Annotated in this window: 90 protein-coding genes, 1 tRNA gene and 1 other RNA gene (1 of these 92 only partly in view); 41 read left to right on the plus strand and 51 right to left on the minus strand. The window is 59.3% G+C overall.

Going from position 1 to position 88,402, the window contains the following annotated elements; genetic code table 11:
- The 4 genes from Q1A34_RS06305 to Q1A34_RS06320 all read left to right on the plus strand — a co-directional run.
- Positions 1 to 124, plus strand: partial view of an AI-2E family transporter gene (locus Q1A34_RS06305; RefSeq protein WP_300032367.1) — the 3' end only. It extends 944 nt beyond the left edge of the window; 124 of the gene's 1,068 nt are visible here — the last part of the coding sequence; its start codon lies off the left edge, out of view; it ends in the stop codon at positions 122 to 124.
- A gap of 1 nt (position 125) precedes the next feature.
- A complete protein-coding gene (locus Q1A34_RS06310) occupies positions 126 to 806 on the plus strand; it encodes a DnaA/Hda family protein (RefSeq protein WP_300032120.1) in 681 nt (226 codons plus the stop codon).
- Positions 807 to 849: 43 nt separating this feature from the next.
- Positions 850 to 3,024 (plus strand): RNA degradosome polyphosphate kinase, encoded by a 2,175-nt coding sequence (locus Q1A34_RS06315; protein WP_300032122.1) that lies wholly within the window; start codon positions 850 to 852, stop codon positions 3,022 to 3,024.
- Positions 3,025 to 3,107: 83 nt separating this feature from the next.
- Positions 3,108 to 4,676, plus strand: coding sequence for a Ppx/GppA family phosphatase (locus tag Q1A34_RS06320; RefSeq protein WP_300032124.1), 1,569 nt, complete (start codon positions 3,108 to 3,110; stop codon positions 4,674 to 4,676).
- On the opposite strand, the gene Q1A34_RS06325 is transcribed toward Q1A34_RS06320, so the two are convergent.
- From Q1A34_RS06325 to Q1A34_RS06355, 7 genes are read right to left on the minus strand one after another with little or no spacing between them, the layout of a single operon-like run.
- Positions 4,673 to 5,011 carry a hypothetical protein gene (locus Q1A34_RS06325; RefSeq protein ID WP_300032126.1) on the minus strand — a complete coding sequence of 113 codons (339 nt, stop codon included), beginning with the start codon at positions 5,009 to 5,011 and terminating at the stop codon, positions 4,673 to 4,675. The genes Q1A34_RS06320 and Q1A34_RS06325 overlap by 4 nt on opposite strands.
- Before the next feature lie 37 nt (positions 5,012 to 5,048).
- Entirely contained in the window at positions 5,049 to 6,056 is a 1,008-nt protein-coding gene (locus Q1A34_RS06330; RefSeq protein ID WP_300032128.1) for an endonuclease/exonuclease/phosphatase family protein, read from the minus strand.
- Positions 6,056 to 6,733, minus strand: a complete 678-nt coding sequence (locus Q1A34_RS06335) for a molecular chaperone DjiA (RefSeq protein ID WP_300032130.1) — start codon at positions 6,731 to 6,733, stop codon at positions 6,056 to 6,058. Before Q1A34_RS06335 ends, Q1A34_RS06330 begins: the two co-directional genes overlap by 1 nt.
- A gap of 39 nt (positions 6,734 to 6,772) precedes the next feature.
- Entirely contained in the window at positions 6,773 to 7,261 is a 489-nt protein-coding gene (locus Q1A34_RS06340) for a GNAT family N-acetyltransferase (RefSeq protein ID WP_300032131.1), read from the minus strand.
- Complete coding sequence (locus Q1A34_RS06345) at positions 7,258 to 7,872, minus strand: VOC family protein (protein WP_300032132.1); 615 nt, start codon at positions 7,870 to 7,872, stop codon at positions 7,258 to 7,260. Before Q1A34_RS06345 ends, Q1A34_RS06340 begins: the two co-directional genes overlap by 4 nt.
- Before the next feature lie 11 nt (positions 7,873 to 7,883).
- A complete protein-coding gene (gene scpA / locus Q1A34_RS06350) occupies positions 7,884 to 10,013 on the minus strand; it encodes a methylmalonyl-CoA mutase (RefSeq protein ID WP_300032133.1) in 2,130 nt (709 codons plus the stop codon).
- Positions 9,976 to 10,983, minus strand: a complete 1,008-nt coding sequence (locus tag Q1A34_RS06355; RefSeq protein ID WP_300032135.1) for a hypothetical protein — start codon at positions 10,981 to 10,983, stop codon at positions 9,976 to 9,978. Before Q1A34_RS06355 ends, scpA begins: the two co-directional genes overlap by 38 nt.
- 99 nt (positions 10,984 to 11,082) lie before the next feature.
- Here Q1A34_RS06355 and Q1A34_RS06360 point away from each other — a divergent pair, with 99 nt between their 5' ends.
- A complete protein-coding gene (locus Q1A34_RS06360; protein WP_300032137.1) occupies positions 11,083 to 11,532 on the plus strand; it encodes a DUF4174 domain-containing protein in 450 nt (149 codons plus the stop codon).
- 69 nt (positions 11,533 to 11,601) lie between these two features.
- On the opposite strand, the gene Q1A34_RS06365 is transcribed toward Q1A34_RS06360, so the two are convergent.
- From Q1A34_RS06365 to Q1A34_RS06400, 8 genes are all read right to left on the minus strand, one after another.
- Positions 11,602 to 13,647 (minus strand): acetyl/propionyl/methylcrotonyl-CoA carboxylase subunit alpha, encoded by a 2,046-nt coding sequence (locus Q1A34_RS06365; protein ID WP_300032139.1) that lies wholly within the window; start codon positions 13,645 to 13,647, stop codon positions 11,602 to 11,604.
- Positions 13,648 to 13,767: 120 nt separating this feature from the next.
- Positions 13,768 to 13,974, minus strand: coding sequence for a hypothetical protein (locus tag Q1A34_RS06370; RefSeq protein WP_300032140.1), 207 nt, complete (start codon positions 13,972 to 13,974; stop codon positions 13,768 to 13,770).
- Positions 13,975 to 14,275: 301 nt separating this feature from the next.
- On the minus strand, positions 14,276 to 14,632 hold the full coding sequence (locus tag Q1A34_RS06375) for a hypothetical protein (RefSeq protein WP_300032141.1): 357 nt from the start codon (positions 14,630 to 14,632) through the stop codon (positions 14,276 to 14,278).
- A 63-nt stretch (positions 14,633 to 14,695) separates the two neighbouring features.
- Complete coding sequence (locus Q1A34_RS06380) at positions 14,696 to 14,836, minus strand: hypothetical protein (protein ID WP_300032142.1); 141 nt, start codon at positions 14,834 to 14,836, stop codon at positions 14,696 to 14,698.
- A gap of 211 nt (positions 14,837 to 15,047) precedes the next feature.
- Entirely contained in the window at positions 15,048 to 15,437 is a 390-nt protein-coding gene (locus Q1A34_RS06385) for a DUF6497 family protein (protein WP_300032144.1), read from the minus strand.
- Positions 15,434 to 15,832: a cupin domain-containing protein gene (locus tag Q1A34_RS06390; RefSeq protein WP_300032146.1), complete on the minus strand. Its 399-nt coding sequence runs from the start codon at positions 15,830 to 15,832 to the stop codon at positions 15,434 to 15,436. The genes Q1A34_RS06385 and Q1A34_RS06390 overlap by 4 nt, the downstream gene beginning before the upstream one ends.
- Positions 15,829 to 16,224: a RidA family protein gene (locus Q1A34_RS06395; RefSeq protein WP_300032148.1), complete on the minus strand. Its 396-nt coding sequence runs from the start codon at positions 16,222 to 16,224 to the stop codon at positions 15,829 to 15,831. The genes Q1A34_RS06390 and Q1A34_RS06395 overlap by 4 nt, the downstream gene beginning before the upstream one ends.
- Positions 16,221 to 17,753, minus strand: a complete 1,533-nt coding sequence (locus tag Q1A34_RS06400) for an acyl-CoA carboxylase subunit beta (protein ID WP_300032150.1) — start codon at positions 17,751 to 17,753, stop codon at positions 16,221 to 16,223. The genes Q1A34_RS06395 and Q1A34_RS06400 overlap by 4 nt, the downstream gene beginning before the upstream one ends.
- Positions 17,754 to 17,934: 181 nt before the next feature.
- On the opposite strand from Q1A34_RS06400, the gene Q1A34_RS06405 reads away from it, so the two are divergent.
- Entirely contained in the window at positions 17,935 to 19,155 is a 1,221-nt protein-coding gene (locus Q1A34_RS06405; RefSeq protein ID WP_300032152.1) for a multidrug effflux MFS transporter, read from the plus strand.
- 566 nt (positions 19,156 to 19,721) lie between these two features.
- Entirely contained in the window at positions 19,722 to 21,122 is a 1,401-nt protein-coding gene (locus tag Q1A34_RS06410) for a short-chain fatty acyl-CoA regulator family protein (RefSeq protein ID WP_300032155.1), read from the plus strand.
- 1 nt (position 21,123) lies between these two features.
- Here the strand turns inward: Q1A34_RS06410 and Q1A34_RS06415 are convergent, their stop codons facing one another.
- The 6 genes from Q1A34_RS06415 to Q1A34_RS06440 all read right to left on the minus strand — a co-directional run bounded on the left by Q1A34_RS06415 (position 21,124) and on the right by Q1A34_RS06440 (position 27,346).
- Complete coding sequence (locus Q1A34_RS06415) at positions 21,124 to 21,747, minus strand: thermonuclease family protein (protein WP_300032157.1); 624 nt, start codon at positions 21,745 to 21,747, stop codon at positions 21,124 to 21,126.
- 125 nt (positions 21,748 to 21,872) lie between these two features.
- Positions 21,873 to 23,531, minus strand: coding sequence for a choline dehydrogenase (gene betA, locus Q1A34_RS06420; RefSeq protein WP_300032159.1), 1,659 nt, complete (start codon positions 23,529 to 23,531; stop codon positions 21,873 to 21,875).
- A gap of 116 nt (positions 23,532 to 23,647) precedes the next feature.
- Complete coding sequence (gene betC, locus Q1A34_RS06425) at positions 23,648 to 25,156, minus strand: choline-sulfatase (RefSeq protein WP_300032162.1); 1,509 nt, start codon at positions 25,154 to 25,156, stop codon at positions 23,648 to 23,650.
- Positions 25,153 to 25,728 carry a transcriptional regulator BetI gene (gene betI / locus Q1A34_RS06430; protein WP_300032164.1) on the minus strand — a complete coding sequence of 192 codons (576 nt, stop codon included), beginning with the start codon at positions 25,726 to 25,728 and terminating at the stop codon, positions 25,153 to 25,155. Before betI ends, betC begins: the two co-directional genes overlap by 4 nt.
- A 70-nt stretch (positions 25,729 to 25,798) precedes the next feature.
- Positions 25,799 to 26,704, minus strand: a complete 906-nt coding sequence (locus tag Q1A34_RS06435; RefSeq protein WP_300032166.1) for a DMT family transporter — start codon at positions 26,702 to 26,704, stop codon at positions 25,799 to 25,801.
- Between the two features lie 39 nt (positions 26,705 to 26,743).
- Complete coding sequence (locus Q1A34_RS06440) at positions 26,744 to 27,346, minus strand: LysE/ArgO family amino acid transporter (RefSeq protein WP_300032168.1); 603 nt, start codon at positions 27,344 to 27,346, stop codon at positions 26,744 to 26,746.
- 92 nt (positions 27,347 to 27,438) lie between these two features.
- Between Q1A34_RS06440 and Q1A34_RS06445 the strand changes: the two genes are divergently transcribed.
- Together Q1A34_RS06445 and Q1A34_RS06450 are read left to right on the plus strand one after the other, a co-directional pair.
- Complete coding sequence (locus Q1A34_RS06445; protein WP_300032170.1) at positions 27,439 to 28,323, plus strand: LysR family transcriptional regulator ArgP; 885 nt, start codon at positions 27,439 to 27,441, stop codon at positions 28,321 to 28,323.
- Positions 28,324 to 28,437: 114 nt separating this feature from the next.
- Positions 28,438 to 28,698, plus strand: coding sequence for a hypothetical protein (locus Q1A34_RS06450; RefSeq protein WP_300032173.1), 261 nt, complete (start codon positions 28,438 to 28,440; stop codon positions 28,696 to 28,698).
- A gap of 27 nt (positions 28,699 to 28,725) precedes the next feature.
- On the opposite strand, the gene Q1A34_RS06455 is transcribed toward Q1A34_RS06450, so the two are convergent.
- Entirely contained in the window at positions 28,726 to 29,466 is a 741-nt protein-coding gene (locus tag Q1A34_RS06455; protein ID WP_300032175.1) for a YebC/PmpR family DNA-binding transcriptional regulator, read from the minus strand.
- Positions 29,467 to 29,590: 124 nt separating this feature from the next.
- Here Q1A34_RS06455 and Q1A34_RS06460 point away from each other — a divergent pair, with 124 nt between their 5' ends.
- Both Q1A34_RS06460 and Q1A34_RS06465 read left to right on the plus strand, forming a co-directional pair.
- On the plus strand, positions 29,591 to 29,962 hold the full coding sequence (locus Q1A34_RS06460) for a VOC family protein (RefSeq protein ID WP_300032177.1): 372 nt from the start codon (positions 29,591 to 29,593) through the stop codon (positions 29,960 to 29,962).
- Positions 29,963 to 29,989: 27 nt separating this feature from the next.
- Entirely contained in the window at positions 29,990 to 31,762 is a 1,773-nt protein-coding gene (locus Q1A34_RS06465; protein WP_300032179.1) for an SLC13 family permease, read from the plus strand.
- Between the two features lie 13 nt (positions 31,763 to 31,775).
- Here Q1A34_RS06465 and Q1A34_RS06470 read toward each other — a convergent pair whose 3' ends face one another.
- A complete protein-coding gene (locus tag Q1A34_RS06470) occupies positions 31,776 to 31,940 on the minus strand; it encodes a hypothetical protein (RefSeq protein ID WP_300032181.1) in 165 nt (54 codons plus the stop codon).
- A gap of 233 nt (positions 31,941 to 32,173) precedes the next feature.
- On the opposite strand from Q1A34_RS06470, the gene Q1A34_RS06475 reads away from it, so the two are divergent.
- A complete protein-coding gene (locus tag Q1A34_RS06475; RefSeq protein ID WP_300032183.1) occupies positions 32,174 to 32,650 on the plus strand; it encodes a hypothetical protein in 477 nt (158 codons plus the stop codon).
- On the opposite strand, the gene Q1A34_RS06480 is transcribed toward Q1A34_RS06475, so the two are convergent.
- The 3 genes from Q1A34_RS06480 to Q1A34_RS06490 are packed head-to-tail and all read right to left on the minus strand — an operon-like array spanning position 32,633 to position 36,185.
- Positions 32,633 to 34,414 (minus strand): SLC13 family permease, encoded by a 1,782-nt coding sequence (locus Q1A34_RS06480; RefSeq protein WP_300032185.1) that lies wholly within the window; start codon positions 34,412 to 34,414, stop codon positions 32,633 to 32,635. The genes Q1A34_RS06475 and Q1A34_RS06480 overlap by 18 nt on opposite strands.
- Positions 34,415 to 34,464: 50 nt before the next feature.
- On the minus strand, positions 34,465 to 35,376 hold the full coding sequence (locus Q1A34_RS06485) for a DMT family transporter (protein WP_300032187.1): 912 nt from the start codon (positions 35,374 to 35,376) through the stop codon (positions 34,465 to 34,467).
- Positions 35,373 to 36,185, minus strand: a complete 813-nt coding sequence (locus Q1A34_RS06490; RefSeq protein WP_300032189.1) for a TIGR00282 family metallophosphoesterase — start codon at positions 36,183 to 36,185, stop codon at positions 35,373 to 35,375. The genes Q1A34_RS06485 and Q1A34_RS06490 overlap by 4 nt, the downstream gene beginning before the upstream one ends.
- Positions 36,186 to 36,307: 122 nt before the next feature.
- Between Q1A34_RS06490 and Q1A34_RS06495 the strand changes: the two genes are divergently transcribed.
- On the plus strand, positions 36,308 to 37,141 hold the full coding sequence (locus Q1A34_RS06495) for an SDR family NAD(P)-dependent oxidoreductase (RefSeq protein WP_300032191.1): 834 nt from the start codon (positions 36,308 to 36,310) through the stop codon (positions 37,139 to 37,141).
- Here Q1A34_RS06495 and Q1A34_RS06500 read toward each other — a convergent pair whose 3' ends face one another.
- Both Q1A34_RS06500 and mgtE read right to left on the minus strand, forming a co-directional pair.
- Positions 37,142 to 37,705 (minus strand): 5-formyltetrahydrofolate cyclo-ligase, encoded by a 564-nt coding sequence (locus Q1A34_RS06500; protein ID WP_300032193.1) that lies wholly within the window; start codon positions 37,703 to 37,705, stop codon positions 37,142 to 37,144.
- Positions 37,702 to 39,093, minus strand: coding sequence for a magnesium transporter (gene mgtE, locus Q1A34_RS06505; protein ID WP_300032195.1), 1,392 nt, complete (start codon positions 39,091 to 39,093; stop codon positions 37,702 to 37,704). Before mgtE ends, Q1A34_RS06500 begins: the two co-directional genes overlap by 4 nt.
- A 107-nt stretch (positions 39,094 to 39,200) precedes the next feature.
- Between mgtE and guaD the strand changes: the two genes are divergently transcribed.
- Complete coding sequence (gene guaD, locus Q1A34_RS06510) at positions 39,201 to 40,496, plus strand: guanine deaminase (RefSeq protein ID WP_300032197.1); 1,296 nt, start codon at positions 39,201 to 39,203, stop codon at positions 40,494 to 40,496.
- Between the two features lie 8 nt (positions 40,497 to 40,504).
- On the opposite strand, the gene Q1A34_RS06515 is transcribed toward guaD, so the two are convergent.
- The 5 genes from Q1A34_RS06515 to Q1A34_RS06535 form a co-directional block, all read right to left on the minus strand.
- Positions 40,505 to 40,930 carry a CAP domain-containing protein gene (locus tag Q1A34_RS06515; protein WP_300032199.1) on the minus strand — a complete coding sequence of 142 codons (426 nt, stop codon included), beginning with the start codon at positions 40,928 to 40,930 and terminating at the stop codon, positions 40,505 to 40,507.
- Complete coding sequence (locus tag Q1A34_RS06520) at positions 40,927 to 42,267, minus strand: 8-oxoguanine deaminase (RefSeq protein ID WP_300032201.1); 1,341 nt, start codon at positions 42,265 to 42,267, stop codon at positions 40,927 to 40,929. Before Q1A34_RS06520 ends, Q1A34_RS06515 begins: the two co-directional genes overlap by 4 nt.
- The gene (hisN, locus tag Q1A34_RS06525) at positions 42,264 to 43,079 is read right to left on the minus strand and encodes a histidinol-phosphatase (protein WP_300032203.1); all 816 of its coding nucleotides are present in this window, start codon (positions 43,077 to 43,079) and stop codon (positions 42,264 to 42,266) included. Before hisN ends, Q1A34_RS06520 begins: the two co-directional genes overlap by 4 nt.
- A 61-nt stretch (positions 43,080 to 43,140) precedes the next feature.
- The gene (locus Q1A34_RS06530) at positions 43,141 to 43,512 is read right to left on the minus strand and encodes a helix-turn-helix transcriptional regulator (protein ID WP_300032205.1); all 372 of its coding nucleotides are present in this window, start codon (positions 43,510 to 43,512) and stop codon (positions 43,141 to 43,143) included.
- A gap of 468 nt (positions 43,513 to 43,980) precedes the next feature.
- On the minus strand, positions 43,981 to 44,862 hold the full coding sequence (locus Q1A34_RS06535) for a LysR family transcriptional regulator (protein WP_300032207.1): 882 nt from the start codon (positions 44,860 to 44,862) through the stop codon (positions 43,981 to 43,983).
- A 124-nt stretch (positions 44,863 to 44,986) separates the two neighbouring features.
- On the opposite strand from Q1A34_RS06535, the gene Q1A34_RS06540 reads away from it, so the two are divergent.
- The 4 genes from Q1A34_RS06540 (at position 44,987) to Q1A34_RS06555 (ending at position 47,863) form a co-directional block, all read left to right on the plus strand.
- A complete protein-coding gene (locus Q1A34_RS06540; protein WP_300032209.1) occupies positions 44,987 to 45,193 on the plus strand; it encodes a DUF1127 domain-containing protein in 207 nt (68 codons plus the stop codon).
- A gap of 169 nt (positions 45,194 to 45,362) precedes the next feature.
- Positions 45,363 to 46,100, plus strand: a complete 738-nt coding sequence (locus Q1A34_RS06545; RefSeq protein WP_300032210.1) for a Bax inhibitor-1/YccA family protein — start codon at positions 45,363 to 45,365, stop codon at positions 46,098 to 46,100.
- A gap of 174 nt (positions 46,101 to 46,274) precedes the next feature.
- Complete coding sequence (locus Q1A34_RS06550; protein WP_300032211.1) at positions 46,275 to 47,117, plus strand: hypothetical protein; 843 nt, start codon at positions 46,275 to 46,277, stop codon at positions 47,115 to 47,117.
- Entirely contained in the window at positions 47,114 to 47,863 is a 750-nt protein-coding gene (locus Q1A34_RS06555) for a hypothetical protein (RefSeq protein WP_300032213.1), read from the plus strand. The genes Q1A34_RS06550 and Q1A34_RS06555 overlap by 4 nt, the downstream gene beginning before the upstream one ends.
- A gap of 62 nt (positions 47,864 to 47,925) precedes the next feature.
- On the opposite strand, the gene rpmG is transcribed toward Q1A34_RS06555, so the two are convergent.
- The 9 genes from rpmG to Q1A34_RS06600 form a co-directional block, all read right to left on the minus strand.
- Positions 47,926 to 48,093, minus strand: a complete 168-nt coding sequence (gene rpmG, locus Q1A34_RS06560; protein WP_011454349.1) for a 50S ribosomal protein L33 — start codon at positions 48,091 to 48,093, stop codon at positions 47,926 to 47,928.
- Positions 48,094 to 48,276: 183 nt separating this feature from the next.
- Positions 48,277 to 49,458: an ammonium transporter gene (locus tag Q1A34_RS06565; RefSeq protein WP_300032215.1), complete on the minus strand. Its 1,182-nt coding sequence runs from the start codon at positions 49,456 to 49,458 to the stop codon at positions 48,277 to 48,279.
- Between the two features lie 182 nt (positions 49,459 to 49,640).
- Positions 49,641 to 50,348, minus strand: coding sequence for an SDR family oxidoreductase (locus Q1A34_RS06570; RefSeq protein ID WP_300032217.1), 708 nt, complete (start codon positions 50,346 to 50,348; stop codon positions 49,641 to 49,643).
- A 19-nt stretch (positions 50,349 to 50,367) separates the two neighbouring features.
- An RNA gene (gene rnpB / locus Q1A34_RS06575) (RNase P RNA component class A) lies at positions 50,368 to 50,775 on the minus strand.
- Between the two features lie 100 nt (positions 50,776 to 50,875).
- Entirely contained in the window at positions 50,876 to 51,517 is a 642-nt protein-coding gene (locus Q1A34_RS06580; protein ID WP_300032219.1) for an N-acetylmuramoyl-L-alanine amidase, read from the minus strand.
- A gap of 5 nt (positions 51,518 to 51,522) precedes the next feature.
- On the minus strand, positions 51,523 to 52,287 hold the full coding sequence (locus Q1A34_RS06585) for a hypothetical protein (RefSeq protein ID WP_300032221.1): 765 nt from the start codon (positions 52,285 to 52,287) through the stop codon (positions 51,523 to 51,525).
- Between the two features lie 34 nt (positions 52,288 to 52,321).
- Positions 52,322 to 53,809, minus strand: a complete 1,488-nt coding sequence (gatA, locus tag Q1A34_RS06590; RefSeq protein WP_300032223.1) for an Asp-tRNA(Asn)/Glu-tRNA(Gln) amidotransferase subunit GatA — start codon at positions 53,807 to 53,809, stop codon at positions 52,322 to 52,324.
- Positions 53,809 to 54,096, minus strand: coding sequence for an Asp-tRNA(Asn)/Glu-tRNA(Gln) amidotransferase subunit GatC (gatC, locus tag Q1A34_RS06595; protein WP_300032225.1), 288 nt, complete (start codon positions 54,094 to 54,096; stop codon positions 53,809 to 53,811). Before gatC ends, gatA begins: the two co-directional genes overlap by 1 nt.
- 29 nt (positions 54,097 to 54,125) lie before the next feature.
- Positions 54,126 to 54,782, minus strand: a complete 657-nt coding sequence (locus Q1A34_RS06600) for a ceramidase domain-containing protein (RefSeq protein WP_300032226.1) — start codon at positions 54,780 to 54,782, stop codon at positions 54,126 to 54,128.
- Positions 54,783 to 54,878: 96 nt separating this feature from the next.
- Between Q1A34_RS06600 and Q1A34_RS06605 the strand changes: the two genes are divergently transcribed.
- Complete coding sequence (locus tag Q1A34_RS06605) at positions 54,879 to 55,568, plus strand: metal-dependent hydrolase (RefSeq protein ID WP_300032228.1); 690 nt, start codon at positions 54,879 to 54,881, stop codon at positions 55,566 to 55,568.
- 18 nt (positions 55,569 to 55,586) lie between these two features.
- On the opposite strand, the gene Q1A34_RS06610 is transcribed toward Q1A34_RS06605, so the two are convergent.
- Positions 55,587 to 56,036, minus strand: coding sequence for a nucleoside deaminase (locus tag Q1A34_RS06610; protein WP_300032230.1), 450 nt, complete (start codon positions 56,034 to 56,036; stop codon positions 55,587 to 55,589).
- 62 nt (positions 56,037 to 56,098) lie between these two features.
- On the opposite strand from Q1A34_RS06610, the gene Q1A34_RS06615 reads away from it, so the two are divergent.
- The 15 genes from Q1A34_RS06615 to Q1A34_RS06685 all read left to right on the plus strand — a co-directional run bounded on the left by Q1A34_RS06615 (position 56,099) and on the right by Q1A34_RS06685 (position 72,429).
- A complete protein-coding gene (locus tag Q1A34_RS06615) occupies positions 56,099 to 56,968 on the plus strand; it encodes a pseudouridine synthase (protein WP_300032232.1) in 870 nt (289 codons plus the stop codon).
- Between the two features lie 293 nt (positions 56,969 to 57,261).
- Positions 57,262 to 58,149 (plus strand): 5-bromo-4-chloroindolyl phosphate hydrolysis family protein, encoded by an 888-nt coding sequence (locus Q1A34_RS06620; RefSeq protein ID WP_300032234.1) that lies wholly within the window; start codon positions 57,262 to 57,264, stop codon positions 58,147 to 58,149.
- 27 nt (positions 58,150 to 58,176) lie between these two features.
- On the plus strand, positions 58,177 to 59,373 hold the full coding sequence (locus tag Q1A34_RS06625; RefSeq protein ID WP_300032236.1) for a toxic anion resistance protein: 1,197 nt from the start codon (positions 58,177 to 58,179) through the stop codon (positions 59,371 to 59,373).
- 72 nt (positions 59,374 to 59,445) lie between these two features.
- Complete coding sequence (locus Q1A34_RS06630; protein ID WP_300032238.1) at positions 59,446 to 60,315, plus strand: DUF2927 domain-containing protein; 870 nt, start codon at positions 59,446 to 59,448, stop codon at positions 60,313 to 60,315.
- Positions 60,316 to 60,362: 47 nt separating this feature from the next.
- Positions 60,363 to 61,475 (plus strand): SPFH domain-containing protein, encoded by a 1,113-nt coding sequence (locus tag Q1A34_RS06635; protein ID WP_300032240.1) that lies wholly within the window; start codon positions 60,363 to 60,365, stop codon positions 61,473 to 61,475.
- Positions 61,476 to 61,481: 6 nt separating this feature from the next.
- Positions 61,482 to 61,895 (plus strand): hypothetical protein, encoded by a 414-nt coding sequence (locus tag Q1A34_RS06640; RefSeq protein WP_300032242.1) that lies wholly within the window; start codon positions 61,482 to 61,484, stop codon positions 61,893 to 61,895.
- Entirely contained in the window at positions 61,892 to 63,001 is a 1,110-nt protein-coding gene (locus tag Q1A34_RS06645; protein ID WP_300032244.1) for a TFIIB-type zinc finger domain-containing protein, read from the plus strand. Before Q1A34_RS06640 ends, Q1A34_RS06645 begins: the two co-directional genes overlap by 4 nt.
- The gene (locus Q1A34_RS06650; RefSeq protein WP_300032246.1) at positions 62,998 to 63,669 is read left to right on the plus strand and encodes a nitroreductase; all 672 of its coding nucleotides are present in this window, start codon (positions 62,998 to 63,000) and stop codon (positions 63,667 to 63,669) included. The genes Q1A34_RS06645 and Q1A34_RS06650 overlap by 4 nt, the downstream gene beginning before the upstream one ends.
- Positions 63,666 to 64,112 (plus strand): D-aminoacyl-tRNA deacylase, encoded by a 447-nt coding sequence (dtd, locus tag Q1A34_RS06655; RefSeq protein WP_300032248.1) that lies wholly within the window; start codon positions 63,666 to 63,668, stop codon positions 64,110 to 64,112. The genes Q1A34_RS06650 and dtd overlap by 4 nt, the downstream gene beginning before the upstream one ends.
- Before the next feature lie 42 nt (positions 64,113 to 64,154).
- Complete coding sequence (locus Q1A34_RS06660; RefSeq protein ID WP_300032249.1) at positions 64,155 to 65,264, plus strand: DUF4147 domain-containing protein; 1,110 nt, start codon at positions 64,155 to 64,157, stop codon at positions 65,262 to 65,264.
- Positions 65,265 to 65,302: 38 nt separating this feature from the next.
- On the plus strand, positions 65,303 to 67,294 hold the full coding sequence (locus Q1A34_RS06665) for a CocE/NonD family hydrolase (protein WP_300032250.1): 1,992 nt from the start codon (positions 65,303 to 65,305) through the stop codon (positions 67,292 to 67,294).
- A gap of 123 nt (positions 67,295 to 67,417) precedes the next feature.
- Complete coding sequence (locus Q1A34_RS06670) at positions 67,418 to 69,013, plus strand: ABC transporter substrate-binding protein (RefSeq protein ID WP_300032251.1); 1,596 nt, start codon at positions 67,418 to 67,420, stop codon at positions 69,011 to 69,013.
- Between the two features lie 16 nt (positions 69,014 to 69,029).
- Complete coding sequence (locus tag Q1A34_RS06675; protein WP_298843496.1) at positions 69,030 to 69,986, plus strand: ABC transporter permease; 957 nt, start codon at positions 69,030 to 69,032, stop codon at positions 69,984 to 69,986.
- Complete coding sequence (locus Q1A34_RS06680) at positions 69,983 to 70,795, plus strand: ABC transporter permease (protein WP_300032253.1); 813 nt, start codon at positions 69,983 to 69,985, stop codon at positions 70,793 to 70,795. Before Q1A34_RS06675 ends, Q1A34_RS06680 begins: the two co-directional genes overlap by 4 nt.
- Positions 70,792 to 72,429 (plus strand): ABC transporter ATP-binding protein, encoded by a 1,638-nt coding sequence (locus Q1A34_RS06685; RefSeq protein ID WP_300032255.1) that lies wholly within the window; start codon positions 70,792 to 70,794, stop codon positions 72,427 to 72,429. The genes Q1A34_RS06680 and Q1A34_RS06685 overlap by 4 nt, the downstream gene beginning before the upstream one ends.
- An 81-nt stretch (positions 72,430 to 72,510) precedes the next feature.
- Here Q1A34_RS06685 and Q1A34_RS06690 read toward each other — a convergent pair whose 3' ends face one another.
- The gene (locus Q1A34_RS06690) at positions 72,511 to 73,155 is read right to left on the minus strand and encodes a PEP-CTERM sorting domain-containing protein (RefSeq protein ID WP_300032257.1); all 645 of its coding nucleotides are present in this window, start codon (positions 73,153 to 73,155) and stop codon (positions 72,511 to 72,513) included.
- A gap of 175 nt (positions 73,156 to 73,330) precedes the next feature.
- Entirely contained in the window at positions 73,331 to 73,825 is a 495-nt protein-coding gene (locus Q1A34_RS06695) for a twin-arginine translocation signal domain-containing protein (RefSeq protein ID WP_300032259.1), read from the minus strand.
- Between the two features lie 199 nt (positions 73,826 to 74,024).
- On the opposite strand from Q1A34_RS06695, the gene Q1A34_RS06700 reads away from it, so the two are divergent.
- Entirely contained in the window at positions 74,025 to 74,648 is a 624-nt protein-coding gene (locus Q1A34_RS06700; protein ID WP_300032261.1) for a PAS domain-containing protein, read from the plus strand.
- Positions 74,649 to 74,897: 249 nt separating this feature from the next.
- Positions 74,898 to 75,734: an alkaline phosphatase family protein gene (locus Q1A34_RS06705; RefSeq protein WP_300032263.1), complete on the plus strand. Its 837-nt coding sequence runs from the start codon at positions 74,898 to 74,900 to the stop codon at positions 75,732 to 75,734.
- Here Q1A34_RS06705 and Q1A34_RS06710 read toward each other — a convergent pair whose 3' ends face one another.
- The 3 genes from Q1A34_RS06710 to Q1A34_RS06720 form a co-directional block, all read right to left on the minus strand.
- A complete protein-coding gene (locus tag Q1A34_RS06710) occupies positions 75,735 to 77,630 on the minus strand; it encodes an acyl-CoA synthetase (RefSeq protein ID WP_300032265.1) in 1,896 nt (631 codons plus the stop codon).
- Between the two features lie 134 nt (positions 77,631 to 77,764).
- Complete coding sequence (locus tag Q1A34_RS06715) at positions 77,765 to 79,576, minus strand: ABC transporter transmembrane domain-containing protein (RefSeq protein ID WP_300032267.1); 1,812 nt, start codon at positions 79,574 to 79,576, stop codon at positions 77,765 to 77,767.
- Between the two features lie 347 nt (positions 79,577 to 79,923).
- Positions 79,924 to 79,997: transfer RNA gene (locus Q1A34_RS06720), tRNA-Gly, on the minus strand.
- Positions 79,998 to 80,298: 301 nt separating this feature from the next.
- On the opposite strand from Q1A34_RS06720, the gene Q1A34_RS06725 reads away from it, so the two are divergent.
- Entirely contained in the window at positions 80,299 to 80,934 is a 636-nt protein-coding gene (locus Q1A34_RS06725; RefSeq protein ID WP_300032269.1) for a MarC family protein, read from the plus strand.
- Between the two features lie 1,266 nt (positions 80,935 to 82,200).
- Here Q1A34_RS06725 and Q1A34_RS06730 read toward each other — a convergent pair.
- Together Q1A34_RS06730 and Q1A34_RS06735 are read right to left on the minus strand one after the other, a co-directional pair.
- Positions 82,201 to 82,425 carry a hypothetical protein gene (locus Q1A34_RS06730; protein ID WP_300032271.1) on the minus strand — a complete coding sequence of 75 codons (225 nt, stop codon included), beginning with the start codon at positions 82,423 to 82,425 and terminating at the stop codon, positions 82,201 to 82,203.
- Positions 82,426 to 83,169: 744 nt separating this feature from the next.
- Entirely contained in the window at positions 83,170 to 83,565 is a 396-nt protein-coding gene (locus Q1A34_RS06735; protein WP_300032273.1) for a response regulator, read from the minus strand.
- A gap of 334 nt (positions 83,566 to 83,899) precedes the next feature.
- On the opposite strand from Q1A34_RS06735, the gene Q1A34_RS06740 reads away from it, so the two are divergent.
- Genes Q1A34_RS06740 through Q1A34_RS06750 form a run of 3 tightly spaced genes read left to right on the plus strand, consistent with a single transcriptional unit; the run spans position 83,900 to position 86,677 of the window.
- Positions 83,900 to 85,108 (plus strand): ATP-binding protein, encoded by a 1,209-nt coding sequence (locus Q1A34_RS06740; RefSeq protein ID WP_300032275.1) that lies wholly within the window; start codon positions 83,900 to 83,902, stop codon positions 85,106 to 85,108.
- A 30-nt stretch (positions 85,109 to 85,138) separates the two neighbouring features.
- Positions 85,139 to 85,588, plus strand: coding sequence for a response regulator (locus Q1A34_RS06745; protein WP_300032277.1), 450 nt, complete (start codon positions 85,139 to 85,141; stop codon positions 85,586 to 85,588).
- A gap of 3 nt (positions 85,589 to 85,591) precedes the next feature.
- Positions 85,592 to 86,677: a hybrid sensor histidine kinase/response regulator gene (locus Q1A34_RS06750; protein ID WP_300032279.1), complete on the plus strand. Its 1,086-nt coding sequence runs from the start codon at positions 85,592 to 85,594 to the stop codon at positions 86,675 to 86,677.
- Between the two features lie 26 nt (positions 86,678 to 86,703).
- Here Q1A34_RS06750 and Q1A34_RS06755 read toward each other — a convergent pair whose 3' ends face one another.
- On the minus strand, positions 86,704 to 87,156 hold the full coding sequence (locus Q1A34_RS06755; protein WP_300032281.1) for a response regulator: 453 nt from the start codon (positions 87,154 to 87,156) through the stop codon (positions 86,704 to 86,706).
- A 423-nt stretch (positions 87,157 to 87,579) separates the two neighbouring features.
- On the opposite strand from Q1A34_RS06755, the gene Q1A34_RS06760 reads away from it, so the two are divergent.
- Positions 87,580 to 88,402, plus strand: an 823-nt coding sequence (locus tag Q1A34_RS06760) for a transporter substrate-binding domain-containing protein (RefSeq protein ID WP_300032284.1), incomplete at its 3' end; no start/stop codon positions are given.

Here is an 88,402-nt window from a genome sequence, read left to right on the forward strand (position 1 = left end):
TTTTGTCGGCATGCTGGTGGCAGTCCCCGTGGCGGCCTCAATGGGTGTTATCACCCGGTTCGGCGTCGAACAGTATCAGAATTCATTGCTCTATCGCGGCAGATCCGGACAGGACGACACCTGAAATGGCCGAACAGCTCGGATTTGACCTGCCCGGTGTGCCCGCACTGGGGCGCGCGGACTTTCTCGTGGCGCCCTCCAATGCGGTCGCGATTGCCATGATCGAGGGCTGGCGCGACTGGACGGGCCGAAAGCTTTTGCTTTCAGGCCCTGAAGGCGCGGGCAAAACCCACCTTACACAGGTCTGGGCGGGACTGTCCGGCGCGCGGGTCATCAGCGCGGCAGACCTGGAAAGCGCACCGGTGCCCGAGCTGGCCCGCGGTCATGTGGCCGTGGAGGACGTGCACAGCATCACCGGGAAATCTGATGCCCAGACCGCGCTCTTTCACCTGCACAACCTTGTTCTGGCAGAAGGTAACAGCCTGCTTCTGACAGGCCAGGGCGCACCTGCGCACTGGGGTATCGATCTGCCTGATCTGGCAAGCCGCCTGACCGGCACGCCAACGGCCCAGCTTGATGCGCCCGATGATGCGCTGCTGGCCGCTGTTCTGGCAAAACTCTTTGCAGACAGGCAGCTGACACCCAGGCCTGAGCTGATCACATACCTTTTGCGCCGCATTGACCGGTCATTTGCCAGCGCGCGCGACATCGTTGCTGCCCTCGATGCCGCGTCGCTCGCTCAAAAGCGCGGCGTCTCGCGCAGCCTCGCCGCCACGATACTGGACAAAGGTGGTCCCTCGGGCTGAAATCTGTCACTGTGCCGTTACATTTCGCACCCACAAGGCCCTCATGACACACGCCGATTTTCTCACAGCCGACTTTCCTGATCCAGCAGAAGACAAGGATGTCGATCCCACGGGTCCCTCACGGTTTTTCAATCGTGAACTCAGCTGGCTGGGGTTCAACTGGCGCGTGGTCGAAGAGGCCGAGAACACCCGCGTTCCGTTGCTGGAGAGGCTGCGGTTTCTGTCGATCTCGGCCAACAATCTTGATGAGTTTTACACTGTACGCGTGGCGGGCCTGCGCGAACTGGCCCACGCGGGCAATACCACGCCAGGCGCGGACGGTCTGACACCTGCCGAGCAACTGGTTCTGATTGACCAGAACGCCCGCAGCCTGATGGAGACCCAGCAAAAGGTTCTGCTGACCCTGCTGACTGAGATGGAAGAGCAGAACATCTCTGTTCTGCGCAGCGGCGACCTGACCGACGAGGACCGCACTTATCTGGAAGATGTTTTTCTGACCCAGGTCTTTGCGGTTCTGTCGCCCCTGGCGATTGATCCGGCGCATCCGTTCCCGTTCATACCCAACACCGGATATGCTCTGGCCCTGCAACTGGAACGGAAATCGGACAAACGCCCTTTGCAGGCGCTGCTGCCAATTCCAGCGCAGATCGACCGGTTTGTCTCCCTGCCCGCACCGGACGGACATCACCGCTTTCTGCCTCTGGAAGAGCTGCTTGTGATGAATGTTCAGGGGCTTTTCCCCGGCTACCAGCTCAAGGCGCATTTCGAATTCCGCGTCCTGCGCGACAGCGATCTGGAAGTTGAGGAGGAAGCCGAAGACCTGGTGCGCGAGTTTGAGGTTGCGCTCAAACGTCGCCGGCGCGGCGAAGTGGTCCGCCTGACGCATTCCGCCGGAGCCCCGGAAAAGCTCAAAGCCGTGATCATGGAGGAGCTGGGCGTAGACGCCGAGGAAGTGATCGAAATTGACGGGATGATTGGCTCTGCGGACCTGAGCGAACTGGTTCTGGACAGCCGCCCCGACCTGCTGTGGCCAAGTTTCACCCCGCGTGTGCCAGAGCGGGTCACCGATTTTGATGGGGATATGCTGTCAGCGATCCGCAACAAGGACATGCTGCTGCACCACCCCTACGAGACCTTTGACATGGTCGTGCGCTTTCTGCAGCAGGCCGCCCGCGATCCAAAGGTGGTGGCGATCAAGCAAACGCTGTACCGCACATCCCGGGACAGTCCGATCGTGGAAGCGCTCTGTGAGGCGGCAGAGGACGGCAAATCTGTCACTGCCCTGGTAGAGCTCAAAGCCCGCTTTGACGAGGCCGCGAACATCCGCCAGTCGCGCCGCCTGGAGCGGGCTGGCGCCCATGTGGTCTATGGATTTCTCGACCTGAAAACCCACGCGAAAATCTCAACCGTGGTCCGGCGCGAGGGCAATCAGCTCGTCACTTATACGCATTACGGGACGGGCAACTATCATCCGATTACGGCCCGGGTTTACACGGATCTTTCGCTGTTTACCTGCGATACCCGGCTGGGACGGGACGCAACCAAAGTGTTCAACTATCTGTCCGGATACGCCCAGCCGGAACAGCTTGATAACCTTGCGATCTCTCCGATTACGCTGAAAACAAAATTGCTGGAACTGATTGCGGCGGAGGCTGATTATGCGCGTGCGGGGAAACCCGCAGTGATCTGGGCCAAGATGAATTCCGTTATCGACAGCGAAGTGATCGATGCGCTTTATGCAGCGTCCCAGGCAGGCGTGAAAATCAGTCTTGTGATCCGTGGCATCTGCGGTCTTCGGCCGGGTATCCGAGGGCTCAGCGAAAACATCCGGATCAAATCCATCGTCGGGCGGTTTCTTGAGCATTCCAGGATCGTGTGTTTTGGGAATGGCTCCGGTCTGCCCCACAAAAAAGCGCGTGTCTTCATGTCCTCGGCAGACTGGATGGGGCGCAACCTGAACCGCCGCGTTGAAACACTGGTCGAAATCGACAACCCGACGGTCAAGGCGCAGATTGTCGGGCAGATCATGGCGGCCAATCTGGCAGATGTCGCGCAAAGCTGGGTGATGAACCCGGACGGCACATTTATCCGTCCGCCGCTGCCAGAAGGCACGTTCGCCTTTAACTGCCACCGTTTCTTCATGGAAAACCCCTCTCTTTCCGGGCGTGGCTCTGCCGGTGCCTCTGACGTGCCCAAGCTGACCCACACAGAGGACTGAGCCGCTTTACCGGGACTGACGCCAACGCCGCATTGACCCGGCGCGATAATTTTTCCAGGGTACAGCCGAACCTGCGGAGCCTTATGACTCAAGATCCAGACACACGCGCGCCAGACCTCACGGATGGCACGGAACCGGACGCAGGGCTTTTCGGACGGCCGCTGTTTCTGGATCCCGGTGCCCGGGCGCTGTCGCGCGTCGGGGTGGTGGACGTGGGGTCAAACTCCGTTCGTCTGGTGGTGTTTGACGGCGCTGCACGCTCACCGGCTTATTTCTACAACGAAAAAATTATGTGCGCCCTTGGGGCGGGTTTGTCCGATTCCGGGGTGCTGAACCCCGAAGGCCGGGTGCGCGCGCTGAATGCACTGCGCCGTTTTCAGCATCTGGCGCAGGGTATGGGCCTGCCGGCGCTGACGGTCGTGGCCACTGCAGCGGTGCGTGACGCCCGGGACGGACCGGATTTCTGCGCGGATGTTCTGCGCGAAACGGGACTGCGCATCTGGGTAATCGATGGCGAGGAAGAAGCGAGGCTCTCTGCTCAGGGTGTTTTGCTGGGCTGGCCGGGCTCATACGGTCTGGTCTGTGACATCGGTGGCTCCTCAATGGAGCTTGCAGAGATTTCCGGCGGGCGCGTCGGGCGCCGCATGACATCGCATCTGGGCCCACTGAAACTGCAGGACATCGCCGGCGGCAAAAAAGGCCGTGATAAACACATCCGTGCGACCCTTGAGCATATGCGCGACGTGATGGGCGACCAGCGCGACCGGCTGTTTCTGGTAGGCGGATCATGGCGTGCAATTGCCCGGATCGACATGCACCGGCGCGGATATCCGCTGCACGTGCTGCATGAATACAGAATGACAGCACGGAGCGTTTCGGACACGGTGCAATTCATCCGCGACGCTGACCTGTCTGAACTGCGCTCGGCCTGTGGCATTTCCTCTGCGCGGATGAACCTCGTGCCACTGGCCGCCGAGGTGCTCAAACGCCTGGTACAGACATTCCGGCCCAAAGACATTGCGATTTCCAGCTACGGTATCCGCGAGGGGATGCTGTATGAACAGATGCCCCAGCGCCTGCGCGACCGCGACCCGCTGGTAGAGGCCTGCCGGTTTGCCGAGGCCAAAGACGCACGGATGCCCGGGTTTGGCAAATCGCTCTACGCTTTTATTCATCCGCTGTTCAAGAACGTGCCCGATGCCCGCAGGCGCCTGATCAAAGCGGCCTGCCTGCTGCATGACGTCAGCTGGCGTGCGCATCCGGACTATCGCGCAGAGACCTGTTTTGACAACGCCACGCGTGCCAACCTCGGTGGGCTGAAACACTCTGAGCGGGTTTTTCTGGGGCTCGCACTGCTCCATCGCTATTCGAACAAGCGGGAAGGCACCCGTTTTGAGGAACTCTACGAGCTGATCGACGAAAAAACCCAGTTGGAGGCTGAGATCCTGGGCAAGGCAATGCGCTTTGGCGCGATGCTGTGGATGACGCAGGACGCCGAACGCGGAACACTGAAATGGTACCCCAAGAAACGCGTTCTTGAACTGCGCCTTACCAACGATATGATCCCGCTCTTTGGTGAGGTTGCCGAGGCACGGCTTATGTCTCTGGCGGGCTCTCTCCAGGCCAGCGTCGAGATCAGGCGCAAGCGCTAAAGATCAATCGGAGCTGTCGTGCCGCCCTCGGCTCCGGGTTGCGGTTCATCTGCCTCACGCGGTTTCCGACGGATGATAATGTCGCCATTTTCCAGAACTTCCGGAGCTTCATAGGCAGACCAGTCCTCAATTTCACCCATCAGGTCGGCAAGCGCAGGCCCCATCTGCTGAATAAAGGCACTGAACCCTTCCAGAGCGGGTTCTGCCTCCAGCAGCAGGCCTTCCAGAAACTGCTGGATACCGCGCTCCATAAGGGACGGGGCGTCTTCTTGCTGCGACAGCGCAGGCGACACCCAGAGTGCACTGGCAAGGGTTATGAAAATCACGCGGCTCATGGCACGATCATACAGCATCACAGACGATTCCGCGATCTCAGATGTCGATATCCAGAGTTACCGGAAAATGATCCGAAGCTGTTACCAGCGCCTCGCTAAGTTCAGTGTCCGTCCAGCATTCCGGATCATCCAGTGGGTGCCAGATGCGCCAGGCCGCACCCCGGCTGCGCAGATCCTCTGACACCATAATGTAGTCAAGCAGTGCCTGGAGAAACCGTTTTTCTTTTTGAATCCAGAACCTTGATGTTGTTGGCCGCGCGCCCAGTCTGCGGGACAGTGCCAGTGACGCATGTGGGTCGAACAGGACATCAGGCCCGGTATCGCCAAGGACAATCTCCACCGACGAACGACCAAACAACCCCTCAAACTCATCCAGCCCCGGACCATCGTTCAGATCACCCATCACCATCAGCGGTCGCGCATCGGCCAGCACCTGATCGATCCGGGCGCGCAGCCAGATGGCCTGTGCGAGCTGCTTGCGCCGGTTCGCGATGGCAATACGCATGACGTCTGCATCGCTGGTCGCGCCATGGGGCGCCTTCGACTTCAGATGCGCGCCGATCATATGCAGCTTTGTTCCCCCACGCGTCTCGATATCCAGCTCCAGCGGTGGTTTCGAAAAGCGCACGCTGTCCCGCGTTGCATCAACATCGAGATCAATGCCGAAAACCCCGTCAAAGCGAGGCACCTCGTCAGTTTCCGCGCGCGGTACATGCCGCGCGTTCAGCTGCGCAGGGTCAAAAAGCAGAGCGATCTCCTGACGGGTGTCATTGGAGAAACCGGTCACCGCTTGTGTCGTACGCAGGCCATAATGGGCGGCAAAATTTTCCAGCGCGGCAACCGTGCTCCGGCGCGGTCCACTGTCCGGCGCTTCAACGATCATCACGGCATCGGCGTTCATTGCTCGAAAAACATGAGCCAGGGCATCTGCCTGATCTGCGCGCGTCACCTTGTACCGTGCTGACCACGCACCATCCCGTACAAGCCGGTTTTCCTCATCAAACAGGTTGTTGAACCATTCGATGTTCCAGGTCGCAAACCGCATCAGCTGCGACCTGCGATTTCTTCCCATGCCAGATTGATGTCTGCCATCCGTTTCTGCGCCAGTTGCACGGCCTCTTCCGGCACGCCGCGGGCGATCATGGCATCCGGGTGGTTCTCGCGGACCAGACGCCGCCAGGCTTTGCGTATCCCGGCAACAGGCATATCCGGGCTGACGCCCAGAACAGTGTAGGGGTCCAAAGGTGCGTCCGGCACAAAACGCATACGCAGCGCGTTGAATTCGGTGTCTGGCAGGCCAAAAATCTCCGTGACCCGTTCCAGAAAGGCATTCTCGTTCGGATGATAAAACCCATCAGCCATCGCAATGTGAAAAAGACCTTCCAACAGGTCGCGCAGGGTATCGGGTTCCGCGCTGAACATGGCCCTGATCCGGGCGGCATATTCCTCGTACCCGGCAACGTCCTGCCGCGCCAGGTTGAACACTTTTGCAGCCCCCTGCTCGTCCCGCGCGGCGATGTGAAAGACTTCACGAAACGCGGTTACCTCATCCCGGGTGACATGCCCGTCCGCCTTGGCCATCTTGGCGCCCAGGGCGATCACAGCAATTGCAAAAGCGACCGATCGTTCGGGCGGGCTGCGCAGACGATCAAAAACGGCAGACAGGCCTTCTCCGGCCGTCAGTGCGGAAAGCGCGTCTGTGATGCGGGACCAGATCGACATAACAGTATCTTATCTGCTGCGCAAAGGTATGTCAGTCCGTCAACGTGACGCGCCGAGAATTTTCTGCATAAGCACAAGATCCAGCCAGCGCTCTGATTTGCGCCCGACCTGCGGCATTCTGCCAAGTTCCGTGTAACCTTGCCGACGGTGAAAGGCGATGGCACGCCGGTTTGTGCCGCTGATGCCCGCGACCATCACATGCACACCCTGCGCGGCTGCGGCCTTTTCGGCCACGTGCAGCAAACCGGCAGCCGCTCCCGAGCCTGCTGCCTCTGGTGTAACCAGAACGGTGTGCTCCGCTGTCGCCGCATAACCGGGGCCTGCGCGGAACGGCCCAAAGGTTATGAAACCGGCAAAAGCACCGCCACTTTCTGCGACCAGAAAAGCGTCCGGCCGGTCAGCAATCAGCTCTTTTATGTCAGCAGTTGTCTTCTGCACGGTGGTAAAGGTGCTCAGCGTGTCCCGGATCATCGTATTCCACAGCCGGGCAATGTCCTCTGCATCCTCAGGCCGCGCAGCCCGGATCACTGGCCGAGCACCCGCGCACCGGCAGGCGTGTCAAATTCAGCCAACAGCCCCTGTGCGCCTGTTTCTATCGCGATGCGGTCATCTGCCAGGGAGTTTTGCAGCATCAGGCGCAGGTCATCGGCCTGTGGATGCATCACCGTCAGCCGCCGCAGCCGGACACCGGACGGGGTCAGCCTTTGCGCCGGGTGCCGGGCCGTCTGCCACTGGATCAGCGCCGGTGCGCAATTGTCAAAGGGCAGTCGTCCGCTTTCCGGAACTGCCATCATCCAGCGCAGATCGCCGCGGCTGAGGTGGACGATATCGCCCATTCCGGCAGGCAGATCCTTCAGTTCCGCCACCATGTCGTCTGTGCGGCATATCCAGTTTGTCAGACGCGCAGGCCCGCTGAATGTGTCCAGATCGAACCACCGAGGCCGTCCGGGCGACGGAGCCGCCGGATTGATGGCAATTGCCTCAAGATAGAGCCCGTCACACAGGCCCAGCAACGTATTGTGCGTGAAAAACACATCATGTTCGCCGCCGGGCTGCATCCTGATACCCAGGGCATCCTCAGCAAAAGCGGTTGCCTCCTCCAGTGTCTCGCCAGAGACCGCGAGATGGTCAGGCACCATTGCAGTTCTCCTCAGGTGCGTGTTTCGCGGATCAGCTTCAGAATGTCCTGCGCCGCCTCGGGGATGTTTGTTCCTGGCCCGAAAATCGCTTTGACCCCCGCGTCATAGAGAAACTGATAGTCCTGTTGCGGGATCACGCCGCCGCAGATGACAAGAATATCACCCGCACCTGCAGCATCGAGCGCTTTGACCAGCTGAGGCGCCAGCGTTTTGTGACCCGCCGCCTGGCTGCTGATGCCGATGACATGCACATCATTGTCCACGGCATCCTGTGCCGCCTCATCCGGCGTCTGAAAGAGCGGGCCCACATCCACATCAAATCCAATGTCCGCAAAGGCGGTTGCAATAACCTTGGCACCACGGTCGTGCCCGTCCTGCCCCATTTTCACCACCAGCATACGCGGACGACGACCCTCTTCTTCGGCAAAATCCTCAACCGATTTCTGAATGGCCGCAAAACCGGCGTCGCCCTCATAGGCAGCACCATATACCCCGGCGAGCGTTTTGACTTCCGCCCGGTGACGTCCGAACACTTTTTCCATAGCCATGCTGATTTCTCCCACGGTGGCGCGTGCGCGTGCTGCCGCGACGGCGGCTTCCAGAAGGTTCCCGCCTTTTGCTGCGCGGCGCTCCAGTTCCTGCAAAGCAGCCGAACAGGCATCCGCATCGCGCTCGCTACGCACCCGTTCCAGCCGGGCGATCTGGCTTTGCCGGACCGCGGCGTTGTCAATATCAAGGATATCGATCGGGTCTTCCTTGTCACGGCGGTACTTGTTCACGCCGACGATCACTTCCGTTCCCCTGTCAATATTGGCCTGACGGGTCGCTGCGGCTTCTTCGATGCGCAGCTTTGGCATGCCGGACGCAACGGCTTTGGTCATGCCTCCCATTTCCTCGACCTCTTCGATAAGCTTCCAGGCAGCTTCGGCCAGATCGGCGGTGAGTTTCTCGACGTAGTAAGACCCGGCAAGCGGGTCCACAACATTGGTTACCCCTGTTTCCTCCTGCAAAATCAACTGGGTATTGCGTGCAATCCGGCTCGAAAACTCAGTTGGCAGGGCGATTGCCTCATCCAGCGCATTTGTATGCAGTGACTGCGTTCCCCCCAGCACCGCGCTCATCGCCTCATAGGCCGTCCGGACGACGTTGTTATAGGGGTCCTGTTCCTGAAGCGACACGCCAGAGGTCTGGCAGTGCGTCCGCAGCATCGAGGATTTGGGGTTTTTCGGATTGAATTCTGACATGATCCGGCTCCACAGAAGCCGCGCAGCCCGCAGCTTGGCGGCTTCCATAAAAAAGTTCATGCCGATGGCAAAGAAAAAGCTCAGCCGGCCTGCAAATTTGTCCACATCCATGCCGCGCTCAATGGCTGCGCGCACGTACTCGCGCCCATCCGCCAGAGTAAAGGCGAGCTCCTGCACCAGGTTCGCGCCAGCCTCCTGCATGTGGTAGCCGGAAATCGAGATGGAATTGAATTTCGGCATCTCGCTGGAGGTATATTCGATGATATCAGCAATGATCCGCATCGACGGTTCCGGCGGATAAACATAGGTGTTGCGCACCATGAATTCCTTGAGAATATCGTTCTGGATCGTGCCCGACAAAACGGCGCGGTCATGCCCCTGCTCCTCACCCGCAACAATGAAATTCGCGAGGATCGGGATCACGGCACCATTCATGGTCATCGAAACTGACACGCGGTCCAGCGGGATGCCATCAAAGAGGATTTTCATGTCCTCAATACTGTCAATCGCGACGCCGGCCTTGCCCACGTCGCCCTCGACACGTTCGTGATCGCTGTCATAGCCACGGTGCGTGGCCAGATCAAAGGCTACGGAAACGCCCTGCTGACCGTTGGCCAGCGCCTGGCGGTAAAAGGCGTTGCTTTCCTCGGCGGTTGAGAAACCGGCATACTGGCGGATCGTCCAGGGACGCCCGGCATACATGGTGGCCTTGACGCCGCGGGTATAGGGAGCCGCACCTGGCACCCCGCCCAGATGATCAAGGTCCGCAATATCTTCCTCTGTATAGACAGGCTGTACGTCGATCCCCTCGAGGGTTTTCCACGTCAGATCCTGCAGGGGGCGTCCGCGCAGCTCCGCTTCAGCGAGGCCCCGCCACTGGTCTTTTTTCGGGCTCATGTCTGTGTCCTTCCATCCTCATCCCGACCGGCTGTGTCTTTGCAGCTCTTGTCCGGGTGTCGTCCTCTGTCAGTGTGGCCAGGCCGTCTGCGCCCGCGGCCAGCCACATTTTATCATCCGAATACAGTTCTCTCAGTGCTGAGTGCTGTTCATTGTCAAAGGGGTTCCAGCGCCCCATACCAAACGGCAGTCCCGCCGTATTCTCTCCACGGTCCTGCATCGCACGGCGCAACTCTGGCAGTGTGGGTGCACGGTTCAGCCATTGGTGCTGCGATTCTGGCGGTGATGCGATATCCGCGCCTTTTTTTAAGACAGCATCGGATCGTCCGGCGAACTGCTCCATTGGCATCACGCGGAGAGGCACGCCGGGCAATGCGGTACCGATCTCGCGGATCACATCCCGCCATCCGCGTCCCGAACCGGCGATACGCCGCAAACTGTCCGGACCGGGCAACGCATTGCCCTGGGATACACCGGCTGCCAGCACGGAACACCACCACGGATCAAGGCACCGCACGGACATCATTAACCCCGTCAACTTCCCGTCCAGTAATTCTGCAATGCGTGACAGACGGGTACCTGCATTTGGGTACAGTGCTTCTGCACGAATGCTCTCGCCCAGAGGACCCATCATGTTCGCGTCGCTGATGATCAGTTTATCCGCGCCCGTGTCCTGTGCTTCTCTCAGGCGCTTTCTGACCACTTCCGCCGTACGTTTCCCCGGTCGGGTCATGTTTTTGGCGCCGTCGCGCGGCACCAGACCCGCTGGCAGTTCGCATTCGTGGTGGCCCGCGACCCAGAACGCCACGCCTGACCGCCCAAGGGCCGCACGGTTGCGGACCAGGTAGTCCTGAAAACCTGTTACAGCGGTGCGGTGTGCACCCAGATGCAGTATTACGTCCATGATCGATTTTGCCAGCTTTGCAATCGCCGTCCGAACCGGCGCGTAATTCGGAATCGCAATATTCATACCCGATAAACCCTTGCAGCAGATTTAATGGGAAATTTGCTTGTTTTGCCCATCGCATCCGGCACGGGCAGGATTATATACTGTTCAGCAGGAGGACTGATGAAAACACTATTACCCCTTGTTCTGACAGGTATTTTCGCACTGACCCAGCCCGCTGTGGCCAATGGTGAGAGTGAAGAGAATCCGCTGTTTTTTTCCATGGATGAGGTCAATTTGAACCAATTCAAGTGGAAAAACCGACCTGTGGTTGTATTTGCCGAGACCGAAAACGACCCTGCCTTCATCGAACAGATGGACCTGCTGCGCGCCAGAGAGTCGGCGCTGAGGGAGCGTGACGTCGTTGTGATCACAGACACCGACCCTGCGGCACGGTCAGATATTCGCATCAAACTGCGGCCCCGGGGGTTTATGCTGGCCATTATCGGCAAAGACGGTGGCGTAAAGCTGCGCAAACCTTTTCCCTGGGACGTTCGTGAAATCTCACGCAGCATAGACAAGATGCCGATGCGCCAGCGCGAAATACGCGCGCACAAAGAAGACATCCGGTAGCGACCGGCGCAGTATCCGGCACCCGCATGCCAGGGCCGGTTTATGACGCGGGCACCTGCCATGGCCGGCTTATTCGAACTCCATGATCACGTCGTCGACTGCAAGGCTGTCGCCGGCACCGGCATTGATTTTGGACACCACGCCTTTGCGTTCCGCGCGCAGGATGTTTTCCATTTTCATAGCCTCAATCGTGCAGAGCGCCTGGCCTTCCTGCACTTCATCACCGACGGCCACACTGACGGAAACCACCAGACCGGGCATCGGGCACAGCAGCATTTTTGACGTATCGGGGGGCAGTTTTTCCGGCATCTTGCGCGCCAGTTCCGCCTGACGCGGTGTGCGGACATGTACTTTCAGATCCGCGCCACGGGTCCGGATCCGGAAACCGCCACTGATCTTACCCACTTTGAGCACCAGCGGACTACCATCAACTGTCATCTCTGCCAGCTGATCGCCAGGGGTCCAGGCCCCGGAAACGTGCTGTTTTGTGCCATCATCAAACGATACAGACGACCCGTCCGCCTGTGCATCAATGACCACGTCAAAGGATTGCCCGCTGATGCGCACGTTCCAGTCATCCCCCACTTTGCGCTCGTGGTTGTCCATGCGGCCAGACACCCGCGCACGGCGCACTTCGGCCACGCGGTGCATCGCAGCACAGGCAGCCGCAATGCGGCGCAGCTCACCCTCCGGCAGTTCGACCCCGTCAAATCCGTCGGGATATTCCTCGGCGATAAAGGCCGTTGTCATATCGCCCGAAACGAATTTCGGGTGGTCCATAACGGCCGACAGGAACGGCAGGTTATGTCCGATCCCCTCAACCTCGAAACTGTCGAGTGCCACACGCATCTTTTCGATGGCTTCGGCACGGGTCGGAGCCCAGGTGCAAAGCTTGGCGATCATCGGGTCGTAATACATGCTGATCTCACCGCCCTCATAGACGCCGGTATCGTTGCGCACGGCCATATCACCGGCAGGCGCATCCCCCTGCCACGTGCCCTGCTCCAGCAGCGGGCCTGCTGCAACCTCGGACGGCGGGCGGTAGCGTGTCAGACGGCCAATTGATGGCAGAAAACCGCGATACGGGTCCTCGGCATAGAGACGGTTTTCGATGGCCCAGCCGGTCAGCGTAACGTCCTTCTGGCTGATCGAGAGTTTTTCACCATTGGCCACACGGATCATCTGTTCAACCAGATCCACACCGGTGATCAGTTCGGTGACGGGGTGTTCGACCTGAAGACGCGTGTTCATTTCCAGGAAATAGAAGTTCTTGTCACCATCTACGATAAACTCGACCGTACCGGCAGACGTATAGCCAACGGCCTGGGCCAGCGCCACGGCCTGCTCACCCATTGCTTTGCGGGTCGCCTCATCCAGGAACGGGCTCGGGGCCTCTTCGACGACTTTCTGGTTGCGCCGCTGGATCGAACACTCCCGCTCACCCAGATAAATCCCGTTGCCATGCGCGTCGCAAAGTACCTGGATTTCGATGTGGCGCGGCTGGGTCACAAATTTTTCAATAAAGATCCGGTCATCGCCAAAGGAGTTCGCCGCTTCGTTTTTGGATGACTGGAACCCTTCGCGCGCCTCTTCGTCATTCCATGCGATCCGCATCCCCTTGCCGCCACCACCGGCAGAGGCCTTGAGCATCACAGGGTACCCGATCTCGGTCGAGATCTTTACAGCTTCGTCTGCATCTCCGATCAGACCCATGTATCCCGGCACCGTCGACACACCCGCTTCCTGCGCGATTTTCTTGGAGGTGATCTTGTCCCCCATCTTTTCGATGGCGCCCTTGGGTGGCCCGACAAATGCGACGCCTGCCGCATCCAGTGCTTCCGCAAATTTCGCATTCTCTGACAGGAAACCATAGCCCGGATGCACAGCCTCGGCACCACTGTCCCTGACAGCCTGCATGACCCTGTCGATCACGATATAGGACTGGTTCGCCTGCGGCGGTCCGATGTGCACCGCCTCATCCGCCATCTGCACGTGCAGCGCCTGCTTGTCGGCGTCGGAGTAGACTGCAACCGTTGTGATGCCCATCTTGCGGGCGGTTTTGATAACACGGCAGGCGATTTCGCCCCGGTTGGCAATCAGGATCTTTTTGAACATCAGATGTCCCTTTTCGATTGAGCAGATGGTTTCAGAGGTGTCCGGACAGGGGACACAGAAAGACCGCGCACGGGATGCATGCGCGGTCTGAACAAGAACGTCGTCAGCGGTGCTGGAAACTCAGTTACACTTGCCCGGGTTAAGCTGGCAGTATGCGATGTTGCCCGCCGCACCGATTGCGGCGCCCTGCAGGGCGCTGTGGCCGGTGATGATCGCCGTACCAGCCCCGATGGCACCGCCACCGATGGCCTGGTCACCGACTGTCTGACCGCAGGCCGCAAGTGAGGCACAGGCAGCAATGGATAGAATGAATGCTCTGATGGGCATGATGGTGCTCCTTTTCTCTCTGGCTCCGACAGAGAAACGCCGGAGCGCTCATCGGGTTCCCGCAACACGGGATCGTGATCCCCCGCCCCGTTCAAGAAAAAGGCGGGCAGTACGCAGCGCTTAGCGCTGTACTGCCCGCCAGGGGAAGGGGTACGAAGTTTGTACACGACCGCGCTGCGGGGATACGCGCGTGCAGCCGATAATTCAGCAATACGCGTGTAAGTTGAATCACTCAAGCGGTTTGGCAATTGCCCCCCGCAATAAGCCATGTCCCGCCCATCGGGTCCTCCGGGTGGCAAAATCATGCCGATCCCTCCCCGAAAACTTCCGGAAAAGAGGCCCGAGCGAGAGGCACGTTGATGACCAGCAGGGCTTCGTAGCTTTCCGGATCAAACGGGTCTTCTGCAGGAACGACCTCGCGCCCGAAAAACCATGACAGCCGTCCCGCGTCCAGGTTTCCCCGCTCAAAGGGCTGATCACCAAAATATTCCCATAAGGCCTGGAAAAATGCCGCATCAGCACGCCGGTCTGCTGGTTTGCGATCGCGGAACCGTTCCCTTGACACGAGCGGCGTGACACCGCGCGGGTTAAAGCGTCTCAGAGTGAACTGATAGTCCGTACCTGCAAGGCGGCCGGGAAACCCACGGTGTTTCAGCATGACGGCACTCCGCCCCGCTGCCGCGTGGTCAGGACAGGCGCGAACGCCTGCCCTGGACACAGATTACTTGTATTTGCCGGTGTACTCAGGCTCGGTCGAGATGGGCTCAGGGTCCACCACAACGAATTCTTCTTCTTCCTGCGCGCATGCTGCGACGAATGCAGCGGCACAGAGTACTGCCAGTATTCTGATGCTCTTCGACATCTCTGTCTCCTGTCGTTTTTGCTCTGCCGCACCACCGGTGTGCCCCGGCGTGAACAGCATTCTGATAAAGACACCTCCAGAGTGTGTCCGCTCAAAAGGTTAGCGCAACCCGGAGACAATTGATACGCAGGCCGGATATCCAGGCCGGTTTGTGGCCTGAAAGACTCAAATCCGGCGAAAGACCGCGCATTCATCAGAAAATTACGCAAAATCACCACGGTTCCTCCCAGATACAGGCGCCGGACGTCACCCGGAACGCATCAACAAACTGGGTTACACTTTCGTCTGCCGCACCAAAGGCCACCCGCTGATCGAGCAGCGAGATCGAAACGACATCCGCAACCAGACTGTGCTCTGTGGCATATGGCAGAGCCACATGTGTGCAAAGATACTCAAAATCCCCCTCGGCGGCCGCAAAGGACACAGAACCGCCGTTGCGGGCGATCTGAGGGGCGTGAAACCGAAAGCGCAGCCAGGCTTCTCCACCCACGTCATCAATCAGCACTTCAAAGAGTTCTACGGGCTGGCCGGAAGGGGCATCGCTGGCGGTCTCCAGTCCGCCGACAGCACCCACGGCCTGTATCGGACGCACAAGGCTCATGGTGCTGCCTCGTCATGCGTTTCAAACACGGCAGGCGAAACCACTTCCAGCAGTTCGAGGTCATCCGAATGGCGGACTTCGCGATGCCGGATCCCGGGCGGCTGCAACACACAGGAACCTTCCCGCAGCAGGTGTTCGCCTGTGTCCTCATATTCAAAAACAACCCAGCCACGGGTGACATAAACCATCTGGAAGTCCAGATCGTGACTGTGCCAGGACGCGGGGCTTTCCATGCCCGGAACAGCGCGGATGACATGCGCGCCGTAGGCACCTTTTGTTGCCTCACTGATACCCAGCCTGCGATACTCGAAAAACGGGCGCAGTCCGGCACCTTCAAACCGACCATCATCGGCGTGGGCAATAGTGAACGCCTGGTTTTTCCACAGCCGTATCATACCAGCCGTCTCCGGGCGACGCAGTCGATCTCTACCAGCGCACCGACGGCCAGCGCTGTTACCCCCACGGTTGTGCGTGCCGGAAGCCTGTCAGCCGGGAAAAAGCTTTTATAGGCCTCATTGAACGCGGCATAGTCACGCTCGAATGCGGTCAGGTAGCAACGGCATTGCACAACGTCGCTCAGGTCCAGCCCAAGCCCCTTCAGAACCGTTTCCAGATTGTGCATGACCTGCCGCGTCTGGGCTGCCACGCCATCTGCCAGCGGCGCATCGGGGGATCCGGGCACGGTCGGCATCTGGCCAGTCAGAAAGACCCAGCCATCTGCCTCAACCGCGTGTGAAAACGGCGCGACATGCTCCGGTGCATCAGATATGTTGTGAAATTCCGTCACAGCGGGATGTTGTCGTGCTTTTTCCAGGGCAGATGCGTCTGCTTGTTGCGCAAAGATGCAAAAGCCCGGGCGATCCGTTTCCTTGTGGTACGCGGCATGATCACCTCATCCACAAAACCACGTTCCGCAGCGACAAACGGGTTGGCGAAACGCTCTTCATAGTCCGCAGTGTGTTTTGCGGTTTTTTCCGCATCACCAAGATCAGAGCGATGAATGATTTCCGTCGCCCCTTTTGCGCCCATCACAGCAATCTCTGCGGTTGGCCAGGCATAGTTGAAATCGGACCGCAGATGTTTGGATGACATCACAACATAGGCACCGCCATAGGCTTTGCGGGTAATCACCGTCACCATCGGCACAGTCGCCTCGCCATAAGCGTACAGCAATTTGGCACCGTGTTTGATCACGCCGCCGTATTCCTGACTGGTACCAGGCAGAAAGCCAGGGACATCAATCAGCGTCAGGATCGGAATTTCGAAAGCATCGCAGAACCGAACAAAGCGGGCGGCTTTTCTGGAACTGTCGATATCCAGGCAGCCTGCAAGCACCATCGGTTGGTTTGCAACAACGCCGACAGTCCGGCCTTCAAGGCGCACAAAACCCGTGACGATGTTCTTGGCGAACTCTTCCTGGATTTCGTAAAAGTCTCCCTCATCCGCAAGCTTGAGAATGAGTTCTTTCATGTCGTAGGGCGTATTCGGATTTTCCGGCACAAGCGTGTCCAGCGAGGGCTCAATCCGGTCCGGCTGATCAAAGAACGGGCGAACCGGCGGCTTTTCGCGGTTGTTGGAAGGCAGGAAATCAACCAGCCGGCGCACCTCTGCCAGGGCCTCCACATCATTTTCAAAAGCCGCATCAGCGACCGAGGACTTTTTGGTGTGGGTGCCCGCGCCACCAAGCTCCTCGGCGGTAACCTGTTCGTTTGTGACGGTTTTCACCACATCCGGGCCTGTCACGAACATGTAAGAGCTGTCTTTCACCATAAAGATGAAGTCTGTCATGGCAGGCGAATAGACCGCCCCACCTGCACAGGGGCCCATGATCACGCTGATCTGGGGAACCACACCGGAAGCCGTAATATTGCGCTGGAAGATCTCTCCATAACCGGCCAGGGAATCGACACCTTCCTGGATACGTGCACCACCGGAATCGTTTATTCCAATAATCGGCGCGCCGTTCTGGACTGCCATATCCATGATCTTACAGATCTTTTTCGCGTGGGTTTCTGACACAGACCCACCCAGGACTGTAAAATCCTGACTGAAAACATACACCAGCCGGCCATTGATTGTCCCCCAGCCGGCCACGACGCCGTCGCCGGCAGGTTTCTGGCTTTGCATACCGAATTCTGTGCACCGGTGCGTGACGAACATGTCGAACTCTTCAAAGCTGCCTTCATCCAGCAGCAGGTCGACCCGCTCGCGCGCAGTCAGCTTGCCCCGGCCATGCTGAGCGTCGATGCGCTTTTGCCCCCCACCGAGCCGGGCAGTGCCGCGGCGCTCTTCGAGTTCAACCAGAATGTCTTTCATAGCCTGTCCCCTGCTGTGACTGCGCGCAGCATAGACAAGACAAAGCGCCATTCGAAGGGGAATCTCGCAAATTTGCAAAGTATTTCCAGATACATGTTTGCAAATTGCAAAACTGCGAATATGCGTCAGACGCATAGCAGGTATGCGTGGACATCGCGCTGCATCTCTCTACCTTCGTCGCATGACGAAAGTACCCGTGGTCCGGTTTCTGGACCGGACGACTCCTCCACATATCGCGACACTGATCCTGCTCGCAGGCATGTCCGCAATTGTGATGAACATGTTCCTGCCCAGCCTGCCAAAAATGACAGAGCATTTCCAGACGGAATACGGGATCATGCAATTGTCTGTTGCACTCTACCTGGGGATCAGCGGGGCACTGCAGGTTTTCATTGGTCCGGTGTCAGACAAGTTCGGGCGCAGGCCGGTCATTCTGGGGGGCCTTGCGCTGTTTCTGGTAGCCACGCTTGGCTGCATCTACGCACCCACAGTTGAGATTTTCCTGTTTTTCCGTATGTGTCAGGCCGTTGTTGCGACCGCAATGGTGCTCAGCCGCGCCGCCGTACGCGACATGTTCGATCAGGACCGCGCGGCTTCGATGATTGGCTATGTCACCATGGGCATGGCGATTGTTCCGATGGTGAGCCCTATGCTTGGCGGTCTGCTGGACGAGTACTTTGGATGGAAAGCGAATTTCTGGGCGTTGTTCGTTCTGGGTGCCCTGACCCTCTGGCTGGCCTGGGCTGATCAGGGCGAAACTTTCAAAGCAAGCGGCAAATCTCTGATCGAGCAGTTTGGCGAGTATCCCGAATTGCTGCGGTCTCCGCGCTTTTGGGGGTATTCACTGGCCGCTGGTTTCTGCTCGGGCGCGTTTTTTGCTTATCTCGGTGGTGGTCCGTTTGTCGGCTCTGTGGTTTTTGGCCTGTCTCCCGTACTCGTGGGTTTCTTTTTTGGTGCGCCGGCCATCGGGTATTTTTTTGGAAATATGTTCACCGGTATTCTTGCACAGCGTGTGGGCATAAACCGCCTGATCCTGGTGGGCTGTCTGATCAACGCAAGTGGCACATTTTTGTCCCTGGGCATCTTCCTCGCCGGACAGGGCACTGCGCTGAGCTTTTTCGGGCTGATGACTTTTGTAGGGCTGGGAAATGGCCTCGTAATCCCGAATGCGACCGCAGGGATGCTGTCCGTCCGGCCGCACCTTGCCGGCACAGCATCCGGACTGGGAGGTGCAATCATGATCGGTGGCGGGGCCGCGCTGAGCGCCCTTGCCGGTGCGCTTTTAGGGCCGGGCACCGGGGCTCTGCCTCTTCTGTGGATAATGAGCGGTACGGCTTTAGCAGCTGTCGCGTCAATCATCGCTGTTTTTCACCGGGAACGCCGTCTCAGCAAGGTCGCTTGAGAGCCAGACTTCTGGTGGCTTCAGGCGCGCAAGCTTTCCATCGATTGGCAAAAGACGAACATCCTGTCAGAACTGCGGGGTTCACCCCGGCACGGCAGGAACCAAACAGCGCATACACTGTGGTCCACCCGTTTCGCAAATTTGCAAACTGTTGAGGAACACGCCGGATGCGGAACGGTGCATTGGCGCAAGCATCGCTGCTGTTTACAGTCCAGTCCGACAATGGCGTTCACTTTGCAATTCACGTCCTCTTACATGAAACGCCACTGGTTCAGCGATCGGCGAGGTGTTGGCGATGAGTATGGGTGTGTTTCCAATCTGACATGAACACTGGCGTGCATTCTGCGCCATCAGCATTTTAAGCACATACGACAACCGTCCCGAAACACTTTTTTCATTCACTTCCAGTCGCCGGATTGGCAAAAAATCCTCTGCCGATTTCCAGTTCTGACCCTGAGTTTAAACCGAATGTTAACCACAATTCCGCCACCTTGCCGGAGTCGGTTTGCAAAGTTAGCATAGCCGAATCTGCAAACCTGCAAACTCCAGTAATAGGGCCCGCGCCAATGGCTAACCAGAAACTTTACGCCGGGGCAAAGCTGAGAGAGGTCCGCACCCGTATTGGCCAGACACAGAAAGACTTTGCCGCCCGGCTCGGTGTCTCGCTGCCCTATCTCAACCAGATGGAAAACAACAATCGACCGGTGTCCACGACTGTTGTTTTATCACTAGCCCAGGAATTCGGGCTTGATGTGACAGAGTTGAGCGAAGGTGACAGCGAACGCATTGTCAGTGACATGCGCGAGGCCATGGCAGACCCGCTTTTTGCAGACGCGCCACCGCCCCTCGCTGATCTCAGGCTCGCGGCATCCAATGCGCCGGCTTTTGCTCATGCGTTTCTGGAACTGCACCGCAGCTACCGGCAGATGCAGGAACGTCTGGCCTCGCTCGATGAAGCACTGGGACGTGAGGACGCGCGCGCAACCCCCAGCCCCTGGGAAGAGGTGCGCGACTTCTTTCATTATTGCGACAACTATATCGACGCTGTTGATCGTGCCGCCGAAAACTTTTCCGGAAAAGAAGGACACCACCGGAACATCCGCGTCGCAGCCGTTGCCACCCTTGGCAACAGCGGCGTAAGTGTTTCTTTTGAGGACACAGATCAGCTCAGACGCTTTGATCCCGACACCGGCAGACTGGTGTTGTCCCGCCGCGCACCACCCGAAAGCCAGACCTTCCAGTTGCTCTTGCAGGTCGCACTGGTCAAACAGGACGCGCTTCTCGAAGCCACGCTCGATCTTGCGAAATTCCAGAGCCGCGAAGCCCGTGCGATTGCCAAAATCGGCCTCGCCAACTATTTCGCGGGTGCCGCGCTGATGCCCTATGCCGTGTTTCAGCGCATCGCCAGCGAGAGCCGCCACGATCTGGAAGTTCTTGCCGGACACTTCGGCGCCTCCGTCGAGCAGGTGGCACACAGGCTGTCCACCCTGCAACGGCCGGGTGCCAAGGGCATACCCTTCTTTTTCGTCCGGGTGGATCAGGCAGGAACGATCACCAAGCGCCATTCTGCAACACGGCTGCAATTCGCCCGTTTCGGCGGTGCCTGCCCGCTTTGGAATGTGCACCGCGCCTTTGAAATGCCCGGCCAGTTCCTGCGACAGCTCGCCGAAACACCGGATGGTGTACGATACATCAGCCTTGCACGAGACGTTTCAAAACCGGCCGGTCGGTTTGGCGCACCGGTCAGACGCTATGCCATTGCGCTGGGATGCGAGATCCGCCATGCCGGTGATCTTGTCTACGCCGATGGTATGGACACAGGGCGCGACGCCGCCTTTGAACCTATTGGAATTTCCTGCCGCATCTGCGAGCGAACGGCCTGTCATCAGCGCGCCGTTCCGCCGCTGGAACGTAAACTGGAGGTGGACCCCAACGAACGCGGCGTTCTGCCCTATCAGGTCGTCTGAGCTAGCGACGCGCGGCACGCCACCCGGCGCGAACGGCCTCGTCTTCCGAGCAGAACCAGCGTTCGCCCCGGTCCGTCCGGATGCCTGTACGTTCATAATCGCGCTGGCCGGGCATGTGGAAAATGCGGGTTCCCTTGCTGGAGATATTACCCTTGATCGGACAGCTGCGATCAGGTGGGATGCGGCCCCGCGCACGCGTTTTATGGAATTGCGACGGGTCCTGAACACGGCTGGCATGCAGGCCTACGTCTCTGATGGCCGCGCTTTTTTCGATCAGGTCATAGGCCATGGAGTAACGGCGATAGGCAAAGGCGAGACCTTCGCTTACCAGGGTCTCGCCCACGTCCGTGCCGCCGATATCGCAGGTTGCGACTACCCGGCCATAAAGGTCCCGGTCCACCTCTTTACAGACAGCTCTGGTGCCTGAATAGCGCTCATGAACGATCTGACCAACCCAGGCACCGCACTGCCATTTCTGCCCCTGCTCTGTCGTGCAGGTCTGATCCGCCTCCGGCGCGTCGATCCCGAAAAGCCTCACACGTGTGCCGCCCACGTCAAAGGTGTCCCCGTCAATGACGGTTACTTTTCCTGTCACATCCGCCAGGGCGAATGCAGGAACGGTCACGGCAACAGCGATGGCCGCAAGAAATGTAAAAACCACTCTTCCCACAGCAGGCGTATGCGCGAACCATCCCGTTCGCTCAACACCTTTTGTTAACCTGAGTTAACTCAGCCGCGCCGGTCGCAGCCTCAGCGCTGTGCCGTTTCCCATTGCGGATGTACCCACGGCGCATCATTGGCGCGCGCAAGCGGGTCCCGGCCCAGCAAGTGGTCGGACACTTTTTCACCCACCATAATCGACGGCGCGTTCAGGTTCCCGTTTGTGATGCGCGGAAAAATGCTGCTGTCCGCGACGCGCAGCCCGTCGACGCCGATCACACGGGCCTGCGGGTCCACGACTGCCCCCGGATCGTCCGCCCGGCCCATACGGCAGGTGCCACAGGGGTGATACGCGCTTTCCGCATGTTCGCGGATCGCGTCGTCCAGTTCGTCGTCCGTCTGCACCGCTGCCCCTGGCTGGATTTCGTGATTTACAAAGGGTTTGAAGGCCTCCTGGGCAAAGATCTCGCGTGTCAGACGAATACAGCGGCGGAAATCCACCCAGTCCTGCTCTGTCGACATGTAGTTGAAAAAGATGCGTGGCGCCTCCGCGGGATCAGCAGAGCGCAGCGTGATCTCTCCGCGTGACGGAGACCGCATCGGCCCCGTATGCGCCTGAAACCCGTGCCCTTCTGCCACGGCCTGCCCGTCATACCGCACGGCCATGGGCAGAAAATGATATTGCACATCCGGATAGGGAATACCGGCACGCGACCGGATAAAGGCGGCACTTTCGAACTGATTGGACGCTCCCATACCGGTTTTGGTAAACAGCCACTGCGCGCCGATGACCGCCTTGGACAGCAGATTCCAGTGCTTGTAGAGCGTGATCGGCTGCGAGGCCGCCATCTGGACATACATCTCCAGATGGTCCTGCAGGTTCTGTCCCACCCCTTGCCGGTCTGCCACAACATCAATTCCGTGCCCGGCCAGATGCTGCGCCGGGCCGATGCCTGACAGCATGAGGAGTTTCGGGGAATTGATCGACGAAGCTGCCAGCACCACTTCCCGCCTGGCCCGGATCAGTTGGGATGTGCCACCGCGCCGCAGTTGAACACCTGTGGCCCGGCCTTCCTGAATTTCGATTTTCTCCGCAAGACCGCGTACCAGCGTACAGTTTTCCCGTTTCAGTGCCGGGTGCAGGTAGGCATTCGCGGCGGACCAGCGCCGCCCCCTCCAGACTGTCTGCTCCATAGGGCCAAAGCCCTCTTGCTGACGGCCGTTGTAATCACCGGTTACCTTGTACCCCGCCTGGGCACCGGCATCGACAAACGCCTGATAGAGCGGGTTTTCCCGCGGGCCGCGCGTCACATGCAGGGGGCCATCGACCCCGCGCCAGGACGGATCACCACCGTGTCCGCCGTCGTGCCAGCTTTCCATACGTTTGTAATACGGCAGCACATCGGCATAGGCCCAGCCATCTGCCCCGGCTTCCTGCCAGTGATCGAAATCCAATGCGTGCCCGCGCACATAGACCATTCCGTTGATGCTGGAGGATCCACCGATGACCTTGCCACGCGGACAGGCCAGCCGACGTCCACCCAGATGCGGCTCCGGCTCGGACGTAAACCCCCAGTCGTACATCTTCATGTTCATCGGATAGGACAGAGCCGCAGGCATCTGAATAAAGGGGCCTGCGTCGGTGCCACCGTATTCGATCACAATCACCGATGCGCCCGCTTCACTCAGGCGATAGGCCATGGCACAGCCCGCACTGCCTGCCCCTACAATTACAAAATCCGCTTCCATATCCGTTCCGTTGTTGTCCGTCCGCCGCGCCGGAGGCGCCGGGAAAAAGTGTGCGCGTCAGCGCGCGATCAGGTCACGCCCGCAAGGCGTGTGTAGTTTCGTCCAGCCCATTGGAGTTATTCGCCGCGGGGAAACCGTTTGCCCTCTTCGAGCACGTTCAGATCCATGTGGTTGCGCATGTATTGCTCGGACGCATCGCGCAGCGGCTGGTAATCCCACGGATAATATCCACCCTCCCGCAACGCTTCATAGACCACCCAGCGTCGGACCTGGCTCTTGCGGACGTCCGCATCAAAAGCTTCCAGATCCCAGCGCGCATCGGCCTGCGCCTGCAGAGTGTGCAGCACATCCTGATGGGCGGGCTCTTCGGCCAGGTTTGTCAGCTCATCCGGGTCCGCTTCCAGATCGAAAAGCTGGTCGGCATCCAGTGCGCACCGGTTGTATTTCCATTGGCCAGAGCGCAGCGATACCATCGGCGCGTAAGAGGCTTCGGCAGCATATTCCATTGCGACAGGTTCTGTCCGCGCCACACCCTGCCCCACGGGCACAAGCGACACGCCCGTCGTCCAGTCCATCACCTCGTCCATCGAGACCCCCGCCAGGTCACACAGCGTCGGGCAGACGTCGATGTTAGAAACCGGGGTAGTCTGCAGGCCGGGCGCCATCTGCGGCGCCGCAATCATCAGCGGCACCCGAGACGAGCCTTCGTAAAAAGACATCTTGAACCACAATCCGCGCTCACCCAGCATATCGCCGTGGTCAGACACAAACAGGACAATCGCCGCCTGACGTGTATCTTCGAGCGTTTGCAGGATCTCTCCGATCTTGTCGTCCAGATAGCTGATGTTGGCGAAATAGGCCTGCCGTGACCGGCGGATGTCTTCGCCGGTTATGTCGAAACTGCGCCAGTCGTTGGCGTCAAAAATGCGTTTTGAATGACTGTCCTGTTCCTCGTACGGAATGGCAGGCACCCGGGGCTCCAGATGCGCGCAATCCTCGTACAGATCCCAGTATTTTTTGCGCGCCACATAGGGGTCATGCGGGTGCGTGAAGCTGACCGTCAGGCACCACGGCCGGTCATCGGCACCGCGAGACAGATCATAAAGCTTGCGGGTCGCGTTAAACGCAACCTCGTCATCGTATTCCATCTGGTTTGAAATTTCAGCTACGCCAGCGCCGGTGACTGAACCCATGTTGTGGTACCACCAGTCAATCCGTTCGCCGGGCTTGCGATAGTCGGGCGTCCAGCCAAAATCTGCCGGATAGATGTCTGTAGTCAGGCGTTCTTCAAAACCGTGCAACTGATCAGGCCCGACAAAGTGCATTTTACCGCTCAGACAGGTCTGATAACCGGCGCGGCGCAGGTGATGAGCATAGGTCGGGATCGATGAACAGAACTCGGCGGCGTTGTCATAAACGCCCGTGGCAGATGGCAACTGACCCGACATAAAGGCAGCCCGGCCCGGCGCGCAGAGCGGACTGGCCGTATAGGCATTGCGAAAACGGGTCGACCGCGCGGCGAGATTTTTCAGGTTCGGCGCGTGCAGCCAGTCCGCAGGACCATCCGGGAACAAGGTTCCGTTGAGCTGGTCAACCATCAGGATCAGGATGTTCGGACGCGTCATGCTTTTCCCTCCAAAAGTGTTTCAAGTGCGGCGTGGGCCGATGCGCGCGCGCCATCCGCGCTCTTGGAGCGCGACAGCGCCGCGCGCAGATAAAGCCCGTCGATCAGCGCGCCGATCATCTCTGCATGAGCCTCCGGCTGCGGGCTGAGCGGACGCAGCGCATGGATGAGATTGGATTGCAGACGCCCCTGATAAATCCTTAGCAAACGGCGCGTGTGCGGGCTGGTCTGTGCCTGGGCATAGAGCGTCATCCAGGCGCTGATCGTCGCCGGTGCAAAACACGAAGGTGCAAAACTCGCATCGATCAGGGCCAGAGCGCGGTTTTTCGGACCGTCGGCAGCATGCAGCGCGCGCCGCACCTCAGCTCCGAAATCGCGCAGAATCTGCTGCATCGCCGCCAGGAAAATCTGATCTTTGCCACCAAAATAATGATGCGCCAGTGCCGTGGACATACCTGCCCGTTTTGCAATCTGGCTGACGGTCACATCGAGCGATCCGCGCGCTCCGATCTCTGCAATGGTCGCATCGACCAGCGCCGACCTTCGCAGCGGTTCCATTCCAACTTTGGGCATCGTGACAGTCTCCGGGTTAACAGGCTCCGGAGTTAGCTTTTTATTGATTGACTCGTCAATCAATAAAAAATCATACCTTTGTCGCGTTCACGACCGGCGTTGTACCCTGCCGTTTTACAGCGGCCTCGCGCCAGGTGATAAAGATGACGGAACCCAGGATCACAAGCCCCCCCAGCACCACCCAGATATCCACCGCTTCATCAAAAACGACATACCCAAGCAGAACGGCCCAGACGAGTTGGGTAAAGGTCACCGGTTGCGTAACCGTCAGCGGCGCCGCAGCGAAGGCCAGCGTCATCGTGTAATGCCCGCCCACTGCAAAACAGGCCACGCAAAAGAGCAGCACCAGATCCATTGCCGTCGGTGTCACCCATTCCATCAGTGCAAACGGGGCGAGGACGATCGTTACAAATATGGACAGCATCGCCACGACGACCGCCGGTTTCACCTCATCCGCCATGACTTTTGCCGTCAGATAAGAGCCGCCGAAAACCACCGCCGCCCCCAGCATTGCAAGATGTCCGCTGCTGACTTCGCGAAACCCGGGGCGCAGAATGATCAGCGCACCAATCAGGGCCGCCACCACCGCCGCAATCCGGCGAAACGCCAGCTTCTCACCCAGAAAGAGGGCCGCGCCGATGGTGACATAGACCGGCGCCAGATAGTTCATGGCCGTCACGTCCGCGATGGGGATGCGCACCATCGCATAAAACCACAGCATGACACCGAACCCGTGCATCACGCCACGCAGGGTGAACAGCTTCCATTGCCGCGCGGTCAGTTGTGCCTGCCGCAGCGCACCGATTGCAGGCAGCAGAAAGACAAGCCCGAGCAGATACCTCAGAAAAGCCATCTCGACCGGAGGCATGCGCGGGCCGATAAATTTCACCAGTGCCGTCACGGCGATGAAACAAAACCCCGTCACAAGCATCCAGAAGATGCCGGCAAGCGGGCGTTGGGGCGTGCGTGTGACCATCCCTCAGACAGACAGGGTTTTACCCCCAATCGCAAGTGGTTACGTTATCAGAAGTCCCAGAGCGATTGCCCACATTGTCAGTGCAATCAGACCGTCCAGGATCTGCCAGCTGCGCGGGCGGGCAAAGAGTGGGCCCAGAAGCCGCGCGCCATATCCCAGTGCAAAAAAGAAACTGATACTGCCAAGCACGGCGCCTGATCCAAAGAGCAGACGGTTGTCATATTGCGCAGACACAGACCCCAGAAGCACAACGGTATCAAGATAGACATGTGGATTGAGCCAGGTGAGTGCCAGCAGGGTCAGCAGCACGCTCTTCAGGCTCCGCCTGTCGCCGCCACCTTCCAGTTCCATTACCTGCCCGCCGCGCCAGGCTGACACCGCGTTGCGCCAGCCGTACCAGATCAAGAATGCAGCGCCGCCGTAACGCATTACGGGCTCAAACCACGGCACGCTCTGCGCCAGAGTACCAAAACCTGCCACACCGGCCGTGATCAGCAAAGCATCTGACAGGCCGCAGGTCAGGCAGACCCAGAACACGTGGGACCGCCGTAACCCGTGGCGCAGCACAAAAGCGTTCTGCGCACCGATGGCCACGATCAGAGACAGGCTCAGCAGATAGCCCGGAATGAAATTTGTCAGCATCAGAATAGCCCCTGGTCAGTGTTCTGTGTTGACTAGCGCTCAGGGCAGGCATTAATCAAATTAATAATACTGCACCGTAGTTAGAAATTCTTATGCATTTTGACAGCGCACATCTGACTGCTCTCGCCGCCATTCTGAGGCATGGCAGCTTTGATATGGCCGCGACACATCTGGGTGTCACACCCTCTGCCGTGTCACAGCGGATCCGGGCACTGGAAGAGCGCGCTGGTACAGCCCTTATCGTGCGTGGCCAGCCCTGTATCGCGACCGGTGCCGGGGCCCGGCTGGCGCGCCACGCAGAAAACATCAGGCTCCTGGAATCCAGCGTGCTTGAGCAAATGGCACCGGACAGCATGCAGGCAGGCGAATTGCCGATGGTCCGCCTTGCCGTGAATGCAGACAGCCTTGCAACCTGGCTGGTGCCAGCGCTTGCCAGTGCAAGGGGCGCGATCTGGGATCTGGTGGTAGACGATCAGGATCACGCCGCCGACTGGCTGCGGCGCGGAGAGGTGAGCGCAGCTGTTTCCAGCCACGCCGGACCCGTGCCAGGATGTGACAGCATGAGCCTTGGATCCCTGCGCTACATTGCAACAGCCAGCCCGGCCTTTGTCGCGCGCTGGTTTTCAGACGGTCTGACGCCCGAAGCTGCCGCTGCCGCCCCGTTAATGATGTTCAATGGCAAGGACCGGTTACAGCACCGCTGGATTTCCGAGGTGACCGGCCACCGCCTGTCACCGCCTGCCCACCGCATCGCCTCAACACATGCGTTTGTCGATGCGGCCCTCGCGGGACTGGGCTGGTGCATGAACCCGGAAAGCCTTGTGCAGACCCATCTGGACAGCGGAGCGCTGGTGGCACTGCGCCCCGAAGCGCCGCTTGACGTGCCGCTTTTCTGGCAGGCCAGCCGCCTCATGACCAACGTGCTGACACCCCTGAACCGGGCCGTGCGTGACGCAGCGGCAGGTAAACTGAAATAAATTTACACGAAACTGTCAGAACAAAAAGACTAATCACGGGAAACTGATCAGAGCTTATTGGCGTATATACTTTCAATACCCATATGATGGGGAGTGTAAAAAGGACGCCAGGCCATGTTGGAAACGCATCGCAATCTTGATCTCAGCAAGACCGACTTCGAACTTATCGAAGCTGCACTGCACACGCAGAAGAAAATCCTGATGGTGCAAAGCGAGGCCGGAGGCCGTGGCGCGCGCAAAAAACTGACAGACCTCAAGCACCTGATGAAGCGCCTGAACCGCGCGACTGCATCAAAAGACGACCAGCCTGCAGGGTTCCTTCAGATGGTCCGCGCGTTTTTTACTGCCGGTAACAACTGCCCGCATACACGCTGAACGCGCGGGCCCGTCCGGGCCGGGTGATCAGAGCTGTTCCATAACCTCGTCAGGCGCCTCGAAGTTTGTGGTAACACGCTGAACATCGTCATCGTCCTCAAGCGCATCAATCAGGCGCATGAGCTTTTGCATTCCATCCAGATCCATTTCGGTCGTTGTGGTCGGCTTCCACACCAGTTTGGTGCTTTCGCTTTCCCCAAGCTCTGCCTCCAGCGCAGTAGCGACATCATTCAGATCCGTGTCGGCACACCAGATCGTATGCCCCTCGTCAGAGCTTTCGACATCCTCGGCCCCGGCTTCAATCGCCGCCATCATGACGGTGTCAGCGTCTCCGGCCTCAGCCGGATAGGTCACTTCACCTTTACGGTCGAACATGAACCCAACAGAACCGGTTTCTCCGAGATTTCCGCCGTTCTTGGTGAATGTTGACCGGACAGTAGAGGCGGTTCTGTTACGATTGTCAGTCATCGCCTCGACAATCACCGCCACACCGTTGGGACCATATCCCTCATAGCGAATTTCCTCGTAGTCATCGCCATCGCCTGCCTGAGACTTTTTGATGGCGCGGTCGATGTTATCTTTGGGCATGGACTGCGACTTGGCTTCCTTCACGGCCAGCCTCAGTCGCGGGTTCTTTTCAGGATCCGGGTCGCCCATTTTCGCGGCGACAGTGATTTCTTTGCTCAGCTTGGAAAACAGCTTTGCCCGGACCGCGTCCTGACGCCCTTTCCGATGCTGAATATTTGCCCATTTTGAGTGGCCTGCCATTGCTCAATCCATCGCTGTTACTGAATTCAGCACCATATAGGCCAGGACCCGCACAGGGAGCAAGACCACCCTCTGCCGCGCAATTCCGTTTCGTGTTGCACACTTTATGATATAGACTTGCTTTATGCCCGGTATCACCCAGATCACCCCGTTTGTGATGACCCATGACCTCGACGGATCGCTGCGGTTCTTTTGTGAAATCCTTGGGTTTACCTGCGGCTTCCAGATGGAGAACTATGCTTTCATCAGACAACCCGACGGCGCGCTGCGCCTGATGGAGGTTGCACCTGACTGCGACATCGGTGCGCAGATCATTTATGTTGACTGCGATGACGTTGATGCGTTTTACGCGGCACTCAAACCAAAGCTGGACACCCTGGACAGCACCCGTGTCCGCGCCCCTTTTGACCAGCCCTACCGCCAGCGTGAATTTCACGTCAAAGATCCGGACAACTGCCTGCTGATGTTCGGAACAGAGATTGCCGCGGCCCGGTAGCCGCCCAGATATTCCGGAAGCCCGCATATGACCCCCGACCAGATCATCCTGTTCGCGCTTTTTGGCGGCGTCTTCGGCCTGCTGCTCTGGGGCCGGTTCAGATATGACATTGTTGCCTTCTCGGCGCTGATGATCGGTGTCGTGCTGGGCGTCGTTCCAACCAAAGATGCCTTTGCCGGATTTGGTCACCCCGCGACGATTGTCGTGGCGCTGGTGCTGGTCGTCTCTGCCGGGCTGGTCAGGTCAGGGGCTGTCTTCCTGATCACCCGCACGCTAGTGGATGCCTCCCGCTCGCTGGGTGCTCATATCGCACTGATGGGGGCCATAGGCGGCGTGCTGTCTGCGTTTATGAATAACGTTGCAGCACTGGCCTTGCTGATGCCGGTTGATATTCAGACCGCGCGCAAAGCAGGTCGCGCCCCGGGCCTGAGCCTGATGCCGCTGTCTTTTGCAACGATTCTGGGGGGCATGGCGACCCTGATCGGCACTCCCCCCAATATCATTATTGCCTCGATCCGGGGGGACGCACTGGGCACACCTTTCGCCATGTTCGATTTCGCGCCCGTCGGCGGTGCGGCAGCGCTGGCGGGGCTGGTTTTCGTGTCCCTTGTCGGCTGGCGCCTGATCCCGCAGCCGGCGGATGCCGGTGCCGGGCCGGCGGATATATCTCAATACATTTCGGAGCTGACGGTGCCCGAAGGCAACAAACAGATCGGCAAACGCCTGGCCGAGCTGACAGAGGCCGCCGACAAGGCTGATGTCGCTGTGATCGGGTTGATCCGCGACGGAAAACGCCGCTACGGCCAGGCCAGAAATGCCGTGCTGCAGGCCGGTGACGCGCTGGTGATTGAAGCGACCGCGGGGGCACTGGATGAATTCCGCACCAGCCTTGATCTGGCCGTTGCCGACGCCAAGCGCGAAGAACTGCTGCGCGCCGACGGAGACGGTGTCGAAATCCTGGAAGTAGCTGTCCCTGAAGATGCGCGTATCCGCGGAAAAACCGCCCAGGCCATAGGTCTTGCATGGCGGCAGCGCACTGTCCTGCTTGGCATATCGCGGCAGGGCAAAAGGCTGACGAAAAACCTGCGCCAGACGACCATCCGCACCGGTGACATTCTCCTGCTACTGGTGCCCCGCGACACAGGCAGTGATGTTTCAGAATGGCTCGGTGTGCTCCCGCTGGCGGACCGTGGTCTGGCTGTAACCGAAAACCGAAAGGTCTGGCTTGCCATCGGTCTGTTTGCCGGCGCTGTCGCAGCTGCCAGTACAGGGCTGATTTACCTGCCAATTGCACTGGGCCTCGTTGTTGTCGCCTATGTGCTGGCCAAAATAGTGCCCCTGGCAGAACTCTATGACCACATAAACTGGCCCGTCGTGGTGCTTCTGGGCTCGATGATCCCGCTGGGTGCCGCGCTGGAAACCTCTGGCGGCACGGAGCTGATTGCAGTGGCTCTGATCACCTGGACCGACGGGCTGCCGGCCTGGGCGGTTCTGACCGTTCTGATGATCGTGACCATGACACTGTCAGATGTGCTCAATAACACGGCCACAACCATCGTTGCTGCCCCGGTAGGCATCCAGATGGCGCTTACACTTGATGTCTCGCCCGACCCCTTCCTGATGGCCGTCGCCGTTGCCGCCTCCAGCGCTTTTCTGACACCAATCGGGCACAAGAATAATACACTCATACTTGGCCCGGGTGGATACCGTTTCGGCGACTACTGGCGTCTTGGACTGCCGCTGGAGATCATTGTCGTCGCGGTTTCAGTTCCCGCCATCCTGGTTTTCTGGCCGCTCTGACCTGACAACCGGATCAGTCGCCGTAGACCGTGTTATACGCAACCTTTTTTGCGTCCTCAGGGAACATTCCAAGATCGATTGCGGTCGCGCGGTCCATGCGGCGCAGTTCGTCAAATGTGTTGAGGTATTTCTTCCGTCTGTGTGCGGCATCGGCGAGTTTTCTGTATACTGGAAACACTGGTTATTCCTTTCGCGTCTGTACTCTGTTGACCCTCCAAAGATGTGCAGTTCGCCCGCCTGGTACAACACTCACCTTTGAAAAGCCGACCTGCACCAGATGCATATCTGCGGCACCACAACCGTCACGCGGCAAAGACTTCTTTAACGGGTCGGTGATACTTCCGGTGATCAGAACCCTGCCCGGTCACAGGCACCGTACGGGCGTTTCGCAACCACAGACCCGGGCTGAAGATGCACCACAAAAGAAGACCATTGCAGGAAATCACACCTGCGTCCGAGGACGCGGGTCTGTTCCGGGGCGAAATCTGCAATCAGGTGATCGAACTGGTTCCGCAGACCCGGCGGACCGAGCGTGGCGATCTGATTATCCGTGGTATCGTTGATGCCAAGTACTCCATCGACGTCTTTTTTGCCGGGCGTCGTGTCAAAAACGCCGAGCCGCTGGAACGCAGGTTGAAGTCAATGCTGACCAATGCGCGCGCTTTTGCACGCAAGGAAGGCGGCAGGGACGTGCGGGTGGACGATCTGCGCTGGCGGGTTCTGGTCGAAGGCGCCTGGAGGCGACGCACACAGCGCGATGAGAGCGGCTGGGAAACCGGCACCTACCATCTGGTCGTGTCCCGCTGGTCCATGCCGGATGAAGACGGCATTACAACCGTGTTCGGAGAGCCGCCGCTGAAAACCCCGATGTCAGAGCGGCCAGAATAGCGGAATGGTCAGCGACACGAGCGCTGCCGTGGACAGGTTCAGGGGCAGCCCCACCCGGATAAAGTCTGTAAATCTGTAGCCGCCCGGACCATACACCAGCGTGTTCGTCTGATACCCGATCGGCGTTGCAAAGGCGCAGGATGCCGCAATCATCACCGTTACTACCAGCGGGCGCGGATCAAGCCCCAGAGCCAGCGCCAGACCGATGGCCAGAGGTGTCATGATGACCGCCACCGCATTGTTGGACACCAGTTCCGTCAGGGTGGAGGTCATTACAAAAACTGCCAGAAGCACCAGACCGGGCGGCAGCACGGCCAGCGCCGGAGACACCGCCCCGACGATGAGCGCTACGGCACCGGATATCTGCAACGCCGCGCCGACACCGAGCATCGAGAAAATCAGCGCCAGTAAGCGGCCATCGACGAAAGAGAACGCCTCATCCGCGTCAATACAGCCGGTCACCAGAACCAGGGCCACGGCCAGCACGGCAAGTAACAGGATGGGCGCAACATTCAACGCCGCCAGGATAACAATCCCCGCCAGCACCGTCACAGCCACTGGCGCGTGACTGCGCCGGTAAGCCCGCTCAGAAGGCTGCGCTACATCCACCATGTCCATATCTGCGGCCAGGCGCTGAATATCTGCGGGCGCGCCTTCGAGCAGCAACGTATCACCGACGCGGACCACCAGGTCGTCCAGCTGGCGGCCAATGTTCTGATTTCGCCGATGGACCGCCAGCGTGTAGACACCGTAGCGGCGGCGCAGGCGCAGCGAGCCCAGCATCCGCCCGATCATCCGGCACCCCGGTGTGATCAGCACCTCGACAGTTGTTGTTTCGACCGAAGAGACCTGATCCACGGGCCGTAATTCGCGGTTGCTCTGCAGGCTGAGCAGTTCGGTCATCTGCGTCCTGAGAACCACGCGGTCGCCTGTCTGCAGAGCGACCCCCTGAAGGTTCCGGCGCAACGAGGCATCTCCGCGCACCACATCCACGAGCCGGACGCCGTCACGTTTGAACAGCGGAACCTCCAGCACCTCTTCTCCGATCAGGTTGCTGTCGGGTGGAATAACGGCCTCGGTAAAGAACTTCTTTTTCGAACTGTCAGACAGCAGGCTTGCCATACTGTCCCGGTCCGGCAAGAGGCGTGGCGCAATTACGCTGAGATAGATCAGACCCCAGACACAGACCACGAGGCCAACGGGCATGATCTCGAAAATCGTAAAGGCGGCCAGCCCTTCGGCCCGGGCGACACCGTCCACCAGCAGGTTGGTTGATGTCCCGATCAGTGTCAGCGACCCGCCCATGATGGCTGCATAAGACAGCGGGATCAGCAGGCGCGACGCCCGCGTTCCCAGTGTTTTGCTCAGTTGCACGACCACCGGGATCATCACCACGACAACGGGTGTATTGTTCATGATCGCCGAGGCCCCCATCACCGAGAGGATAACACCTGCAACGGCTGATCTGGGATGTGTCCTGGCATATCTTTCCGCCAGCCGGGTCAGCACATCCAGCGCGCCGGTACGCACCAGGGCCCCCATCACGATAAACATTGCTGCGATGGTCCAGGGCGCGGGATTGCTCAGCACCGCCAGGGCATTGTCATACGGCAGCACGCCAAGAGCCAGCATCAGCGCGGCACCGGCGATCGCGACGACTTCGGTCGGAAAGGTTTCACGCACAAAGAGCGTAAACATGACCCCGACAACGAGCAGGGTCAGCAGTGCACTGGTGGTCTGGGAAAGCGCAAACAGGGAGATCACAGAAGGCAGGTCCTGTCGTTGTGGGCGTCTGGATGAGTGTCGCTGATTGCTCAGGCCCCGGCAAGCGCCTGTCTGGGTCGCGGCTGAACAAGGTACATGCCGGCAAACATCAGGGCCATGGCTGCCCAGATACCGGGCGCATAGGCTTCGCCGAGGATCAGTTTGGCCCAGAAAACCCCGAATCCTGTGACAAGGTAGCTGACCTGGACCGCAAAAACCGATCCCGCACGGCCCACCATCCAGACGTATCCCGCATAGACCAAAACATGGATGACCGATGCCAGAATATGCGCCTGACCCTCAGGGGTGAGCGCTGCAGATGCCGGGATCCACTGACCGGACAGCGCCGCAACTGGCAGCATGATCACTGCCCCCATAAGCGACGCCCCATAGAGCACCTGGAACGGGTCCATGCCTGCGGTCCCGGTACGGGCAACCAGATTGCCCTCCAGCCCGTAGCACAGGCTGCTGACCAGCCCGATGATCACCCAGAACACAGGCAGGTTCATTGCTTCGGCGCCCGGCAGCGCAATCAGCAGAACGCCTGCAAGACCGCAGGTCAGCCCGCCAAGGCGTTTCCACGAAAAACGATCCAGCCCCAGCATCAGTGCTATGGGAAAGGCCCACATCGGCACCATCGACAGCAGCAGTGACAGCACCCCTGACGGCAGATGCACAGCCGCCTGATAAGATGTGGAATTCGGCACCACGGTGCCAATCACCAGCACCATCAGGCAAATCCCGATCTGACGCCGAGACACCGGCAGCCTGGTGCCCCGCAACACACCGATAAACGCCATCAGAGCCGCCCCAATGGCAAGTTGCCAGAAAATAAGCCCGAAGTGTTTGTATCCTGTGGAAACCGCTATTTTTGTCAGCGGCTGGGTCATGCCCCAACCGGCCCCCATGATGACGAGAATGCCGGTGAACATCACAATCTCGCGCCGGGTCAGGGCTGTCATGGGCCAGCGGTTTCCAGCAGACCACCGTTGCGGACCATAGCGATGCGCGTTGCAGCACCGGTCCTGTCGTCGGTCTCGATGTATACGCCCGAAAGGGTCGCGTCGCCATTGGCCGGTGTAAAGCGGTCTTTTGGCATGCCGGTGATAAAGCGGCGCAGTGGTTCGGTTTTCTCCATACCGATCACTGAATTGTAATCTCCGCACATGCCCGCATCGGTCAGATAACCAGTGCCCCCTGGCAGCACCATGGCGTCCGCAGTCGGTACATGGGTGTGGGTACCCGCCACCAGGCTCGCACGCCCGTCGCAGAAGTGCCCCATCGCCATTTTTTCTGACGTCGCCTCGCAGTGGAAATCGACAATCACCGCCTGTGCCATTCCGCCCCGCGGATGCGTTTTCAGCACCGGCTCCAGCGCAGAGAACGGATCGTCAAAGGGTCGTTTCATAAACACCTGACCCAACGCCTGGGCGACCAGCACTTTTCGCCCGTTCTGTGTGGTGAACAGGCGTGACCCCTTGCCCGGAGCGGTTTTTGAGAAGTTCAGCGGACGGATAACCCGCGGCTCCTGCTCGATGAACTGCAGCATGTCCTTCTGATCAAAGGCATGATCGCCCAGCGTCAGGCAATCAGCACCTGCGTCCAGCAGGGTTTTGGCGTGGCTGCCGGAAAGTCCCATGCCGGACGTGGCGTTTTCTGCGTTCACGACAATAAAGTCGAGCTTCCACTCTGACCGCAGGCGGGGCAGGTTTTCCGTCACTGCGCGTCGTCCCGCGCGGCCCATGACATCGCCGAGGAATAGAATTTTCATGACTGAGAGGCGTAGGGCGGGCGGCCAGGCAGGGCAAGTGCCCAGGTGAAAATAAATATATGCTGCACGTATCGCGCGAGGGACTGCTGTGTCAGGATGAGGCAAACTCCGGGGAGGATCCAATGAGCTGGAAAGAGACACAAGAGAACGGCGGCCTTGCCGTCATAACCGGCGGAGCCAGCGGCGTCGGGCTGGCCGCTGCACATCTGCTGGCTGACCGCGGCTTTGATCTGATGCTGGCTGATCTGGGTGAGGAGCAGCTTTCAGCTGCGGCATCAGCCCTGCGGTCGCGTGGTGCCCGTGTGCATACATCTGTCGTCGATGTGTCCGACACCGGTGCGATGGAAAACCTCGCCCGGCAGGCATTCGAGACAGGGCCCGTCGCCGTACTGATGAACAACGCAGGCATGGCCCGCCCCACGACAACACTGGACAGCGCAGACCAGTGGCGGCGTATCATTGACGTGAACTTCTACGGTGTCCTGAATGGCGTGCAGGCGTTCGTGCCCCGCATGATCGACGCAGACCGTCCCGCCGTCGTGATCAACACCGGCTCAAAACAGGGGATTACCACGCCCCCCGGCAACCCGGCATACAACGTCAGCAAAGCCGCTGTCCGTGTGCTGACAGAACAGCTGGCCCATGAATTGCGCGAAGCCGGTGCCCCGTTGCAGACGCATCTTTTCGTGCCCGGGTTCACCTATACCGGCATGATTGCCGCCTTTATGCCGGAAAAACCGGCAGCAGCCTGGACCAGCGAAGAATGCGTCGGGTATCTCTTTGAGCGGGTGTCAGCCGGGGATTTTTACATCCTGTGCCCCGATAACGACGTCTCCCGGGAAACTGATGCAAAGCGTGTGCTCTGGTCCGCCGGTGACATTGCGGAAAACCGTCCTCCTCTCTCGCGCTGGCATCCGGATTGGAAAGAAGCTTTCAGCGCGTGGGAAAAGGGCTGATCACCGCAGGTCGATGACCCGCTTTTCGGTCACGATCAGATCCAGCGGCTGGTCTGTGGGCTCCAGCGGCAGCGTATCGGCCTGCTGTGCTTCGTAGGCGAAACCGACAGCCAGCGTGGCGCGGCGGGATCGCAACAGTTCCAGTGTCCGGTCGTAGAACCCCCCGCCGTAGCCCAGCCGCCCGCCACTGGCGTCAAAGGCCACAAGAGGCACAATCACGATCTCCGGCTCGAAAAATACCGGGCGCACCGGAACACGCGCACCAAACGCCCGCGGCTCCAGTTCAGCGCCCGGCTCCCAGCGGGCAAATTTCAGAGGCAGGCCCGCTGCTGAAATAACCGGCACGCCGACCACACCATGCGCGCTGGCTTCTTCCATGGCAGGCAGCGGATCGATCTCTGTGCGGATCGGCATGTAACCCGAAACAGGCACACCACGATATCCTGCCAGAAACGCAGACAACAACCCCGCCCCTGCCCCCGTGTCAGCCGCATGTGCCGCCTTGCGGCGCGCAAACCCGGCTGTGCGCGCATCAGCTTTGATGGAGGCCAGCCCGGCGCTCACAGCAAAACAAGCACCGCAAGGCCCAGAAAGGCGAAAAAGCCCACCACATCTGTAACCGTTGTGACAAAGGCACCGGAGGCAAGCGCCGGGTCGACACCCACACGCTCCAGGATCACGGGGATGACGGTGCCCGCCAGGCCCGCAACCACCAGATTGATCACCATTGCCGCGGCCAGCACATAGCCCAGTGCGGGAGATCCGAACCAGATGAACCCGACAAAACCCATGACCACCGCGAAAATCGTGCCATTTACCAGACCAACAAGGACTTCGCGGCGGATAACCCGCCAGACGTTTGCACCGGTCAGATCCTTGGTGGCAATTGCGCGCACCGCCACCGTCAGTGACTGTGTGCCTGCGTTGCCTCCCATTGACGCAACAATGGGCATCAGCACGGCCAGTGCCACAATCTGCGCCAGCGCCACTTCAAACTGCGCAATGACCAGCGACGCAGCAATTGCCGTAACGAGGTTCACAGCCAGCCAGGGCAGTCTTTGTTTTGTTGTCTCGATCACCCGGTCGGACAGAGAGCTTTCCCCCACACCGGCCAGCCGCAGAATGTCTTCTTCGTGCTCTTCGTCCAGCACGGCCATGGCGTCGTCGATCGTGATGATCCCGATAAGCCTCTCCTCGTCATCGACAACGGGGGCTGAAATCAGGTGGTACTGATTGAACGCATAGGCCACATCGGATTCGTCCTGCATCGCCGGAATGACCTGGAAAGTCTCCTCGCGCAGATCCATCAGTCTTGTTTCACGTTTCGAGCGCATGATCTTGCCCAGCGTCACATTCGCAACCGGGTGCAGGCGTGGATCGACGATAACCAGATGATAAAACTGGTCCGGCAGATCATCCTCGGGTGTGGCGCGCAGATAGTCGATGGCATCGCCAACGGTCCAGTGCTCCGGCGCCATGACAACCTCGCGCTGCATCAGACGTCCGGCAGAGTATTCGGGGTAACTCAGCGCCTGCTCGACAGCCGCCCGGTCTGCATCCTCCAGCGCGTCCAGAATGGCTTCCTGCTGGTCGTCCTCCAGGTCCTCGACCAGATCGACCACATCGTCGCTGTCCATGTCGCGTACGGCCTGGTTCAGCACCTGAGGTGTCAGAACCGCGATCACTTCCTCGCGCAGGCCCTCGTCCAGTTCGGAGAGGATTTCGCCGTCGAACTCCCGGTCATAAAGGCGGATCAGCCGTGTCCGGTCAAAGGCGTTGATCTGTTCGAGAAGGTCCGCGATGTCCGCCGCGTGCAACGGCTCCATCAGCTCGGTCAACTTGACCTTGTCCTCGATATCGACGGCATAGAGGATCGCTGCAATTGCTTTTGGCCCCAGCAGATAGGCGTCTTCTTCCACCTCTGGCTCAATCTGATCCGTCTGATCCGACATAGGTGCGCCTCCATTCTCTGTGCCGGACCATAAGCGCGCCGCCAGAGGGATACAATGGCCGCGCGCGCCCCGTTGTGGGGCTGGACAGATGTGCCTAATATCGCGGCATGAATACAGATATTCTTCTGACCGGTGCCACGTTTGAGGCCTCCGGCAATCCCATGACGTCTCACTGGCAGGATGTGGTTCGGATCAACACCGACGGAGCCCTGTTAATCCGGGACGGCCGGATTGTGGCCCTGGGCGATGCCCCTGTTTTGAAGCGGTCATACCCGCAGGCCAAGGTTACAGATTACAGTGGCAAGCTGATCTGCCCGGGGTTTGTGGACGCCCATGCCCACTATCCTCAGACCGCGATGATTGCGAGCTGGGGCAAGCAGCTGATTGACTGGCTCAACAGCTACACGTTTCCCGAAGAGATGCGTTTCGGCGATCCATCCTTTGCCAAAGAGACAGCAGAGAGTTACCTGGATCTGGTCTGTGCGCATGGCACGACGACTGTCTGTTCCTACACCACAATTCATCCCTGCAGTACCGACGCGTTTTTCGCTGCGGCTCAGAGCCGCCGGATGGCTGTGGTCGCAGGCAAAACATGTATGGACCGCAACGCACCCGACGGGCTTTGTGACACAGCCCTGTCCGCATATGACGACAGCAAAGCCCTGCTCGAACGCTGGCACGGGCGTGACAGGCTGCGTTATGCGATCACGCCACGGTTTTCGCCGACCTCAACACCGGAACAGCTGAGCGCGCTCGGTGCGCTCTGGGCAGAATACCCCGACTGCCTGATGCAGACCCACCTGTCCGAACAGCTGCCCGAGATCAGATGGGTTGCGGATCTTTTCCCGGATGCCCGCGATTATCTGGATACCTATGAGGCGCATGGCCTGCTGGGCGCACGCGCCGTTTTCGGTCACGCCATCCACCTGACCGGCCGCGAACGCGACCGCATTGCCGAAACCGGCGCGGCCCTCGTGCACTGCCCGACGTCGAACACCTTCATCGGGTCGGGCCTGATGGACGTCGCCGGACTGGCAGCGCGCTCCATTTCGCTGGGTCTGGCCACTGATACGGGCGGCGGGTCATCCTTTTCAATGCTGCGCACAATGGCTGCAGCCTATGAAATTGCCCAGCTCCGCGGTACTGCATTGCACGCAAGCCAGTTGCTGTGGCTGGCAACAGCCGGATCAGCTGCCAGTCTTCATCTGGGCCATGAAATCGGTTTGCTGCAACCGGGCCTCGTCGCAGACCTCACCATTCTGGACCTCAGCTCGACACCTGCTATCGCCCAGCGGAGCGCGCGCGCGAATGATATATGGGAAGCGGTATTTCCGACGATCATGATGGGCGATGACAGGGCAGTCGCGGATGTATGGATTGCGGGGCAACCGGTGCGCACGTAACGGCCCCATCAGCATCCCGGACGGGCAAGCACCATGACCCAGATGAGATCAGGCCCCTGAACCAACGCAAACTCTGACACCTCGCGGGACAACATGTTCCGGCGGTGCCCGTCTGATCCGGCCCAGGCACGCATGACCTCGTCCAGATCCGCCTGCCCTTTGGCGATGTTCTCAGCTACGATGCACCAGCCATAGCCGGTGCGCGAAACCCGGGCGGCAACATCGGAGCCGTCGCTGCCGGTATGTTCAAAAAAGCCGCCCTGCGCCATGTCGGTTGCATGCGCTTCTGCCGCGCTTTCCAATTGCACTGAGAAGCGCACAGCATCCAGCCCGGCATCTGCCCGAAGGCTGTTCAGTGCCTGCGCTGCGACCGTATTCGCGGATGCCGAAGCCGGAGTGCCCAAAATAGCGACAACTGCCAGCACATATCTCACAGACTGTCCCGCAGATCACGTGCCATCTGGTTTTGGCGCGCAATCAGGCGAGGCATGTCAACGGTCTGCACTGTACCGTCACGTACGACAGCGCGCCCCTCAACGATCAGATCACGAACGGTTACCGGGCCTGCAAGCAACAGCGCTGCCGGGTCCCAACTGCCGGCGCTTTCAATGCCCGATACGTCCCAGATCGCAATGTCCGCCCTTGCGCCCGGCGAAACATGTCCGCATTCCGGGCGTCCAAGCACCTGTGCGCCGCCGCGGGTCGCTATCTCCAGCGCTTCGCGCGCGCTCATGGCGTCTGCGCCGCGGGCGACACGTTGCAACAGCATTGCCTGACGGGCCTCTGACACCAGGTTTCCCGCGTCGTTGCTGGCGGATCCATCCACACCAAGTCCGACCGGCACACCCGCATCGCGCATGGCACGTACCGGCGCGATACCACTGCCAAGCCGGCAGTTGGAACAGGGGCAATGGGCAACGCCGGTGCCGGTGCGGGCAAACAGATCAATTTCACTGGCGTCCAGTTTCACACAGTGCGCGTGCCAGACGTCCGGACCGACCCATCCCAGATCTTCGGCATACTGTCCCGGACGGCATCCGAATTTTTCCAGCGAATAGGCGATATCCTCATCGTTTTCGGCAAGGTGTGTATGCATCATCACCCCTTTGTCCCGAGCCAGCACGGCTGTTTCACGCATCAGATCGCGGCTGACGGAAAACGGGGAACATGGCGCCACACCGACGCGGCACATAGAACCCGGGGCCGCATCGTGAAAGGCATCGATCACCCGGATGCAGTCTTCGAGGATGTCCGCTTCCTGTTCCACCAGACTGTCGGGCGGCAGACCACCGTCAGAGACGCCGATACTCATGGAGCCACGTGTGGGCTGAAAACGCAGGCCGATCTCTGCCGCGGCATGGATCGTATCCTCCAGCCGCGCGCCATTGGGATAGAGATAAAGATGGTCACTGCTCAGCGTACAGCCGGACAGGGCAAGCTCTGCCAGACCCACCTGCGCCGATGTGTGGAAATGATCCGGGTTGAACCGTGACCAGATCGGATAAAGCGTCTGAAGCCAGCCGAAAAGCAGCGCATCCTGGCCGCCCGGCACAGCACGGGTCAGGCTCTGGTACAGATGATGGTGCGTGTTGACCAGGCCGGGCGTCACAATGGAGCCAGATGCCTCCAACACCGGCGCGTCCGCGGTCAGACCCTTGCCAACCTCAGCAATCACGCCATCGCTGATCAGCACATCCGCTCCGGCGATTTCACGGCGTACGTCGTCCATTGTCAGCAGATGGTCTGCGCCCCGTATCAGCAGACTGCTCATGCGGGCACGTTCCTGAGTATACGCAACGCTTCGGCGTGAATATGCGGGTTGCCCGCCGCCAACGCGCGTCCACCCGCATGTGCAGGTCCGCCCTGCCAGTTGGTTACAATTCCGCCTGCTGCTTCGATCAGAGCAATCGGTGCCTGGATATCATAGGGCTGCAGCGCCGCCTCTATCACCAGATCAGCCTGCCCGGCGGCGACGAGAGCATATCCATAGCAGTCCATACCGTAACGCGTCAGTTTCGCCTGACCTGCGACGGCGTGAAAGCCCGCCTGCTCATCGGCGTTACCCACCTCGGGAAAGGTGGTCAGTACCGTTGCATCTGCCAGACGCTCCGTCCGGCGTGTCGACAATTGCCGCAGCCCAAGCGGGCCGTCGCACCAGGCGCTTCCGCCAAAGCCGCAGAAACGCTCGCCAATGTATGGCTGATCAATCATGCCAAAAAATGGCCCCTGACCATCCGAGACTGCAATCAGAACGCCCCATGTGGGAGTGCCCGTTACAAATCCCCGGGTACCGTCAATGGGGTCAAGCACCCACGTCAGTCCGCTGATGCCGGGTTTTGCGCCATATTCCTCTCCCAGCACAGCGTCGTCCGGGCGCAGATCGTCAAGTATGCCGCGCATCGCGCGCTCTGCCGCGCGGTCAGCTTCGGTAACGGGATCATATCCGTCGTCCAGCTTGTTATCTGTTGCGAGATTATTGCTGCGGAAAAATGGAAGAATGGCCGAACGCGCCGCGTCGGCCATTTTACTGGCTGTGGTATTCAGTTTCTCCAGATCACAGCTGGAACGGCTTTGTTCTGTCATAGCGACAGAACTGCCACCTGTGCCCTGCCCGCGCAAGGCCTCTGGAAAGGTGCTTCCAGTGTCAGGCTACGTCGCTCAGAACCCGCGCGAGTTCGAAAAGACGCCGGCGCTGGTTTTCCGGGATCGCATAATAGGACCGCACAAGGTCCATTGCCTCTTTGTCGCCCATCATATCAGCAGGGATCGCATCGGCTTCGGCCGCTTCGCCACCGTCCGATTTCAGACCTTCAAAGAAGAACGCGACATCAACCTCGAGCGCGTCTGCTATGTCCCAGAGGCGGGACGCACTGACGCGATTCGCACCAGTTTCATATTTCTGAATCTGCTGGAATTTTATTCCTACACATTCCGCGAGTTTCTGCTGGGTCATTCCGACGAGCCAGCGTCTCTGACGAATACGCTTCCCGACATGGACATCCACTACGTGCGCCATTTGTTTTTCCTTAATTTAGCCCGGATACCACCGGGCGCGAGACGGAGCCTGCGAAACCGATTTCAGCGACCGCCACTAACTTGTTACACCCAAATTAAAGTGGATATTGAACCGCAGATCAATAAAAATGACATAACAGCTTTGTCATGACTTGCGGACGTCCGCGCCGGCAGCTTCGACAATTCCTAATATTTATGAACCCGAGCGTCTCAAAATCCGAGCGATTCTGCTCCAAAATCATGCAATTATTCAGAATTTCCTTTTTTCACAGCACACTTATGAGTTGTACCCCGGACTCAGCGCTGCCTTGGGAACCCTTAACGTTGTGTGCGGAATTTAGGGGGTGCATCTGCAAAATTGCACAAAAAAGCGTCGCCACGGACTGCGCGGATTTCCGCAGATTTAAAGGTTACGCAACGTAAATTGATGGAAGTGAACAACATTTCCGAATCTCAGTGACCTGCTGAATTATCCGGCAACTGATTTCAGACGACCCGTTTCGTGGGTCTGAAAGGCTCTTCGGAGAAAATCCGCGAGGCTGTCGTGGACAAGCCCTTTGCCGGATTGCGCGCCGTAAAGATTGATCAGCTGCATCGGCAGAGCCGGTAAAGCCCCGGCGTGCTCGATCCTTTCCAGGTGCGGCGGCTCGGTTCCCTCAATCATCGTGTGCACGGCCAGATCGGCGCTGACAGTGGCCTCGATTGTTCTGTCACTCTCTGTTTCGACCATCACATCCCAGGGGACGTCCGCCGCATCCAGCGCTTCGACAACGCGGGGGCGGAAAGTGCACTGGCGGCCAAACGCCAGGCGCAGCGGCCGCTGCCGCCAGGCCGCACCGCCCGGAGCACCGATCCAGCGCAGAGGTTTGCGGCAGAGTATCTCGGCGCCCGGCTCAACAATCGTCTCGGTGGTCAGGATGAGGTCGCATTCGCCGCGGCCAAACATGTCTTTGAGCGCGCGGGTATACGAAGAGGTCAGGTGCACTCTGACCCTTGGAAAGGCTGCGTGAAACTGTTTCAGCACCTGGGGTATCGCCGGATACACGATGTCATGTGGCACGCCGAGGACTATCTCTCCCTCATAGGCCTGATCCGTCAGACGCCCGATCACCTCGTCGTTCAGGGCGACCATTCGGCGGGCATAGACCAGCAACTGCTCGCCTGAGGCCGTCAGGGCGATCGTACGTCCGGACCTGTCCAGCAATTCCAGCCCCAGCAACTCTTCGAGCCGTTTAAGCTGCATAGAGACCGCTGACTGGGTCAGATGCAGAAAACCAGCCGCCCGTGTAACCCCGCCGGCGTCCGCGACCGCCACAAAAGATCTCAGCGTGGTGATGTCCAGATTTCTCATATCACTATTCCTGATGCGTTCCGTCACAAACATTCGTTTTCAAAATGAAGCACATTCGCCGATATAGATCAAGAACCATGATGGATACACCTGAATTCATCACGCAACCGAAAGGAGCCAACTCATGTCGATGATCGAAACCCGTACGACGCACGTTACCTGGAAGTCCCTTTGGCCAACTCTCAGAACCCGTCTCGGCCTGTGGCGGTCCCGCAGGGCCCTCGCCCGGCTTGACGCAAGAGCGCTCGCAGACATCGGCGTCTCACCCGAAGAAGCGCGCAGAGAAGCATCTCTGACCGTCTGGGATGTCCCGCAAAGCTGGAAAAAATAGCACAAAAACCGGCCCTGAGCGGGCCGGTTTACATCTTATTTACCATTTCGCACCAATCCGCGCCATTCCTGAGCGAAAAGCCTTGAAATAGACACGTTCGACACCGATATTCGGGGGGAGAGCGCGCAGAGGGTCTGACGCGCCAGATGTTTTAACTGGAGGTCTATAAATGGCTGACGTGAATACAATCCGGTCCGCAGCCGGATCCCGCGCCGCCCAGATTGATGAGGGACTGCGCGCCCATATGAACAAAGTCTACGCGACAATGTCCGTAGGCATGCTGATCACATTCGCAGTGGCCTGGGCCGTTGGCACAGCGCCTGCCCTGATGGCGGTGTTCCGTGACCCGATCACGCTGCAACCCAACATCCTCGGCTGGATCGTGATGTTTGCACCGCTTGGCATGGTTTTCATGTTCGGCGCAATGATCAACAAGTTCTCCGCCGCGGCGGCACAGTTGTTCTTTTACGCCTTTGCAGGCGTCATGGGCCTGTCCATCTCGTGGATCTTTGTTGCCTTCACCGGCATGTCGATCGCGCAGATCTTCCTGATCACGTCCATCGCTTTCGCGGGTCTGTCCCTGTGGGGCTATACCACGAAAAAGGACATTTCCGGCTGGGGCAGCTTCCTGATCATGGGTGTTATCGGCCTTGTGGTCGCGTCCATCGTCAACATTTTCCTCGGCTCACCAGCGATTATGTTTGCGATCTCTGCCCTGGGCGTCCTGATCTTTGCGGGTCTGACAGCTTATGACACGCAGAACATCAAGAACACATACCTGGCACACGCGCACCACGGCGACCAGGAATGGCTGCAGAAGTCAGGCATTATGGGCGCACTGAGCCTGTATCTGAACTTTATCAACATGTTCATGATGCTACTGCAACTGTTCGGCAATCGCGAATAAATCAGCTGACATTCAGTACAACAGGCCGGTATCCGACAGGATGCCGGCCTTTTTATTTGGCATTTTGGCTGACTGGCACATTACGCCCCTTCACACGTCACACTGGACGCAATCGCCACCGCCCCATATGCTACCGGAAGTAGAATACTGAAAAGCATTTCTGTGACCGGCTCCATGAGCGTAAAAACACCGGATAGTTCAAGGCATGTGTCCCGCACCCCGGCGCAACATCAGGGTGGCAGGGCCGCACCGCTGTCCTATGACGCGGGCAGCCTCGCAGAACTGCAGCTCCAGGCAGAAACCAGCCCAGCCGTTCAACGCCTTTCGACACTGCAGCGGGCAGCGGCGGGGACGGCGAGACCGCCCGCGAAACCCGGTATTTCAGACGACAGCCTGCTCACCGGGCGGACCGTGCAGCGCAAACCACCTGATGACCCGGATGTGTTCCGGTATACAGATGGCGACGGGCATGTGTGGAGCCGGGACCTTGAGACCGACGAATGGTGTCATCCCGCAGACAGTGGCAAGATTTTCTGGGACGATACTTTTTACAAAGCCTTTATGGACATCAAATCCAAAGCCGGAGCAAGATTCACACTCAGCTTTGTTGAATATACCGAAGTGCAACTGGCCAAAGCTGAGAAAGAAGAGCTGGCCAAAATCCCCGTCGATCTGAGCAACAGCGCCGAGGTCGGCGCGCTTTATGGGTCTTCGACCGTGATTGATCCGGTGGAGCGTGTGGCTGCCATCAAAAAACTGTTTACAGACGCTGGATATGAATGCTCTGCAACAGACATATCGACCACCAGTTCTAGTTCGACACCCCCGCACCTCTTCGATGTCATTGGTCATCCAGCCATTTTCAAATTTGAAGTGCACCCGGGCGGCGGCATTCATACCGCCTCCTACATCCGCATTTCGACCAACAAAGGCATGATCAAAGTCATCAACTCGAACAGCAACCCGGCCTATGATAAGCTCAATGAAAAGGCAAAATATGTGACGGTGAGTATATGAGTTCCGACACTCCAGGGCGCATGACGCTGCGGGTAAACCGTGTCAAAGACGGCGTCGAAGCTCGTCAGCTGCTGGCTGCCGGAGCAGATGTCATTGGCTTTCAGAGCAACGATCTCGCGCTGTTTGAGCTGGAGGCTGATCCGGCGTGGACGGACGGTCGCTATGTGTATGCCGCCGATATTCCCGACCTGATGTCCTCTGTCCCGCATGCTCAGAGCATCGTCGATCTGCCACCCGACCAGATCAGCCCGGAAACACTGCAGACCATTGTGGACAACGGTGGGACGGTCGTTCAGCTGTCGGGGCATAACCTGCCCCCACCGGATGTGGTGGCCATGCTGAAAGAAGCAGGGCTGCGCGTGGTTTACAGTGGCCGCTATCTCTCCCCCGGTGACGGACCGGCCCTGAACAGGCTCTCCGGCGACGCCCTGCCCCTGCTGGACGCGCTGGAGCTGCAGGTTTTCCCGTCAGAACAGGACGCCTTTGCACGCCTGCAGACGGCGGCGGACACCGGTGCGGGAGAGGTCATTACGCCGGATGACCTGCTGCAACTGGCCGGGCGGGTGCCGCTTGTCCTGGGCATCAATCTGAACGCTCAGAACGCAGGAGATGTTGCCCGTATGTTTGCCGGGTCGGCGCTGCAGGGGCTGAGCATCACGCTGAGCCCGGATACGCACGGTGCGTTCCACACTCTGGATACTGATACCGCCACCAGCCTGCTGCCCATCCTGTCAGAGAAATTGTAATTCGGCACAAAAAAACGCGCCCCGGAGGGCGCGGTTTTTAATCGGTTACGACCGGTAAGACCTTATTTGATCTTGCCTTCTTTGTATTCAACGTGCTTGCGCGCGACAGGGTCGTATTTACGCACGACCATTTTTTCGGTCATTGTGCGTGCGTTTTTCTTTGTGACATAGAAATGGCCTGTCCCCGCCGAGGAGTTCAGACGAATCTTGATCGTGGTTGGCTTGGCCATGTTAAGTCTCCTGCTGCTGCCCGGCTCCGGTGAGGGGCTGCGTGAAATCCTGAAGCCCGGCTTTTACCCGGATGCGGGCCCGAGTCAACCGCAAAAGCCGGCTCATCCGGTGATTTGCCTGTGATTTAGATGCACGGCCGGAGCATCCCCTGCCCCGGCCGCACGATCCTGATTTAAAGCGCGTTACGATGACATATCGTAAGCGCGTTCTCCATGCGCCGAAAGATCGAGGCCTGTGGTCTCGTCCTCCTCGGACACCCGCAGGGGCAGCACCGCACGCACCACCAGAATGATGATCACGGTGGTGACCAGCGTCCAGACACCGACCACAGCCAGACCGCCCATCTGCGCCGTCCAGGAGGCGTGCCCGAAGACCGCCAGCATGGTGATGCCGAACATACCCCCAACACCGTGCACGGCAAAGACGTCCAGTGTATCGTCAATGTTGAGGGCGTTTTTGACGACACCGCAAAGCTCCTGGCACATCACCCCGGCAACAGCACCGATGATCAGCGCCTCGACAGGCCCGACGGAGCCGGACGCAGGTGTGATGGAGGCAAGACCCGCAATCGTGCCCGTGACCATCCCGACAAGGGATGCTTTGCCATAGCGGATTTTTTCCCAGGCCGCCCATGTCAGAGAGGCCGTTGCAGCAGAGATATGCGTGACCGTCAGGGCCATCGCAGCTCCCCCGTCTGCGGCCAGCTGTGAGCCACCGTTAAAGCCGAACCAGCCCACCCAGAGCATGGCAGCTCCGACCATCACCATACCGGGATTGTGCGGCGGTACGTTTTTGTTGCGCCGTTGCCCCAGCATTGCCGCCAGGACGAGTGCCGCAATACCGGCTGTCTGGTGGACCACAATGCCACCGGCGAAATCGTTCACACCTTCTTCAAAAAGCGACCATTCCGCCCCTGCAAGCAGGCCACCGCCCCATATCCAGTGCGCCACCGGCGCATAGCAGATCAGCATCCACAGACCTGAAAACGCCAGCACAAAGGCATAGCCGATACGCTCCACATAGGCGCCGACGATCAGAGCAGGTGTGATAATGGCAAAGGTCATCTGAAAGGCGAAAAACAGCACTTCCGGAATTGTGCCGGAGAGCGTGTCCGCATCCACGCCGTTCAGAAACGCCTTGCCCAGGCCGCCCCAATATGCATTTCCATCCCCAAAGGCGATGGAATAGCCCACCGCCAGCCACAGTATGCTCATCAGGCAGGCCACCGAAAAACACTGCATAAACACGCTCAGGACGTTACGGGCCCGTACCAGGCCCCCGTAAAAGAGCGCGAGCCCCGGCAGCGTCATAAAGAGCACCAGTGCCGTGGCAGTGATGATCCATGCTGTATCTGCTCCGTTCATGGTCTTTGTTCCTTCCCCACTTTCCGTTCCGCACGGGGGATAAACAAAGCCCTGATGAATAAAACAGCAAAGAACCCTGAGGCCGCCTGTTTTTAGAGCGGTATGCAAAGAGGTGATTTTTTAGGCTTAAATAGCGCTGAATGACTATTTTTTGAGCGACATGTGAGCGACCGGATCAGGCTTCAGAGTTCCACCCGGACGTCATGCATCCACAGCTTGGGCGGGCGCGACAACATGAAAACCACAACATCGGCCAGATCTTCGGGCTCTGTAAAGATGTGGTTGGGCACCTCTTCTCCGGCTTTGGCGAACATGTCCGTGTTGGTGCCTGACTGATAAAGCCCCGCCACGCGCACCCCTGTTTCGGCCTCGTCTTCCTTGAGCACATCCGTAAAGCCGCGCATGCCGTATTTGGTTGCCGTATATACCGACTGTCCGGCCTGTGCGACGACACCGGATTTAGAGATCACATTGAGCACAGCCGCCTCGGCCTGCCTGCGCATGGCAGGCAAAAGCGCGCGGGTCAGCTGTATTGTGCCGGTCAGATTGGTCTGAATGGTGGCTGCCACCATCTCCTCTGAAATCGTATCGAGAGGCCCTGTTTTGTGCCAGATACCCGCGTTGTTGATCAGAATATCCGGTGGGCCCATCTGTCCGGTCAGATCAGTTACGAACGCGCTGATCGCTGCCGGGTCGGTCAGATCGCAGGTGAAACCTGCCGCCTGCGGTGCTCCTGCGGCAAGTGTTTGCGCTTTCGTTGCGGCCAGTCGTTCGGCATTGCGCCCCAGAATGGCCAGGCGACACCCCGCGGCCGCCAGCCTGAGGCAGATGTGCCGGCCAATGCCATCGCTGCCGCCTGTGACAAGGACCAGTTTGTTTTCGAGCTGCATCGTAACACTCCTGTAATCTGCGCGCGGACGGCCTATAAGCCGGATTCTGTTCCCCGGGGCGAACCCCGGTTCGATGACCATTCCTCTGACCGCCCGGTTGCCCGGACAGCTCCAGCTGCCAACCCGGATCTGCTGGGGCAAAAGCGGCCCCGCCCGGTTGCCCGGGCACGCGATCCCTATTTGGCATTGCTCCCGGTGGGGCTTGCCTTGCCACGCCTGTTGCCAGACATGCGGTGGGCTCTTACCCCACCGTTTCACCCTTACCCGGCGTTGGTTTCGGTTGCCCGACCTGACACCTGGCGGTCTGTTTTCTGTGGCGCTTTCCGTCGGGTTGCCCCGCCCGGGCGTTACCCGGCACCGCTGCTTTTTGGAGTCCGGACTTTCCTCGACACCGGCAGGCCGGCGCCGCGGCCATCCGACCCTCCGCGCAGCCGTGTGATGCGCGCAAACGGCACCGGCGTCAATAACCGAAGCGGAGGAGTGCCTCCGGCGGGAGTATTTCAGGAAGGGTGAAAAGCCGGGCAAGGCTATCCGAGCACAGACAAATCTTCGGGGGCAAGCGGGCCGGTAGCCCATGGCCGGAACCTCAGGCGCACTGCGCGGAGCAGCGTTTCGTCATCAACTGGTGCTGAAAAGCCGGCCTTTTTTGCACGTGCCCGGAACCTGTCTGCGGTGGGTGCCGCCGGGTGCGCGGTCACGGCAGCAGGTTGGGCCAGCCCCTGCATTGCGAGGCGTGCCCAGTCGAACCGGGGGCCCGGATCCTGTTTGCGCCCCGGTGCCATATCTGAATGACCGATCACATTCTGTGGTGGGATATCCCACCGGTGCATGATGGCGCGGATCAGACGCTCGAGTGCTGCCATCTGCGGCTCGGGGAAAGGGTGCGCACCGGTGTTGTCCAGTTCGATCCCGACGGAGCGCGAGTTGATATCGTCCTGTCCGTGCCATTCGCCCTGGCCTGCGTGCCAGGCGCGCTGCTCTTCGGGCACCATCTGCGTCACGCGGCCCTGGCGGTCGATCAGGTAGTGTGCAGAAACCTCAGCCACCGGATCGCAGAGCCGCTGCAACGCGGCCCCTGCGCTCTGCATGGCTGTGTAGTGAATAACGATGATTTCAGGCGTCAGCCCGTTTTTGCGCGGGCCGGAATTCGGCGAAGGGTGCTGGTGCACGCGTTTCAGCCCTGAGAGGCCCTGCGAAAGGGTGTGGGATCCCAGGCGCAGGCATATCCGTCGCCATCAGGGTCGAGGCCCAGCCGGTCCCGCGCGGGGCCGCCACGTTCGAGAAAATCAATCTGCGCCAGGTCGGGCGAGGCGTATTTGGCACAGTTGCGGCGGGCTTTGGCTTCGCCGTTCAATCCGGCACGCGCATAGACACGCTCACCCCGCGCATGGGATGTCTGAAGCGCGAAGGCCACGATATTGGGCTGGCTGTCGCCGGTGCGTTCAGGCAGCGCCTGGGGTGCCACGACCTCATATTGTGCACGGTTGCGCTCGATCCGCGCGGCGTCGCTCTCGATCGTCTGGCGGCCTGCCACGGCTTCGAAATCATTCTCGTCGGAGATCCCAGGATTGCTGACGGCCAGCGGTGCCGGGTTGGCCGGGCTTGCCTGCACGGGTGCCACGCCTGAATTCAGCGCCGCGCTGTCAGCTGCGGGTGCCCCGGTCTGTGCCAGAATGCGCCGGGTTTCTGCTGCGGTTGCCTCCGCCGAACCCGGCACCGGTGTAACACCGGTCACAGGCGGCGGCGCGCCGGTTCCGCCCAGCGGGGCCTGCACCGTGTCCGGGACACGGAACGCATCGCCCTGCAGGGCAGCATCCCGCGCCTGCTGTGCCTCGAATGATGTGCCAAAGCCCACGCCGCGGGCGCTGTCTGGTATCTGTGGTGCACAGGCTGCAACACCGGCTGCCATCAGAGGTACAAGAATAGTCCGGAAACGCATGGGCCTGCCTGTCGTTTTTTGCTCTGCGCTCAGATTACCACCATTTCGCAGGCTTTGCCACAAAGCCGGCAGACTGTTCCAGGCGCCATGCAGCCGACAAAAGATCTGCCTCTGCCCAGGGCTGGCCGATCAGCTGCAGACCCAGCGGCAGACCCTGGTGATCAAGACCTGTGGGAACCGCAATACCCGGCAGACCCGCGAGGTTTACCGTCACGGTAAAGACATCGTTGAGGTACATGGCCACCGGATCCGCATCCGTCATTTCGCCCAGACCAAAAGCGGAAGAGGGTGTTGCCGGGGTCAGAATCGCATCGATCCCTGCAGCAAAGGCCTGCTCGAAATCCTGCTTGATCAGCGTGCGGACTTTGCGCGCACGGTTATAGTATGCGTCGTAAAACCCGGCAGAAAGCACGTATGTGCCGATCATGACCCGGCGCTGGACCTCTGCTCCAAAGCCTTCAGCGCGGGTTTTTTCATACATCTCGGTTATGCCGTCGCCCTGATCCAGGGTCGCCCGGTGTCCGTAACGCACGCCATCATAGCGTGCCAGGTTCGATGATGCCTCGGCCGGTGCAATTACGTAATATGCGGGCAGCGCGTATTTTGTGTGCGGCAGCGAGATATCGACGATCTGAGCGCCCGCGTCTTTCATCATCGCGATGCCCTCCTGCCAGAGCGCCTCGATCTCTGCAGGCATACCGTCCATCCGGTACTCTTTCGGGATGCCGATCTTTTTACTGCGCACATCGCCTGTCAGCGCGGCCTCGAAATCGGGCACGGCAAGGTCAGCGGATGTGCTGTCTTTGGGGTCATGGCCGCACATGGCTTCGAGCATGATCGCCGCATCGCGCACGGATTTGGTCATGGGTCCGGCCTGATCGAGCGAAGAGGCAAAAGCCACAATGCCCCAGCGCGAGCAGCGCCCGTAGGTGGGCTTGATGCCGACTGTCCCGGTAAAGGCCGCAGGCTGGCGGATTGAGCCGCCCGTATCGGTACCGGTTGCCGCCAGACACAGGTCTGCCGCGACAGCCGCCGCAGAGCCGCCCGAAGAGCCGCCAGGTGTCAGGGGCGTATCCTCATTTCCACGGCGCCAGGGATTGACCGCATTGCCATAGACCGAGGTCTCGTTAGACGAGCCCATCGCAAACTCGTCCATGTTGAGCTTGCCCAGCATCACGGCCCCTGCATCTGCGAGGTTCTGGCTGACGGTGCTTTCATACTCGGGCAGGAAACCCTGCAGAATGCGCGATCCGGCCTGGCTTGCCACGCCTTTGGTGCAGAAGAGATCCTTGATGCCAATGGGCAGGCCACACATGGACGGTGCATCGCCTTTCGCAATCCGCGCATCCGCTGCGGCTGCACGTTCCATCGCCAGTTCGGGCGTGTTGTGCACAAAGGCATTGAGCACGGCAGCATCCTCGATGGCGCTCAGGCAGGCGCTGGTCAGCTCTTTTGATGTGGTTTCGCCGGCGCGCAGCGCGTCACGTGCCCCGGCCAGTCCCAGTTTGTTGAGCTCGGTCATTATTCCACCACCTTCGGCACCGCAAAGAAGCCTTCCCGCGCATCCGGGGCATTGGACAGCACACGCTCCTGCTGGGAGCCATCGCTTACCACATCCACGCGCCGTTTAAGCTGCTGCGGCGTGACGGATGTCATGGGTTCAACACCCTCTACATCCACCTCGCCCAGCTGTTCGATAAAACCCAGGATCGTATTGAACTCACCCGCCAGCGCCGGAAGCGCCTCAGGCTCCACCCGGATCCGGGCCAGTTTCGCGACACGCGCAGCGGTGCTCTCATCAATCGACATTACGTCTTCCTTTTTGGTCCTGCCGCCGTTTAGCGCGCGTGTCCCGCCTTGCCAAGCCTGTGCGCGTGGTAAACCGCGATCATCCAGCCCAGCATCAGCCCGTTGAGCAGGTGCCAGAGGAAATGCGTCCCGCGCGGCACAGCACTGCAGAGCGGCATGTCCAGGGTGCGACAGACCAGCGACACGATCAGGATGCCCGCACCGATGGCCATACCGCGCGCCAGTTCCGGCGCCCGTCTCCGGAGAAGGACAGCGTAAATCAGAATAAGCAAAGGCACAGGCGCGTATCCGGCGGATGATCCCAGCCCGGGCACCTGATCAAAGATCGGCACGGTCAGACCGGCATAGGGGATAAACAGAGCCGTCAGCCCCACCGCCCGCCATCCGCGCAGCCCCCAGCCGTGACGGTTGATGGCATAGAGGTACAACAAGATAAAAATGCCGATGGGCACCACATCTGCGAGCGCCGACCAGACCTGTGCATGCGTATGAAAGAGATAGCTTCCCACACCGATGCAGAACACAACCGCGCACATCATCCGCGCCAGACCATCCCCCGCTGTCCGCCGCCACATAATCACAGCTGCCAGGACAAACGCCAGATTGGTCACCGCGTTGAGCGGTTCGGCCCAGTAACCAGGGTCAAGACGCTCGCAATAGGCATCGATCTGTCGTGTCAGCTCCAAATTTAATCCTTTTGCGTACGAAATTATCCGCCAGGAGACTTTTCTGCGCGGATTTCCCGGTTACTGTGCCACCTAAAGCAACGGTGGAGAGGTTCAATGAATATCATCTGGATGGGACATGGAAGTTTTCGCATTGAAATCGGCGACCAGATTTTGCTGGTCGATCCATGGCTGACGGGCAACCCGATGCTGTCCGAAGACCAGCATGCGGCAGCGACTGCCGGGGCCACGCACATCCTGATCACACATGGCCATTTCGACCACACGGCAGACCTTGTTGCACTGTCAAAAGAGCTGTCCGCACCGGCCGTCGGCATCTACGACATGATGGGTCACTTTGAGGAGACCGAAGGCCTCAGCACCATCGGCTTTAACATGAGCGGAACCGTTATGCTGGGAGATGTTGCCGTCAGCATGGTGCCCGCGATGCACTCGACCTCTCTGCCGGGGGCCAGCGGCGCACCGGTGGGCCGTGAATGCGGCTTTATCATCCAGGGCGAGGGGCGCACGGTTTATCTGTCGGGCGACACCGGCATAATGGCGGATATGGCCTGGATCGCGGAATACTATCAGCCGGACATCGGCATTCTCAGTGCGGGCGGCCATTTTACTATGGATATGAAGGGGGCTGCCTGGGCAGCAAAGAAGTACTTTGATTTCAAGACCGTGATCCCGTGCCACTACCGCACATTTGATTTTCTTGAACAGTCCGCCGCTGATCTGAAAGACGGGCTGCCCGGTGTGGATGTGATTGAGCCTGAGGTTCTGCAACCGATCAGCCTCTGACAGGCTGCGGACAGTTTCTCAGCGACGGTACCGGAAAAACGCGCGCAGCATCACTTCCGCCTCTTCGGCGGCAATGCCGTCAAAGACTTCGGGCGCGTGGTGGCACTGCGGATGCGCAAACACCCGCGCCCCATGCGCGACGCCCCCTGATTTCGGATCATCCGCCCCATAGTAAAGCCGCCCGATCCGCGCTGCCGATATGGCCGCCGCACACATCGGACAGGGTTCCAGCGTCACATAAAGGTCATGACCGGTCAGCCGTTCGCTCCCCAGGGCGGCACAGGCCGCCCGGATCGCCAGCACCTCGGCGTGCGCCGTGGGGTCATTCAGCTCCCGCGTCCGGTTTCCGGCGGCCGCAACGACGCGGCCAGCGGGATCGACAACCACTGCACCCACCGGCACCTCATCGCGTTTTGCGGCGGCGCGGGCCTCTGAAAGGGCCTGTTCCATATGCGATGTGAAACTCATACCCGGTGATGCCCTCAAAGCCCTCCCTTTCGCAAGTCCTCCAAACAGGCTATGCCGCCGCCATGAGCACCGACACACCTCCTCCCGGCGACCGGATCGCCAAAGTTCTCAGCCGCGCAGGCATTGCCAGCCGTCGCGAGGCAGAGCGGATGATAGAAGCCGGCCGGGTCAGTGTGAACGGCGAAAAGATCACCTCGCCCGCCCTGAACGTCACCGCTGCCGACAAGATCACGGTGGACGGCAAAGAAGTGGGCGAGCCCGACCCGCCGCGCATCTGGCTTTATCACAAGCCCACCGGGCTGGTCAGCACGGACAATGACGAAAAAGGGCGTGAGACAATCTATGACCATCTGCCCGACGATATGCCCCGCGTGATGAGCATCGGACGGCTCGACCTGAACTCCGAGGGGCTCTTGCTGCTCACCAACGACGGGGGCGTAAAACGCCGTCTCGAACTGCCATCGACCGGCTGGCTGCGGCGCTACCGCGTGCGCGTCAACGGCCGCCCCACGGATGATACGCTCGAACCCCTGCGCCGGGGCATCACCGCTGACGGCGAGCATTTTCAGCCGATGACCGTAACGCTGGACCGCCAGCAGGGTGCCAATGCCTGGCTGACCGTCGGCCTGCGCGAAGGCCGCAACCGCGAAATCCGCCGCGCGCTGGCCGAGGTGGGCCTGTCTGTGAACCGCCTCATCCGGATCAGCTATGGCCCCTTTCAACTGGGCGAGCTGAAACAGGGGATGGTGGAGGAGCTGCGCCGCAAGGTCGTGCGCGACCAGCTCGGGCTGGAAGCGGAAGACGACAGCGGACGCGCCAGGCGGGCCTCTGCGGGCAAAAAAGGACCGGGACAGAAACGCAGCAGCAAGCCCGCTGTTTCGCGCAGCCCGTCGCGCAGAACACGTCCCGGGCAACCCGGTCGCAGATCCTGATCCGTGCGTACAACTGCGCGCGCTGGTGAAAAGACAGCGGCGTTTCCCCCTCGCATCCAACGCCCCGTGTCATCACATTGACGCAGGTGCCTGTCATACATGGCAAAAAACGGTATAAAGGCGCAAAGCCGGATTGATAACTGGCGCGGTTGTAAATGTCCGCATATATTCGCAGAGTGTTCAGGTACGAGGGAGAGGCATGGCGCCCACGACATTTCAGAAAATCGCCTTTGTGGCCCTGCTTGCGGTCATGCTGGGTGTAACTGCCGGCCTTCTGGACGGGCTCTGAACCTATGGCCCAGCGATACGGTGGAAAATACAGCCCCGGCGGCAAAACCGAAACGAAACCGGCGCGGCCCGGCGCTTATGCAGGCGCCCGGGTAGATCCGGCCGGTGCCCGCGCAAATCTGATGTTTCTACCGGCTGTCGTGCTGCTCTTTGCGGCGGTTTTGATTGGCGGTGCGATCCCGATAGCAACAGGCGCTGCCGGTGCGGGCATCCTCAGTCTCGGGGCCTGGTTGCTGCGCGGCGGTCTGCAGGCAGAGGCCGCATGGCAGGCCCGCAAAGTCGCGCGCCGCCCTGCCGTGCCGCGAAAAATCCTCGCTGCCCTGCTGGCGGGGGCCGGTACAGGTCTCGGTGCGCTCACCCACGGCGGGGGCATTCTGGCGGCTGTGATTTTCGGCGCTGTGGTCTGCGGTCTGCACATCGCCGCTTTTGGCGTCGATCCGCTCAGCGACAAGGGTATGGAAGGCATCGACACCTTCCAGCAGGACCGGGTTGCGCGCGTGGTCGATGAGGCCGAAGCCCATCTGAGCGCCATGACCGATGCCCTGAAACGCGCGTCCGACCGCGAGGTGACCGCGCGCATGGAACAGTTCCAGGCCGCTGCCCGCCGCCTTATTGGCACGGTCGAGGATGATCCCCGGGATCTCACAGCGGCACGGAAATATCTGGGCGTTTATCTGATGGGGGCCCGCGATGCCTCGGTCAAATTTGCCGATATCTATGCCCGGTCCCGCGATGCCGGTGCGAAAAGTGACTATCTGGACCTGCTGGATGACATGGAAGAGAATTTTGCAGCACGCACCGAAACGCTGCTGCTGGATGACCAGAGCGACCTCACGGTCGAGATTGAGGTCCTGCGGGACCGCCTGAAACGCGAAGGGGTGCGCACAGAATGACGCAGCCCGCAAAGGAGAGGACCCGGAATGTCTGAGACGATACGCGAAAAAGCACAGGCCGCGCTGGCCGAGGTGGAACAGGTAACGGCGGTTGTGCTGCCCGAACCGGCAGAGGCCACCGCAATTGTCCCCCTGGCCGAGGCCGATGCGCCCGCCAGTGCCGAGATCACCCGGCGCATGGCCGAGATCGACATGGAAGACACAAACTCCATCGTCTCCTTTGGCAGCCGCGCGCAGGTCGAACTGCAGGAAATCAGCCAGGCAATGCTGGGCGGCGTGCGCAACAAGGACGTCGGCCCCGCCGGTGACAGCCTGCGCAACATCGTCTCGACCATCCGCGGTTTTTCCGTCTCGGAGCTGGACGTGCGCCGCAAGCGCAGTTTCTGGGAGAAACTGCTGGGCAAGGCCGCGCCCTTTGCGCAGTTCACCGCGAAATTTGAACAGGTCCAGGACCAGATCGACCGCATCACCGACGACCTGCTCAAACACGAGCACACATTGCTCAAAGATATCAAATCGCTCGATATCCTCTATGACAAAACGCTGCAGTTCTATGACGAGCTGGCGCTGTACATTGCTGCGGGCGAGGAAAAGCTGCGCGATCTGGATGAGAATACGATCCCGGCCAAAGCCGCAGAAGTAGATGCAGCACCCGAAGGTGATCAGGTTATGGTCGCACAGGAGTTGCGTGATCTGCGCGCCGCCCGCGACGATCTGGAACGCCGTGTGCATGATCTGAAACTGACCCGCCAGGTGACCATGCAGTCGCTGCCTTCGATCCGGCTGGTTCAGGAAAACGACAAATCACTGGTGACCAAGATCAACTCTACCCTCGTGAACACAGTGCCGCTGTGGGAAACGCAGCTGGCTCAGGCCGTGACCATCCAGCGCTCTGCCGAGGCCGCCGCTGCCGTGCGGGACGCCAATGACCTGACCAACGAGTTGCTGACCGCCAACGCCAAAAACCTGCGCGAAAGCAACAAAATCATCCGCGAGGAAATGGAACGCGGTGTTTTTGACATCGAAGCGGTCAAACAGGCCAATGCCGATCTGATCGGCACCATCGAAGAAAGCCTGCAGATCGCAGACGAAGGAAAAGCGCGCCGCGCTGCCGCCGAAACCGAGCTGCAGGAAATGGAAACCCGCCTGCGCGACACACTGGCCTCGGCCAAAGCGCGCGGCGATGGCACCGGCGACACCGCTGGCACTGCCGTTCCGGGCTGATCTGTCGTGCTGGCAGGCCTGTGGAAACCAATATCCCTGTCGCTGGCGCTCCTTGCGCTGGCGGCATGCGATATGCCACTCGCCACCAGCGCCACGCCTAAAGCCCGCCCGACGCAGGCAGCGCCCGTCGTCGCCCGGCCCACATCCCAGGAAAGCGCTGCCCTGCGCAGCTATCTCGGACAGGTCCAGACAGCCCAGCTGGGTCAGGGCCTGCTGCGGACCGATGGCGGCGGACCGGACACCCCCTTTACCGCCGACATGCTCGCGCGTAACTTTGAACAGATCGTATTTTTTAACGAATACGCCCGCGCGCTGCAGGGAAATGGCGGCGAAAGCCCCCTGCGCAAATGGACCACGCCGATCCGCATGAAGATCATCACCGGCCCCGGCCTGCCACCCTCGCAGGCACGCGGAGACGCGGAAGCAATCCGCGCCTATGCACGGCGTCTGTCCGGGATCACCGGCCACCCGATCGGCTTTTTCGGGCGCCCCAATTTTGTTGTCGTGGTCGCGTCAGAAGATGACCGCGACATGGCACTGAACGAGGCCGCGGCACAGATCCCCGGCATCTCGGCCCAGAGCCTGGATGCCCTGCGCAATCTCAACCGCGATACTTATTGCGCCGTTGCGGCCTATGCCGCCGGATCAGACCCCAATACCTACACAGCCGCTGTTGCCCTGATCCGCGCCGAAAACCCCGGGCTGCTGCGTCAGAGCTGTATCCACGAAGAACTGGCTCAGGGTCTTGGGCTGGCCAACGACAGCCGGGATGCGCGGCCTTCGATCTTTAATGATGATGACGAATTTGCCCTGCTGACCGGGCACGATGAGCTGCTGTTGAAAATGCTCTACGATGATCGGCTCACACCCGGCATGACGGCCGAAATGGCCGCACCGGTGACCCGCATCATCGCCCGTGAACTGATAACCGGGCCGCTGTAATGCCCTTCATGCATTGCATGAAAAGAAACCAACAAGGGACTGTTTAAATGGGAATTTTTGATTTTCTATCCGGTGAGTTTATCGACGTCATTCACTGGACCGACAACACCCGGGACACAATGGTCTGGCGGTTTGAACGCGAAGGTCACGAAATCAAGTATGGTGCGAAACTGACCGTTCGCGAAGGTCAGGCTGCGGTTTTTGTGCACGAAGGGCAACTGGCCGACGTGTTCACGCCCGGTCTTTATATGCTTGAAACCAACAACATGCCGGTGATGACAACTCTGCAGCATTGGGATCATGGGTTCAGAAGCCCCTTTAAATCCGAGGTGTACTTCGTCAACACCACCCGGTTCAATGATCTGAAATGGGGCACCAAAAACCCCATTATCTGCCGCGATCCGGAATTCGGGCCGGTGCGTCTGCGCGCCTTTGGCACCTACTCCATCAAGGTCGCTGATCCCGCGAAGTTCCTCGTGGAAATCGTTGGAACAGACGGCGAATTCACGATGGACGAGATCAGCTTTCAGATCCGGAACATCCTGGTGCAGGAGTTTTCGCGCACGCTGGCCCGTGCGGGCATCCCGGTGATGGACATGGCGGCCAATACCCGCGAGCTGGGACAGCTTGTGGGCCGCGAGATTGCCGCACAACTGGCAGAATATGGCCTTGCCATGCCGGAATTGTATATTGAAAACATCTCTCTGCCGCCCGCAGTTGAAGAAGTAATGGACAAGCGTTCGTCGATGGGCGTTATCGGCAACCTCAATGAGTACATGCAGTTTCAGGCGGCTGAGGCACTGGGACGCGACGGCGCAGGTGCCGCCGCCATTCAGGCAGGCCTTGGTGCGGGGCTTGGCATGCAGATCGGGCAGGCCGCAGCCCAGCAGGGCCCCTGGGGCGCACGTGCCCAGGCTTCCGCCGCCGTGCCGCCACCCCCACCGCCCGTGGAACACGTGTGGCACATCGCCGAGAACGGTCAGACAACGGGCCCCTTTTCCAAAGCTGCCCTGGGCCGCATGGCAACCGATGGCGGGCTGACGCGGGAAACCCTGGTCTGGACACCGGGCCAGGACGGCTGGATGGCCGCGGGCGATGTGATGGAACTGGCACAGCTGTTCACGGTCCTGCCACCGCCGCCTCCGCCGCCTGCGGGCTGATCTGAGATGCGCCGGACTGCCACCATATGCCTGCACTGGAGCGTGCTGATCCTGCTGATGCTGTTGCTGGCTGCGGGATCAGAGCACGCCCTGCTGTCCTGGCTTTTTGGTCTGGCCGGGCTGGCAATGTGCGCGCTGGCACTGACCGGCGGTCTGCTGAACGGTCCGGGTCCCGCACTCACCGGGGCGCTGCGCATGGCCCATCCCTGGCTGCACAGAGGCATGTATCTGTTGTTGGCGCTCTGCGCCTTGTCGGTGGTCTCTGTACAGATCGGAACGCCCCTGCCGGGCCCTGCGCCACGTGACCTGCTGATCACCCTGATGGGGGCCGGTCTGTTGCACGGTATTTTCAATCTGTGGCGCAGTTCCGCCCTTGGGGATGGCGCGCTGCGGCGCATGCTGCCGGGGGCTGTCAGATGAGTGCAACAGCAGACGCTGCGCCGGCGGCAGAGCATCATTTTCCCTGCGACACCTGTGGCGCAGACATGCGCTACGATCCCGCTGCAGGTCATCTCAGCTGTGATCACTGCGGCAATACGGAAACCATGGATCACGGGCCCTGGGCTGCCGCAAAGATCCGCGAGCTTGATTTCCGCAAGGCGGTTGGCGACGCCCTGCCCCAGGCCGAGATGGAAGAGACGCGTGTCTCCAAATGTCCCAATTGCGCGGCCGAAGTGGCCTTTGACCCGGCGGTCCACGCCACAGAATGCCCGTTCTGTGCCACCCCGGTGGTCGCCGACACCGGCACGCACCGGCATATCAAGCCGCGCGCCGTACTGCCCTTTGCTCTGGATGAACCCACCGCCCATGACGCCATGAGCGACTGGCTGGGCGGGCTGTGGTTCGCGCCAGGCGGGCTGCAGGCCTATGCCCGCAAAGGGCGGCGCATGCAGGGGATCTATGTGCCCTACTGGACATTCGATGCCGATACCGCCTCGCGCTACACCGGCGAGCGCGGCACGGTATATTACGAGACCCGCACCGTGTCGCGGAATGGCAAAACCTCTCAGGTGCGGGTTGCAAAGGTGCGCTGGCGTCCCGCATCCGGGCGCGTGGCGCGGTTTTTTGACGATGTTCTGGTGCTGGCGTCCCGCAGTCTGCCAAAAAAATTCACCGACGGTCTTGCCCCCTGGGATCTGACAGCGCTGGAGCCCTACACGCCCGAGTACCTCGCCGGTTTCCGCGCCGAAGGCTATGCAGTTCCGCTGGAAGAAGGGTTTATCGAGGCGCGCGAGGTCATGGACAAGACCATCGCCCGGGACATCCGGTTCGACATCGGCGGCGACCGCCAGCGCATCCACTCTGTGGACACCACCGTCAAAGATGTAACGTTCAAACATATTCTGCTGCCTGTCTGGCTGGCCGCTTATAAATACCGCGGCGAAACCTACCGCTTTGTGGTCAACGGCCGCACCGGCAAGGTCCAGGGCGAACGGCCCTGGTCGGCCATCAAGATCGCACTCGCTGTAATCGCAGGCGCGCTGATCGCAGCCGTGGCGGCCTATGTTTATGCACTGAACCAATGAACACGCTGGATACACTGAACACCCTGCTGCGCGAGCGTTATTCCTGCCGTGCCTTCCGGCCCGATCCGGTGCCCCGCGAAGTGATCCGGCAGATTGTCGGTGCCGCCAGGCAGGTCCCGTCCTGGTGCAACGCGCAGCCCTGGCAGGTCACCGTCACCGAAGGTGCCGCAACCGATCGGTTTCGCACGGCACTGTCCCGGGAAGTGGCTACCGGGCAGCCCGCCCCCGATCTGGACCCGCCCGAGGGATACCCGGATGTCTACGGCGCGCGCCGCCGCACCTGCGGCTGGCAGCTTTATGATGCAGTGGGCGTGCAAAAGGGCGACCGTGCAGGCTCCGCGCAGCAGATGATGCGTAACTATGCGCTCTTTGATGCGCCGCATGTGGCGATCATCACCAGCCCGCGCGTGCTTGGACCTTACGGCGCGATGGACACCGGCGGCTTTGTCACCGCCTTTACCCTGGCGGGCCGGGCCTGCGGCGTGGACACCATCGCCCAGGCGGCGATTGCCTTTTACGCCGGTTTTGTGCGCAGCCATTTTGAGATTGCGGACGACAGGCTGGTTCTCTGTGCGATTTCGTTTGGCTATGCGGACAGAGATCACCCGGCCAACAGCTTTCGCACGGAACGCGCCGGGGTCGATGAGATTGTGGAGTGGAAAGCATGAGAGCCCTTTTGCAGCGTGTCACAGAGGCGCGCGTCGACGTGGCCGGACAGACCGTCGGACAGACGGGCCCTGGCCTGCTGATCCTGGTCTGCGCCATGCCCGGCGACACTGCAGAGACAGCAGACCGTCTTGCCGCCAAAATCTCAAAGCTGCGCATTTTCCATGATGACGCGGGCAAGATGAACCTGTCCCTGGCACAGACGGGCGGTGCGGCACTTGTGGTCAGCCAGTTCACCCTGGCGGCAGATACCGCGCGCGGCAACCGGCCCGGGTTTTCCGGTGCCGCAGGTCCGCAGGAGGCCGAGGCCCTTTATCTGCATTTTGCCGACGCGCTGCGCGATCTGGGCATCGCAACCGAAACAGGCCTGTTCGGGGCCGATATGCAGGTTTACCTGGTGAACGACGGGCCTGTGACCCTGTGGCTCGACACTGAAAATCCCTGAGCACCATTGCCATCCGGGCCGATAGGCGACAAAACCTGCACCATGCAGACCAATGACCTACTTCACAGGCTTTTTCAGGCAGGCGTGCGTGCCGTGCGCGGCGACACCGCTGTCGCCAACGCCCTGGACAGCACCCCCTGCCCGGCCCCCGACCAGATCATCGCCGTCGGCAAAGCAGCAACGGCCATGGCGCGCGCCGCCGCCGCGCATTTCGGACCAGTCCCGATGCTGATCGTCACCAAATATCATCATGCCGAAGGCGCACCGCCCCACGCTGAGGTGATCGAGGCCGCGCACCCGGTGCTGGATGAGAACTCTCTGCGGGCCGGTCGCCGTCTGCGCGAAACGGTCGGCGCTATGCCCACGGGCAGCCACCTGCTGATGCTCGTCTCCGGCGGGGCCTCGGCACTGGCCGAGGATCCGGTCGATGGCATGGACCTGGACGGGCTGACCGCCCGCGCGCGTGACATGCTGGCTTCGGGGGCTGACATACACGCCATGAATGCCGCGCGCAGGAAGCTCAGCCGGGTCAAGGGCGGCGCGCTCTTTGATGACTTCTCCGGGGCGCGTGTCACCACGCTCGCGATCTCGGATGTCGAGGGAGACGCGCTTTCGGTCATCGGCTCCGGTATCGGCGATGCCCGGCCCGGCGCGCCCTTTGACTTTGTGCCCCGGATCGTGGCCAGCAACAGCATCGCGCGCGCCGCTGTCGCTGCCGAGGCCGCGCGCCAGACCATTCCTGTCATCGCCAATGACGAGACCCTTTATGACGACGTAAACTCCGTGGCGGCAAAACTGGGCGCTTACCTGCGCGACGCCGCCCCCGGCCTGCACCTCTTTGGCGGTGAGCCGACGGTCGTGCTGCCTGAAAATCCGGGCCAGGGCGGGCGCAACCAGGCGCTGGGTCTGCTGCTGGCGCGTGAAACTGCTGGCACCGCCGGTCTGGGCATTCTTGTTGCAGGCACCGATGGCACGGACGGACCGACAGACGCCGCCGGGGCTGTGGTCAGCGGGCAGACCTGGGCGGCCAGTGGCCAGGACGCGCTGGATCGCGCCGATGCCGGCCCCTGGCTTGCAGACCGGGACGCTCTGCTGAAAACCGGGCCCACAGGCACCAATGTCATGGATCTCGTGATCGCTGTGAAAGCCTGACGCTTGACAGAATCTGTACCCGGCGCAAACGTCGCCCCATGACTTCTGCCAATATCCTGCGTGAGATCGAGGAACTGCCCGACATGGGCATCACGCTGTCAGACGGGTGCCGGTTGTCTGCCAGGGTCTGGCGGCCCAAGGATGCAGGCACCGATCCGGTCCCGGCCATCCTCGAATACCTTCCCTATCGCAAACGCGACGGCACCTGCGCCCGCGACGCGCTGACCCACCCCTGGTTTGCCGCGCGCGGCTATGCCTGCATCCGGGTCGATATGCGCGGCAATGGCGACAGCGAGGGCCTGATGGAAGATGAATACACCCCGCAGGAACTCAGCGACGCGGTCGAGGTGATCAACTGGCTTGCGGCCCAGGACTGGTGCTCTGGCACGGTTGGCATGATGGGGATCAGCTGGGGCGGCTTTAACGGGCTGCAGGTCGCGGCCCTGGCACCCGAACCGCTCAAGGCGGTGATCACGCTGTGCTCGACAGTGGACAGGTTCGCGGACGATATCCACTACAAGGGCGGCTGCCTGCTGAACGAAAATCTGGGCTGGGGCGCCACCATGTGGGCCTATTCCTCGCGCTCGCCCGATCCGGCCCTGCGCGATGACTGGCGGGACCTGTGGCTGAAACGGCTGGAGAATGAGCCCTTTCTGCCCTCTGTCTGGCTGCGCCATCAGAACCGGGATGCCTACTGGCAGCATGGCTCTGTCTGCGAAAACTACGGCGCCATCAAAGCAAAAGTGCTGGCCATCGGCGGCTGGGGGGATGCGTATAAGAACGCCGTCCCGCAGATTGTCCAGAACCTGCCCGGTGCCAAAGGGATCGTCGGCCCCTGGGTGCACAAATACCCGCATTTCGCCGTGCCCGAGCCGCGCATCGGGTTTCTGCAGGAAGCACTGCGCTGGTGGGACAACTGGCTCAAGGACTTTGACACCGGTGTGGCGGATGATCCGGATTACCGTGCCTATCTGATGGACGGCGTCCGGCCAGCACGCTGGTATACCGAACGGCCAGGCCGCTGGATCGCGGAACAGGACGGCGCGGTGGCCCATATCCCCTACCGCACGCTTTATCTGACGCGCACGGGTCTGTCCGACGGCCCCGGGCGTCTGACAGCAACGGTGCGCTCCCCCCAGGACTGCGGCGCAGAGGCAGGGGAATACTGCGCTATCTGGCTGGGCCCGGAAATGCCCGGTGATCAGCGCGGCGATGACGCGCGCTCACTCTGTTTCGACAGCGCACCGCTGGAGGTGGACACCGACATTCTGGGCGCGCCTGTCGTGCGCCTTTCGCTCGCAGCAGACACGCCCCAGGCACAGATCGCGGTACGTCTGAACCAGATACACCCCGACGGCGCCAGCACGCGGATCACCTATGGCGTGCTGAACCTCAGCCACAGAAACAGCGCGGAAACCCCCGAACCGCTGACCCCGGGCGAGATCGTCGATGTGGAGCTGAAACTGGACCAGATCGCCTGGCGCATGCCCGCCGGGCACAAACTGCGGCTGGCCATCTCGACAACCTACTGGCCGCTGCTCTGGCCCGCGCCGGAGGACGCAGAGCTGACCCTGACCAAAGGCGCGCTGCATCTGCCGGTGCGCCGGACCGCGAAAAAGGACGAATACGGATTTCTGCCGCCCACGGCCGCCGACCCCTGGGAAACCGAAACCCTGCGCGAGGCCACAAGCAGCCGCCGGCGCGAGGTGGATATGGTCACAGGCACCGTGCATCTGCACATCGAGGACGATTTTGGCATGGTACGCGATGCGGATCACGGGCTCATTGCGGGTTCGGTCGCGCGCGAGACCTGGAGCATTCACCCCGATGATCCGCTTTCGGCCCGGGGCCGGTGCCACTGGACCGAGGAAATGCAGCGCGGCGATATCCGGCTGCGCACGGAAACCACCTGCGAGATGTGGTCGGACGCTGACAGCTTTTTCCTCACAGCGCGCGTCGAGGCCTGGGAGAACGACAAACAGGTCTATGAGCGGGACCATTCTGACCAGATTGCCCGGGTCTGCCTGTGAAAGTGGACTCATGAATAATCACTCTTAGCCCTTGCGACACTGTCTGAAATGCGCAAGCCTGTACCCATAACTGAAAACCAACAAAAAATGCGTCAAAAACGCTGTTCCAACCGGGAGAAACCAATGAACGATCAACTCAAACACCTCAGTGAACGTGTGACCAAAGGTCTGATGACACGCCGCGAATTCGTCGGCCGCGCGGCGGCACTCGGCGTGACGGCAGCCGTTGCCAACTCGATGCTGGCCACTGCTGCCAAAGCCGCAGGCCCCGTGCGCGGTGGCACCATCAAGCTCGGCGCATCCGGCGGCGAGAGCACGAACACACAGGATCCGGCACTGACCGCCTCCGAGGTACCGCTCTACAACCTGCGCCACTGGGGTGAGACGCTGGTGGACGTCGGGGCCGACGGCAACCTTGAAATGCGCATGGCCGAGAGCGTCGAAGGCTCGTCAGATGCCAAGCAGTGGGTCTTTAAGATCCGCAAGGGCATCCCCTTCTCCAACGGCAAGGACATGACACCCGAAGACGTCATGCTGACCATGCAGCGCCACTCCAACGAAGACAGCCAGTCCGGCGCTCTGGGCATCATGCGCGGTATCGAAAGCATGAAGGTTGACGGCGACAACTTCATCGTTGATCTCAGCACCGGCAACGCCGACCTGCCCTATCTGATGGCCGACTATCACCTGATGATCCAGCCCGGCGGCGGCATGGACGATCCGGCAGCAGGCATCGGCACAGGCCCCTATACCATCGAATTTGATGAACCCGGCGTGCGCCACGGCTTTAAACGTCGCGATGACTACTGGGATGCGGACAACCGCGGCTTTGCCGAATTCTCCGAACAGCTGGTGCTGAACGACGCCACAGCGCGGACAGCCGCCCTGCAATCGGGCCAGGTGCATATGATCAACCGCGTTGATCCCAAAGTGGCCAGCCTGCTGGACCGCGCGCCCAGCCTCAGCGTGAAATCCACAGCCGGTCGCGGCCACTATGTCTTTATCATGCATGTGGACACAGCGCCCTTTGACAGCAACGAACTGCGTCTGGCGCTGAAATACGCGATCAACCGTCAGGAAATGGTCGACAAAATCCTGCGCGGCTACGGCTCCATCGGCAACGACTTCCCGATCAACGCAGGCTACCCGCTCTTTGACAACACCATCGAGCAGCGCGACTACGATGCGGCCAAAGCGGCAGAGCACTACAAGAAATCCGGCCATGACGGCTCGCCGATCATTCTGCGCACCGCAGACGGTGCCTTCCCCGGTGCGGTGGATGCCGCAGCGCTCTTCCAGCAGTCGGCACAGGCTGCCGGTATTCCGCTGGAAATCAAGCGTGAACCCAATGACGGCTACTGGTCCGAAGTGTGGAACGTACAGCCCTTCTGTGCCTCCTACTGGGGCGGTCGCCCTGTGCAGGACCAGATGTATTCGACAGCCTATCTGTCGACCGCAGACTGGAACGACACACGCTTCAAGGTGCCGGCATTCGACGACATGCTGCTCCAGGCCCGCGCCGAGATCGACGAAGTCAAGCGCAAGGAGATCTACTCAAAAATGGCCGTCATGCTGCGTGACGAAGGCGGCCTGATCCTGCCGATGTTCAACGACTTTGTGGGCGCGATTGCACAGAACGTCGGCGGCTGGGTAGACGATCCCAACGGCCCGCTGATGAACAACAAGGCCCCGATCAAGTGCTGGCTGACGGACGCGTAAGGCGCGGATCCAGCAGATGCACCCGATCCTCAAACTGGTTGCCCAGCGCTTAGCGCTGGGCTTCCTGCTGCTCATCGCGGCCTCGGTTCTCATCTTTGCCGGCACCTCTATCCTGCCCGGCGACGTTGCTCAGCAGATCCTCGGCCAGTCCGCAACACCCGAAGCGCTGGAAAACCTGCGCCGCGAACTCGGGCTGAACGAACCAGCCCTGTCACGATATTTCTCCTGGCTCGGAGGCATTCTCCAGGGCGATCTCGGCACCGCGCTTACCAATGGCCGCGACATCGCCGAAAGCCTGGGCACCCGCCTCGCCAACACACTCTTTCTTGCTTTCTGGGCGGCTCTGATCTCTGTCCCGCTGGCAATTTTCCTCGGCCTGCTCGCCGTCCGCTACAAGGACCGCTGGCCCGACAAACTGATCTCCGGCGTCACGCTGACCACGATCTCGATCCCGGAATTTATGATCGGCTACGTTCTGATCTACTGGATTTCCATCAAGTTCGGCTGGTTCTCTTCGGTGGCCATCATCAACGACAGTATGACGCTGGGCCAGAAACTCAACGCCATTGCCATCCCGGTCATGGTGCTGACCCTCGTAGTGCTCGCCCATATGATGCGCATGACCCGTGCCGCGATCCTCAATGTGATGCAGTCGGCCTATATCGAAACGGCCGAGCTCAAAGGCATGCCAATGCTCAGGATCATCCGCAAACACGCCTTTCCGAACGCCATCGCGCCCATTGTGAATGTGGTCATGATCAACCTTGCCTACCTTGTGGTGGGTGTCGTGGTGGTCGAGGTGGTCTTTGCCTATCCGGGCATGGGGCAGTACCTGGTTGACCACGTGGCCAAACGGGACATCCCTGTGGTGCAGGCCTGCGGTCTGATCTTTGCGGCTGTCTATATCGGTCTGAATCTCGTCGCGGACATCGTGTCGATCCTTGCAAATCCAAGGCTGAGGCATCCGAAATGAGAATACCCATCGCAGCCCTCGTGGGCCTTTTCTTCACCTGTCTGTTCTTTGCCATGGCCATCTTTGCGCCCTTCATTGCGCCTTATGGCATGGCCGAGGTTGTGGGCGATGTCTGGGAGCCGCCGTCAGAGCAGTTCCGGCTCGGCACCGACAGCATTGGCCGTGATCTGCTCAGCCGCATGATCTATGGCGGGCAGACCACCATCTTTATCGCCACTGCCGCCACAGCACTCAGCTTTATCACAGGCTCCGTCCTGGGCTTTTTCGCAGCCGTCTCCGGGGGCTGGATTGACCAGGCCATCTCGCGCTTTGTCGATCTGATCATGTCGATCCCCTCGCTGATTTTTGCGCTGGTGGTGCTCTCGGTGATGCCGACGACCATTACCATCCTGATCGTCCTGATGGGTCTGCTGGACAGCACCCGCGTCTACCGTCTGGCCCGCGCGGTCGCGGTGGATATCACCGTGATGGACTATGTCGAGGCCGCGCGCCTGCGGGGCGAGAAAACCACCTGGATCATCTTTCGGGAAATCCTGCCCAATGCCCTGTCGCCGCTGGTGGCTGAAATGGGGCTGCGGTTCATCTTTGCGGTGCTCTTTGTCTCTACCCTGTCGTTCCTGGGTCTCGGCGTTCAGCCGCCACAGGCGGACTGGGGCGGCATCGTGAAAGAGAACAAGGAAGGCATCAACTATGGCATCTCGGCAGCGCTTTATCCTGCCTATGCCATCGCTGTGCTCTGCATCTCGATCAACCTGGTGGCCGACTGGATCCTGAACCGGACCACATCGCTGAAAGGAGGCCGGGGATGACCGAACCACTTCTCAAAGTCCGCGGGCTCAAGATCGGCGCGACGATCTATCCCCCCGGCGAAAAAGCTCGCGACATCGAAATCGTGCATGGTGTGGATTTCGATCTCGAACCGGGCAAGGTGCTGGGTCTCATCGGCGAATCCGGAGCGGGTAAATCCACCATTGGTCTCGCCTCAATGGCCTATGGCCGGGGCGGCGTGGAAATCACCGGCGGCTCGGTCGAGGTCAATGGCCGCGATGTGCTGCAGTCGGGCATCCGCGACATCCGCCGTCTGCGCGGGGCAGAGGTGACCTATGTGTCCCAGTCCGCTGCTGCCTCGTTCAACCCGGCCAAAAAGATCATGGAGCAGGTGACAGAGGCCGCCATTCTCCAGGGCAAGTTCACCAGGGCCGAGGCCGAGCAGCGCGCCGTGACGCTTTTTGCGAAACTGGGCCTGCCCGATCCGGAGAACATCGGCCAGCGCTACCCGCACCAGGTCTCCGGCGGGCAGCTTCAGCGCTGCATGACCGCGCTGGCGCTTTGTCCGGAACCTGATCTGGTGGTCTTTGACGAGCCGACAACGGCGCTGGATGTGACGACACAGATCGACGTGCTGGCCGCCATCAAGGAAGCCATCCGCGACACCGGTGTGGCCGCCCTCTATATCACCCACGACCTCGCGGTTGTGGCCCAGGTCAGCGACCACATCATGGTGCTGCGCATGGGCGATATGGTGGAATACGGCACCGTGGATCAGATCATCAACCAGCCGCGCGAAGACTATACCCGCGCCCTTGTATCGGTCCGCTCCATCGAGCATGAGGAAAAGCAGCCCTCGCCCGATCCGGTGCTGAAGGTCAAAGGCATCACCGCCCGCTACAAGGGCACCAATTTCGACGTTCTGAAAGACGTGAATGTCGAGCTGCACCGGGGTCAGACCCTGGCGGTTGTGGGCGAATCCGGCTCTGGTAAATCCACGCTGGCACGGGTGATCACCGGGCTGCTGCCCCCCTCCGCGGGCAGTATCACCTTTGACGGGCGCGCCCTGACACCGGACATGCCCTCCCGGCCTATTGATGATCTGCGCGAACTGCAGATGATCTATCAGATGGCCGATACGGCGATGAACCCGCGCCAGACCGTCGGCACCATCATCGGCAGACCGCTGGAGTTCTATTTCGGCCTCAGGGGTGCAGAAAAACAAAAGCGCATTCAGGAGCTGCTGGACGAGATCGAACTGGGAGAGGGGTTCCAGGACCGCTATCCGGCAGAGCTCTCGGGGGGGCAGAAACAGCGCGTGTGCATCGCGCGTGCGCTGGCGGCCAAACCCAAGCTGATCATCTGTGACGAGGTGACATCAGCGCTCGATCCGCTGGTGGCGGATGGCATCCTGAAACTGCTGCTCGATCTGCAGAAAATCGAGGATGTGGCCTATCTCTTTATCACGCACGATCTGGCAACGGTGCGCGCCATCGCGGACAGTATCGCGGTGATGTTCCAGGGAGAGGTCGTCCGCTACGGGCCGAAATCACAGGTGCTGAGCCCGCCCTTTGACGACTATACCGACCTGCTGCTCAGCTCCGTGCCCGAGATGCGGCTTGGCTGGCTGGAAGAAGTCATCGCCAACCGCAAGATGGAGAGCGCGGGCAACTGACACAGGCCCGCCCTGCGCCTGGCTGAAAAAAAGCCCCCGCGCTCAGCGCGGGGGCTTTTCCGTTCCCTTCACCCGGGCGTTTCAGGACCGGCGGCGACCGATCAGAAGCAACCCGCCAAGCCCCAGCAGCAGCAGCGGGAAGGAGGCCGGAACCGGTACCGCAGTGATCGACGGGGCATCAGCCGTGGTTACGTTGTCCACGCCGAACACATCATTATCCAGGGCCAGGAAATCAATCTGACTGAAGGCTGTGTCCGACAGAATTCCAAAAAAGCTCAGCGTGTTGTCATCCGTCGATGGCGGGCTGATCACCTCCCCCAGCACACCGATCTGGGTGCGCAGAAAGTCATCATTAAAGTTGAAGAAGTCAGCGCCAAAGGCAAAGACCGGATCCTCGAATGCGATCGACGCATTGGATCCGTCTAACGTAAAAATATTGAGGGCGTTACTCCCGTTGCCGTCCACTTCGGGAAAGACAGGCGGTGTGTCCACCTTGTTGTACATGCCCGACCCGTTGTCATCCGCGGAAATCGTCAGCTTGCCGATTGTGGCCGAACTGGCGCCGAACGGGATATCCGCATCGGGGCCCTCGAAATCCTCGGTTTCCACCGTGCCGCTCAGCGCGGCTTCAAACAGCGCACGGTCCGTGAACACGCTGAGTGTCGCCGCCGAGGCATATCCGCAGGTCAGTGTCAGCGCGAGCGCTGTTGTAACAGTCTTCATCATACCACCTCTCTTCAGGTTATTACCAACCCACGGTAATACGACTCGCTGCACTGCCGCGAACCAGAAATTCTATTTATGCGGGAATTTGCCTGGCCCCATGCTGCAGGCGCAGAGTTTTCGACGCCGCGCCGCAGAAAGACACACGTTAACAAAAGGTTAACGCCTGCGCCGGAGATCAGCCGGAAACCGCCTGGTATCTTCGGAACACAGGCACCAGGTCCTCACTGCTGCGCATGCCCGACAGAATTTCCTGCCGGTTGCCCGCTTTGTCAAAGATCACAAGCGTTACATGCGGCACCCCATGCTGCACCGCAAACCGCTGACCTTCCTGTGTTTTTATGTCCGCAACCAGGTAGAGCAGATCACATTCGCCAAAATTCCGCAGCGCCTGCCGCGTCTGTTTTTGCAGCGCGGTACAGGTCGGACACTGCGGATCGTGCACCTGAACAACTGTCGGCTTACCCTGCCCGATCCGGCTCAGATCATGCTCAGCCGCCCAGGCCCGGAAAGAGCCCAGCGCAAACCAGCCGCCGCCGCCCGCCACGACCGCCCCCACAGCCCCCATGCGGGCCAGCTTCAGCACATCACGCCGGGACGGCCCGGGCGACGGGGGTGTCTGGTGCTTTTGCCCCTTGCGGCGGCTCTTGCGGGTGTTTTTGGGTTTTGCCACGGTGATGCCCTCCGGCTCTGCCCGCGCAGCATGGACCCCCGCGACCGATGGCACCATTCAACGGACATTCACGGCAAGTCACCTTCGCGTGTTCGGGCGTTCCGGCCCCTTTTCCCTTGCCGGATTGAAAAACCGGGCTAATTCGTTAACAATTGGTTAATAACATCCACGCGCCAGCGCGCAGGGGGGGCGCTTCTACATGCTCGACGGCATCAATCTGCCAGCAGGACTTTCACCCGCTCTGCGGGCAGCCTGCGACAGTCTCACGACATCGGTGACACTGGCGGATCCGTCGCTGGACGACATGCCGCTGGTCTATGCGAACCGCGCTTTCGAAGAGCTCACACTCTATCCGGTCCAGGAAGTCATCGGACAGAACTGCCGTTTTCTCCAGGGTCGGGTGTCTGACCGGACCGTATCTGACGAGATCGCATCGGTTTGCCAGAACCACGGCTCCGACAGTTTCTGCGTGATCAACTACCGTCGCAACGGCACGCTTTTCTTTAACCTGCTGTCGATCGGGCCGGTGCAGATCGCGCCGGGCCGCACCCTTCTGATGGGATGCCAGAGCGCCTTCCGGCCAACCCAGAACTGCGGCACACTGGCGCGCACCGCTGCCGCAATCGACCACGCTCACCGCCAGCTGCGGCTGGGCCGCCGGGTGGGGCCGACCCGCGTCAATATGCATGACACGTTCCGCCTTGATGCGACCGCGATGCGCTTTGATGCGACCTTTACCCGGGTGCGCAATCTGGTGATCCGCAACACCAATGACCGGATGCAGGCAGCACGCATGCAGGTCCGGGAACGTGCATTCGCCTGACGGCCCGCAGGACCGTGCGCCCGGCCAGGAACAGGTTAACGATCCTGCCTGAAACCGGGGTCGGAGCGGGAAAACCGACACATGCACCGACAAAATACCGACGTTATACCGACGTAAAACCGACGTCGCTTTTTCCCTGAAAATCAGGCCTCTGGCGCGGTTCAGACAAAAATCCGGCCCAGGACGTGATCGGTGTTGCGCGCGCGCTGCCCTTACGGTCAGATAACCCTGACAGGACCGGAGGCCCGCATGGATCGTAAACTGCTGCTCATCATCATCGACGGTGTGCCCTGGCGCAACTGGCGCCGCCTGTTCGGCAACCTTGAAGGCTGGGCAGACACCGGCGAGGCGCGTGTATGGAAAATCCGCTCGGTCCTGCCGTCGATCTCGGCCAGCTGCTATGCCTCTATCCACACCGGCGTGACCCCGGCTGAACATGGCTGCACCGGCAACGGCAATGTGTTCCGGCTCTCGCAGCCCGATGTGTTCTCTCAGGTCCGCCAGGCGGGCGGGATCACCGGAGCGGTTGCGCATTCCTTCTGGTCGGAGTTTTTCAACCGCGCGCCTTTCGACTTTGTCCGTGATGTCGAATATGACGAACCGGGCAGCGACACCATCTGTCACGGGCGGTTTCACAGCATGACCGGGTACAATCTGACCAACCAGATGACACCGTCAGACGTCGATCTTTTTGCAACGCTGACAATGCTTTGCAATCGGTTTGAGCTGAATTACGGCATGCTGCACAGCTGCACGCTCGACTGTATGGGGCACCGGTTTTTCCACGACTGCCAGGAGATGGACCACGCCTGTGCGGTCATGGACGAGATGCTCGCGCCCTTCATTCACCGCTGGCGCGCGGCAGGCTACGAAATCATCGTGACGGCAGATCATGGTCAGGACGACCGCGGGCATCATGGCGGCCGCGACCCGCTGCAACAGGACGCGGCGCTCTATTACTTCGGCCCGGCCGAGGGCCCTGCCCCGGACACTGTCATTGACCAGCTGCAGCTGGCCCCGACCATCCTGCACCGTCTGGGCGCACCCGTGCCCGACACGATGAAAGCAGGCTCGTTTTTGAGCTGATTATTCCGCAGCGACCGCCGTGCCGGCCAGCTCCCACGGGCGGATAAAGTCGCCCAGAACCGCGCCGATGGCGTCCTCGGATGCGCCGTTGGGCTGGATCTGAGCGACCAGTCCGCGCTTCTTGTCGTCGGTGACAGAGACAACCCGCGCGGCAACGCCCGCCTTTTCCAGGGCGCCGTTGTAGATCCGGGTGATCGCATGCTTGCGCAGGTCAGGTTTAAAGATCTTGCCAACTGCGGTTTTGGGCAATTCTGGCATAATTGTCATATGCTTAGGCTGCGCGGCCCGCTCCAGAACACGCTCTTTGCAGAAAGCCAGAAGCTCTTCCTCGCTCACGCTTGCGCCGCCCACCAGCTCAACAAAAGCACAGGGCACTTCGCCGGAATGGGCATCCGGCTGACCGATAGCCCCGGCAAAAGCGACGGCTTCGTGATGCAGCAGCGCCTCCTCAATCTCGGCGGGATCAATGTTGTGCCCGCCCCGGATGATCAGGTCCTTGGCGCGTCCGGTGATCCAGACGTAGCCATCCGTGTCGATGCGTCCCAGATCGCCCGTGCGCAGGTGCTGCCCATAGTAAAGATCAGCGTTCTTGTCCGCTTCTGTGTAGGTATTGCCCACGAAAACGCCTGGGTTCGAAACACAGATTTCACCGATCTCGTCTGTTGCGGCCTCGATCGGGCCGTCGGGCGTTCCCTTGTAAATTTTGACGTCGCAATAGGGCAGCGGCACGCCGATACTGCCGACTTTTTTCTCGCCGTCCGTCGGATTGACAGAGACAAGGCAGGTCGCTTCTGTCAGGCCATAGCCCTCCACAAGCGTCACGCCGGTGGCCTTTTCAAACCGGCGGAACAGCTCCAGCGGCAGCGGTGCCGAGCCGGAGAAGGCGGTTTTGACAGAGCTGACGTCCGCATCAATCGGACGCTGCATCTTGGCCGAGATTGCCGTAGGCACCGTGATGATAAAGGTCACCTTCCAGCGCTCAATGAGCTTCCAGAAGTTATCCATGACCCCCTCGCCGCGATAGCCCTGCGGCGTCGGGAACACGACATGCGCGCCGGAGGTCACGGCCGCCATCAGGATCACGTGGCAGGCAAAAACATGGAACATCGGCAGCGGGCAGATGATCGTGTCTTCTTCGGAAAAGAGCAGGCGCGCGCCCAGCCAGCCATTATAGATCAGCCCGGAATAGCGGTGCTGCGCAACCTTTGGCATGCCGGTTGTGCCGCCTGTGTGAAAATAGCAGGCCACACGGTCTTCCTGGATATCCTCAAAGCCGAGTGTTTTGGGCTGCCGGGACAGTTCGCCCAGAAAATCCTTGTAGGCGGCCTGGTTCTGCACCGTGCGTTTGGGTCGGATCAGCGGCACGATCCAGGACTTTGGAGGCGTCAGATACCGCAGCAGATCAACCTCCAGCACGGTTTCGACACCCGGCGCCAGGGCCACCGCTTCCGCTGCTTTATCCGCAACATCCGTTTTCGGGAAAGGCTTGAGAGTGACGACGACTTTGGCACCGGTTTCCCGCAGGATCGAGCCAATCTGCTCGGCATCCAGGAGCGGGTTGATCGGGTTTACGATACCTGCAACCGCCCCGCCCAGCAGTGCCAGAACAGTCTCGTTTGCATTTGGCAGAATGTAGGCAACGACGTCTGTCTCGGTAATGCCAAGCGAGCGGAAAAGGTTGGCGGCCTGGGCGGTTTTATCTTTCAGATCAGACCATGACAGGGTTTCCGCTTTGTCTTTGGGCCCCGAGAAAATCTGGTAGCTGACCGCGTTGTGGTTGGGAAATTTTTCCGCCGTCCGGCTCAGCTGGCCGTACAGTGTGACAGGCATATCCCGGTCACTCCAGGGCATCTCTTTCTCGATTGCTTCACAATCCGCGCGGCCGGCAAATGTCATACGTGTCTCCTCCCAGAGCCCCCGGTTTCGGGTTTTTCTTTTCTGACAGGCAAAATGCGGGTTTTGGGCGTGTTCTGCAAGCCATTGCACGCCGCCTTTCCCCGCGGGGACGTCACGTAAAAATCAGACGCGGCCTATTCCGCCGCGATCCCGTCGGTAAACTGCAAACGCGCCAGACGCGCATACAGCCCACCTTCGGCCACCAGCTGATCATGCGGCCCGGTGGCCACGATACGTCCCTGATCCATCACAATGATCCGGTCGGCTTTTTTTACGGTCGCCAGGCGGTGCGCCACAATCAGCGTTGTGCGCCCCTCGCTCAGCCGGTCTACAGCCAGCTGAACTGCACGCTCGCTTTCCGCATCCAGAGCGCTTGTCGCCTCGTCCAGCAGCAGCACGGGCGCATCCCTGAGAATGGCGCGCGCAATCGCGATGCGTTGCTTCTGCCCGCCCGAGAGCATCACCCCGCGTTCGCCGAGGTAGCTGTCATAGCCGTCCGGCAGTGCCGTGATAAAGTCATGGGCCGCCGCCGCGCGGGCCGCGGCATCGGTTTCTGCATCTGTTGCGTCCGGCCGTCCGAACCGGATGTTTTCGCGTGCAGAGGCTGCAAAGATCACCGGGTCCTGGGGCACAAGCGCAACCGCCCTGCGAAAGGCCTCGCGGCGCAGATCGGCCAGATCGATACCGTCGAGCGTAATGCGCCCCGATGCCGGATCATAAAACCGCAGTATCATCTGAATGATCGTTGTTTTCCCCGCGCCGGACGGGCCGACAAAAGCCACCGTTTCACCGGGCTCGATGGTCAGGCTGACCGCGTCCAGTGCTCTGATCCCCGGGCGGGACGGATAGGCAAAGGTTACCTTTTCAAATCCGATCCTGCCTCTGACAGGCTCCGGGAGGGACCCGGCGCTTTTGCTGTCACGGACAGTGTCTTCTGTCTGTAACAGCTCAACGAGCCGCTCTGTCGCCCCGGCTGCGCGCTGCAGTTCACCCCAGATCTCTGACAGCGCCGCGACGCCCCCCGCGACCATCACAGCATAGATGACAAACTGCACCAGGGCGCCCTGTGTCATCTCGCCTCCGCGCACATCCCGCGCGCCGATCCACAAAACGCCCACGATGCCCGCAAACACCAGGAAAATCACGATCACAGTCATGACGGCTCTGGTCGTCACACGCCGCCGCGCGGCATCATAGGATTGCTCGGTCATCTGCGCGAACCGGTCGCGGCTGGCCCCCTCATGGGTATAGGCCTGAACCGTCTGCACCGCCCCGAGCGCTTCAGAGGCGTTGCCCGAAGACGCCGCGATCCAGTCCTGGTTTTCGCGGCTCAGCACTCTGAGCCGCCGGCCCAGCACAAGAATAGGTACAATCACCGCAGGCACCAGCAACAGAACCAGCCCGGTAAGCTTGGCCGAGGTGAGCAGCATCAGAATGAGCCCGCCCACAAAGATAAGGACATTCCGCAATGCGATAGAGACAGACGACCCGATGACAGAAAGGATCAGCGTGGTGTCCGTGGTAATCCGGCTCAGCACCTCGCCCGTCATGGTTTTTTCATAAAATGCCGGGCTCATGCCGATAACACGGTCGAAAACGGCCTTGCGGATATCTGCCACAACCCTTTCACCAAGCCGCGTCACCAGCGCATAGCGAAGCCCTGTTCCCACCGCCAGCAGTGCGGCAATCCCAAGTGCCGCAGCAAAGTAAAGATCGAGATCCCGCGCGCTTTTGGTATCAAAATTGTCCACAACGCGGCGCACGGCCAGAGGAAGCGTCAGAGACAGCATGGCGGTGACAACCAATGCGGCCAGCGCAGCAGCCATCAGTTTGCGGTAGGGCCAGAGAAACGGCGTAAGTGCTGCCAGAGCTCCCAGCTTTTTCGATTTCTCGCGTTCGTCGCTTTGCCCCGGCGCACCAGGAGCCGGGGGATTGGGCCGGGCCATCACAAGTCCTTTGTTCAGTCGGTCTTTTTTTGGCGGCACCGGGCACGGGCGTCAAGCCGCCCTGACGCATAAGCGGCGTCTGACCGCAGGCATGACTGTACCACACAGATGCAGTTCCCAGGATTTTGCGATCCCATGCGCCCGGTCAGCCTGATGCGCACCGTCCGCTGCGTTCCGTGTTTTCTGATTGAAATATACCGCAGAGGAATAAACTTTCAGCGTCGTAACTCACGCCCTGCCCAGGCAGCTTTGACACCACCAAAGAGTGGGACGAAACGCTCATTTTTGCCGGCACACGGTTGGCACGGACGAAGAGACATCACGGTGGCGCGGCATGAAAATTATTCTGGAGCGGGCGGCGGGAATCGAACCCGCGTCATTAGCTTGGAAGGCTAAGGTCTTACCACTACACAACGCCCGCTCAGTCAGTTGAGGTACTATTTCATAGCCATGTGAGCGTCAAGCCAGAGTTGAGAGAGAGCTCAGTTTGGCTCGATTAATGGCTGAGTGTCTCGCAGACGGGGGATACTTTGCAGAACAGAAGTTGTGACGGCACACCACCCAAATCTGACATTATGGCTGAGTGAGGCGGGAAGCGGACCTTCGCTGCACATTAACCATTGTTTCGTCGGTTTGCACATGCAGCATCGCCCGATTTCAATCCTATTGAAGACAGGATAGAATGACATTCACAAACTGAAAGGTAGGGTCGAGTGTTTGGAATGAACTGGGCAGACCTTGGGCGCGAGTTCATCACTATCCTTGTAGTTGTTGATCCTATAGGAACCTTGCCAGTGTTCTACTTTGCCACTGCTTCAGTACCGCAGTCGCGGCACAGAGCTTTCGCAATTCGAGCAGTTTTGGTCGCAACTATTGTCCTCTTATTCTTCTTAGTTGCAGGTCAATTGCTTCTGGAAGCACTCGGTCTTCGTTTCGGTTCATTCCAGATCGCCGGCGGCATGGTTTTGTTTCTCTTTGCGATGATGATGATTTTTGGTGCTTCTAAGTCAGATAAAGAGATTGCAGAAGCTGAGCGCAACGACTTGTCAGGGGCTGTTTTTCCACTCGCCATGCCGTCGATTGCTTCCCCAGGAGCTATGCTTGCAATCGTTGTTTTGACTGATAATCACTCCAACCCTGTGCAAGAGCAGGTAATCACTGCCGGATTGCTATTGGTCGTTATGCTACTAACGCTGGTACTTTTGCTGTTGGCATCGCAGGTGAAGAAAGTTCTTGGGAACACTGGGGCTAACGTTATCAGTCGCGTTATGGGAATAATTTTGGCGACTATCGCAGTCGACGCAGTTCTCGGCGGCTTGGATTCTGTGGGCGTTCTGAGCCTTGTGGAACCGCCCTAAGATGCGCCACTTTATTGAAGTGGGACGATCAAAAAACTGGCGAAATGAATGGCTGCTTTGTCCGCGTTGTGTGAGTTCGGACCCATCCAAATATCGCGATCGCAGCGAATGTCGGCTGTGTGGGCTGCAACTGCGGCATCGCAGTCGGAGGTCGGACGGCGGCTTTGGGCCGCCCGTGGCAGGGGCGGTCGGGTCAGTCGAGCGATATGCTGCGTCGCCATGAATGGCGGAAGAGAGCCCAATGTGTGAATTTGAGGGTTTTGCGTTTTGCGCATTGGCTGCGACAAACGCCGCACCTGCGCAATGATCTGCGTCGCACGGTGGTACGAAAAGGGGTCATTGTTGTGAAGGGCAGTGAAGATTGGGCGCGCAGTTCTGAGGTGGCGAGCAAAACAGGCCTCGGTAGTGACCAAAGGACGAAACTCGGGGCATCAGGCCTCGAGCTTTTCTGCAACTTGTCTTACAACGCGCTGTGTGATCAACCAAGCCGATCTGTTATGGGTAACAACACCGTTCACTACCGGCGTGTCCAACGGAGATGTTCGAACAGAAAACACGGCATCGTTACTTGCTGATGCGACATTGGAGGCGAAAACGCTTCAAGTGGATTCACCGTTCAAACTGAACAACACCGCATCGCCAGGAACGATATCAGATATTAAATGCCACCCTTGTCTAGTCATAACAGCGTGGCTTCCAGTGGCGCAGAAAACGCCCCACGCGTGTTCAACGGAATAAACTCTTTCGATGCCTTTCGCCTCTTTGGTGAGGACGATAGCTGTCGAGAATTGCTTTCGATGGGAATCCCAAACCGCTATAGTCTGACCTGGTCTTAAATCTGACAGTGAAACACACGTTCCGTCCTCGAGTTGAAAGCGGGCAGTCCCAGGTAGACAAACTCTCTCCTGTGCTCTTTTTCGGGTTAGATGTTCCTCGTAGTCTTCAAGCGTGGCGAAATCGGATAAGACCCGACCCGAACTCTTAAAGACAAGAAATCCACCCCACGCCAGCCAGACACCAAAACCAACAATCCCACCCAAAAAATAGGTTATTGGAGCTATAAAAATAATTGTAATAAGTGCACTTACTACCAGCTACCATTTGAAGTCATCCCTTGCATCCGCACCAAAAAGCAGTTCCGGTCGCAGTGATTTTTTGACGTCCCATCGATGCCGACTAACACGTCTGGCGTTTTGATTTTCGAGCCATCCTAAGCGGTCTGCAACCAAAAAAACCAATCAAAGACACGTTGCTCATGGGGCAATCTCATTCTTCCAAATCCTCTGCGGTTTTCTCAAGCGCCTTGAGAGCCATGTTCACGGTTAGCTTTTTTAGAGCATGCAAGGGAAAGCCAACGCTGGCAAAGCCAACAACAAAAAAATATGCCGTTGTTTGTGAAGCGAAGTATGCAGGGAGCACAGCCACTGCCAAACCGGCTAATGGTGTTGCACTAGCCGGAACGATGAAGAGCGCTTCAAAAAAAAATAGCACGGCAAAGCCCGCGCTCTATTCTCCGCTGCTCCGTCTTCGTAAGTGAATCGTGCTTGCGCAATAGTAAAATACAGTCGTTCTTCTTTACGAGGTTGTATGTGAGCAACGCCGCTGTCACTGACTGCAATAGGGGATGCCATCCCAAGAAAAATAATACACTCGCATCTTGCACTGGCAGGATAACTCCACGATCTCGTTTTCACATTGTTCTGTCATTTGGCGAAAAGTAAATGACGAAATTGACTTCCAGAGTGCCTATCGGTTCGTCAAGAATGCGGTCGCTAACACCATCCTTATGAGCCCCTAGAAGCGGAGGGTCAGTTTGAGATCTCGCCTCAAGCGCGGCTTTGAACGACCGCAATCGGCAAATCTGTTGCACTGCCTCAACCGTCTCAACGCAGTTGCGAACGGATGCTGCGTTAGCGAAGGGTGAAAATTGAAGGTCAGCTTTTCCCGCGATGTGTGAGTTCGATGAGGCCCGGATTTCGCATGCGCAGCGAAAGTCCGCAATGCGGGCTGCGACCGCAGCATTCGTTTGCTAAGTCAAACGTCTGGAATGGGCCGTCCACGATAAATCCGCTCAGACTGTTCGGCCCGATGCTACGCTCGATCTAATGACGGTTGCGAGCTCACACCTCCCAATTGCTGCAACATGCACGTATGGTCACACAGCGATGAAATCCGACATTGCCGGTAATAATGAGCTGCCAGATTTTCTGGCCCAGTCACGCAAAACGGACTTTTTTAAGTTGCGCCGGATACGCAAAAACTCTCAACAAACCCGAGCAGTTCTCCAGCGGTAATTGGCTTTGTTGCGTAACCATTCATCCCGAGGTGCTCTATGTAATTCTCGTCATGAAAACGGGTATCGTTGGTGACCGCAATGATTGGCAAGTCACGTGGTGGATCATTAGGGTGTGCTCTGATCCGATTTGTCGCTTCAAGGCCGCCTACGCCAGGCATATGTATGTCCATCAGGACGAGACCGTATCTTTCAGGGTTCTGTGATATTTTTTCGCATCCGTCCGCACCATCTTGCGCGAGGTCGACGTCGACATCCAGTGTCGCAATGATGCTACGCATCATAAACCACGTGAACTCATCATCTTCAACGATCAGAACTTTTTTGGTGTTTCGCATTTACCCGCTTCACTTTTGATGCCTGAACGTAGCCAAGAGAGCTATTTGTTACAACTGAAAGCCACAGATGCAGTGATGATTTCGCCGTCACGCAACGACAGTTTGGACCTTATGCATATTGGATTGCTACGCATGCGGCAGTTTTGATGCTCTCGACCGACCCAGATGCCAAGGGTGGTTCGCACAAGCACCGTTTGCGCTGATACCATGTAACTTTCCCCTGATCGTTGCGGTCCAGATTGGTTAAGAATGTGTTAACCCATTTCGTCGTCAGGTTGTGTAGTCTTATCCGAACGTGCTCCGAAAAGAGCATCAAGGGCAAAGGGGGCTATCCATGCTGGACGTTATCAGGAGTATTTTTGACTCTGCTCAGTTTGTGCCGCACGGCATGTGTCTTTTGTGGCGGCCAGATCTGATTGTGCTTCATGGCGGGTCAGATGTGCTGATTGCTCTGGCCTATTTCACGATCCCTTTGCTCATCCTGAAGGCACAAAAGCGTCGTCCTGATTTAATTGATCCAAGCGTCGCACGTATGTTTGCTGCCTTTATTACCGCCTGCGCTTTGAGCCATACAGGCGCGTTCCTGACGCTTTGGTACCCAGCCTACGGCCTTCAGGGGATCGTCAAGTTGCTTACAGCTGGTGTCTCGATCTACACAGCATTTCAGCTGGCACGGTTGCTGCCCAGTTTCCTGGTTTTACCCAGTCGCGAGGACATGATCCGCAAGGACGCGCAAATCATGATGGGCAAGAAGATCGTGCAGGAATCGCAGGAGGCGCAAAGCAGGTTGAGCGAGTTTGCGCATATCGCATCACACGACCTGAAAGCACCCTTGCGGGGTATTTCAAACCAGGCCCAGTTTATTGATCAGGATCACAATGACACGCTGGCACCTGATGCCCGCAAGAGACTGGGCCGCATTGTTGAGCTATGCGAACATGTCGAGTCCCTGATATCCACGCTCATGACGTATTCCAGCCTCGGCGCATCGCTCTCGGTCAGGTCGATAAATGTCGGGGACTCTGTTGGCGAAATTGTCGGATCTCTGTCCGAGTTCCTGAGTCATCGCAACGCGACAGTGGATATTGAAACAGATCTGCCAGACCTGAACTCCGACCCGGCGCAGATCGATACGGTCTTCCGTAACCTGATTATGAATGGGGTCGTCTACAACGACGAAGCACGAAAAACGATCAGGATTGGGTATCTTCCCCGCGCCTTTGTCAACGGCCGTCAGATTGACGAAGTCTACTACGTCAAAGACAACGGGATCGGAATCAGAGAAGAGTTTCACGATTCAGTATTCAAGATGTTCAAGCGGCTGCACAATGAGCAGTCTTATGGACCCGGTTCCGGATCTGGTCTGACGTTTGTGAAGAAAGTCGTCGAAATTTCAGGCGGCGTGGTGGATTTTACGTCGTCCCCCGGGGCGGGCAGTACTTTCTACATTTCGTTTGCAAAACAACCAGAGCCCGTCGAAGGTGAACGGACAGAAGGGTCCCGTTTGCCTACCGACGCTTCATTGCCAGGCGCTGTCGTTTGAACGGGCATGCCGGACGCGAAAGGGCGTGGAATGGAAGATGATACTGTCGACATCCTCATCGTTGAAGACAGCGATGATGACTATGAGGCGACACTCAGAGCGTTAAGTCTGCCTGCGGCGATCGAGCAGCGTGTTGTCCGGTGTCGGGACGGGGTCGAGGCCTGGAATACTCTGAACGTCGATCCCGCAAAAGATGCGGATGGATCGGAGGCGCGCCGATTGTTCATAATAATGGATTTGAATATGCCGGGATTGGATGGTCGCGCATTGCTGGCAAAGATAAAGTCGCACGACCAACTGAAGAGCATTCCGGTTGCCATCCTAACCACATCGGACGATCCGGCCGACGTTCAGGAGTGTTACCGCAAGGGGGCGAATACTTTCGTCAAGAAACCAATCAACTGGTCAGTTTTTGCAACGCAAATGGAAGCGTTAAAAGCATTCTGGCTGAATTCTGCGACACTACCTTTCCGGCTTTGATTTATGAATACGCTTCTTATCGTTGATGATGACCCTGAAGATCGAGAGGCAATTATCAGATCTTTCGCGCGGGATCATGACGACGCCTACAAGGTGTTAGAAGCGCATGATGAGGCCTCCTGTTTCGCGTGTTTGTCAGAGAACACGTCGATAGACTGCATCCTGCTTGACTACTCTATGCCTGGCTGTGACGGGCTTCAGCTGTTGTCTAAGGTTCTGAAAGATAGAGAAGACCTGACAGTTGTCATGATCACAGGAGAGGGAAGCGAAGACATCGCCGTCAAAGCCCTTAAGCTCGGCGCACAAGATTACGTCATCAAAAAAACGATTTCGCAGATTGATATCAAACGGCGGGTCGCGCACGCTATAGAGCGCAAGGATATGGCGAAACGACTCGCACGCCAGCAGCAGGGCCTCAGGGATTTTGCCGACATACTGGTTCACGATCTCCGCGCGCCGCTCAGGTCCATTCGCGGTCCCATCGAAATACTCACCCAGACTGACACTCCGGTAACTCAGGAAATGCGTGAAGAATTGCACCAATTTATTACGGACGGCGTTGAGCATATGGACAGGCTTGTTGTCTCATTACATGCATTCTCGAATGCTGAAAAAACCAAAACATCGTTTGGCTCAATTGATGCGAAACGCCTTCTGGAGACTGTACAACGTAATCTGCAGTATCAAATCGAAAAGACAGGAGCGAAAATAACTCTCGAGATAGGAGTTGATCGAATTTGGGGCGCGCCAGATCTCCTTGCACAATTGTTACAAAACGTGGTCGAAAATGGCATCAAGTATAATACGTCGAACCCGCCAAGCGTTCATGTATCGCTTTCCGAGGACGCTGAGGCCTGGCGGGTAAGCGTGTCCGATAATGGTATTGGAATAGAAGAACAATTCAGAGAAGAAATATTCGAGCCCTTCAAAAGACTGCATACTCAGACAGCATACAGCGGGTCTGGACTGGGCCTTGCCACATGCAGACGCATCGCCGAACTGCACTCCGCAGAGCTACATTGTGTGCCATATCCAAGTGGTGGAACAGAATTCATTTTGAAGCTTCCCAAGCCAGTTGCGTCAGATTAAGCAATTTGACGGTCTCGATCAAAACACTAAACGGATGCGAGTTCTCTGCTCTGCAAGTAACTGCGATACAGATCCAGGTCAGACGGCAGATCAGCGGGGTTCCAGTGGCAGCGTGTGCCATCAAGAAACTTGCGAAGGCGGCTATCGTCTGCCGGTTTTGTCAAAAATCCGTCGCAGTCATTTGCCAAAGCCCTGCTTCGTGTTGTGTCAGTGCCATCACTGGTCAAGAGGACGAGAGCGGGAGAGCCTTCCACGTAGAGTTGCTTTAACTGAAGGCACAAATCTGTTCCCAGTTTGCCGGGCATGTGTTGGTCGACGAAGATAACGTCAAAAAATGAGCTTTCGCGACTCGAAATCTCTTCCAATGCATCATCTGAACTCGAAGCGTGTATTACCAAAGCATCGCATTGAAGTGATTTTATCCGAAATGTAATGTCGAACGCATCGTATTCATCGTCGTCAATGAGCAAAATATTCATGGCGATGGTCCAGAAATTTCAAGCTTTTTGATCAGTTGCAACGCAGGTTGCTTAATAAAGGTTACGAAAGACTTAACGCAGCGTCCCCACAAAAAACAACTTTATGTCAATTTGGCGACCAGCTGACCACAACGAAGAGGGCCATCCTGCGCGAACGGGAACAACGTCCTGCAGAGTTATTCTTATCGCTACATGCATCTCATCCGCTTGCGAAGCCAAAGAGCTGAAATCCAACCCCTTGTGGGCGCCCTTCCCGGAGCACAGTAAGCCATTTAACACATGCTGTACGGCATTGAATCCCCGGATCGCGTGACACCGGACGAATTCAAGAACATCCTGTTACGAAAGTCAGAAACATCGTTCTCATTATCTCGTCAAAAAATTAAGACCTGTCTGATTTACCTGCGCCGAGGAAAATGATCGATGGATAGTCTTATGGTGTCGGGTTTCACCACTTTGAGAATGTTTGTTTTTTTCGGTGTGGGTGTTGCCTGTTACCTAAAGGCTTCACCGCCCGCCGCACAGGAACCTGATCCGGCTCCCGTCCGGATGGCGTATTCGGAGTTTTACCCTCACAGCTTTACCGGCGTCGATGGACAACCCCAGGGCCTTGCCATTGATATTGCGAGACTTCTCGTAGCGGCTGACGGGCGTGAACTGGAGTTCCTGCGTGCCGACGACCCCGGTGTTGTAATGGATATGATGGTTTCAGGAGAGGCCGACATGAGCTCGACACTGGGGTTGACCCCAGATCGTCTGGCAACTGCAATTGCAACGCAGCCATTCGGATCCTTCCGAACAATGCTCTTTACAAAGAAGAACGGCGCCAGGCGGTCACCAGAAGACTTCCTTGGAAGCCGCATCGGAGTGGTCACCGGCTCATTGTCTGTCACACTGGCCGCTCAGAACTCATTCACAAACATCGTGGAGTTTCCCAATCCCGATGCCCGCCTCATGGCTCTGCTGACCGGAGAAATCGATGCGACGGTGGCGGCTGCGGACAGTTTTTCGAGGCGATTACGCCAAATGGGCTCTGACATCTTCGTCGAGGCCATCGAACCGCCTCTGGGTGAAACGCCGTTTGGTTTTTTTGTTTCGTCATCTTCAGGCGACCTTCTGTCGTCTCTGAATGAGCAGATCGAAGCGCAGCTCACCCCGGAGGTCCTTGGCGCGCTCAGTGAAACCTGGTTCGGAAGACCAACGCGATTGCCCGAACATGACTACATCCTGTGGGGTTCAATTGCCG

This window comes from uncultured Roseobacter sp. (assembly GCF_947491795.1).
GTDB lineage: Bacteria > Pseudomonadota > Alphaproteobacteria > Rhodobacterales > Rhodobacteraceae > Roseobacter.

Coding starts and splice junctions, on each gene's coding strand:
- Q1A34_RS06610 (WP_300032230.1), bottom strand. CDS start 56,036: ATGAGTTTCACATCGCATATGGAACAGGCCCTTTCAGAGGCCCGCGCC.
- Q1A34_RS06400 (WP_300032150.1), bottom strand. CDS start 17,753: ATGAAAGACATTCTGGTTGAACTCGAAGAGCGCCGCGGCACTGCCCGG.
- Q1A34_RS06520 (WP_300032201.1), bottom strand. CDS start 42,267: ATGAGCAGTCTGCTGATACGGGGCGCAGACCATCTGCTGACAATGGAC.
- Q1A34_RS06635 (WP_300032240.1), top strand. CDS start 60,363: ATGGGAATTTTTGATTTTCTATCCGGTGAGTTTATCGACGTCATTCAC.
- Q1A34_RS06665 (WP_300032250.1), top strand. CDS start 65,303: ATGACTTCTGCCAATATCCTGCGTGAGATCGAGGAACTGCCCGACATG.
- scpA (WP_300032133.1), bottom strand. CDS start 10,013: ATGAGCCCGAAAAAAGACCAGTGGCGGGGCCTCGCTGAAGCGGAGCTG.
- Q1A34_RS06335 (WP_300032130.1), bottom strand. CDS start 6,733: ATGTCGATCTGGTCCCGCATCACAGACGCGCTTTCCGCACTGACGGCC.
- betC (WP_300032162.1), bottom strand. CDS start 25,156: ATGACGCGTCCGAACATCCTGATCCTGATGGTTGACCAGCTCAACGGA.
- gatA (WP_300032223.1), bottom strand. CDS start 53,809: ATGACCGAGCTCAACAAACTGGGACTGGCCGGGGCACGTGACGCGCTG.
- Q1A34_RS06405 (WP_300032152.1), top strand. CDS start 17,935: ATGACGAAAGTACCCGTGGTCCGGTTTCTGGACCGGACGACTCCTCCA.
- Q1A34_RS06650 (WP_300032246.1), top strand. CDS start 62,998: ATGAACACGCTGGATACACTGAACACCCTGCTGCGCGAGCGTTATTCC.
- Q1A34_RS06555 (WP_300032213.1), top strand. CDS start 47,114: ATGAGTTCCGACACTCCAGGGCGCATGACGCTGCGGGTAAACCGTGTC.
- Q1A34_RS06355 (WP_300032135.1), bottom strand. CDS start 10,983: ATGAATATTGCGATTCCGAATTACGCGCCGGTTCGGACGGCGATTGCA.
- Q1A34_RS06485 (WP_300032187.1), bottom strand. CDS start 35,376: ATGACAGCCCTGACCCGGCGCGAGATTGTGATGTTCACCGGCATTCTC.
- Q1A34_RS06680 (WP_300032253.1), top strand. CDS start 69,983: ATGAGAATACCCATCGCAGCCCTCGTGGGCCTTTTCTTCACCTGTCTG.
- Q1A34_RS06465 (WP_300032179.1), top strand. CDS start 29,990: ATGACCCCCGACCAGATCATCCTGTTCGCGCTTTTTGGCGGCGTCTTC.
- Q1A34_RS06585 (WP_300032221.1), bottom strand. CDS start 52,287: ATGCGTTTCCGGACTATTCTTGTACCTCTGATGGCAGCCGGTGTTGCA.
- Q1A34_RS06490 (WP_300032189.1), bottom strand. CDS start 36,185: ATGAAAATTCTATTCCTCGGCGATGTCATGGGCCGCGCGGGACGACGC.
- Q1A34_RS06750 (WP_300032279.1), top strand. CDS start 85,592: ATGAATACGCTTCTTATCGTTGATGATGACCCTGAAGATCGAGAGGCA.
- Q1A34_RS06315 (WP_300032122.1), top strand. CDS start 850: ATGACACACGCCGATTTTCTCACAGCCGACTTTCCTGATCCAGCAGAA.
- Q1A34_RS06620 (WP_300032234.1), top strand. CDS start 57,262: ATGGCCCAGCGATACGGTGGAAAATACAGCCCCGGCGGCAAAACCGAA.
- Q1A34_RS06735 (WP_300032273.1), bottom strand. CDS start 83,565: ATGCGAAACACCAAAAAAGTTCTGATCGTTGAAGATGATGAGTTCACG.
- Q1A34_RS06705 (WP_300032263.1), top strand. CDS start 74,898: ATGGATCGTAAACTGCTGCTCATCATCATCGACGGTGTGCCCTGGCGC.
- Q1A34_RS06550 (WP_300032211.1), top strand. CDS start 46,275: ATGAGCGTAAAAACACCGGATAGTTCAAGGCATGTGTCCCGCACCCCG.
- Q1A34_RS06725 (WP_300032269.1), top strand. CDS start 80,299: ATGAACTGGGCAGACCTTGGGCGCGAGTTCATCACTATCCTTGTAGTT.
- Q1A34_RS06685 (WP_300032255.1), top strand. CDS start 70,792: ATGACCGAACCACTTCTCAAAGTCCGCGGGCTCAAGATCGGCGCGACG.
- Q1A34_RS06615 (WP_300032232.1), top strand. CDS start 56,099: ATGAGCACCGACACACCTCCTCCCGGCGACCGGATCGCCAAAGTTCTC.
- Q1A34_RS06440 (WP_300032168.1), bottom strand. CDS start 27,346: ATGCTGACAAATTTCATTCCGGGCTATCTGCTGAGCCTGTCTCTGATC.
- Q1A34_RS06460 (WP_300032177.1), top strand. CDS start 29,591: ATGCCCGGTATCACCCAGATCACCCCGTTTGTGATGACCCATGACCTC.
- rpmG (WP_011454349.1), bottom strand. CDS start 48,093: ATGGCCAAGCCAACCACGATCAAGATTCGTCTGAACTCCTCGGCGGGG.
- Q1A34_RS06345 (WP_300032132.1), bottom strand. CDS start 7,872: ATGGTGCCTGACCATCTCGCGGTCTCTGGCGAGACACTGGAGGAGGCA.
- Q1A34_RS06365 (WP_300032139.1), bottom strand. CDS start 13,647: ATGTTCAAAAAGATCCTGATTGCCAACCGGGGCGAAATCGCCTGCCGT.
- Q1A34_RS06310 (WP_300032120.1), top strand. CDS start 126: ATGGCCGAACAGCTCGGATTTGACCTGCCCGGTGTGCCCGCACTGGGG.
- Q1A34_RS06360 (WP_300032137.1), top strand. CDS start 11,083: ATGAAAACACTATTACCCCTTGTTCTGACAGGTATTTTCGCACTGACC.
- Q1A34_RS06530 (WP_300032205.1), bottom strand. CDS start 43,512: ATGGCGCACGTAGTGGATGTCCATGTCGGGAAGCGTATTCGTCAGAGA.
- Q1A34_RS06475 (WP_300032183.1), top strand. CDS start 32,174: ATGCACCACAAAAGAAGACCATTGCAGGAAATCACACCTGCGTCCGAG.
- Q1A34_RS06535 (WP_300032207.1), bottom strand. CDS start 44,862: ATGAGAAATCTGGACATCACCACGCTGAGATCTTTTGTGGCGGTCGCG.
- Q1A34_RS06640 (WP_300032242.1), top strand. CDS start 61,482: ATGCGCCGGACTGCCACCATATGCCTGCACTGGAGCGTGCTGATCCTG.
- guaD (WP_300032197.1), top strand. CDS start 39,201: ATGAATACAGATATTCTTCTGACCGGTGCCACGTTTGAGGCCTCCGGC.
- Q1A34_RS06495 (WP_300032191.1), top strand. CDS start 36,308: ATGAGCTGGAAAGAGACACAAGAGAACGGCGGCCTTGCCGTCATAACC.
- Q1A34_RS06565 (WP_300032215.1), bottom strand. CDS start 49,458: ATGAACGGAGCAGATACAGCATGGATCATCACTGCCACGGCACTGGTG.
- Q1A34_RS06540 (WP_300032209.1), top strand. CDS start 44,987: ATGTCGATGATCGAAACCCGTACGACGCACGTTACCTGGAAGTCCCTT.
- Q1A34_RS06445 (WP_300032170.1), top strand. CDS start 27,439: ATGCATTTTGACAGCGCACATCTGACTGCTCTCGCCGCCATTCTGAGG.
- Q1A34_RS06660 (WP_300032249.1), top strand. CDS start 64,155: ATGCAGACCAATGACCTACTTCACAGGCTTTTTCAGGCAGGCGTGCGT.
- Q1A34_RS06570 (WP_300032217.1), bottom strand. CDS start 50,348: ATGCAGCTCGAAAACAAACTGGTCCTTGTCACAGGCGGCAGCGATGGC.
- Q1A34_RS06690 (WP_300032257.1), bottom strand. CDS start 73,155: ATGATGAAGACTGTTACAACAGCGCTCGCGCTGACACTGACCTGCGGA.
- Q1A34_RS06325 (WP_300032126.1), bottom strand. CDS start 5,011: ATGAGCCGCGTGATTTTCATAACCCTTGCCAGTGCACTCTGGGTGTCG.
- Q1A34_RS06410 (WP_300032155.1), top strand. CDS start 19,722: ATGGCTAACCAGAAACTTTACGCCGGGGCAAAGCTGAGAGAGGTCCGC.
- hisN (WP_300032203.1), bottom strand. CDS start 43,079: ATGACAGAACAAAGCCGTTCCAGCTGTGATCTGGAGAAACTGAATACC.
- dtd (WP_300032248.1), top strand. CDS start 63,666: ATGAGAGCCCTTTTGCAGCGTGTCACAGAGGCGCGCGTCGACGTGGCC.
- Q1A34_RS06370 (WP_300032140.1), bottom strand. CDS start 13,974: ATGCCCATCAGAGCATTCATTCTATCCATTGCTGCCTGTGCCTCACTT.
- Q1A34_RS06645 (WP_300032244.1), top strand. CDS start 61,892: ATGAGTGCAACAGCAGACGCTGCGCCGGCGGCAGAGCATCATTTTCCC.
- Q1A34_RS06700 (WP_300032261.1), top strand. CDS start 74,025: ATGCTCGACGGCATCAATCTGCCAGCAGGACTTTCACCCGCTCTGCGG.
- gatC (WP_300032225.1), bottom strand. CDS start 54,096: ATGTCGATTGATGAGAGCACCGCTGCGCGTGTCGCGAAACTGGCCCGG.
- Q1A34_RS06740 (WP_300032275.1), top strand. CDS start 83,900: ATGCTGGACGTTATCAGGAGTATTTTTGACTCTGCTCAGTTTGTGCCG.
- Q1A34_RS06455 (WP_300032175.1), bottom strand. CDS start 29,466: ATGGCAGGCCACTCAAAATGGGCAAATATTCAGCATCGGAAAGGGCGT.
- Q1A34_RS06385 (WP_300032144.1), bottom strand. CDS start 15,437: ATGAGCCTTGTGCGTCCGATACAGGCCGTGGGTGCTGTCGGCGGACTG.
- Q1A34_RS06630 (WP_300032238.1), top strand. CDS start 59,446: ATGCCACTCGCCACCAGCGCCACGCCTAAAGCCCGCCCGACGCAGGCA.
- Q1A34_RS06390 (WP_300032146.1), bottom strand. CDS start 15,832: ATGATACGGCTGTGGAAAAACCAGGCGTTCACTATTGCCCACGCCGAT.
- mgtE (WP_300032195.1), bottom strand. CDS start 39,093: ATGTCGGATCAGACGGATCAGATTGAGCCAGAGGTGGAAGAAGACGCC.
- Q1A34_RS06545 (WP_300032210.1), top strand. CDS start 45,363: ATGGCTGACGTGAATACAATCCGGTCCGCAGCCGGATCCCGCGCCGCC.
- betA (WP_300032159.1), bottom strand. CDS start 23,531: ATGGAAGCGGATTTTGTAATTGTAGGGGCAGGCAGTGCGGGCTGTGCC.
- Q1A34_RS06450 (WP_300032173.1), top strand. CDS start 28,438: ATGTTGGAAACGCATCGCAATCTTGATCTCAGCAAGACCGACTTCGAA.
- Q1A34_RS06745 (WP_300032277.1), top strand. CDS start 85,139: ATGGAAGATGATACTGTCGACATCCTCATCGTTGAAGACAGCGATGAT.
- betI (WP_300032164.1), bottom strand. CDS start 25,728: ATGCCCAAAGTTGGAATGGAACCGCTGCGAAGGTCGGCGCTGGTCGAT.
- Q1A34_RS06675 (WP_298843496.1), top strand. CDS start 69,030: ATGCACCCGATCCTCAAACTGGTTGCCCAGCGCTTAGCGCTGGGCTTC.
- Q1A34_RS06375 (WP_300032141.1), bottom strand. CDS start 14,632: ATGCTGAAACACCGTGGGTTTCCCGGCCGCCTTGCAGGTACGGACTAT.
- Q1A34_RS06330 (WP_300032128.1), bottom strand. CDS start 6,056: ATGCGGTTTGCGACCTGGAACATCGAATGGTTCAACAACCTGTTTGAT.
- Q1A34_RS06715 (WP_300032267.1), bottom strand. CDS start 79,576: ATGGCCCGGCCCAATCCCCCGGCTCCTGGTGCGCCGGGGCAAAGCGAC.
- Q1A34_RS06380 (WP_300032142.1), bottom strand. CDS start 14,836: ATGTCGAAGAGCATCAGAATACTGGCAGTACTCTGTGCCGCTGCATTC.
- Q1A34_RS06435 (WP_300032166.1), bottom strand. CDS start 26,704: ATGGTCACACGCACGCCCCAACGCCCGCTTGCCGGCATCTTCTGGATG.
- Q1A34_RS06755 (WP_300032281.1), bottom strand. CDS start 87,156: ATGAATATTTTGCTCATTGACGACGATGAATACGATGCGTTCGACATT.
- Q1A34_RS06710 (WP_300032265.1), bottom strand. CDS start 77,630: ATGACATTTGCCGGCCGCGCGGATTGTGAAGCAATCGAGAAAGAGATG.
- Q1A34_RS06670 (WP_300032251.1), top strand. CDS start 67,418: ATGAACGATCAACTCAAACACCTCAGTGAACGTGTGACCAAAGGTCTG.
- Q1A34_RS06605 (WP_300032228.1), top strand. CDS start 54,879: ATGAATATCATCTGGATGGGACATGGAAGTTTTCGCATTGAAATCGGC.
- Q1A34_RS06320 (WP_300032124.1), top strand. CDS start 3,108: ATGACTCAAGATCCAGACACACGCGCGCCAGACCTCACGGATGGCACG.
- Q1A34_RS06625 (WP_300032236.1), top strand. CDS start 58,177: ATGTCTGAGACGATACGCGAAAAAGCACAGGCCGCGCTGGCCGAGGTG.